Raw genomic sequence first — 115,343 nt, forward strand, 5'->3', positions numbered from 1 at the left:
CGCGCAATTCCTTGCGCAGGATCTTGCCCACATTCGTCTTCGGCAGATCGTCGCGGAACTCGATGTGGCGCGGCCGCTTGTAGCCGGTGAGATTCTCGGCGCAGTGGTGCTTCAGCTCCTCTTCCGTCAGCGTCGGATCCTTGCGCACCACGAAGAGCTTGACGGCCTCGCCGGAATGCTCGTCCGGAACGCCCACGGCCGCTGCCTCCAGCACGCCCGGATGCATGGCCGCCACCTCCTCGATCTCGTTCGGATAGACGTTGAACCCGGAGACGAGGATCATGTCCTTCTTGCGGTCCACGATCTTGGTATAGCCGTGCTCGTCCATCACCCCGATGTCGCCCGTGCGGAAGAAGCCGTCGGGGCTGATCACCTGCGCGGTCTCCGCCGGCCGCTGCCAGTAGCCGAGCATGACCTGCGGACCGCGGATGCAGATCTCGCCGACCTCGCCGATCGGCAGCGTCTGGCCCATGTCGTCGCGGATCTCGATGTCGGTGGAGGGAAGCGGAAGCCCGACGGTGCCGGTAAACTCCGCGCGGTCGAGCCGGTTGGCGGTCGCGACCGGGGAGGTTTCGGAGAGGCCGTAGCCCTCGGTGATGGCGCAGCCGGTCATCTTCTGCCAGCGCTCTGCCACGGGACGCTGCACCGCCATGCCGCCGCCGAGCACGAGCAGCAGCTGCGAGAAGTCGATGGCGTTGAAGTCCGGATTGTTCATCAACGCATTGAACAGCGTGTTGAGGCCCGGGAAGATGTGGATTTGGTGTTTCTTCCATTCCTTGACGAAGGCCGGAATGTCGCGCGGGTTGGCAATGAGCAGGTTGCACCCGCCCATCGACAGGCCCATCAGCGAATTCACCGTCAGTGCAAAGATGTGGTAGAGCGGCAGTGCGCAGAGGAAGTTCAGCTGCTGGGGGCGCTTGCGGCGCTCGAATACCGCCTCGAGCCAGAGAATCAGCTGTTCCTTGTTGGACAGCAGGTTGGCGTGGGTAAGCGTCGCACCCTTCGATACCCCGGTGGTCCCGCCGGTATACTGGAGGAAGGCGATGTCGTTGCCGGAGATCGCCACCGGTTTCATCGCGCGCGCATTGGCCTCCGCCATGACCTGCTTGAAGGCGATGGCCTTCGGAAGGTTATAGGCCGGAACGAGCTTCTTGACGTGCCGCACCACGAGGTTCACGAGGAGACCCTTGGCGCCCAGCATGTCGCCCATGCTGGCCACGACGACGTGCTTCAGCTCCGTTTCCGCCAGAACCTGCTCCACGGTATGGGCAAAGTTTTCGAGAACGAAGATCGCCTTCGCACCGGCATCCTGAAGCTGGTGTTGCAGCTCGCGCGGCGTATAGAGAGGGTTGACGTTCACCACCACCATGCCGGCCCGGAGGATGCCATAGACGGTCACCGGATTCTGCAGGATGTTCGGCATCATCACCGCCACACGGTCGCCCTTTTCGAGGCCCATCTGCTGCAGCCATGCGGCGATGCTGCGGGTTGCGCTGTCGAGCTCGCGATAGGTCAGCACCTTGCCCATGCTCTCGAAGGCCGGCCTGTCGGCATAGGCGGCGCAGCTGCGGCTCAAGAGTTCCGCAAGCGAGCTCTCCTTGAGGTCTCCCAGCCTCGAGGGCACCCGCACCGGGTACGAACCCAGCCAGATCTTCTCTTCGGCCCTGCCGCTCAGCATATGCGTCGGTGTCGTCATCCTGTCCGTCTCCTCCCCATGGCCATAGAAGGCCCGCTTTGTCACCGGCAGTCCCGAGGCTCCCATTCCTCGTCCCGCTGCCAGATTATGCCATTCCAACCCGTTATCAAGGCCGACTGAACGTACCTTGACGTAAACGTAAAATAAACCGGCGGCGATTGGCAAGCCCCCGCACGTTCTCGTCCCCTGCGCGATGGGGCAAGCAAAAAAACGGGCTGCGGACGGGGCAGAAATAACAATTCGTCGTAATTGTTTTATAATCAAATTAAAGCGCGCTGCGCGCCATGTTTCCGGCGCTTGATACAGCAGTTGTGCGCAAGACGAATGCCCGCTTCGTGCGGCTGCAAGCCTTCATGCTGTTTTCCGTCGTGGCGCTGGCCACGCTCTTTGCGCTGCTTTTTGCCGATCAGCAGCGTGCGCTTTACCAGGAAGAGAACAGCCGCAACATGGTGACCGAGCAGCTGAGCGTCATGCGCTCGGCAATCGAGGGACGCATCAACGGCAATGTTCTTCTTCTGAAGGGGCTGGTCGCGGCGCTGCAGACCGAACCGAAGATGACACCGGAGCGCTTCGACGCGCTCGCCCGGGGAACGCTGGCCACGGAAGGCAACATCGCCTTTGTCAGCGCAGCGCCCGAAATGGTCGTCACCATGGTCTATCCGCTCTCGCAGTCCTCCCGCATCGGCTTCGATTTCCGCAAGCGCAACCGGGAGCACGGTGCCGCCTTCCTCGCGGCGCAATCGCGCAAGGTCAACATCTCCGGCCCGGTCGATCTCGACAACGGCGGAAAGGGGCTGGTCGTCAACTACCCCGTGCTGGTGGAGCGCAAGGGAGCGAAGCCCGATCTCTGGGGTATTCTCTCGGCCACCATCGATCTCGGTCAGCTCTTCCAGGAAAGCGGGCTGATGGACGAGGACCTGCCGATCTTCTTCGCCATTTCGCGGGGCGATGCCCATGGCATGTTCGGCAAGCCCTTCTTCGGCCGGGATGACGTCTTTTCCTTCGATCCGGTCAGAATGACCGTCAATATCGGCCAGGATTACTGGCTGCTTGCCGCCGCGCCCAAGGAGGGCTGGGGTGTGGGGCCGGCACAGCTTCTGCCCTTCCGCATCTTTCTCTTGCTGGCTGCGGCCGCCATCCTCCTGCCGATGCTGTGGGTCATCCGGCTGATGGCGGAGCGATACCGGACGATGGAACATCTCGAGCGCAACGGGGAGCGCCTGACCGCCCTCTCCAGCCGCCTCGAACTTGCCCTTGCCACCTCGCAGGTGGGCATCTGGGAGCACGACGTCCATTCCGGCCGCCAGGTCTGGGACGATCGGGTGCGCGGTCATCTCGGGATGACGGAAATCCGCGATTACTACGAATTCGCCGACTGGAAGCGTGTGGTTCATCCCGACGACGTGGCAGCGGCGGAGAAGGCCTTCGCGGATGCGCTGGCCGCACGATCCGCCTATGTGGGTCAGTATCGCATCCAGATCCCCGGTTCCAGCGAGGTCAAGCACATCCGGGCCTTCGGGCGCCTGGTGGATTCGACACCCGGGCGCGAGCGTTTCCTCGGCGTCGAATGGGACATTACCGCCGACGTTCGGCGCGAGGAGGCATTGCTGGCTGCCCGCGAGATGGCCGAGGAAAAGAACCGGGCCCTGGAGCAGGCGCACCGGCAGATGGAATTCAACGCCCTTCATGACGCGCTGACCGGACTTCCCAACCGCCGCTATCTGGACCAGTTCCTCGCCGATCTCGGACCGGCCGACGGTGCGCCGCTGTCCATCCTTCATCTCGATCTCGACCGGTTCAAGGATATCAACGATACGCTGGGCCATGCGGCGGGTGACAGCATCCTTCGCCATGCGGCATCGGTGATTGCCGCCTGTGCAGGGGCCGACGATTTCGTCGCGCGGTTCGGCGGCGACGAGTTCGTCATCGTGCGCCGCGAAAGCCGGGACACTGCCGATCTGGAGCGTCTGGCGGGCCGCATCATCGCCGCGCTCACGGAGCCGGTGTTCTTCGAGGGGCAGGAATGCCGCGCCGGCGCCAGCATCGGCATCGCCACCTGGACCCGGGAGGACGAAAGCCCCGGCGAGCTGCTCGTCAATGCCGACATCGCCCTCTACGAAGCCAAGAAGCGGGGCAGGGGCCGCGTCGAGTTCTTCACGGACGGCCTGCGTGCCCAGGTGGTCGAAACCAAGCAGACGGCGGACGACATCCTGCGGGCGCTGGAGCAGGGCGAGTTCGTCGCCTTCTTCCAGCCGCAGTTCGATGCCCGCACGCGTGATATCGACGGGGTGGAGGCGCTGGTGCGCTGGGAGCATCCCGAGCGCGGGCTGCTGGCTCCCGACGCCTTCCTCCGGATTGCCGAAAGCCTCAATGTCATGCACCGGATCGACGAGATCGTCCTCGACCAGGCGCTGTTCCACCTGCGCCAGTGGCAGGCGGCAGGCCTTGCCATTCCAAGGGTCTCGGTGAACATTTCCGCACAGCGCCTGCTCGAAGGCGGTCTTCTCGAGAAGATCGAGGACCTGCGTTTCGATCCCGGAAGCCTCTGCTTCGAGTTGCTGGAATCGATCTCCTTCGAGGATGACGACGATGCGGTTCTCAACACCATCGAACGGCTTAAGGCGCTGGGCGTCGATATCGAGATCGACGATTTCGGCACCGGCCATGCCTCGATCGTCAACCTTCTCAAGCTGACGCCCCGCAAGCTGAAGATCGACCGGCAGCTGATCACGCCCATTCTCGACTCCCAGCGCGAGCGCCAGCTCGTGTCCTCGATCATCGATATCGGCCGGACCTGCGGCATCGGCATCGTTGCCGAGGGGGTGGAAACCATGGACCATGCCGCGCTTCTCAGCGACATGGGCTGCCAGACCCTGCAAGGCTATGCCTTTGCCCGACCCATGCGGGCTGCCGATTTTCTCGCCTTTGCCCTTGCACACGAAAGCCGTCCGGAAAACGGGCGCAAGCGAGCCTGAGGGCAGGCGCCTGCGAAGGCAGCGCGCCGCGCCGTATCCACCGGACCGGAACTCCCAAGCCAGCCGAAGTGTTTCCTGACGGAGCCTCTCCCGAGGCGCGGTCTGTGGAGCCATGACATGAAGCAATTCCTGCGCAACAACGGTCTGACCATCGTTCTCCTGCTCGCCTCGGCGCTGACCATACTGGGCATGCTGCTTTCGGGCTGGCAGGTCGAGAACGAGGACCTGCGCCGGCATGGACAGGCAAGCCTGCCGCTACTGTCCTACATGGGGTCGGGCGCGTTTCTCTCGGCCTTGTTCGAGAACTGGGAGAGCGAATTCCTGCAGATGTCGGCCTATGTTGTCCTGACGGCCTATCTCTACCAGAAGGGGTCGGCCGAATCGAAAGACCCCGACGAAGACGAGAAGGAGCAGGAGGAAGCGCCCATGGGGCGCGGCAAGAAAAGGCCGGCGGTCGGCGCCGGGCGCTGGCTCTACGAGCATTCGCTCGGCCTCGTGCTCGCCGCGCTCTTCGTCGTCAGCTTCGTCCTGCACCTCGTCGGCAGTGCGCGGGCCGAAAGCAACGAGGCAGCGATGCACGGAGATGCCGGTGCCACCCTGCTCGACCATATCGCCAGCGCCCAGTTCTGGTTCGAGTCCTTTCAGAACTGGCAGTCGGAATTCCTGTCGACGGCGGTGATCGTCGTGCTCTCGATCTTCCTGCGCTACCGTGGCTCACCGGAATCGAAGCCGGTCGATGCGCCCGACAGCCAGACCGGCAGTTGAGGCGAAAGGGAGTTTTCAGGAGGAAGGTCCGGGAAATGGTGCCGCTTACGTGACTCGAACACGTGACCCCATCATTACGAATGATGTGCTCTACCGACTGAGCTAAAGCGGCCCTTTGCGAAGCATCGCATGGCGATGTCTGAGCGGGCTGATACAGGGAAGCGGATGGAAATTCAAGCCATCAATTGCGGTTTCGGTAAATTCGCTTCCGGACGCGGAAGAGGGCTTCCGCGTCCGGAAGGAGTCAGAGCGCGAGGCGCTGGCGGGCCTCGGCATATTCGCGGGCGAGCCGGTCGACCACGGCGGAGACCGGTTCGACTGCCTTGATGTTGGCGATGCCCTGGCCGCAGCCCCAGATGTCCTTCCAGGCCTTGGCGCCCGTCTGCTCCTTGCCGAAATCCATCTTCGAGGGATCGGCGACCGGCAGGTTGTCCGGATCCATCCCGGCCGCCTTGATGGAGGGCTTCAGATAGTTGCCGTGAATGCCGGTGAAGTAATTGCTGTAGACGATGTCCGCCGCCGTGCTGTCGACGATGCACTGCTTGTAGGCGTCGGCCGCGCGGGCCTCCTCGGTGGCGATGAACAGCGAGCCCATGTAGGCGAGATCGGCCCCCATGGCCTGGGCTGCGAGGATGCCGCCGCCGGTGGAAATGGCACCTGCGAGCGCCAGCGGCCCGTCGAACCACTGGCGGATTTCCTGAACCAGCGCGAAGGGCGACAGCGTGCCCGCATGGCCGCCGGCACCGGTGGCAACCGCGATCAGCCCGTCCGCGCCCTTGCGGATCGCCGATTGGGCGTGGCGATTGTTGATCACGTCATGCAGGACGATGCCGCCGTAGGAATGCACGGCATCGTTCACCTCCGGCACCGCGCCCAGCGAGGAGATGACGATCGGCACCTTGTATTTCACGCAAAGCCGCAGATCGTGCTCGAGGCGCCGGTTCGACGTGTGGACGATCTGGTTGACCGCAAAGGGCGCTGCGGGGCGGTCCGGATGGGCGGCATCGTGCCGGGCCAGCTCCTCGGTGATCTCCGCCAGCCACTCGTCCAGCTGGCTCTCGGGTCGTGCGTTCAGTGCCGGAAAGGCCCCGACGATGCCGGCCTTGCATTCCGCGAGGACGAGGGCAGGGTGGGAAATGATGAACAGCGGCGAGGCGATCGCGGGCAGCCTCAGCTTGTCTTTCAGGATGGGCGGCAGCGCCATGGCGGCAGGTTCCGTCTTACGTTTACGATAACGTCAATATTGCTAGCACGGCCTTTTCTGATCGAAAAGGTGAAAGTTCGGGTCGCAGTCATCATTCCGCAAGCGCAGCCTGCAGGCAAGGCGACGGGGGTTTTTGCCGCAGCCGCATGGCCCTTGCCGGGTGAAACACTTGCGGTTCGATGGTGTTCTCTCTATCGATTCTCATCATGCTTTGCGCGGCGCGGTCGCGTCGCCCTGCAGCAGCGGAAGGAAGACCTATTTGAGCGGTTTGGAAACGGCCATCAGGAATGCGCTCGAGCGCGCGGAGCGGTCCAACCCGGAAGTCCGGGCAAGGATCTACCAGTCTGCACGCCAGGCGCTTGAAACCGGTTTGCGCAAGCAGGATGTCACGGATCCCGCCACCGTCGCCGCCCAGCGGCATCGGCTGGAAGCGGCCATCAAGGCCATCGAGACGGAAGAGCGCCAGCGCCTCGGCATTGCCGTTGCCGATCCCCAGGTGGAGATCGCCTACGGGGATTTTGAGGACGACATGGCGAGCCTCGACGATGCCCGCCCCGCAGAAGACCGCTCCACCGACGACAGCGACTTCGGTGCGCTGCGTGCCGAAAGGCTCGGCGAGCCGGCGGCCGATCCCGCGCCGCGGGCAGCCGACGATCCGTCCGTTCTCTCGGGCATGCCGTCCGGCCGGCCTTCGGGCCGGGCAAGCGGCCGGCCGTCGGCAGCGGCGCGTCCGAAGAAGAAGAGCCGGGGCTTTTTCGCCCGTCTGTTCATATGGGTGATGCTGCTCGCCTTCATCCTGATGGGGGCGTGGTGGGCCTATGTGTCGGGTCTCTTTCTCACCGCGGCGGAGCGCGACACGTCGGTGGCCAACCCGCCGGCTGCCGTCAGCGAGGAAGACCTGCCGGAACCCGGTGGCAATACCGGTCCTGCGCTGGACAGCAACAACTTCTCGAAGGACTGGATCGAGATCTTCAAGCCGGGCGACGTGGATCGCGTCTCTGCCGGAAGCCTTGCCAATGCGAAGCTGGTGTCCACGGGCGATGGACCCGTGATCCGCATCACCTCCACCTCGAGCGGGGCCGACGGGGCGGTGCGCATCCTCTTGCCCGCGGAAAGCCTCAGCCAGGCCGAGGGCGCCGAGGCGACGATCGCCATCAGCCTGCGCTCGTCCAACGACAAGCCGGTGCAGGTGACGGTCGATTGCGATCTGGCCGGACAGGGAAGCTGCGAGCGCCATCGCTTCACGGTCACCTCCCAGCGCTCGGACGCCCTGATCCAGGTCGTGCGCGAAGAAGGTTCGGAGGCGGGCGGCACGCCGGCACTGGTCCTCAACAGTGACGTGACCGGCGAAGGCGGCGGGGTGGACCTGCTCGCCGTTCGCCTGCTGCCGGTTCCCTGAACCGTCCCGCCGGAAATGCTTTGCGAGGCCCGCCGCGTGCGGGCCTTACTTCCTGTCGATGACCTTCTTCGGATCGGTCATGAGGATGTCCCGGTCGATGCTGCCGATCGCCTTCTCGTCCTTGCCCTCGTAGTCGAGCGACTGCAGCAGGTGCCGGATGATGTTGGTGCGGGCGCGGCGCTTGTCGTTGGCCAGCACCACCGTCCAGGGAGCCTTGTCGGTATGGGTCTCCGCAAGCATGCGGTTGCGCTTGGCGGTGTAATCGTCCCACTTGTTCAGCGCCGCTATGTCCATCGGCGAGAGCTTCCACACATGCAGCGGATCGTGCCGCCGGTCGTGGAAGCGCTTCAGCTGCATCTCGCGCCCGATATCCAGCCAGAACTTGAAGAAGTGGATCTTCTCGTCCGCCACCATCTTTTCGAAGCGCGGCACGTGATCGAGGAACTGCTCGTACTGCTCCGGCGTGCAGAACCCCATCACCGGTTCCACCCCGGCGCGGTTGTACCAGGACCGGTCGAAGAGCACGAATTCACCCGCCGCCGGGAAGTGGGTGATGTAGCGCTGGAAATACCATTGTCCGCGCTCGGTCTCGGTCGGCTTCGAAAGCGCCACGGTGCGGGCCGAACGGGGGTTCATGTATTCCCGGGTGGCGGAGATCGCGCCGCCCTTGCCTGCCGCGTCCCGGCCCTCGAAGAGTGCCATGACCCTCTGACCGGTCTTCTGGAGCCAGAACTGCACCTTGACCAGCTCGATCTGCAGCGCCTTCAGCTCCTTCTCGTAATCGTCGGTCTTCATCTTCTTGTCATAGGGAAAGCCTCCGGATTCGAGCGCCTTGTCCTTCACCCAGTCCGGCAGCTCGGGATCGTCCACGTCGAAGACGCGGGTATCCTTGCCGATCTTCAGCTCTACCGCCCTGCTTTCCGTGCCATCCGTCATGAAGACCCTCCTGTTCGATCCTGGAAAGGTGGTTCAAACAACAAAGGATGACAAGCATCTTCTGTCGCGATGGCGCCGGCGACCGGTGATCGATTTCAACAGCCGATTGCGCTGGAGGGGGCATTTGAGACATGACTGTCATGAAGCGCCGATATCTCAGGTGCTTCGCAGAGGGGAGGCAGTGCTTTGGCAGGTGAGGACGGACTGGATATCGCGGGCCGGCTGAAGGCGAACGGACTGATGCTTGCGGCGCTTTTGCTGGCCGCCGCCGCGGCCCTTGCAGCCGATCTCCCGGCGGTTCCGGTGGTCGGGGTGTGGCTTCTGCTCTCTCTGGTCGCCCTGATGCGCTCGCCGGCACCCCTTGCGCCCCCCCTGCCTGCCGTTCGCCCGGATCCCGTTGCAGTCCCGGCCGGTCGGGATGCATCGCAGATGATCGAGGCACTGGACTTTCCCGTTCTGCTGATCAGCCAGGAGGAGGAAATCCTCCTGCAGAACCAGGCGGCGCTCGAGGTCTTCGGCAGCCTGCCGGATCGGGCGCATATCTCGGCACGGCTTCGGGCGCCCGGCCTTCTCGACATGGTCCGCGAGGGGCTGAAGACCGGTCATCCCCAGCAGAAGGATTATGTGGAGCGCGTGCCGTCCGCGCGCGCCTACCGGGTCCGGGTGTCCCCGGTGGGCGACGGTCAGTTCCTGATCGTCTTCAACGACGTGTCCGGTCTGCACCGCATCGACCAGATGCGCACCGATTTCGTCGCCAATGCCAGCCATGAATTGCGAACGCCGCTCGCATCGCTGCGTGGCTTCATCGAAACCCTTCAGGGGCCGGCCCGCGCCGATCCTAAGGCCCAGGAGCGCTTTCTCGGCATCATGCTGGATCAGGTGAACCGCATGAGCCGGCTGGTCGACGATCTCCTCTCGCTCTCCCGCCTCGAGTTGAAATCCCATATCGCCCCCGGCGAGCGGGTCGATCTCGTTCCCGTCCTGTCGCATGTGCGCGATTCCCTCATGCCGCTCGGCGAGAGCCTCGGCGTCACGATCAGCCTGTCCGTGCCCGATGGCCCCGTCATCGTCCCGGGGGATCGCGACGAGCTGGTGCAGGTCTTCGAGAACCTCGTGGAGAACGCCTGCAAATACGGTCAGGAGGGCAAGAGCGTGGCGGTGGAGCTTTCAAGCCTCGCCGGGGGCGGCGCGGAGGTCAGCGTGACCGACCACGGACCCGGGATAGAGGCGGAGCACGTGCCCCGTCTCACCGAGCGCTTCTACCGGGTCAATGTGGAGGCGAGCCGTTCCAAGAAGGGCACCGGCCTCGGACTTGCCATCGTCAAGCACATCCTAACCCGGCACCGCGCGCGCCTTCTGATCCAGTCCGAGCCCGGCAAGGGCAGCCGCTTTACCGTGCGTTTCTGACACATTGGCCGGTCACAAATTTCGATCGCTCCGGATTTCCCTTTTGAAACAACGGGATGGGCTGTCACAATAGTTTCATCGAAGTGACATAAAAGGTGAGCCGTCAAAGGCTACATCAGCCCTGCCTTCACATGAGTGAGGGGTCCAGGGGGCCAGGCAAGGCCCGCCACAAACACGGTTCCGTTTCGGGAGAATTCCTATGAAAGCTCTTCACCTCACTGCTGCAGCGCTGATTGCCTCGGCAGCCTTTGCGGGCGCTGCCCATGCGCGCGACCAGATCAAGATCGTCGGTTCCTCCACCGTATTCCCCTACATGCAGGCCGCAGCCGAAGAGTTCGCCAACAAGTCCGGCAAGCCGGCTCCGGTCGTGGAGTCCACCGGCACCGGTGGCGGCTTCAAGGTGTTCTGCGGCGGCATCGGCCCGGACTTCCCGGATATCTCCAACGCCTCGCGCGCCATCAAGGACAGCGAAGTGAAGCTCTGCGCCGATAACGGCGTGGTCGACATCACCGAAGCCAAGATCGGTTATGACGGTCTCACCATCGCCATGGACCAGCAGGCCGGCGACCTGAACCTCACCAAGGAGCAGCTCTACAAGGCGCTCGCCGCCGAGCTTCCGGATGGCAAGGGCGGCTTCGTTGCCAACCCGAACAAGAACTGGTCCGACATCGACCCGTCGCTGCCGAACATCGCCATTACCGTTTTCGGCCCGCCGCCGACCTCCGGTACCCGTGACGCCTTCGTCGAGCTCGTCATGGATGCAGGCTGCCTCAAGCAGGCCGGCATGGAAGAGCTGAAGAAGTCGGACGAGAAGAAGTTCAAGGAAGTCTGCTCGCGCATGCGTCAGGACGGGCCGTTCGTCGAAGCCGGTGAAAACGACAACCTGATCGTGCAGCGCCTGGAAGCCGACAAGAACGCCGTCGGCATCTTCGGCTACTCCTTCCTCTATGAAAACAGCGACAAGCTGAAGGCTGCGAAGATCGAGGGCGTCGATCCGACCGAAGAAACCATTGCCGACGGCTCCTACCCGGTTGCCCGCCCGCTGTTCTTCTACGTCAAGAACGCCCATCGCGACGTTATCCCAGGCCTGAAGGACTTCCTCAAGGAAGCCACCTCGGAAGAAGCCATGGGTGACGAGGGCTACATGGTCGAGCGCGGTCTGACCCCGCTTGCCCAGGATCTCCGCGACGCGACCCGCAAGGCCGTCGAGGAAGCCACCAAGCTGGCTGCCAAGTAAGCTCTGAAAACAGGAGCCGTCCGCACGCGCGTGCGGGCGGCTCTCGTCTGTCTCTACCCGGGGGTCCATGATGGCGGGTTACATTTTGTTGTTTCTGGTGGCCGCGGCCGCGCTGATGGGTTTCCTCAGCGCCGCAAAGGCCCGCCGCACGGCGGAGGCGTCGAGCGGAAAAACCCATTCTCGGGCCATCTATCACGGCCTCAATGCGGCAATCTGGACCGGCATTCCCGCCTTCGTCCTGCTGCTGCTCTGGCTCTTCCTCCAGGATACGGTCATCGATCATCTGGTGCTCGCGCGCTATCCGGGCGTGGAAGCGATGGATGCCTCCGCCCGTTCGATCGCGATTTCGGAAATCCGCCAGGTCGTCGCCGGCAACATCTTCAAGGAACCGACGCCGGAGGTGCTGGCGGCGGTCGAGCACTTCAAGTCGCTGCAGTCCATCTCCGCCTGGATCATCGCCACCGTCGCCTTTGCCGCGGCTGCGGTCGGCGCCTATCTCGCCTGGCGCTTCGTCAGCAAGCGGGCCCGCGCCCGCCACAGCGTGGAGCGCGCCGTTTCCATCTTCATGCTGCTTTCCTCGCTGGCGGCCATCGTCACCACGCTCGGCATCATCGCTTCGCTGCTCTTCGAGGCCATGCGCTTCTTCGCCATGGTTCCGGTGCAGGAATTCCTGTTCGGCCTGCGCTGGGAGCCCCAGATTGCCATCCGCGCCGATCAGGTGGCGGGGCAGGGTGCCTTCGGTGTCATCCCCGTCATCTTCGGCACCGTGGTGATCTCGGTCATCGCCATGATCGTTGCGGTTCCGACCGGCATCTATTCCGCCATCTACCTCACCGAATATTCGCCGCCCACCTTCCGCGCCGTGGTAAAGCCGCTGCTCGAGATCCTCGCGGGCATTCCGACCGTCGTCTACGGCTTCTTCGCCGTGCTGACCGTCGCTCCGGCGGTGCGCGATCTCGGCGCAGCGCTCGGCCTGCCTTCCGAGCCGAACAGCGCACTGGCCGCCGGCCTGGTGATGGGCGTCATGATCATCCCCTTCATCTCCTCGCTCGCAGACGACGCCTTCGCGGCGGTGCCCCGTGCGCTGCGCGACGGTTCGCTCGCCCTCGGCGCCACCAAGGGCGAGACGATCCGCAAGGTGCTGCTGCCTGCGGCCCTGCCGGGCATCATCGGCGGCGTGCTGCTGGCGCTCTCCCGCGCCATCGGTGAAACCATGATCGTCGTCATGGCCGCCGGCCTCATCGCCACCATGACGCTCAATCCCTTCTCGTCGGTCACGACCGTTACCGTGCAGATCGTCACGCTGCTCATCGGTGACGCCGAGTTCGACAATCCGAAGACGCTCGCCGCCTTCGCGCTCGGCCTCGTCCTCTTCATCATCACGCTCGGCCTCAACCTCATCGCGCTGAGCACCGTTCGCAAGTTCCGGGAGAAATACTGATGAGCGCCGCCATTTCCCAGGTGCAGACCGTGGACTGGCATTCGCCGGCCATCGAAGCCCGGCGCAAGAGCCGCTATGCGGCGGAGGCGCGGCTGAAGGCCTATGGCCTCATCGCCATCGTCTTCGCACTCGGCTTCCTCGCCATCCTCATCGGTTCGCTGATCTACAGCGGCCACAAGGCCTTCGTGCAGACCGTCGCTTCGGTCGAGATCGACCTGTCTGCCGCCGGAGTGGACAAGGCGAAGATCGCCGACGCTAACTGGAAGGGGATCGTCAAGCAGGCGCTGCTTGATCTCGGGGATGCGAAATCCCTGCCGAAGCGCGAGCAGAAGAAGTATCTCGATATCTTCACCGACTCCGCCGCCTATCTGGTGCGCGACGCGGTGATCGCGGATCCCTCCCGGCTCGAGGGCAAGTCGACCTTCGTCATTCCGCTTTCCGATCCCTTCGACCAGCTCGCCAAGGGCGAGGTCTCCCGCCAGACCCCGGAAGCGCAGCGCCGCGTCAGCGACAAGGATATCGCCGCCTTCGACGCGCTCGTCGCCAAGGGCGTGATCGCGAAGCCCTTCAACTGGGGCCTGCTCTTCAATGCCGACAGCCGGTTCCCCGAGCTCGCCGGCCTGGCTGGCGCAATTTCGGGCTCCTTCTGGTCCATCGTCGTCTGCTTCGCGATCAGTTTCCCCGTCGGCATCGCCGCCGCCATCTATCTCGAGGAATTCGCACCGAAGAACCGCTGGACGGATCTCATCGAGATCAACATCAACAATCTGGCGGCCGTTCCTTCCGTGGTCTTCGGTCTGCTTGGCCTCGCCGTTTTCCTCGGCTGGTTCGGCCTGCCGCGCTCGGCCCCGCTCGTCGGCGGCCTGGTGCTCGCGCTGATGACGCTGCCGACGCTGATCATCGTGACCCGCGTGTCGCTGAAGGCGGTGCCCGGTTCGATCCGCGAAGCCGCGCTCGGCATCGGTGCGTCCAAACACGAGGCGATTTTCCACCACATCCTGCCGCTGGCCATGCCCACGGTGATGACCGGCACCATCATCAGCCTGGCGCGTGCGCTCGGCGAGACGGCGCCGCTCCTTCTCATCGGCATGAATGCCTTCATGACCAGCGCCGCCCACGGCATCTTCGACGCCTCCACCGCGCTTCCCACCCAGATCTACATCTGGTCGGACAGCCCGGAACGTGGCTTCGTCGCCCGCACCTCCGCCGCGATCCTCGTGCTTCTCGCCTTCCTCGTGCTGATGAACGGCATCGCGATCTTCCTCAGACAGCGCTTCGAACGCCGCTGGTAAGGAGCAAGAAACATGAACATGATGGCTGAAACCACGACCGAACCGAAACAGGGCCAGACCATGAGCGATCCCGCGATCAAGATGATGGGCAAGAACGTCACGGTGCATTACGGCACCAAGCAGGCGCTCTTCGACGTCAACCTGCCGATCCGCCAGAACACGGTGACGGCGCTGATCGGCCCTTCGGGCTGCGGCAAGTCCACCTTCCTGCGCTGCCTGAACCGCATGAACGACACGATCGACAACTGCCGCGTCGGCGGAGAGATCACCCTGGACGGACAGGACATCTACGATCCGTCCATCGACGTGGTCGAGCTGCGCGCCCGCGTCGGCATGGTGTTCCAGAAGCCGAACCCCTTCCCCAAGTCGATCTACGAGAACGTCGCCTACGGGCCGCGCATCCATGGCCTTGCCCGCAACAAGGCGGAACTCGACCAGATCGTCGAGACCAGCCTCATGAAGGCCGGCCTATGGAACGAGGTGAAGGACCGGCTCAACGAGGCCGGAACCGGCCTTTCGGGCGGTCAGCAGCAGCGCCTGTGCATCGCCCGCGCGGTGGCCGTCTCGCCTGAGGTCATCCTGATGGACGAACCCTGCTCGGCACTCGATCCCATCGCGACCGCCAAGGTCGAGGAGCTCATCCACGAGCTGCGCCTCAACTTCACCATCGTGATCGTGACCCATTCCATGCAGCAGGCCGCGCGCGTTTCGCAGCGCACCGCCATGTTCCACCTCGGCAACCTCGTCGAGGAGAACGACACCGACAAGATCTTCACAAATCCGGATGAGAGCCGGACGCAGGACTACATCATGGGCCGCTTCGGCTGAGCCCGGTCTGCCTGCATCCGTCTTCCCCGATCAAGGACACATTTCCATGGCTTCCTCCCACATCTATTCGGCATTCGACGAAGAACTGAAATTCCTGGCCCGCCGCATCTCCGAGATGGGGGGGCTTGCGGAACAGATGGTCAGCGAGTCCGTGCAGGCGCTGGTGACCTCCAACACCGCCCTGGCGCAGAAGGTGATTTCCGACGACGCCACGCTGGATGCCGCCGAGCGCGAAGTCGGCGACAAGGCCGTCATCATCATCGCAAGGCGCCAGCCGGTTGCAGCGGACCTGCGCGAGATTATGGGCTCGATCCGCATCGCGGCCGATCTGGAGCGCGTGGGCGATCTCGGCAAGAACACCGCCAAGCGGGTGATTGCCGTGCAGGCTCAGGGCGTGCCGCGCAAGCTCGCACGCGGTCTGGAGCACCTTTCCGAACTCGCGCTGATGCAACTCAAGGAAGTGCTCGACGTCTACACGACCCGCTCTGCCGAAAAGGCGAAGTCGATCCGCGAGCGCGACGAGGAGATCGATGCCATGTACACCTCGATCTTCCGCGAGCTTCTGACCTACATGATGGAAGATCCGCGCAACATCACGCCCTGCACGCACCTGCTCTTCTGCGCCAAGAACATCGAGCGCATCGGCGACCATGCGACCAACATTGCCGAGACGATCTACTACATGGCGACCGGAGCCCAGCCGGAGGGCGACCGCCCGAAGGACGATACCGCCAATACGGTCACGGCCAGCGTGACCGAGTGATCGCGCACAAGCGGCAGAAGGATAATCCCAAATGACGCCCAGAGTAGCAGTTGTCGAGGACGAGGAAGCCATTTCCGAGCTCCTCCGGTACAATCTCGAGGCAGAGGGCTTCGAGGTCGATGCGATCATGCGCGGCGACGAGGCGGAAACGCGGCTCAAGGAGCGCGTGCCGGATCTCCTGATCCTGGACTGGATGCTGCCCGGCGTGTCCGGCATCGAGCTGTGCCGGCGCCTGCGCCAGCGCTCCGAGACCGAGCGCCTGCCGATCATCATGCTGACGGCCCGCGGCGAGGAAAGCGAGCGCGTGCGCGGCCTTTCGACCGGTGCCGACGACTATGTGGTCAAGCCTTTCTCCACCCCGGAGCTGATGGCGCGCGTGAAGGCCATGCTGCGCCGCGCAAAGCCCGAGGTTCTGGCAAGCGTGCTCCGCTGCGGGGAGCTGGAACTCGACCGCGAAACCCACCGCGTGCACCGCAAGGGCCGCGAGGTGCGCCTCGGCCCGACCGAGTTCAAGCTGCTGGAATTCCTGATGTCCTCGCCCGCACGCGTCTTCTCGCGCTCGCAGCTTCTCGATGGCGTCTGGGGCCACGACATCTATGTCGACGAGCGCACCGTGGACGTGCATATCGGCCGCCTTCGCAAGGCCGTCAACCTGCCGGGCATGTCGGATGTCATCCGCACGGTGCGTGGAGCGGGTTATTCGATCGAGGGCTGATTGCCCTCTCGTCTTCTGTTGCCGAAAGCCTTGCGGCGCTGCCAAAAGAAAAACCCCGGTTCATCGAACCGGGGTTTTTGCTGTCCCTTGGAGCCGGGCCTGCCTCAGCGGGCGGCGCGGCGGCGGTCGGAAACCGGCTGGTAGGCCAGCTTCTGGTGATAGTTGCAGTAGGGGGAGCTGTCCGGGCTGTCATTGCCGCAGAAGTGGAAATCGTCCTTCAGCGGGTCGCCCACCGGCCACTTGCAGGTGCGCTCCGTGAGCTGGGTGAGTTCGAGGCGGCGGGAGATCGGAACGACCACATTGCTGGCCGGCACGAATTCCATTTCCTCCACGGTGTCGATCTCGACCTCCTCGCGCACGACGGTCGCGCCCTGGGCGCGGGTCACGGTGCGGGTGGTGGCGCGGGCCGCATAGTTCGGGGCACGGGGTGCGGAGGTTGTGCGCTTCGGTGCGCGGGAGGCAGTGGCAGGCGCGGTGCCGCCGGCCTTTGCACGGCCCGGCAGACTGAGGCGGTGAACCTTGCCGATGACGGCATTGCGGCTGACGCCGCCCAGCTGCGCTGCAATCTGGCTTGCGCTCAGACCTTCGGACCACAGCTTCTTCAGTTTCTCAACGCGCTCGTCTGTCCAGTTCATGCACATTCTCCGCTGTCGCGCCTGTGATAGATAGAATCCGTCACCCTGCGCCGGACGAAAATCCGACGCCAAACGCCTCACCATTGTCGTGACTAGTTCCGCCGCATGCAGTCTAGTAATTGAGATTTAACCTAGTGTGAGCCTGACTCCGTGACAAGAGTCGCCGGAATCATCGTGATTCGATTTTCGACTTTTCCCCAACTTGCTTCCCCTTGCGCTTCGCTTGCCGCGGCCCGCTGCGGTGAAGCCGGGCGCACCATGTCGCGCCCAAGAAATCCGCCGGTTTTGTTGACATTGCATTGCGAAATGGGGATAGTGCGCCGCCGCCGAAAGGCGGCATTTTTGATTTTTCCGGGTTGCATTCGGCAATCCTTTCGAAGCCGCATATCGCAAGCAGAGGTGCGTCATGGTCGCAGCCACGCCGCTTTACAACACCTACAACAGGACCCCGCTCCGGTTCACCCATGGCGAGGGCGCCTGGCTGACCACCGAGAACGGCGAGCGATATCTGGATTTTGCGGCAGGCGTCGCGGTCAATTCTCTGGGCCACGCGCATCCGCACCTGGTGGCAGCGCTCACGGAACAGGCCAGCAAGGTCTGGCAGCTCTCCAATCTCTACGAGATACCCGGCCAGGAGGCGCTCGGACGACGGCTGATGGAGGCAACCTTCGCGGAGAAGGTGTTCTTCACCAATTCCGGTGCCGAAGCCCTGGAATGCGCGATCAAGACGGCGCGCCGCTATCACTTCTCCAAGGGTCATCCCGAGAAGTTCCACATCATCACCTTCGAAGGCGCGTTTCACGGGCGCACGATCGCGACCATCGCGGCCGGCGGCAACGAGAAATACATCGAAGGCTTCGGCCCCAAGGCGCCCGGCTTCGATCCCGTACCCTTCGGCGACATCGAGGCGGTGAAGGCGGCGATCACGCCGGAAACCGCAGCAATCCTCGTGGAGCCCGTGCAGGGCGAGGGCGGCATCCGTCCGGCCGAACCGGAATTCCTGCGGGCGCTGCGCCAGCTCTGCGACGAGCACGGCCTGCTGCTGATCCTCGACGAGGTGCAGTGCGGTGTCGGGCGTACCGGCAAGCTCTTTGCCCATGAGTGGGCGGGCATTACCCCCGACATCATGGCCGTGGCCAAGGGTATCGGCGGCGGTTTCCCGCTCGGCGCCTGCCTTGCGACGGAGGAGGCCGCGTCTGGCATGGTTGCCGGTACCCACGGCTCCACCTATGGCGGCAATCCGCTGGCGATGGCCGTCGGTCAGGCGGTGCTCGACGTGGTGCTCGCCGACGGCTTCCTCGACCATGTCCGCGACATGGCGCTTCTCTTCCGCCAGGGCCTCGCCTCGCTCGCAGACCGCTTCCCGGACGTGATCGCGGAAATCCGCGGACAGGGCCTGATGCTCGGCATCAAGGCCAAGGGCCCCTCTGCCGATCTGCTCACGGCCATGCGCGCCGAACATCTTCTCGGCGTCCCCGCCGGTGAAAACGTGATCCGCCTGTTGCCGCCCCTCACGGTAACCGCGGAAGACGTGCGCGAAGGCATTGCCCGCATCGAGCGCGCCGCCCTTGCCGTGCGCGAAAAAGACGCCCTCAAGACCGCCTGATAGACGACAGGACACTCTCCATGGCATCGCCCAAGCATTTCATCGATCTTTCCACCGTAGCCGCTCCCGAACTGCGCAACATCCTCGAGGATGCCAAGACGCGAAAGGCGGCGACCAAGGCCGGAACGGCAGACAAGCCGCTTGCCGGAAAGATGCTGGCGATGATCTTCGAGAAGCCCTCCACCCGCACCCGCGTGTCCTTCGACGTCGGCATGCGCCAGCTTGGCGGAGAAACGCTGTTCCTCTCCGGCACCGAAATGCAGCTCGGCCGCGCCGAGACGATCGCCGATACGGCCAAGGTGCTCTCGCGCTACGTGGACGCGATCATGATCCGCACCACCGATCACCGCCGGCTTCTGGAGCTTGCCGAAGCCGCGACCGTGCCTGTCATCAACGGCCTCACGGACGATACGCATCCCTGCCAGATCATGGCCGACATCCTCACCTTCGAGGAGCATCGGGGCCCGGTAAAGGGCAAGACCATCGCCTGGACGGGCGACGGCAACAACATCCTGCATTCGCTGGTGGAAGGTGCGGCCCAGTTCGGCTACCGCATGAACATGGCCGTGCCGCTGGGCTCCGAGCCGCAGGACAAGTTCCTCAACTGGGCCCGCAACAATGGCGGCGACATCATGCTCTGCCATGATGCGGAGCGCGCCGTGGAGGGTGCCGATTGCGTCGTCACCGATACCTGGGTTTCCATGAACCAGGAGCACAAGGCGCGCGGCCACAACATCTTCCAGCCCTTCCAGGTCAACGAGGCGCTGATGAAAAGGGCAAAGCCGGACGCGCTCTTCATGCACTGCCTGCCGGCCCATCGCGGCGAGGAAGTGACCGACGAGGTCATCGACGGCCCGCAGTCGGTGGTCTTCGACGAGGCCGAGAACCGGCTGCATGCGCAGAAATCCGTCCTCGCCTGGTGTTTCGGTCTGGTGTAACCGGAAAGATCACCCATATAGGGCGCTTTCAGGCCGTTTCAGGAGTATCCCATGGCAGACAACGCAGCCAAGCTCGGCGAATTCGGTTTCGCCGGTGACGATCACGTCGTCCCCTTCCAGGTGGAAGGCATGGATGTGCGCGGCCGCGCCGTCCAGCTGGGCCCCATCCTCGACGCCATCATGGGCCGGCACAACTATCCGCCGGCGGTCGCCCGGCTTCTGGCGGAAGTTTCGGTGCTGACGGTGCTCATCGGCACCTCCCTGAAGTTCGAGGGCAAGTTCACGGTGCAGACCAAGGGCGATGGTCCGGTCGACCTCCTGGTGGTCGATTTCACCACGCCGTCCAGCGTGCGCGCCTATGCGCGCTTCGACGAGGAACGGCTGGAACAGGCGATTGCGGCAGGCCAGGCAGCGCCTCAGGACCTGCTCGGCCGCGGCGTGCTCGCCTTCACCATCGATCAGGGTCGTTTCACGCAGCCCTACCAGGGCATCGTCGCCCTCGATGGCACCTCGCTGGAGGATATCGCCGGCGTCTACTTCCGCCAGTCGGAACAGATCCCGACGCGGGTCCGCCTGAGTGCCGCGGAATTCTACGACCGCGGCCCCGATGGCAGGCCGAGGCACCACTGGCGGGCCGGCGGCATCATTGCCCAGTTCCTTCCGGAAGCGCCGGAGCGCATGCGCCAGGCAGACCTGCCCGGTGGCGATGGCGATCCGCAGACCCATCAGGTGACCGAAGACGACAGCTGGACCGAAGCCCGCACGCTGCTCGAGACGGTGGACGCTGCGGAGCTCACCGACCCCCAGGTCGGCGCTGAACGGCTGCTCTACCGGCTCTTCCACGAGCGGGGCGTTCGCGTCTATGCGCCGCAGGTGGTCGAGGACCGCTGCAGCTGCTCGCGCGAGAAGATCAAGTCGGTGCTGGAAGGCTTTACCCGCGAAGAGATCGAGCATTCGACGGAAGACGGCGCGATCTCGGTGACCTGCGAGTTCTGCTCCACCACCTATCGCTACGAGGCTTCGGAAGTGTTGCCGGCCTGAGGCCGGGAAGGGCTGGCGCCGCGCGCGGCGGCGCCTCAGTTCAGAACGCGCACCAGTCCCGGCACGTCGAGCGAGAAGGCCGGGATGTCGACGTCGAAGATGACGCCGCGGTCCGTTTCCATCTGGTAGCGGCCGAACATCACGCCCGACGGCGTGTCGAGCGGGCAGCCCGAGGAATATTCATAGGTGTCGCCCGGCCCGAGATGCGGCTGCTCGCCGATGACGCCCGGCCCCGTGACCTCGTCCACCTGTCCGTTCTGGTCGGTGATGTGCCAGTAGCGGCTGATCAGCCGCACCGGCTCCTCGGAAAAGTTGGAAATGACGATCCGGTAGCCCCAGACATAGCGGTCGTCGTCCGGATCGGATTGCTCCTCCAGATAATAGGGTTCTATGACGACTTCGATACCCCTCGTCAGGGCCCTGTACATGGGTTCAACCTTCGATATGACCGTCACTGGCACTCTACATCAACTGGGCCGCGCCGGAATATGGATGATGGGCGATTCCGGATCAACGCCGGAACCTTAGAGAGAAAAAGTTAAACATAAACGAAAAACACCGTCTTCGGGACGGAGGTGCGGGGCGGCGCAAGCCGCCCCGGCATGGGGTGACGGGATCACTTGCCGATCCGCGAGAGGGCGGCGGCAAAATCCTCGATGAGGTCGTCGGAATCCTCGATGCCGGCGGAATAGCGCACCGTGCCGGCGGAAATGCCGAGCTCCGCGCGGGCCTCGTCGGTGAGGTTCTTGTGGGTGGTCGTCGCCGGATGGGTGATCAGGCTCTTGGCATCGCCGAGATTGTTGGAGATGCGCACGACCTCCAGCGCGTTCTGGAAGGCAAATGCCGCTTCCTTGCCGCCCTTCAGCTCGAAGCAGACCAGCGTCGAACCGCCCTTCATCTGCTTGGCGACGATATCGGCCTGCGGGTGGTCCTTGCGGCCGGGGTAGATCACGCGGGCCACCTGCGGCTGCTCGGCCAAAAAATCCGCCACGCGGGCGGCATTCTCCGTCTGCTGCCTGACGCGCAACGGCAGGGTTTCGATGCCCTTCAGCAGCGTCCAGGCGTTGAACGGCGACATCGCCGGTCCGGTATGGCGGAAATAGTCGTGCAGGTTTTCGTCGATCCACTTCTTGTCCGAGAGCACGATGCCGCCGAGGCACCGGCCCTGGCCGTCGATGTGCTTGGTGGCGGAGTAGACGACCACATGGGCGCCGAGTTCCAGCGGCTTCTGGAAGAGCGGGGTGGCAAACACGTTGTCCACCACCACCTTCGCCCCGATCTGGTTGGCGAGCCTGGCGACGCCGGCGATGTCGATCACCTCCAACGTCGGGTTGGTGGGGCTTTCGAGGAAGAACACCTTGGTGTTCGGGCGGATTGCCTTCTCCCAGTTTGCGAGATCGCGGCCGTCGATCAGCGTGCATTCGATGCCGTATTTCGGCGCCAGCGTCTCGACCACCCAGCGGCAGGATCCGAAGAGGGCGCGGGCGGCCACGATGTGATCGCCGGCCTTCAGCTGGCAGAGGATGGCGGCGGAAACCGCAGCCATGCCCGATGCGGTGGCGCGCGCGTCCTCGGCGCCCTCCAGCATGCACATGCGCTTTTCGAACATGTCGTTGGTGGGGCTGCCGTATCGGGCATAGATGAAGCCGTCCGTCTCGCCCTTGAAGCGCGCCTCGGCGGCTTCCGAGGTTTCGTAGACGAAGCCTTGCGTCAGGAAGATCGCCTCGGAGGTCTCGCCGTGGTGGGAGCGGGTGGTGCCGCCATGGACGAGCTGTGTTGCGGGTCGCCAGGTCTTGCTCATGCCAATCTGCTTTCCATAACAAAAAAACCGGTCGCCCAATGGGGACCGGTCTCGTCGAAACCCGGTCCTTTAGCCACTTGTTTTACGTGGCTGCAAGCCGACCGGCCAAATCACCACGGGATAACGGTGCCTTATCGCTGATTAAGGCTTGCGTCAATTGGCGTGGGCGGAAAGAAATGTCGCGAGGACAAGTCGCCCGGCAGGCCGTTGCGACCTTGAGTGTATTGGAGCAGGAAATGGCACGGACCACGGGTATTCTTGCGGATGGCGCCATCCGCGCCCTGTTCGCCGAAGGCAGGCTGAAGAGCGAGGCGCCGCTCGATGCCGACCAGATCCAGCCCGCCAGCCTGGACCTGAGGCTCGGCTCGCGGGCCATGCGGGTCAGGGCGAGTTTCATGCCGGGACCGGGAGCGCTGGTGTCGGAAAAGCTCGAGCGCCTGACCCTGCACGAGATCAGCCTCGAAGAGGGCGCCGTGCTGGAAACAGGCTGCGTCTACATCGTGCCCCTGATGGAAAGCCTCGACCTGCCGGCCGGCATGTCGGCTTCGGCGAACCCCAAGAGCTCGACCGGGCGGCTCGATATCTTCACCCGCGTCATCACCGACCGGGCGCAGGAATTCGACAAGATCCCGGCAGGCTACAGCGGGCCGCTCTATCTGGAAATCTCGCCGCGCACCTTCCCCATCGTGGTGCGGCGCGGCTCGCGCCTGTCGCAGATCCGGTTCCGCATCGGCCACTCCATCCTGGGCGAGAGCGAGCTGCTCGCGCTGCATGGCGCCGAAACGCTGGTGGCCAGCGAGGCGCCCAACGTTTCGGGCGGGGCCATCGCGCTCTCGATCGATCTCAAGGGCACCGGTCCCGACGGGCTCGTCGGCTATCGCGGCAAGCACCACACCGGCCTGATCGACGTGGACCGCAAGGCGGCTCACGAGGTGCTGGATTTCTGGGAGCCGCTCTATGCCCGCGGCAGCGGCGAGCTGATCCTCGACCCCGATGAGTTCTACATCCTCGTCTCGCGGGAGGCGGTGCATGTGCCGCCCCTCTTTGCGGCGGAGATGACGCCCTTCGATCCGCTCGTCGGGGAATTTCGCGTCCATTACGCGGGCTTCTTCGACCCGGGCTTCGGCCATGCCGGCGCGGGCGGTGCGGGCAGCCGCGCCGTTCTCGAGGTTCGCAGCCACGAGGTGCCCTTCATCCTCGAGCACGGCCAGATCGTCGGCCGGCTGGTTTACGAGCACATGCTCACCCGGCCCGAGGGGCTCTATGGGCAGCAGGGCTCCAACTACCAGGCGCAGGGGCTGAAGCTCTCCAAGCATTTCCGTCCGCCGCAGCAGCGCGGCTGATGCGCGGCGCTGCTTGACAAGCAGCCCCGAAACCGGACAAAAGGGTTGGCGTGCGGGTGTAGCTCAATGGTAGAGCAGCAGCTTCCCAAGCTGAATACGAGGGTTCGATTCCCTTCACCCGCTCCACTTTTCTCCCCATTCCGTCGTCAATCCCGTCTTCCGCCGCGATGGCTGGTGCGGTGTCTTGTTCCATCCATGCGGGTTGCGGATGAGGTCGCCGATTGCCTTCCACGCAGCGAGCGTGAGGAGCAGCCACAGGACGGGGATCAGCAGCGCGCGGTAAGGGGCCAGTCTTTCGCCGGTCGTCTGGCGGCGCAGGCGGGCTGCGGCAAGCGTGTAGGCCAGCCCGCCGGCCATGGCCATGCCGTCGATCAGGTAGAACATCGCCTCGGCCGAAGCGATCCCGGGCAGGCTGCCGCTTGCAAAGCGCCAGGAGAGGATGCCGAGGCTGACGAAAAAGAACGGGTAGAGCAGGGCTGACAGAACCATTCCGGCACAGGTCAGCAGCGAAACGGCCATGCTCGCCGGGCCGATTTCGCCCAACAGCCGGCGCGGGTTGCGCATGGCCACGAGGAACGTCTGAAGCCATCCCTTCAGCCACCGGCTGCGCTGGTGCAGCCACACTGGCACCGTTTCGGGTGCGTCCTCCCAGGTGGGCCGCTCGATGAGGCCCGTTCGATAGCCCCGCCGGGCGAGCCTGAGCCCGAGATCGGCATCCTCGGTCACGTTGTAGGGGTCCCAGGCACCGACTGCCAGCAAGGCATTCCTGCGGAAATGATTGGAGGTGCCGCCCAGCGGCAGCGGCCGGCCGCGCGCGGCAAGCATCGGCAGGAAGCAGTGGAACTGGGCGAAGTATTCGATGCTGAACAGATCCGAGAGCCAGCTCGCATGGCTGTTGTCCACCACCAGAGGCGCCTGCAGGCATGCCAGCCATTCGTCACCGGCCGCAAACCGCGCATGCGCCTCGCGCAGCTGGAGCGGATGCGGCCTGTCCTCCGCATCATAGATGGTCACGTAGTCGCCCCGGCTCCCGGCCAGCGCATAGGTGAGCGCCTTCGGTTTCGTACGGGGACCGGTGGCCGGCACCCGCACCACCTCCACATGGGGTGGCAGCGTCCTGACGGCGAGTGCGCCGAGGGTCGAGCGGTCGTCTTCCTCGCAGACGAGCTTGATGTCGAGGCGGGAGGCCGGCCAGTCGAGGGCCAGAAGGGCGTCCAGCAGCTGGTCCACCACCTCCGCCTCGCGATAGAGGGCAACCAGAACCGTGTAGACCGGCAATGGCCCGGCAGGTTCCGGCGGAGGCGCCGGCTCCGGCCGCTTCCGGCGCCAGAGCAGGGCCCGGAGCCGCAGGCCGATTGCCAGCACATAGATGATGCCCAGGGCGGCATGCAGCGTGTGCAGCAGCATCATCGGAAAGAAGAGCGCGGTGATGAAGAGAGCCGCCACCGCAAGCCCCAGCAGAAAGGCCTGCCAGGGCATGAGCGTCATTCGCGCGCTGAACTGGGGCGCCAGGTCGAACAGCCCGGCTACCGCCCGCCTTGCATGACGCCTGACGCCGACCTGCCACACGCACCGGCGAATGGCCGAGGGCGTGGTGATGACGATGCGCTCGCGCAGGCGCGGCGAACGGCCCATGGCCCCGATCAGCGATGGCAGGCTTTCGAGGAGCGGCGCGCTCGCCACGGTGGAGCTGCGCGCGCTGCGCTTCAGGCGCAGGGCCGTCGGGCGGACGAAAAGCCCGTGGAGCGCCGGATGCGGCTCCACCAGCGCCGGATCGATCTCCTCCATGAAGGGCAGGTCGAGACGCAGCGCGATGGCGCGGTAGAGCGCCACTTCCTCCACCATTCCCTCGCCGATCAGCTCCGCTTCGAGGCTCGTGCCCCTTTCGCGGGCAAAGCGATAGGCGGCGATGATCGCGTCGACGCTGAGGGATAGCGAGGCAAGCAGTTCGATCCGCGGATCGGACTCTTCTCCGTGTCGTTCGGGCATGTCGTCCGGGGCAGAAAAGCCCCCGTCATCCTCTTGCTTTTTCATCCGGAAAGTGCGGTTCTCTCGGTGGCGCACCGGCGGTGCGCTCGGCATGGAGACATCATATTTAAACATGCTAAAAAAGATAGGGTTAAATTTCCGTTCTGCGCTCCTGGCGCTGCTGGTCCTTGCCGCCGCAGGCCCCGTGCAGGGCCGGGCACAGGAGGCGAGGACGGGCGGTACCGCCTTTCCGCTGCTTTTCGATGCGCGCGAGCGGCTGGCAAAGCCGGATCTCTCCGGCGTCGCGCGGTTGCGATTCCTGACCTCGCTGGACTTTCCGCCCTTCAACTTCGCGGATTCGACCGGCAGGCCGGCCGGATTCCATGTGGATCTGGCGCGCGAGATCTGTGCCGAACTGGATATCACCGCCCGCTGCCAGATTCAGGCCATGCCCTTTGAGGAGTTGCGCCCGGCGCTCGATCGCGGCGAGGGCGACGCCATCATCGCCGGGGTGGCGATCACCGACGAATTGCGGGCCAATTATCTTTTTTCCCGCCCGTTCATGACCCTGCCGGCCCGCTTTCTGAGGAACCGCGCCGCAGAGCTGAAGGGCGAGGGCGCGGCGGCGCTGAAGGGCCGGCCTCTGGGCGTCGTCGGCAAGAGTGTTCACGAGGCCATGGCCCGGGCTTATTTCCCGGACGCAAGGCCGGTGCTCTTCCCGGACCAGGAAGCCATGCTGAAGGCGCTCAAGGAGCGGAAGGTGGATGCAGTTTTCGCCGATGGTGTCCAGCTCGCCTTCTGGGCAGCCGGACCGGAAGCCGACAAATGCTGCAGCCTCTTCGACGGGCCTTACTATTCGACCCGCTATCTGGGGGAGGGGCTGACGATCATGATGCGGCCCGAGGACAGCGTTCTGACCCAGGCCATGGACCACGCGCTTCTGACGCTTTCGCGCGAGGGGCGGCTCAAGGAGCTTTACCTGCGCTATTTCCCCTACGGCCTTTACTGAGGCCGGGACGCTGGGCTCAGCCCTTGCGGTAGCGCGCGATGGCGCTGCGTTCGATGGCGGCGCAGGTGAGCTTGTCGAGCCCGAAGGTATCGCGCAGCCGTGACAGGAGGCGCAGTTCCTCGGGGCGCACCTTCAGGTCGGCGGAGGCAACCTCGACGGCCAGCGCATAGGCCGTGTCGTAAAGCCGCTCGGGCAGCGCATCCCGGATGACCAGCAGCACGCCGTCCAGACCGAGCGGGCCCGACACCAGCAGGGTGCATTCCTGCGAGACGTCGAGAAGCCGTGTGGCCTCGAACCTGGAAAAGACCGGAAGCGACTTCACCAGCTTGCCGATGTGCCCCAGTTCCGGATCGCTCATCTGGTTGTCCACGGCGGACGCGATGACCATGGTGAAGATGAGCGCCTCTTCGACGCTGACGGATGCTGACATCGGTTCCTGCCCTGTAATGCTCGTGACACGAGACTTAGGAAACGCAGCGCACCATTGCAAGCCCGGAGTGCAGCGTCGCGGGCGGTCAAGCCCTTACTGGCTTGCCCAGATGATCCGCGCCACCCACTCCACGTCTCCGGAGTCCAGCGTTCTGTTGGGGTGGTCCTGGTTCAGCGACATCAGTTCCAGCGCCCGCGGTGTCTGGCGCAGCAGCACCTTCGCCATCACCTCGCCATCCCGGGTCTTGACCACGACACGGTCGCCCCGGCGGATCTGCGCGCCCGGCTCGACGATCAGCACGTCGCCTTCCCGATAGACGGGCATCATGCTGTCGCCCTGGACCTCGAGGGCATAGACGCCCGCGCGGCGCTCCGCATTGGTGGGAAAATCCACCACGTCCCAGCCTTCGCCGGCCGGAAAGCCGCCGTCATCGAAATAGCCGCCGGAGCCGGCCTGTGCGAAGCCAAGAAGCGGGATGCTGTCGATCTGCGGGGGGAAAGCGCCTTCCGGCACCGTCTTTGCCGGCGGCTTGCCCTGCACGAAGGCGAGAAACTCGTCCAGCGTCGCCCCGGTTGCCTCGAGCACCTTGGAAACGGATTCCGTGGAGGGCCAGCGCTGCCGGCCATCCGCGCCCACGCGCTTCGACTTGTTGAAGGCGGTCGGATCGAGGCCCGCCCTGCGTGCAAGGCCCGAGGGGGTCAGATGGTTCTTCTCGGCAATGCGGTCTATCGCATTCCAGATTCGGTCATGTGAAAACATGGGCAGCATTCCATCGCATCGGCGATAACCGCCTCGGTCAATGCCCGGACAATAGACGAAGCGGCGGGAACCGTAAAGGGTTTATAAGGAAAATAATCCTTGTAAGGCGAAACGGATTTACGCAACCATTGTCGTGTTGATCTTGCCGAGCTGGATGACGGCCTGCGTGCGGCTGTCGACGTTCAGCTTGAGAAGGATCGCCGACACATGGGCCTTGATCGTTGCTTCCGAAACGCCGAGCTCGTAGGCGATCTGCTTGTTGAGCAGGCCTTCGGCAAGCATGCCGAGCACGCGGCTCTGCTGCGGGGTCAGCGTGCGCAGGCGGTTGATGAGATCGGCGGATTCCGGATCGCTCTCCACGGCACCCTGGTATCCCGGCGGGGTGGCGATGTCGCCGTCGAGCACCGCCTTGATCGCCAGCCTTATGTCCTCGATGCCGGAGGATTTGGAGATGAAGCCGGATGCGCCAAGCTGCAGCGCCCGGTGCACGGTCGCGCTGTCGTCGCTGGCCGACACGATGACCACAGGCAGGTTCGGAAACTCGGCCCGAAGCGCCATCAGGCCCGAAAAGCCGCTCACGCCCGGCATGGCGAGATCGAGCAGCATCAGATCCGCACTCGGATTGTTTTCTGCGGCATGGTGTGCGGCGGCGAAATCCCCGGCTTCGGTGATGTCGTGTTCGCCCTCCATCCCGGCGATGGCCTGGCGAAGCGCTCCGCGGAACAATGGATGATCGTCCGCGATGATGATCGAAAGTGCTGACATGCCGTGCTCCCTCCCAAGAGCCGCTCCGGTCGTCCCGCTACCGGGGCTGCCTGCCTGCTTGGCATTTCAGATGTTTATAACACCTCGGTAGCCAAGAGAAAGGGCCATTTCCCGCCTCTCGGGGAATTGCAGCCATGCATTTCGCGATAGCTTTGCCGAAACCGTGGACAAATTCGCCCGCTTCCGGCAAATGCGGGGGCATCAGGCAAGCGGGAGAGCATTCCATGGCAGGCGGCGTCATTTACAAGATTGTACCGGAGAGCCTCTGGGCCGAGGCGCGGGCGGAGGGCCTCTTCCGCGGCGCTGCGATCGATCTCACCGATGGCTATATCCACTTCTCCACCGCCGCCCAGGCGCGGGAAACGGCGGATCGCCATTTCGCGGGCCAGAAGGGCCTGCTTCTTGTCGCCGTCGAGGGTGCTGCGCTCGGCGATGCGCTGAAATACGAGCCCTCCCGTGGCGGCGATCTCTTCCCGCATCTCTACGCCCATCTTCCCATGGGCGCGGTGCTCTGGGAAAAGCCCCTGCCGCTCGGCCCCGACGGCCGCCACCAGTTTCCGGAGATGGCATGATGTCCGCATTGTTCGACCGCCTTGGCCGCAAGGGCCTCTTTCTCTTTGATCCCGAGACGGCCCACGGGCTTTCGATTGCCGGGCTCAAGACCGGCCTCGTGCCCGCCTGCGCCGCGCCCGCCGATCAGCGGCTCGCGCAGACGGTGGCCGGCATCCGCTTCCCGAACCCGATCGGCATGGCAGCCGGCTATGACAAGAATGCCGAAGTGCCGGACCAGCTCCTGAAGCTCGGCTTCGGTTTTGCCGAAGTGGGCACGCTCACCCCGCTTGCGCAGCCCGGCAATCCGAAGCCGCGCATGTTCCGGCTGGAGCGGGAGCGCGCCGTCATCAACCGGCTCGGCTTCAACAACGAGGGGCATCGGGCCGCGCTTGCCCGGCTGAAGGCCCGCACCGGCAGCGGCATCGTCGGCGTCAATATCGGCGCCAACAAGGACAGTGCCGACCGGATCGACGACTATGTGAAGGGCATCCGCGCTTTCTATGGCGTCGCGACCTATTTCACCGCCAACATCTCGTCGCCCAACACGCCCGGCCTGCGCGACCTGCAGGCGCGCGAAAGCCTTGCCGCCCTCCTCGGTGCCGTGCTTGCCGTCCGCGCCGAGGAGGCCGCGACATCCGGCCGCCGCGTGCCGGTCTTCCTGAAGATCGCGCCCGATCTGACGCCCGAAGGCATGGACGACATCGCGGCCGAGGTGTTCGCCCACGATCTCGACGGGCTGATCGTCTCCAACACGACGCTCGCGCGCGACGGTCTCTCCGACCCGCAGAAGGGCGAGGCGGGCGGCCTTTCCGGCGCACCGCTCTTCGAGAAATCCACCGCCGTCCTGGCCGCGATGCGCAAGCGGGTGGGCGCCGGCCTGCCGATCATCGGCGTCGGCGGGGTTTCCTCGGCGGAAACAGCGGCGGAGAAGATCCGTGCCGGGGCCGATCTCGTGCAGCTCTATTCCTGCATGGTCTATGAAGGGCCGGGGCTGCCGGGACGGATCGTCAGCGGCCTTTCTGGCATCCTCGACCGGGAGAAGGCAGCCTCGATCCGCGATCTGCGCGACACGAAGCTCGATTACTGGGCCGCAAAGGCCTGAGCCGCCTTGCCCGGCAGCAGACGGTAGAGGAAGAGCCCGCGCGCGAGCAGGAAGAGATTGAAGGCGATCCAGAGCCCGTGATTGCCGAGGAGCGGCACCAGCAGCGCAAGGGCCGCGAGGAAGGCGAGGAAGGAAAGCAGCATCTGGTTGCGCATGTCGCGCGACCAGGTGGCGCCGATGAAGACCCCGTCCATCAGGAAGGCAAGCGCCCCGGTGAGGCCGGAAAGCGCGGCATAGATCATCACCTCCCGCGCAGCATCCTGCACCTCGGGCACGGTCGTGAGAAAGGCGATGATCGGTGTGCCGAAGCCGGTGAAGAAGAGCGCCGCCGCTCCGGCCAGCGCCATCGACCACAGCGTCGTCAGCTTTACCGCCCGGTCGAAGGCCGGCCGATAGCCGGCACCGATCGCGCGTCCCGTCAGCTGCTCGGCGGCATTGGCGAGCCCGTCGAGATAGAAGGCGGAGATCATCACGAAATTCATCAGCACGGCATTGGCGGCCAGCGTGACCGGCCCGAAGGACGCGCCGATCCGCGTCATCAGCATGTAGGCCGCGAGCAGCACGAAGGTGCGGATGAGAAGATCCCGGTTCAGCGCGAACATTTCCTTGAGCCGCGCCGCGTCGAGCAGCACGGAAAGCGGGGGCATCCTGAGCCCGCCCAGCCCCTTGACCGATAGCGCCAGCCCCGCGAGCATGCCGATGGTTTCGCCGGCAACCGTCCCCCAGGCGACGCCTGCGACCCCCATCTTCAGCGAGAGCCCGAGCCAGATGGCCAGCACGATGTTGATGAGGTTGATGACGATCTGGATGACAAGACCTGCCGTGGCCTGCCCGCGCCCGAGGAGGAAGCCGAGGATCGCGAAATTGGCGAGCGCCATGGGTCCGGCAAGGATCCGGATCGAGAAATAGGTGGAGGTGACCTCCGCCGCCTCTCCCGTCGCCCCCATCAGGAACAGGCCGGCTTTCAGCACGGCGGGCGAGATCAGAAGCATCGCCGCGCCACAGACGAGCGAGAGCAGCAGCGCTCGCCAGAAGACGTGCCGCTGCCCTTCGAGATCGCCCCGCCCATAGGCCTGGGCGACAAGGCCGGTCGTCGAGGAGCGCAGGAAATTGAAGATCGAATAGAGGAAGTCGAAGAGCACCGCGCCGATGGTGAGGCCGGCAAGGGCGGCGGCACTGCCCATGCGACCCACCACGGCGGTATCGGTGAAGCCGAGGAGCGGCGTCGTCACGAAGGCGAGCGTCATCGGCACGGCGATGGAAAGCACCAGCCGGTGCGTGACGGTAAAGGGTCCGCCGGCGGTGTTGTCGCTCATCGGTTCACTGCCTTCGTTGCTGTTCAGCGCGGGTTGGAAAGCACCATGGCCCAGTAGGGCCGGTTGCCGTTGGAGGCGTCATAGGCCACCGCGACACCCATGCCGGAATAATCGCCCAGCATGTTGTGCAGATGCTTCGGCGACTTCACCCAGGCGTCGATGGCTTCCTCCAGGCTTCCCTGGCCGGCCGCGACGTTTTCCGCTGCGGGGAGGGCGACACCGCCGCCCTTCATCCGCGCCTTGAAATCGTCTCCGGGTCCGAGCAGGTGCGCCATCTTCCGGTAGGACACCATGCGCCTGGCCTGCGCCACGGCTGCACCGGCGGCAGCCGGATCGGCGGCGACCGGGGCCAGCCCCTTCCGGGCGCGGAGCGCGTTGACCGAAGCGACGGCCGCGGCGGAATAATCCCGCGCATTGCTGGGCTTTGAAGGCGGCGGTGGCGTTGCGCAGCCGGCAAGGAGGGCGGCAATGGAAAGGGCGGCGCCGGCGAGAATGCTGCGGCGATCGAGAATGTTCGAAGTCATGGCGTCAGCGCTTGTAGCTCAGGATGCGGATGAGGATGAAGACCGGGATGACGACCGAGCCACCCAGCACCAGATAGGTGCCGAAGCGCCCGAGCGCCTGAAAGCCCGTTTCCCAGAGATCGATGAGGAAGAAGCGGATATTGTCGACGATATCCAGCGGCATGATGTCGAAGATCTTCATGAAGAAGCCGACGATCAGCGACACCACCAGCAGCTTGATGATGGTGCGGGCGGGGGTGTCTCCAAGAAACCGGTTGACTGAGTCCGGCATGGTCGTTCTCCTGTTTGGCTCTGGATAGGCCGCGGATTTTGCGCCCGCAAGCCTTTTTGCGCGGCAGGCAGGCGGTGGCTTCTTGCCTTTTTGCCGCGCCGGGGCGAGAAGGCGTCGCTTCGGAATTCAAGGCGGAGTTATTCTCGATGGCACCCAACCAGCTTTCCTCCGGCGATGTGCTTGCCGACAGGCGCGCCGATTATGCCCGCATGATGGCCGAAGGTGGCGATTTTACGGGCGCCGCCGAACTGATCGAGCAGGCGCTGGAGCTCGCCCCCGGCTGGGCGGCAGGCTGGTTCCGCCTCGGCGAGTATCGGGAAAAGGCCGGGCTTCCCGATCAGGCGGCCGACGCCTATGCCCGCACCGCCTCGCTCGATCCCGAAGGCGTGTTCGGCGCGCCGCTGAAGCTCGCCCTGCTCGGCCGGGCAGGGGTGCCCGACCATCCGCCGAGCCGCTATGTGGAGCAGCTCTTCGACGATTATGCCGCCCGCTTCGACAAGGCGCTCGTCGAACGCCTCGGCTACAGCGTGCCGCAGAAGCTGAAGGCGCTTGTCGACACGCAGGGCCGCCATTTCGCAACGGCGATCGATCTCGGCTGCGGCACGGGGCTTTTCGGGGTGGAAATCCGGTCCGGCGTCAACTGGCTCGAGGGCTACGATCTCTCCCGCAACATGCTGCGCGAAGCGGAGGCCAAGGCGGTCTACGATCATCTCGGCCAGGCGGATCTCTCCCTCGACGCCGAGGCCTCCGGCCTGTTTTCGGATGATCGCGGTCTCTTCCGCGCCGATCTCGTCAGTGCCGCCGACGTGCTCATGTATCTCGGCGATCTCGGCCAGCCCTTCCGTCTCGCCCGCGACCTGCTGGCTCCGGCCGGCCTCTTCGCCTTCTCCGTCGAGGACGCCGGCGATGGTGACGGCTTCCGTCTCGTCCAGTCCATGCGCTACGCCCATACCGAAGCCTATGTCCGCACCACGCTCGCCGCCCACGGCTTCAGCCTCACCCATCTGGAGCGCACCGTCATCCGCATGGATGCCGGCGCTCCGGTGCATGGCATCCTGTTCCTGGCAGCGGCCTGAAGCGCCGAGTTTGAGGCCCCGCACCCCCCTCTGCCCCTGCCGGGGCATCTCCCCCTCAAGGGGGGAGATCGACTTCGTGGTTTTTGATTTCCCCAAATAACAAGCGTCTCATTTGCAGATACGTTTGCGAGGGACTGCCCACATGAACCCATCCCGATCTCCCCCCTTGAGGGGGAGATGCCCGGCAGGGCAGAGGGGGGTGCCGTGCCTCAAACTCGACGGCTTGCAGGGAAAGGCCGGCGCCTGCATCTGCCCCGGTCTCTTCGCACCTCCGTTCCCCCTTTCCCTTTTCCTTCCCCATCACTACCTTGGCCGATGTGACCGAACACGATGCCGCCCTTGCCCTGTTGCCCCCCGTCTTTCTCCGCTGGTTCGCGGAAAAGGGCTGGCAGCCGCGTGCGCATCAGCTGGAGCTGCTGCGGCGTGCGCGCGACGGGGAAAGCACGCTGCTGATCGCGCCGACGGGTGCGGGCAAGACACTTGCCGGCTTCCTGCCGGCGCTCACCGAGCTTGCGGCCCGCGGCAGGCCGAAGCCGGGGACCGGTTTTCATGGGGTGCACACGCTCTACATCTCGCCGCTGAAGGCGCTGGCCGTCGATATCGAGCGCAACCTGTCGCGGCCCGTTACGGACATGGGCCTTCCCGTTAACATCGAGAACCGCACCGGCGATACGCCGACGGGCAAGCGCCAGCGCCAGAAGCTCAATCCGCCGGACATATTGCTCACCACGCCGGAGCAGCTGGCGCTGCTGATTGCGTCGAAGGATGCGGAGCGGTTCTTCAGGGATCTCCGCTTCGTGGTGCTGGACGAGCTTCATTCGCTGGTGACATCGAAGCGCGGGCACCTGCTTTCGCTGGGGCTGGCACGACTGCACAGGCTCGCGCCGGGGCTGCGCACCATCGGGCTGTCGGCAACGGTCGCCGAGCCGGAGGAGCTGTGCGGCTGGCTGGTGCCACAGGCCGAGGGCGAGGCGCGCCGCGCCGGCATGGTCACGGTGGCGGGTGGGGCAAAGCCTGATATCACCATCCTCGGCACGGAAGAGCGCGTTCCCTGGTCCGGCCATTCGGCCCGCTATGCGATGCGCGACGTCTACGAGACGCTGAAGGATTTCAAGACGACGCTGCTTTTCGTCAACACCCGTTCGCAGGCGGAAATGCTCTTTCAGGAGCTCTGGACGATCAACGACGACAACCTGCCGATCGCGCTCCATCACGGCTCGCTCGATGTCAGCCAGCGCCGTCGGGTGGAGGCGGCGATGGCGGAAAACCGGCTGCGCGCGGTCGTTGCCACCTCGACGCTCGACCTCGGCATCGACTGGGGCGACGTGGACCTCGTCATCCATGTGGGCGCGCCGAAGGGGGCGAGCCGGCTTGCCCAGCGCATCGGCCGCTCGAACCACCGCATGGACGAGCCGAGCCGGGCGATCCTCGTGCCCGCCAACCGCTTCGAGGTGATGGAGTGCCAGGCGGCCCTCGATGCCAATTATATCGGCGCGCAGGATACGCCGCCGATCGGGGAGGGGGCGCTCGACGTGCTTGCCCAGCATGTGCTCGGCATTGCCTGCGCCGGCCCCTTCGATGCCGTTGCGCTGCACGAGGAGGTGCGCTCGGCCTATCCCTACCGGATGCTCGCCTGGGAAACCTTCGAGAAGATCGTCGATTTCGTCGCGACCGGCGGCTATGCGCTCAGAAGCTACGAGCGCTATGCCCGCATCCGGAAGACGAAGGACGGGCTCTGGCGCATCTCCAATCCGCAGGTGGCGCAGCAATACCGGCTGAATGTCGGCACCATCATCGAAAGCCCGATGCTCAACATCCGGCTCGTCAAGCGCAATGCGAGAGGCACCATCGGGCGGGGCGGGGCCTCGCTCGGCAAGGTGGAGGAGAGCTTCCTGGAATCCCTTACCCAGGGCGACACCTTCCTCTTTGCCGGCAAGGTGCTCCGCTTCGAGGGCATCCGCGAGAACGAGTGCCTTGCAAGCCAGGCCTTCCATCTCGATCCGAAGATCCCCGCCTATGCGGGGGGCAAGTTTCCGCTCTCCACCTATCTCGCCGATCAGGTGCGGGCCATGCTGGCCGATCCAGACCGCTGGCAGAGCCTGCCCGACCAGGTGCGCGACTGGCTGTCGCTGCAGAAGGAGAAATCCGTCCTGCCCGGGCGCGGCGAGCTTCTGGTCGAAACCTTCCCGCGCGGCAACCGGCATTTCATGGTGCTCTACCCCTTCGAGGGCAGGCTTGCGCACCAGACGCTCGGCATGCTGCTGACCCGCCGGCTGGAGCGCTCAGGGGCAAAGCCGCTCGGCTTCGTCGCCACCGATTACGCACTCGCGGTCTGGGGACTGGAGGACATGGGGCGGATGATCCGCTCCGGCCGGCTGCCGCTCGGCGAGCTGTTCGAGGAGGACATGCTCGGCGACGATCTGGAGGCATGGCTTGCCGAAAGCTTCATGCTGAAGCGCACCTTCCGTAACTGTGCCGTCATCGCCGGGCTCATCGAAAGGCGCCACCCCGGAAAGGAAAAGAGCGGGCGGCAGGTCACGGTCTCCGCCGATCTCATCTATGACGTGCTGCGCAGCCACGAGCCGGATCACATCCTGCTGGAGGCCACCCGGCGGGATGCGGCAACGGGGCTTTTGGATATCGGCCGTCTTGGCGATATGCTGAAACGAATCAAGGGGCATATCACCCATCAGGCCTTGGAGCACATCTCGCCGCTTGCCGTGCCGGTCATGCTGGAGATCGGGCGCGAACCGGTGGCGGGCGAGGCGCAGGATTCCCTGCTGGCAGAAGCCGCCGAGGACCTGATTGCGGAAGCCATGATGTGACCCGCCAACCCGCTGCCGAGGACGACGAGATCACCGTGCTGACCCGCATTGCCATGGCGAATGCCCCCGCTTCCGGCGGGCAGGAAACCTATGCCGAAATCTCGGTCGCGGGCGTCGCGGCCCTCTGCGATCCCCTGGGTGCCCTCTATCTGCCGGGTCCGCGCGTGCTCGTCGTCTCCGACCTGCATCTGGAAAAGGGAGCCGCCTATGCACGCCGCGGGCAGATGCTCCCGCCCTACGACACGCTGGCGACCCTGAAGCTGCTCGAGTTGGTGATAGCGCGGCACGATCCCCGCCTCGTGGTCAGCCTGGGGGACAGCTTTCACGACCGGCGCGGTTCGGCGGAAATGGCCGAGCCCTTCCGGGCGATGATCGGCACGCTTGCCCGCGGGCGCGAATGGATCTGGATTTCGGGCAATCACGATCCGGATGGCGCGGTCAACCTGCCGGGCCAGTCGGCGGACGTGCTGCATGTGGACGGGCTCGTTTTCCGGCACGAGCCGGTCGCGGGAAGCGCCGTCGGCGAAATCGCCGGCCACCTGCATCCGGCGGCAACGGTCCGCAGGCGGGAGAAATCCGTCCGCCGGCCCTGCTTTGCGACCGACGGCACGCGCATGGTCATGCCGGCCTTCGGGGTGCTCACCGGCGGGATGGATCTTTCGCACCGCATCTTCCAGCCCTATTTCGATCGCGCGTCGCTGATTGCCCACCTGCTCGGCAAGGATCGCGTCTATTCCGTCCGCTACAGCAACCTGCGCGGCTGAGGGACCTCAGTCGCGGCGGAAGAGCACGCTTGCGCCCCAGCCGGTCAGAAGCGCCAGGAATACGGAGGCCATGCCATACAGCAGCGGCTGCTGGTGCGCCGCATCGGTGATGGCCTGCTCGAGGCCGGTCTTCACCACCCGGAGCGGCAACGTCTTTTCCATGATGAACTTGCCGCTCTTGAAAAGGGCGGCCCGGACGGTATGGGTCCCGCTCGGAATGTTGGCGGGCAGCTTGAGATTGGCCTGGAAGAGCGTCGAGCTGATGAAGCGCACGCCGCCCGGATCCGGCTGGTAGAGGCCGCTTTCCATCTTCAGCCGGCGATAGGCATCGCGGAAATCCTCCAGCAGCCTGCCGCCCCGCAGGAAGTCGGTCGGCGTCAGATCGATGTGCTGGATGCCGATGCCGGGCGCATCGAGCGGGGGCACGCCCGGTTCTCCCTCGATCTTGCGGGTCGAGGAGAGCGTGTAGGACATCGGCGCTTCCTTGAAGGTCACCGAATGCCGGTTGATCCAGATGCCGAAGACCCGCTCCTTGCGGCGCACGGTGGCGAAGTCCTTCGGGCCTTCCAGCGTCACGACGATATCGTATTGGCCGATGGAGTTCAGAAGCTCGTCCGCATTCACCACGGCGCCGAAGATCGCGAGATCCGCACCGGCAAAATCCGGCGTGATGGCGATCTGGCTGGTGTTCATGCCGATTTCCAGCCGTTCGACCACGCTGCCCTGGGCCGGCGGGCTCAGCGCCTGGGCGAAGGCCGGTGCGGGCGAGGCGGCGACAAGGCCGAGAAGGGTGAGCGTTGCGAGAAGAGCGCGCTTCATCCGTGCACCCCGCCGATGGCCAGCGAATAGACGTCCGCCGGGGTGATGACCAGTTGCAGGGCGAGGCGGATGCCGACCGCCAGCACGAGCAGTGCAAGCAGCGCGCGCAGCTGTTCGCCGCGCAGCTTCTGCCCGACGCGCACGCCGTATTGCGCGCCCACGACGCCCGCCACCATCAGGATGAAGGCCAGGACGATATCGACCGAATAGTTCGTCGCCGCCTGGACGACGGTGGTGTAGGCGGTGGTGAAGATGATCTGGAAGAGCGAGGTCCCCACCACCACGTTGGTCGGCACCCGCAGCAGATAGATCATGGCCGGAACCATGATGAAGCCGCCGCCGACGCCCATGACGGAGGTCAGCACGCCGATGCCGAAGCCGATCCCGATCACGGGAATGACGCTCAGATAGATCTTCGACTTCTTGAACCGCATCTTGAAGGGCAGGCGGTGGATCCAGGGATGCTGGCCCGGCGCCTTCACCGGCACGACGCCCTTGCGTGTCTTGCGGATCGCATTGATGCTCTCGATCAGCATCAGCCCGCCGACAAAGCCGAGGAAGATGACGTAGAGCAGCGAGATGACCAGATCGAGCTGGCCGAGCCGGCGCAGGAAGGAAAAGATCCATATGCCGACGGTCGCGCCGGCAAGGCCGCCTGCCAGCAGCATGAGCCCCAGCTTGATGTCGAGCGTCCCGCGCCTGAAATGGGAGATCGCGCCGGAAACCGAGGAGGCGACCACCTGGTTTGCCCCCGTGGCCACCGCCACCACGGGCGGCACGTTGTAGAAGATCAGCAGCGGGGTGATGAGGAAGCCGCCGCCCACCCCGAACATGCCCGACAGGAAGCCCACGGCCGCACCCATCCCCAGGATCACGAAGATGTTCACCGAAAGCTCGGCAATGGGCAGGTAAATCGTCACGGGCCGGTCCCTTGAACGCGTTCGGCCCTGCCGGCCACCGCCGGCAAAGCGCCTGATAGGATGAATGGCGCACGCTCCGAGAAGCTCCGCGCCGAAGGATGAAAAACAGGACAAGGACCCGATCCGGCAAGCGGGGCGGGTCTTGACCGAAGGAATCCTCAAATCGCGCCGGAATTAAGGACCCGTGACTGCAGAAGGGCCGCTTTCCACAGCCGGCGGCTCCTGTGGAGCGCCAGCCGGAAAGTCGGTGAAACAATGCTCTTCAGCAAGGCATTTGCTCACCGTTTCTGCCGGGCCGCCGGGCCCCTGTCAACCGGTCCTGCGGCTTCCGGCTGCGCAATTGCGCCGCCCGCCTCATTTGTTCCGCGCCAGCAGCTCCTTGACCAGCCGGTCGGTGATCTTGCCGTCCTCGGGCATGCCGACGGATTTCTGGAACGCCTTGATGGCGGAGATGGTGCGGGCGCCCAGCTCGCCGTCCGGCTTGCCTGCGTCGAAGCCGTTGTTGTTCAGAATGGCCTGGATGTTGCGTATGGCCTTCTTCATGTCGACGCTGGCGGTTTTCAGGCCCTTGCCGGCCCATTCGTCCGGAATGTCGGTCTGGTTCACCTTGGGGTCGACGGGCTTGGCCTTCCACAGCTCGACCTTGGCCTTGGCATTGGTCAGCTGGTCCGGTCGCATGGCATTTGCCACGTCGTCGCGCTTCTGGGCCGCATCCTTGTCGCCACCCTTGGCCGCGATGGCGAACCACTTGTAGGATTCCTCGAGGTCCTGCGCGATGCCGTTGCCGCGGGCATAGAGGATTGCAAGGTTGAACTGGCTGTCGGAGACGCCGTAATCGGCAGCCTGCTTGAACCAGTCGACCGCCTTCGCGATGTCGGGCTTGCCGTCGGCGCCGGTGGCATAGAGCACGGCCAGATTGTGCATGGCGCTGGCATTGCCGGCCTTGGCGGCGCGCTCGTAGTAGCGCACGGCCTTCGACAGGTCCCGCTCGACGCCGTTGCCCTTCTCGTAGAGATTGGCGATCCGGTATTCCGCCGGGGCAAAGCCCTTGTCGGCGGCCAGCTGGTACCAGCGCGCTGCCTCGGCGAGATCGGCCTTGACGCCGCGGCCTTCGGTAAAGCGTGCACCGATCTCGAAGAGCGCCAGCGGATCGCCGGCGCTGGCGGCATCGGCAAGCGCCTTCGGCTCGAGATTGGCAGGAAGCGCAATCGCAGGGGCGGCGGGTGCTGCCATGGCGGCTGCCTGCGGGGCGGGCGCCGTGGAGAGGGGCTGGGCGGCCTGCGCACCTGCTACGGGCGCCGTATTGGTCAGGCGGGCCGGATCGGCAGCAGCGGCCGGGACGGCCGCGGCAGCAACGGGCGTTGCGGCGGGCGCGGCCTGGCTCACCGGCTTCGGGGCCTTTGGCGACTCAGCCGGCTTCGGCGCTGCCGGCTTGGCTGCAGCCTCCGCGGCGGGCTTCGGCGCGGGCTTTGCAGGCTTTGCGGCCTCGGTCTTCGGGGCTTCAGCCTTGGCGGCGGGCTTCGGCGTTGCGGGCGGCGCAATCGGGGCTGCCTGCTCGACATCCGCCGTCTCCACCACTTCGGGCGCATCCGATCCGTTCAGGAAGGTGCTGACGAGCGGCATGGTCATGATGACAAGCAGCACGGCGCCGACGGCCATCAGGATCGGGCGGCGATGGCGCGAGAATACGGAGCCGGAGGGGGAAACCGGCGGCTTCAACCTGGCGGAGGCGGTTTCCTTCACGGGCTTGGCGCTGGCCTTTGCTTCCTGCGCGGCGGCCTGCGCCGCACGGCGCGCGGCAGCGATCAGGTCGGCGCGGTCGGCCTCGGTCGGAATGCTGCCGGGGCGGCTCTGGCCGGCCCGGACGCGCTCCAGGATCTTCTTGATGTCGGGGGCGCCCGAGCCCGGCTCCAAAAGCTCGGTCTCGACGCTGGCAAGCGCCTCGTCTTCGGGCACGATCGGCGGCGCCGGATCCACCACGGCACGCTCCGTCGGGCCGGCGGCCTTGCGTGGTGCGGCCGGTGCCGGGCCCTTGCGCAGGAGCTTGGACTTCAGTCCGGCCAGAAAGCCCTTCGTCACCTTGGGTTCGACCGGCTCGGCCGGGCGGGGGGCGACAAATTCGCGGGCGGTTTCTTCCACCGCTTCCGCAACCTCGGGCTCGACGGTGCGGATCACGGGGCCCGAAAAGGCGGATACGGGGTCGCTGTCGGCAAAGGGATCGAAGGCCTCGTCCTCGTCACCGGCAAAGGCTGCCGCGGGCTGGCGCGCTTCCTGATAGGGGGCCGGCTGGGCATCGGCCATGGCCAACGGTCCGCGGCGGCCGAAAGCCCGCTCTTCGGCGGCCGGCTGCTGTTCGCGGGTTTCGTAGAGCCGATGGTCGAGATCGTCGAGCCGGGTCGCGATCTGCACCAGCGTGTCGTGCAGGGCCTCGAAGGTGCGGTGAGTGCGCTCCTCGGAGGAATGAGCCAGCTCCTCGAGATGCCGCAGATCGCCCGCGAGAGCGGAAAGCGCGGACAGGTCCACCTGGTTCGGGGCGCTGCCGGCATTGCGGCCATAGGCCTCCATGACCGCTTCCGCCGCCTGGCGTGCGGCTTCGATGATGTATTCGTCGCTGGTCGCCATGTACTCCTCGATGGAGGCCATGCGGCTTTCGAATTCGGCGGGCAGGGCAGCGGCGGCGACCGGCGCGGGACGGTTGATGAGCGCGGCCAGATTGGCGATCTGGCTTTCGAGGCTTTCCAGCGCCCGGTTGTCCTGCGGCGGCGTGGAAGCCGTCTCGTCCAGCCGTCGGGCAATGTCGGCAAGCCGGCTTTCCAGCCGGCCGATTGCGGCATCGTCCTGCTGCGGAGCCGTCACCGGCGCATATTCCAGTTCGTCGATCCGGCGGGCGAGATATTCCAGCCGCTCGGTCAGCCGGTCGTTGACCGAACCGTTGTCGAGGGCGTCGATCTTGCGCGAGATGTCCGAGAGGAAGCCCGTGAGCTCGGGCGCGGGCGGTGCCTTCTGGTTGCGCTCGAGAAGGCGCGACAGCTGGTCGAGGCGCTCTTCCAGGCGGCTTGCCGCCTCGGCGCCGGCATCGGCAGCGGCCAGTTCCTCGACGCGGGCAGCAAGCCCTTCGATCCGGCGTGCGAGATCGTCCGCCGGGTTCGGGCGGTGACGGTTCTCCTCGCCCATCATCTCGATCTGTTCGGCAAGGCCGGCAAGGCGGCGTTCCAGACGCCCGAAATGCTCCGGCTCCTGAGCGGCGGCATTGCGCGCACCGGCCGCGATCGCGCGGCTGATTTCGTCGAGGCGCAGGTCGAGGCCCGCAAACTGCTCGGCGATCAGGTGATCGTTCGGCTTCATCTGCCGGCCGATCTGCTCCAGCGCCTCGGCGACGGCCAGAAGCCGGTCTTCCAGCGCGCGGATTGCGGGGCTCGGGTTCAGCGCCCCCAGCTGGCCCTTGATGTCGTCCAGGCGGTAGGCGAGCGAAACGATTTCCTCGCGCATCGGCTGGGGATCGAACTCCTCCAGCCGGCGCTCCATGCCCCTCCAGCGCTTTTCCATGACCTGGACGGATTCTTCCCGGGCAAGCCCGTCCATCAGCGCGCGCAGATCCTCGAATTCGGCCCTCAGGGCGTCGCTGCCGCCGCGGGCGCGCGTCTGGTGGCCAAGCAGGTCGATGCTTTCGCCAAGGCGGGCAAGTTCGGCCCGCAGGTCGTCGGTGCTGCCGCGGCGGTCGGTCGCCACGGTCTTGATGTCGTGCATTTCGGTGCGCAGCGCATTCACTTCGCGGGCAACGCCCTCGCTGATGTCGCGCTTCAGCTCCTCGCGGAGGGAGACGAGCGCCTGGGCGATCTCCCTGAGATCGGTCTCGCCGGCGCTCGCGGGCGAGCGCGTCTCGCGGGCCCGGTAGGGCTCGGGCGCGCGGCGCTCCGGCTCGCGGCGGAATTCGTCGCGCTGCTGCGGCTGGGGAATGGGCGGTCGGGCAGCACCGGAAAGCGCGCGGTTGCGGCTTTCCTCCAGCATGCGCTGGCGCTCGCGGATCTCGGCGAGCGGATCGGGACGCACCTCGCGGGGATCGCGCTCGGGCTGGCGAGGGCGCTGTCCGCCCACCAGGCCTTCGATGCGTGCTTCCAGCCCTTCGATCGTGCGGCTCAGCGCATCCAGCGAGGAGCGTTCGCCAAGGCGTTGGGAAGTCGACCGGGATCCATTCATCTTCAATGCTCGCTTCGACGGTTGCGCCCGTGCATTCGGGCCAGGACGGGAAATGAAGGACGTCCCTTGCTGCATCCACCCGGCAGGCAGCCATCGCAGCCTGGCCGGTCTAGCGCGGCATTCTTTCGCGGACCTGACGAAAACTTCGCGTATTCCTCGAAAAAATGCGTGTTGACAAAGCTCTGTCCACCGCATTCCCTTTCGTCACCATTCCCTAATTATGGTAAACAACCCGTTAACCACGGTGGAAAAAATTTAACCTTTTCCATGAACTTCGCCTGCGTGCCGCGGTCTTGTCCCGCTTGGGCGAAGCGCGCTGTTAAGAGTTGCGTCCCTAATCTGTAGCCGAACGAGGACGAGGGCCTCCCCTCGAAGACGGATTTGCGGTGATTTTCTGTGAAGGCGTCGCAAAAAAATCACCCGGTGTGACAAGTATGACGTTTACGCGCACGTCAAATAATTGTAGAGTAATGAACAATTCCGGAGGAGGATCCGGACAAGAGGCGAAGGGACAGGAACGATGCCGATCTACAAGGCCCCGGTAAACGAAACGCTTTTCATCCTGAACGAGGTGCTGGGCCTCGAACGCTACAACAATCTGCCGGGTTTCGAGGACGCGACCCCGGACATGCTGGACGCAATCACCGGAGAGGCCGCGAAGCTTGCGGAAGAGGTTCTCTTCCCTCTCAATCTTTCCGGCGACCAGGAAGGCTGCCATCGCGCCGATGACGGCACGGTCACCGTGCCGAAGGGCTTCAAGCAGGCCTACGACCTCTACCGCGAAGGCGGCTGGCTCGGCCTTGCCGTGCCGCAGGAGCATGGCGGCCAGGGGCTGCCCTACACGCTGCATACCGCTGTCGGCGAATACATGTCTTCTGCCAACATGGCGCTGATGATGTATCCGGGCCTCACCCAGGGCGCCATTGCGGCGATCCTCGTGCATGGCTCGGAAGAGCAGAAGGCCACCTATCTGCCGAAGATGGTCGAGGGAACCTGGACCGGCACCATGAACCTCACCGAGCCCCATTGCGGCACCGATCTCGGCCTGCTCCGCACCAAGGCGGTTCCGAACGGCGACGGCACCTACAGGATTACCGGCCAGAAGATCTTCATCTCCGCCGGCGATCACGACATGTCGGAGAACATCATCCATCTGGTGCTCGCCCGCATCGAGGGCGCGCCTGAGGGCACCAAGGGCATCTCGCTCTTCATCGTGCCGAAATTCGTGCTGAATGCGGACGGGACGCCGGGCACGAAGAACGGCGTGTCCTGCGGCGCCATCGAGCACAAGATGGGCATTCACGGCAACGCCACCTGCGTGATGAATTATGACGAGGCGACCGGCTATCTCATCGGCCAGGAGAACAAGGGCCTCAACGCCATGTTCGTCATGATGAACGAGGCCCGCCTCGGCGTCGGCCTGCAGGGTCTCTCGATTGCCGAAATCGCCTACCAGAACGCGGTGAACTACGCCAAGGATCGCATCCAGGGCCGCTCGCTCTCCGGCGTCAAGGCACCGGACAAGAAGGCCGATCCGATCATCGTACATCCGGACATCCGCCGCACGCTGATGACGATCCGCGCCTTCAACGAGGCCGGCCGTGCCTTCACGCTCTGGACTGCGCTGAAATCCGACATCGCCCACCGCTCGCCCGATGCGGCAGACCGCCAGACGGCGGAAGACCTGCTCGGCCTCGCGACCCCGATCCTCAAGGGCGTGATGACCGACAAGGGCTTCGAGCATGCGGTCATGGCCCAGCAGGTCTATGGTGGCCACGGCTATATCGAGGAATGGGGCATGAGCCAGTATGTGCGCGATGCCCGCATTGCCATGATCTATGAGGGTGCAAACGGCATCCAGGCGCTCGACCTCGTCGGCCGGAAGCTCGCCGCCAATGGTGGCCGCGCCGTCATGGCCCTCTTCAAGGAAGTGGGCGATTTCTGCGAGGCGAACCGCAACGACGAGACGCTCTCCCTCTACACCAAGGGCATCAAGAAGGGCTTGAACGACCTGCAGGCCTCCACCATGTGGTTCATGCAGAACGCCATGGCCAAGCCCGACAATGCCGGTGCCGGTTCGACCGACTACATGCATCTCTTCGGCCTCGTGGTGCTCGGCTACATGTGGGGCCTGATGGCCAAGGCCGCCAACGAAGGTCTGGCTTCCGGCGACGGCTCGAAAGCCGCATTCTATCAGGCAAAGCTCGCCACGGCCCGCTTCTACATGGAGCGGATCATGCCGGAAACGGCGCTTCGCAAGGCCCGCATCGAAACCGGTGCCGACAGCATGATGGCGCTCGCCGCCGAAGCGTTCTAACATCGCAAGGCCCGGTTTCCGGAGGGACGCCGGGCTCCGCTCATTCCGCATGCGGCTCGGGAGGCCGCTGCCACCCCTCCACCGGGAGCGGGTGGCTCTTGAAGGAGATCCAAGGACATGACCGAAGCCTATATTTTCGACCACGTGCGCACCCCCCGCGGGCGCGGCAAGAAGGACGGCGCGCTGCATGAGGTGCCGACCCCCCGCCTCGGCGCGAAGGTGCTGGAGGCCCTGCGCGACCGCAACGGGCTCGACACGTCGAAGGTCGACGACATCATCTTCGGTTGCGTCGATCCCGTCATGGAAGCGGGCGCCGTCATTGCCAAGTCCTCCGCTTTCGAGGCGGGCTATGCCAACCGTGCGCCGGGCATGCAGATCAGCCGCTTCTGCGCTTCCGGCCTCGATGCGGTGAACCTTGCTGCCTCGAAGATCGCGCAAGGAGCCGATGACATCGTCATCGCCGGCGGCGTCGAAAGCATGTCCCGCGTCGGCATGGGCATGGCGGGCGGCTCCTGGTACATGGATCCGTCGGTCAACTTCCCGGCCTACTTCATGCCACAGGGCGTGTCCGCCGATCTCATCGCCACCAAGTATGGTTTCTCCCGCGACGACGTGGACGCCTATGCGGTGGAAAGCCAGCGCCGCGCGGCCGAAGCCTGGGCCGAGGGCCGCTTTGCCAAATCGGTGATCCCGGTGAAGGACCAGAACGGCATCGTCATCCTCGACCGGGACGAGCACATGCGCCCCGGCACGGACATGCAGTCGCTCGCAAGCCTCAATGCCTCCTTCCAGATGCCCGGCGAGATGGGCGGCTTCGAGGCCGTTGCCATCCAGGCCCATCCCGATGTCGAGCGCATCAACTACGTCCATCATGCCGGCAATTCGTCGGGCATCGTCGATGGCGCGGCCGGCGTCCTTCTCGGCTCGAAGGAAGGCGGCGAGGCGATGGGCCTCAAGCCCCGCGCCCGCATCCGCAACTTCGCCAATATCGGCTCCGATCCGGCCCTCATGCTGACCGGCCCGGTCGACGTCACCGAGAAGCTGCTCAAGCGCTCCGGCATGTCGCTTGCCGATATCGACCTCTTCGAGCTCAACGAGGCCTTTGCCGCCGTCGTGCTCCGCTACATGCAGGCCTTCGAGATCCCGCATGACAAGATCAACGTCAATGGCGGCGCGATCGCCATGGGCCATCCGCTCGGCGCCACCGGCGCGATGATCCTCGGCACCGTGCTCGACGAGCTGGAGCGCCGCGATCTCTCGACCGCGCTTGTCACGCTCTGCATCGGCGCCGGCATGGGCACCGCAACGATCATCGAACGCGTCTGATTTCGGGAGAATAACTCCATGGCTTACAAGAATTTCACCGTTGAAACCGACGCCGACGGCATTGCCCTCGTCACCTGGAACATGCCGGACAAGTCGATGAACGTCTTCACCGAGGAGGTGATGGTCGAGCTGAACGCGATCACCGACGAAGTGACCGCCGATGCCGCCGTCAAGGGCGTGGTCTTCACGTCGGGCAAGTCCTCCTTCTCCGGCGGCGCCGATCTCTCCATGATCAAGGGGATGTTCTCCTTCTACCAGGCGGAAAAGGCGAAGGACGCCTCGACCGCTGCGCAGAAGCTCTTCGATCTGGTCGGCAAGATGTCCGGCCTCTTCCGCAAGATCGAAACCGCGGGCAAGCCCTGGGTTTCGGCCATCAACGGCACCTGCATGGGCGGCGCCTTCGAGCTGTCGCTCGCCTGCCACGGCCGCGTCGCCTCCAATGCCAAGTCGGTCAAGATCGCCCTTCCCGAAGTGAAGGTCGGCATCTTCCCGGGCGCCGGCGGCACCCAGCGCGTTCCGCGTCTCACCAATGCGCAGGACGCGCTGCAGATGATGACGACCGGCTCTTCGCTGACCGCCTCCCGCGCCAAGGCTATGGGCCTCGTCCATCAGGCGGTCGAGCCGGATCAGCTGATCCCGGCCGCCAAGCAGATGATCAAGGACGGACTGAAGCCCGTCCAGCCCTGGGACGAGAAGGGCTTCAAGGCACCCGGCGGCGGCATCTGGACGCCGGCGGCCGCCCAGCTCTGGCCGGCAGCCACCGCCATCCTCCGCCGCGAGACCGGGGGCAACTATCCGGGCGCCCTGGCGATCCTGAAATGCGTCTATGAGGGCCTCCAGGTGCCCTTCGATACCGCGCTTCGCATCGAGCAGCGCTATTTCACGCAGATCCTCCAGACGACCGAAGCCTTCTCGATGATCCGCTCGCTGTTCATCTCCATGCAGGAACTGGGCAAGGGCGCGCGCCGCCCGGCAGGCGTTCCGAAGAGCGAGTTTACCCGCGTCGCCGTCGTCGGCGCCGGCTTCATGGGCGCCTCCATCGGCTATGTCACCGCCGCTGCCGGCATTCCGGTGACGCTCATCGACCGCGACCAGGCCGCCGCCGACAAGGGCAAGACCGTTTCCGAAGGCCTCGTCCAGGGCTCGGTCCAGAAGGGCCGCATGACCAAGGAAGAGGGCGAGAAGCTGCTTTCCCTCATCACCCCCACCGCCGATTATTCGGCGGTCAAGGATGCGGATCTGGTGATCGAGGCCGTCTTCGAGGACCGTCAGGTCAAGAAGGAGGTAATCGAGAAGGTCGAGGCGCACATGAAGGAAGGCGCGATCTTCGCCTCCAACACCTCGACGCTGCCGATCACCGGCCTTGCCAAGAATTCCAAGCGCCCGGCGGATTTCATCGGCGTGCACTTCTTCTCCCCCGTCGAGAAGATGATGCTGACCGAAGTGATCCTCGGCAAGGAAACCGGCGACAAGGCGCTCGCCGTCGCGCTGGATTACGTCGCCGCGATCAAGAAGACGCCGATCGTCGTCAACGACACCCGCGGCTTCTACGTCAACCGCTGCGTCTTCCGCTACATTCACGAGGCCTACGACATGCTGTTCGAAGGCGTGCCGGCGGCCATGATCGAGAATGTCGCCAAGCAGTCCGGCATGCCGGTCGGCCCGCTCTCGCTCAACGACGAGGTGGCGATCGACCTGTCGCAGAAGATCCTCAAGGCCTCCATCGCCGATCTCGGCGAGGGTGCCGTCGATCCGAAGCACATGGCGCTCGTCAACAAGATGGTCGATGAACTCGACCGCAAGGGCCGCAAGAACGGCCGCGGCTTCTACGAATATCCGGCCAAGCCCGCCAAGAAGTTCCTGTGGCCGGGCCTGAAGGAGCTCTTCCCGCAGCAGAAGGCGGAAGACGTCGATCCCGCGATCATTCGCGAGCGCCTGCTCACGACCATCGCGCTCGAAGCGGCCCGCACCATGGAAGAGGGCATTGTCACCGATCCGCGCGAGGCCGATGTGGGCTCCATCCTCGGCTTCGGTTTCGCGCCCTACACGGGCGGTGCCATCTCCTACATCGACGGCATGGGTGCCAAGGCGTTCGTCGCCCAGTGCGAGAAGCTCGCCAAGTCCTACGGCGACCACTTCCAGCCGACGCCGCTGCTCAAGGATCTGGCGGAGAAGGGCGAAACCTTCTACCAGCGCTTCAACCCGTACCCGGCCGAAGCCAAGGCCGCCTGACCGGTCCGCTCCACGATCGACCCCTGTCCGCTCCCGCGGGCAGGGGTTTTTCTTGCCGGCCGCTTTCCCAGTGCGGGCGCCTGCGGACCTGCGGTGCCTCGGGCGGCGTTTAGAGTGCCGTATCGCACCCGCCCCTCTGCCCGTACGGCGTCGAGATTGCGGTGCCGCACCCCCCTCTGCCCTGCCGGGCATCTCCCCCTCAAGGGGGGAGATCGACATTGCGGTTCTTGGTTTCCTCAAACAATGAACGTCTCATCCGCTGAAACGGTGGCTGGGGACTGCCCTCATAAACCCCATCCCGATCTCCCCCCTTGAGGGGGAGATGCCCGGCAGGGCAGAGGGGGGTGCGGCACGTCAAACTCGACGCCGTGCAGGCCAGAGGGGGGTGCACATCCGCAAACTCGACAGTTCGCAGGGCAGGGGAGGGTGCAGCGCGGCAAACGCGGCGCTCGCTCAGCTCGCGTGGCGCAGTTGCGGACGGCTTGCGTCGCTGTCTCGGAAGCGCTGGATGATGGCGTCGAGGGCTTCGGCTTCGCGGGCGAGGCCGAAGGTGGCAGCGTTGGCTTCCTCGACCATGGCGGCGTTGTGTTGCGTCGCCTGGTCGATCTGCCCGATGGCGTCGTTGATTTCCCGGAGGCCTGCGGCCTGTTCGCGGCTGGCATCGGCGATCGCACCGACCAGCGTGTCGATCTGCGTGACCTGATCGGCAATGCTCTGCAGAGCCGAGCCGGCGCGGGAAACGAGTTCCACGCCCTGCTGCACCCTCTGATCCGAGCGGCCGATAAGGTCCTTGATTTCGCGCGCGGCGTTGGCCGAGCGCTGGGCAAGTTCGCGCACCTCGGTTGCGACGACGGCAAAGCCCTTGCCGGCTTCCCCGGCGCGGGCGGCTTCTACCCCGGCGTTGAGCGCCAAAAGGTTGGTCTGGAAGGCGATGGAATCGATGACGCCGATGATTGCCGAGATGGAATGGGAGGATTTCTCGATCTCGTCCATGGCGGTGATGGCGGCGGTGACGACACTGCCGGACTGTTCGGCACTCGCCCGCGCATCGGAAACGAGCTTGCCCGCCTGCTGGGCCCGTTCGTTGGAGACGGTGACGGTGGTGGTGATCTGCTCGAGCGCCGTTGCCGTTTGCTCCACCGAAGCCGCCTGGCGTTCGGTCCGCTTCGACAGGTTTTCGGAGGCGCTTCGGATCTCAGCGGTGCTGGTGCGGATACCCATGGCCCGCTCCTTCAGCTCCTGGATGGTGGCGCGCATCCGGGAGAGCGTCCTGTTGTAATCCTGGCGCAGCCGTTCCAGTGCCGGTGCGAAGGGCTCGTCGATGGACCGGGTGAGATCGCTCTCGGCCAGCGCATCGAGCCCCTTGCCGATGGCGGTCACGGCCAGTTCGATCTGGGCATCGTTCTCCGCCTTGATACGGTCCGCCTCGGCGCGGGCCTCTTCAGCCCGGGTGGTGGCGTGGAGCGCTTCACTTTGTGCCCCGATTTCGCGTGCTGCCGCATAGGCATCGCTGGAGGCTTTCTCCGCCTCCATGAAAGCGCGCGCGATGGCCGAGGTGATGACGATCAGCACCGTGGACTGGGCAACGAGGATCACCGCATGCAGAAGCACGCGGGCCATACCGGGATCGCCGGGAAAGACGGCGGCGGGCAAGGCGAAGTTCAGCACGAGGTGATGCACGGCAACGGTGGTGGCATTGGCAAGGATCGCGCGCCAGTCCACCCAGCCCGCGGTGATCGCCAGCGTCGCGAAGAAATACATGTGCATGTCGATCTGATAGGGCGTATCGGCGAAGCTGCTCACCAGCAGAGCCACCTGAACTGCAAGCGCCACCGAATTGACGATGCGGGTGGTCGCACCCGTCCGGTCGCCCCACCAGACGCCGGTGCCGATCAGTGCGGCCACGGCCGCGAGACCCGACAGGAGGAGCGAGACCGCGTGCTGGGCAAGATAGCCGCCGGCCATGATGACGACGACATTTGCCCAGAGGAGGCGCGTCGCCCCGTAAGAGACTTTAAGCCTGAACTGTTCAAGTTGATCCATGACCCTTCACCCTCATGCATCCATAGCCGATGACATCCCGGCAACCGCGAAGGTACCGTCGTTCGTCAAGACAAGGGGAAAGCATCCGGACGACCCGTCAGCCAGGACAGCCATGCAATCCAGAGGATGGAATTCGCGTTGTCCGGAGGCTTTGCCACACTACCAGCGCGAGTGTGGGTTTTGAGTTTCAAGAATTCATAAAATAAGAAAATAAGAAATAAATCATGAAAAGTGAGATCTTGCCGGTGGGCTCTTTGCCTCTGTCCCGCACGGCGTCGAGTTTGCGGGGCCGCACCCCCCTCTGCCCCTGCCGGGGCATCTCCCCCTCAAGGGGGGAGATCGACCGTGGGTTTAGGGTTTCCCCAAATAACAAGCGTCTCATCCGCAGAAGCGTTGGCGAGGGACTTCCCCAAGAATCCCCATCCCGATCTCCCCCCCTTGAGGGGGAGATGCCCGGCAGGGCAGAGGGGGGTGCGGTGCGTCAAACTCGACGGTTTGCAGGCCAGAGGGGGTGGTACGCATCGGCAAACTCAACGCCGTGCAGGGCAGAGGGGGTGCGCGTCCGCAAACGCTACGGCGTTCAGGGACAGAGGGTGCCGCGCGTCGCCCGTGGCCCGCTCAGCTGGCGTAGCGCAGTTGCGGACGGCTTGCGTCGGTGTCGCGGAAGCGCTGGATGAGGGCATCGAGGCCCTCGGCTTCGCGGGCGAGGCCGAAGGTGGCAGCGTTGGCTTCCTCGACCATGGCGGCGTTGTGTTGCGTCGCGTGGTCGATCTGGCTGATGGCGCTGTTGATTTCCCGGAGGCCCGAGGTCTGCTCGCGGCTGGCATCGGCGATGGCGCGGACCAGCGTGTCGATCTGCTTGACCTGATCGGCAATGCTCTGCAGTGCCGAGCCGGCGCGGGAAACGAGTTCCACGCCCTGCTGAACCTTTTCGTCGGAACGGCCGATGAGTTCCTTGATCTCGCGGGCGGCGTTGGCCGAACGCTGGGCAAGTTCGCGCACCTCGGTTGCGACGACGGCAAAGCCCTTGCCGGCTTCCCCGGCGCGTGCGGCCTCGACGCCGGCGTTGAGCGCTAAAAGGTTGGTCTGGAAGGCGATGGAATCGATGACGCCGATGATTGCCGAGATGGAATGAGAGGATTTCTCGATCTCGTCCATGGCGGTGATGGCGGCGGTGACGACACTGCCGGACTGTTCGGCACTCGCCCGCGCATCGGAAACGAGCTTGCCCGCCTGCTGGGCCCGTTCGTTGGAGACGGTGACGGTGGTGGTGATCTCCTCCAGCGCGGCGGCAGTCTCTTCAACCGAGGCGGCCTGCTGTTCGGTCCGTTTCGACAGGTTGTCGGAGGCGCTGCGGATTTCGGTCGACCCGTTGCGGATGCCCTTGGCCCGCTCCTTCAGCTCCTGGATGGTGGCGCGCATCTGGGAGAGAGTCCTGTTGTAATCCAGGCGCAGCCGTTCCAGTGCCGGAGCGAAGGGCTCGTCGATGGACCGGGTGAGATCGCCCTCGGCCAGCGCCGCAAGACCGTCGCCGATAACGCGCACGGCAAAATCGATCTCGGCATCGTTTTCCGCCTTGATGCGGTCTGCCTCGGCGCGGGCCTCGTCCGCACGGGCGGTGGTGGCACGCAGCTCGTCGCTCTTGGCGGAGACTTCCCGGGCTGCCTCATAGGCATCGCTGGAGGCCTTTGCTGCCTCCTCGAAGGCTCTGGCAATGGCGGAGACGATGAAGATCAGCACCGCCGACTGCATGATGAGGATGACGGCATGCACCATGACGCGCACGATCCCCGGATCGCCGGGGAAGACGGCGGCGGGCAGGGCGAAGTTCAGCACCAGATGGTGCACCGCCACCGTGCCGGCATTGGCAAGGATCGCGCGCCAGTCCACCCAGCCCGCGGTGATCGCCAGGGTCGCGAAGAAGTACATGTGCATGTCGATCTGGTAGTGACCGCCGGCAAAGGCATTCACCAGCAGCGCAACCTGTACGGCAAGGGCCACGGAATTGACGACACGGGTGGAAAGTCCCGTCTTGTCGCTCCACCACGCCCCCGTGCCGATCAGCGCGGCTACGGCCGCGAGCACCGCCATCATGACAGGCACGCTGTCATGGGCGAAATAACCGCCCCCGGCGATGACCGCCACATTGATCCACAGGAGCCAGGTGGCTCCGTAGGAGGCCCGCAAACGCAGTTGCTCCAGCTTATCCACGATCGTTTTCCCTCATGCATCCATAGCCGATGAAATCATTGGCAACCGCCAGGGCACCGGCTTTCCAAAGGGCAAGGGTAAACCGTTCGGACGATCCTTCCGCCACGACGATCCAGGGCAGCCGGGTGCCGGCCACCAGCCGGCCATCCGCTGCCTCAACGATCGACATCATGTGGCGCTCCGACATGCCGGGGTGACCGATGACGAGCATCCTGTCACCCTGCGGCAAGAGGAAGCCCGCCGCCATCAGCAGCAGCAGCATTCCCGTCCAGAGGATCGGTTTCCGAAATTCCAAAAAGGTGTCCCCCATGCCATCGGGTACAACCCTAGAGCCCTAAGCCTCCACGGAGGGCTAATTTTTGCCTGTCATAAATAACGATTTAGAAATTGGGTAAGGGCCGTGCAGAATTGACGATCGTCAGCATATTGCCGTCTCCTGCTCCCTCCGGAGACGCAGGACGGCCCGGATGACACCGGTTTCCTTACTCGGCAGCCGCCTTCAGGCTCATCACCTGGGTCAGATAGGCGCGGAGTGCTGCGGGTTTCACCGGCTTGTTCTGCAGGCCGATGCCGTGCTTTTCGGCCTCGGCGCGCACCTCGGGCGTGCGGTCGGCGGTGACCAGCAGCCCGGGGATCTGGCTGCGGTAGATGGACCGGAGCTCGAGGATCGCCTCGATCCCGTCGCCATCGTCCAGATGATAGTCGGCGATGACGAGATCCGGCACGGGACCTTCCGCGGAAAGGGCGAGAATGTCGGCCATCGAGCTTGCGGTGGTAACCGTGCATCCCCATCCGGAGATCAGCAGCTTCATGCCTTCGATGATGCGGGGCTCGTTGTCGATGCAGAGCACCCGGACGCCCGAGAGCGGCTGGTAGGCGGCGGGTGCCGGGCCGGGGGCGGCGACCGCCTGCTCGGCGGGCAGGGCCGCGACCTTCGGCAGGCTGACGCGGAAGGTCGTGCCGCGGCCGGGGGTCGACGAGAGATCCACCGGCGTGTTCAGCACCCGCGCGATGCGATCGACGATGGAAAGCCCGAGCCCGAGCCCCGATGCGGTCTTCGCGCCCTCGTCGAGGCGGGCGAATTCCTTGAAGATGGTGCGGAATTTCGATGAGGGAATGCCGATGCCGCTGTCCAGCACCTCGATCACCACCCGGTCGCCGCGGCTGCGGGCGCCGACCAGCACCTTGCCTGTCACGGTGTACTTGATTGCGTTCGAAACGAGATTCTGCACCAGGCGTCGCAGCAGGTTCGGGTCGGAGCGCACCACGAGCTTCGACGGCATGACCCTGAGCTTCAGGTTCTTCTCCCGGGCTATGGGGGCGAAATCCGTCTCGATGCGCGACAGCAGGTCCGCAAGCGGCACCGTGGTGAAGCGCGGCTTCATGGCGCCCGTATCCAGCCGCGAGATGTCGAGCACGGCGCCGAGGATGGTTTCCACCGATTCCAGCGCGGAATCGATGTTGCGGACCAGCGCGCCGTTCTCGCTCTCGGCCATCCGCTCCACTAGCGCGGAGGAGTAGAGCCTGGCGGCATTCAGCGGCTGGAGAATGTCGTGGCCGGCCGCGGCAAAGAAGCGGGTCTTGCCGAGATTGGCCTCGTCGGCGGAGGCGCGCGCCTCGCCCAGTTCGCGGTTCACGCGGGTGAGCTCGGCGGTGCGCTCGGCAACGCGCTGTTCCAGCGTCTCGTTCGCCTGCTTCAGCGCCTGGTCGGCCGCCACCTGGGCGGTGATGTCGGTGAAGGTGGCGACGATGCCCTTGTCGGGCAGCACGTTGGAGCGCACCTCGATGATCGACTTGCCGCCGGACAGCTCCAGCCGGAAGGGCCTGTCGCCGGTGGTGAAGTTGCGGATGATCTCGCCCTGTTGCCAGGCGGGAATGTCGCCGCGCTCGGAGATCATCGCAACGATGGCGGCCAGCGGGAAACCGACCTGACCGGCGGTTTCGTCGAGATCCAGCAGGCTGCGGAAGCGGCGGTTCCAGATGGTCAGCTGGTTCTGGCTGTCGAAAACGGCGATCCCCTGGTCCATCTGCGAAAGCGCGGTCTGCAGCATGTCCTGGTTGTATTGCAGCGCCTCCGAAGCTTGGTCGAGCAGCCAGGCCGTATCGGCGGAGGCGTCCTCGACCTTCTGCAGGATGAGCGAGAGCACGAGGCGGGCGGAGGATGAGCCGATGGCGCTGCCGAGCAGCTGCTCCGAATAGTGGATCAGCGCCATGTCCGCCGGCTGGTTGTCCTCGAGGGTTCGCCCTGCCTGCCGCTCGAAGGTCTGCATGGACCGGCGCATGCGCTCCTCGCCCAGATACCGGGCGATGGCGGTCTTCAAGTCTCCCACCGAAACCCGCGTCTTCCAGCTGCGGGTGGCAAACTGCGAGCGCGAATGCCGCTTGACGAAGATGCCGGACTGGATGCGCTCCACCGGCTTCGGATTGCGGCTCAGCGAACCGAGGATGAAGGCAGCGCTGTTGGCGAGCAGGCTCAGCACCGTCGCGTTCACCAGCAGGTCCGGGTTGTCCGAAAACATCGTGACGCCGGGGAACAGGAAGGAGAGGATGGCCGCCGAGGCGGAGGAGTAATCCGGTCCGCCGAGGCTCGGCAGGAACAGCAGATAGGCCCAGATGACGAAGCCCGTCACCATTCCGGCCAGTGCCCCGCGCGCATTCGCCCGGCGCCAGACCATGCCGCCGAGCAGCGCCGGGGCGATCTGGCTGATGCAGGTGAAGGCCAAAAGCCCGATGGAGACGAGGCTCGAGCTGGTATCGGTCGACCGGTAATAGGCATAGCCGAGAAGCATCACCGCGAAGATGGCGATGCGGCGGATGCGCAGGATGACCTTGGCGAAGTCGCGCCGCTCGCTCGCGCGCGCAAAGAGGCTGCGCTGCAGGAAGGCGGGCATGATGATGTCGTTCGAGATCATGATCGACATGGCCACGCTTTCCATCACGACCATGGCGGTCGCGGCCGAAAAGCCGCCGATGAAGGTGAGCAGCGAAATGGCGCTGTAGCCGGAAGAGAGCGGCAGTGTCAGCACGTAGACATCCGCATCGCCCGCCCCGCCGAAGGTCATCAGTCCGGCGGCGGCCACCGGAATGACGAAGATGTTGATGGCGATCAGATAGGCCGGGAACAGGTAGCGCGCCGTCTTCAGCTCGTCGGGGTGCCGGTTCTCCACCACCGTCACGTGGAACTGGCGCGGCAGGAACAGGATGGCGAAGGCCGATGTGAGGATCAGCACCAGCCAGCGCGAGATCGGCGTTTCGTGGCTCATGGCCTCGATGACGAGCGAATTGGCGGAGGCCTTTTCCCACAGATGCGCCGGTCCGTCGAAAAGCAGGTACACGACCGTAAAGCCGACGGTCAGGAAGGCGACGAGCTTCACCATCGATTCCATGGCGATCGCCAGGATCAGCCCGTCCTGATGCTCCGTCGCATCCGTGTGTCGGGTGCCGAAGATGACCGCAAAGCAGGCGAGCAGCAGCGTGACGATCAGCGGCATGTCGATGAAATAGAGATTGCCGGCCCCGATGCCGTAGGCGGAAGGGTCGACCATCACGCCGACGGTGCTGGACACCGCCTTCAGCTGCAGTGCGATGTAGGGGATCGCGCTCATCAGCGAGATCAGCGCGACGATGCCCGCGACCGAGGAGTTCTTGCCGTAGCGGGCGCCCATGAAATCGGGAATGGAGGTGATCTTCTCCGATTTGGCGATCTCGGTGATGCGCCGCACCAGCGGCATCCCCAGGGTGAACATCACGATGGCGCCGATATAGATGCCGAAGAACTCGAAGCCGCGCACGGCTGCAAGACCGACGCTGCCGAAATAGGTCCAGGAGGTGCAGTAGACCGCGAGGCTCAGCGCATAGACCACGGGACGGCCGCGGGGCGGTGCTCCCCGGCGTCTTCGCAGCCGGTCGCCGTAGCTCGCCACTGCAAAAAGAAGCAGCAGATAGCCGATCGACGAGACAAAGATGATCCAGCCTGGCAGCATGAAGACCCCGCGCCGGCGACAGGGTTCGCCGGATGGTCAAGTCTAGGTCAAAACGCCCGATGTGAAAATGGAGCCTGCCTGCAACCAAAGTCCAAGGACGTGCCTGGCGCCGAGCCGCTGCACGGAATGGGTGAATTTCCGGGAGGCGGATGACATTCAGGGTTAACACGAAGCGGGCAATAGTGCTAAATGTTGTATATAATAATTAACTAGCGTCTCATCAGAAGGAGCAGGGGCATGATCGAGGAATTCAAGGCGTTCATCGCGCGGGGCAATGTGGTGGATCTCGCGGTGGGTGTGATGATCGGCGGTGCATTCGGCGGCATCGTTACGTCGCTCGTCAACGACATCATCACGCCGATTGTCAGTCTCGTGGCCGGCAGCGTGGATTTTTCCAACTATTTCCTCCCCCTCTCCAGCAAGGTAACGGCAACGACGCTTGCCGCAGCGCGCGAGCAGGGCGCGGTGATTGCCTATGGCAGCTTCCTCACCATCGTCATCAACTTCCTGATCCTTGCCTGGATCATCTTCCTGATGGTCAAGGGCATCTCCAAGCTGCGCCGCGAAGAGCCCGCGGCCCCGCCCGAACCGGCAGCAGCGCCGGCCGACATCCAGCTGCTGACCGAGATCCGCGACCTGCTGAAATCGCGCGGCTGACGTCTCCCGATCTCGGCTGAAAGCCGCGCCACGTCAGAGCGGGCCGGGGCGCGGCCATCAAGAAAACCGATCCAAACCTCAATCGAAGTCATGGGATTTCCCGATCTCCCTTCGCTACAGTTGCCGGAAACGCGAAGCGGGAGAAAGACAGGAATGACCGTGCTTGAAACCTTGAGCCCCCGTGCAGTCCAGGCGCCGGAAAGCGGCATCGTCGAGGTGGTGAACTATGCGCGCGGCCGCGAGGGCCTGATCCCGCTCTGGGTCGGGGAGGGCGACAGCACGACGCCCGACTTCATCAATCGCGCCGCCGTCGCCTCGCTCGACAACGGCGAGACCTTCTACACGTGGCAGCGCGGTATCCCCAGCCTGCGCCAGGCGCTGGCCGATTACTACACCCGTCATTTCGGCGTCTCGCTGCCGGCAGAGCATTTCTACGCCGTCGGCTCCGGCATGCAGGCCATCCAGCTTGGCCTCCAGGCCCTCACCTCGCCGGGCGACGAGGTGGTCTATCTCACTCCCGCCTGGCCGAATTTCGCTGCGGCCGCAGAAATCGCCGGCGCCCGCACGGTGCCAGTGGAACTGGCCTATGGCGGCGGCCGCTGGCAGCTCGATTTCGAGCGGCTCGAGCGGGCCATCAATCCGAGGACGAAGCTTCTGTTCATCAACACGCCGTCCAATCCGACCGGGTGGACGGCGACGCGCGAGGATCTCGCGGCCCTTCTCGCCCTTGCCCGCCGGCACGGGATCTGGATCATGGCGGACGAGATCTATGCCCGCTACTTCTACGGTGCCGCCACGCGCGCACCTTCCTTCCTCGACGTGATGGAGGAGGGCGACCGGGTGCTCTTCGTCAATTCCTTCTCCAAGAACTGGTCGATGACCGGCTGGCGCATCGGCTGGATCGTCGCACCGCCGGAGATCGGCCAGGTGATCGAGAACCTCGTGCAATATTCCACCTCCGGTGTCGCCCAGTTCATCCAGCAGGGCGCGGTGGCGGCGCTCAACGACGGCGATGACTTCGTCAATCGCAACATAGACAAGGCGCGCCGCTCGCGCGATCTGCTGTGCGAGGCACTGACGGCCACGAACCGGGTGGAGACGCTGAAGCCCGATGGCGCGCTCTACACCTTCCTGCGCATCGACGGGATCGCCGATACCCGTCTCGCTGCCATCGACATCGTCGACAAGACCGGTGTCGGCCTGGCGCCGGGCACCGCTTTCGGGCCGGGTGGCGGACCCTTCATGCGCGCCTGCTTCCTGCGCGATCCCGCCCTCGTCGCCACCGCCGCCGAGCGCCTCCAGGACTATATCCGCCGGCTGTGATGGCCATTGCATAAAATTCGAACGATTGCCGAAAGGCGGCTCTTACCACGATCCCAGAAGAGCCGCCGCCCAGGCCCGGAAAACTGTCCCTGATAACCATTTCGATAGGCAATTGACGGCTTGATCTTCCCAAAACAAGAACAGGGAAGACAGGGACATGGCAGTTCTGGTGACAGGCGGTGCAGGCTATATCGGTAGCCACATGGTTTGGGCCTTGCTGGATTCGGGCGAGGATGTCGTCGTGCTCGACCGGCTCTCGACCGGATTCCGCTGGGCCGTCGCACCCGAGGCCCGCTTCTATCTCGGCGATGTCGGCGATACCGAGATCCTCTCCCAGATCTTCAGCGAGAACGACATCGACGCGGTCATCCACTTCGCCGGTTCGGTCGTCGTGCCGGAATCCATCCGCCAGCCGCTTTCCTATTACGAAAACAACACCGGAAAGACGCGGACGCTGATCGCGGCCACGCTCGGTGCCGGCATCCGCAACTTCATCTTCTCCTCGACCGCCGCCGTCTATGGTGCGAACGGCATCGACCGGCCGATCGTGGAAAGCGATCCGCTTTCCCCGCAGACGCCCTACGGCCTTTCGAAGCTGATGTCGGAAATGATGCTGCAGGACGCCTCGACCGCCCATGACCTGCGTTACGTCGCGCTGCGCTACTTCAACGTCGCGGGCGCCGACCCGGAGCTGCGCACCGGACAGTCTACCCTGAACGCCACCCATCTCATCAAGGCTGCCGTCGAGACCGCGCTCGGCAAGCGGCGCAAGATGGACGTCTACGGCACGGACTATCCCACCCATGACGGCACCGGCGTGCGGGACTTCATCCATGTGGCCGACCTCGCCCAGGCCCATCTTTCCGCGCTGCGCTACCTGCGCAAGGGGGGGCAGCCGCTGGTGGCCAACTGCGGCTATGGAACCGGTTATTCCGTGCTGGACGTGCTGAGCGCGGTGATGGAGGAAAGCGGCCGCCGCTTCGAGGTCAACTACCTGCCGCGCCGCGAGGGCGACATGGCAAGCGTGATCGCCGACTCCACGCTGCTCCGGCGCAAGCTGAACTGGATGCCGCGCCACGACGGCATCAACGAGATCGTCCGCACCTCGCTCGAATGGGAGCTTCTGCTCTCGCGCCGCAACTCGCTGAGTGTCTCCGGTCTGCAGCAGCGGCTCGCCTCGCTGACCTTCTGACCGCAACCGTCGGGCATCCCTTCTGATCGCGGGCGGCATCTCCGGATGCCGCCCGCTCCAGTTTGAGGTCAGTTTCGTTCATTAGGTATCGATGTATGCAGGCAAAGACCCGGATACATCGCATGAGACTTTCCGTCCCTTCGGCCCTTGGCTCCGTCCTCCCGCGCATCGCCCTCTGGGGCGAGGGGAGGCGCTGATGAAATGCGTCATTCTCGCCGGCGGGCTCGGCTCGCGCATCGCCGAGGAAACCCATCTGCGTCCCAAGCCGATGATCGAGATCGGCGGGCGGCCGATCCTCTGGCACATCATGAAGATCTACCACAGCCACGGCATCCGTGACTTCATCGTGTGCTGCGGCTTTCGCGGCTACGTGATCAAGGAATACTTCGCCAATTACGGCCTCTACATGTCGGACATGACCTTCGACCTGGCGGAGAACCGGCTGCAGTTCCACAAGAAGAGCGCCGAGAACTGGCGGGTGACGCTGGTGGATACGGGCGAGAATTCGATGACCGGCGGCCGTCTGCGGCGCGTGGCCGATTACCTCAGGGACGAGGAGGCCTTCTGCTTCACCTACGGCGACGGTGTCTCCAGCGTCAATATCTCCGATACGATCCGCTACCACCACAGCCATGGCAAGCTTGCTACCGTCACGGCGGTGCGTCCGCCGGCCCGCTTTGGCGCGCTGTCGCTCGAGGACGACACCGTGCGCGGCTTCGTCGAGAAGCCGGAGGGCGAGGGCGGCTTCATCAATGGCGGCTTCTTCGTTCTTTCCCCGAAGGTGATCGACAGGATCGGCGACGACGCGACCGTGTGGGAACAGGAGCCGCTGGCCAGCCTTGCCAGCGACGGCGAGCTGAAGGCCTTCTTCCACGAGGGCTTCTGGCAGCCGATGGATACGCTGCGCGACAAGACCCATCTGGAAACGCTGTGGGGCAGCGGCCACGCGCCCTGGAAGAGCTGGTAGGATGGACAAGGCATTCTTCCGGAACGCCAGGCACGCGGCCATTCCCGGCCGGATGGTGCTGTCAGCTCCAGATCGGAACCGTGCAGCGCTGCGCCTGCGGCAGCCGCCGTTGCGAAGGGGGGCGGCATGAGCGCCCGCTTCACCCCCGTTGCCCTGCCGCTCGAGGGACCCGTGCTCCTGGAAAGGCGCCGCTTCTCGGACGATCGCGGCTATCTCACGCGCCTCTTCGACCCGCTCGATCTCGCAGCCTTCGGATGGGATGGCCCGGTGATGCAGGTGAACGAGACCGGCACGCTCAAGGCCGGGATCGTGCGCGGCATGCACTTCCAGCATCCGCCCCACGCGGAGATCAAGCTCGTCACCTGCACCGCAGGCCGTATCCTCGATGTCGCCGTGGATGTCAGGCGTGGCTCGCCCACCTTCCTGCGCCACGTTGCCGTGGAGCTTTCGGCGGACAATGCCCGCTCGCTTCTGATCCCGCGCGGGTTTGCCCATGGCTTCCAGGCGCTGACCGACGACGTGCGCCTTGTCTACGTCCATTCGGCCAGCCATCAGCCCGACGCCGAAGCCGGGCTTCACCCAGAGGACCCGGCACTCGGCATCGCCTGGCCGCTTGCCGTCCACGGGCTTTCGCCGCGCGATCTCGCCCACCCGCCCATCACGTCCGATTTTGCCGGAGTAGCCGCATGAAATGCCGCCATTGCCAGGGAGAGCATCTCGTTCCCTTCCTCGATCTCGGATCGTCGCCGCCGTCGAATTCCTACGTCAGCCAGGCCGACCGCGACAAGCCGGAACTGTGGTATCCGCTGGTCATCCGCGCCTGCATGGACTGCCTTCTGGTCCAGACGGAGGACTTCGCCGAGCGCGAGGTCTTCTTCTCCGAAAACTACGCTTATTTCAGCTCGTTCTCCAGCTCGTGGCTGAACCATGCGCGCACCTACGTGGCCGACATGACGGCGCGCTTCGGCCTTGGCGAAGCCTCCCGCGTGGTCGAGGTCGCCGCAAATGACGGCTATCTCCTGCAGTATGTGAAGGAGCGGGGCATTGCCTGCCTCGGCGTCGAGCCGACGGCCTCGACGGCCGCCGCCGCGCGGCAGAAGGGCATCGAGATCCGCGAGGATTTCTTCGGTGTCGCGCTGGCAAGGGCGCTGGTCGAGGAGGGCTGGTCGGCCGATCTCACCGCCGCCAACAACGTGCTTGCCCATGTGCCCGACATCAACGATTTCGTCGCCGGCTTCGCCACCGTCCTGAAGCCGTCAGGGGTGGCGACCTTCGAGTTCCCGCACCTGCTCAACATGGTGGCGGAGGCCCAGTTCGACACCGCGTATCACGAGCACTATTCCTATCTGTCGCTGCTTGCGGTCACGCGGATCTTTGCCGCCAACGGGCTCCATGTCTTCGATGTGGAAACCACGCCCTGGCATGGCGGCAGCCTCAGGGTCTTCGCCCAGCGCGCGGACACGAAGACCCATGCCGAAAGCCCCCGCGTCGCTGCCATGCTGGAACGGGAAATCGCTGCCGGCATGCGCGAACCCCGTTACTACACCGCCTTCCAGAAGGAGGCCCAGCGGGTGCGCAACGATTTCCTTTCCTTCCTGATCGGGTGCCAGCGGGAAGGCCTGAAGGTCGCCGCCTACGGTGCCGCGGCCAAGGGCAACACGCTGATGAACTTCGCCGGCGTCAAGCCGGATCTCCTGTCGCTGGTCGTCGACCGCAACCCCGCCAAGCAGGGGATGCTGATGCCCGGCAGCCGCATTCCGATCACCGACGAACAATCCCTGAAAGATCTCAAACCGGAAAGGGTGGTCATCCTGCCATGGAATCTTCAAAGCGAGATCAAGGCTCAACTTTCATATATCAGCGACTGGGGTGGGAAATTCGTGACGGCGGTGCCGAGACTGACGGTGCACCCCTGATCCTGCCCATCGGCCATCCTGACCGGGCGGAACCGCCACTCGTTCTTGCGGCGATGGCGCTGCGCGCCGCGCTTGCCGAAGACGAGCAGCAGGCCCCGCTCAAGGCTCAGGCGATAAAGTAGCGATTATTCCCGGCCCGTGGGCCCGTGCGGAGAAAAATATGTCGATTAATCCCATTCTCTCGATTTGCGTTCCTTCCAGAAACCGCCAGGTCTATTTCCAGCAGACCATCGACGGCCTGCGCCTTTCGCCACGCACCGACGTCCAGTTCGTCTTCGCGGACAATTCCGACGACCCGTCCGTCATGAACGAATACATGCGCGATCTCGTCGGCGATCCGCGCATCGTCTACCTGCCGTCGCCGGAAAAGACGCTTTCCATGGTCGACAACTGGGAACGCACGATGGAGGTGGCGACCGGAGAGTATGTGGTCTTCATCGGCGACGACGACTTCGTCGATCCGGAACTGGCAGAATTCATCCGCCGTGTGCTCGAGTACAATCCCGGCGTGGAAGCCTTTGGCTGGCGCGCGATCGGCTACACCTGGCCCTATCCGGGCCGCGGCAGTTTCTCCGTCCCGGTTCCCTACGACAGCTCCATCGTCAAGATCGAGCAGGCGGAACTGTTCAAGCGCATGTTCGGCTGGCACGACAGCCGGCACGTTCCCACCTCCGGTTTCTCCATCTACCACCATGCCATCTCCCGCCGGCTGCTGGAGCGGATCAAGCTCCTTTACGGCGGCAAGTATTTCGAACATCCCGTCGTGGATTACGACAATGCGTTCAAGGTCATCTGCCTCGGCTCGAAATTCGTGGCGACCTCGCGCCCCTTCGGCATCATGGGCAGCTGCCCGGCCTCGAACTCCTTCAGCGTCGGCAAGCTGGAGGACCTGCGTCGGAAGATGGCGACCTTCGCCGAAGAGGCCGGCCAGGATTTCGAGAACGACCCGCTTTTCCGCGAGTTCCCGTTCGTACCTGCGCAAGGCACCACCGCGACCATCGGCGTGGCGCAGCACTGGTTCAAGTCGAAATACAACATCTCCTTCGAGAACTGGGGTGAAAACTTCGCCAAGGCCTGTGCGATGGACTGCCAGTTCTACTTCGACCGGGATGCCTTCGATGCAGCGACTGCCGGTTACAGGAAGAGCTTCGAGCTGTGGGAGAACGGCCGTTACCTGAAGCACTTCAACCCCGTCTTCGACGAAGCGCGGTCACAGGGCAAGAACATCGTTCCCGCAGGCTTTACCGACACGGGCGTGATCATCGATCAGGAGCTCCCGGTCAAGAATTCGGCGGAAATGTACGCGGTGGTCAACGCCATGTGCCCCCCCATCGACATGCTCGATATCGGTCCCGGCGGCTTGAAGCACGCCTGGGAGACAGAGGACAAGATCGCCAAGATGCTGCGGGCTTGAACGGCTCCGGCGCTGCGGATGGTCATGGAAAGCCGGGGCATGCCCCGGCTTTTTTCGTTGCCGGGGATCGCCGGAACCCACACGTAAAAAAGGGCCGCCCGGCAGGGCAGCCCTTTCGACCGGCGCGCAGCCCGCCTGTTTCAGACGCGCTTGAGGAAGCCGTCTGGAGCGGCGGTGAAGGCGAGCTTTGTCTCGATTGTCTTGTCGTACTGGAAGGCGAGCGGCTGGCCGTCGGCTGCGGTTCGCCCGTCCTCCTTCAGACGGCGCATGTATTCCCAGACGGCCGTCTTCGGATTGTCGCCCTTGCCCCAGGGGCGGTTGTTCCAGAACTCGTTGGGCAGGTCCTCGACCATGGTGTCGAAGACGACGCAGTAGCTGCCCTTCGAGGTCAGCGGCGCATAGAGCTCCAGCTCTTCGAGCACATGGGCGTGGGTGTGGTTGGAATCGAGGAAGACCATCACCGTCTTGTGGTTCCTGGCGATTTCCTTCACCTGCGCGATGGTTTCGGGTGCGATGGAGGAGCCCTGGATCATGGAGATCTTGCCGCCGAGCGGATGGGCCTCGATGGCCTTGCGGTTGTGCTCGCGGATGTCGATGTCGATGCCGAGCACCCGGCGCGGGGCCTTGCGCACGTCGAGCGGCTCGCCCGACTGCATGGCGTCGCAATAGTCGAGGAGCGCCAGCATGGAGGCGGACAGGATCAGCGAGCCGCCATGGGCGATGCCGGTCTCGATGACGAGATCGGGGCGCACGGCCCAGATGAGCTCCTGGGTGGCGTAGAGATCCTGCGGCATCTGGATGACCGGCCGGCCGAGCCAGGAGAAATTGTAGGAATAGAAGTACTTCGTGGCTTCCTGCAGCCAGGTGTTGGACAACGCCTGGAAGCCGGCATCCTTGCCGATGTCCTCGATGTTGCGGGCCACCTGCTGGCGAAATTCTGTGACGGGATCCATGCCTGCTCCTTGCCTTGGGTCGCTGTGCTCCGGCTCCGGCCGGGGCCCCTCGAAGGGCATGCCTTCAAGCCCGGCCCTGCGCTAGGATGGCCACAGCGATTCGTCCGAAACCCATTTCTGGTCCTTTCCTCCATTCTGCGGAAACCACCTTTCCCGGAGCTGGCCGCGCCTTTCCGGCGCCGCGTCACCGGCGGGAACGGCGCCGCTGGCAGCGGTCATCGAGGCGCCTCAGAGCCCCAGCTGCCGGACGACCTCGTCCGCAATGGCGAGGCTGGAGGTGAGGCCGGGGCTTTCGATGCCCAGCAGATGCACGATCCCGTCGGTGCGATGAAGCTGCGGCCCGGCGATGAGGAAATCAGCGTCCGGTTCCCCCGGGGCCGAAAGCTTCGGCCGAACTCCGGCAAACAGCGGATGCAGTTCCCTTTCCGCCACCGCTGGCCAGTAGGCACTGATCGCGCGGGCGAAACGCTCTGCCCGGGAGGCGTCCATGCTGTAGGACGGGGCGTCGATCCACTCCACGTCCGGGCCGAAGCGTGTGGTGCCGTCGAGGCCGAGGGTCGAGTGAATGCCGAGCCCGCCGGGCTCCGGGACGGGATAGACCAGCCGACGGAACGGTGCCGGCCCGGTGATGCCGAAATAGAGACCGCGCGCAAAGCGGATGCGGGGAGCACGCCAGGACGAGTCGCATGGGGCCGCCCTTGCCACCGCCTCGGCGCCGTGCCCTGCGGCGTTGATGAAATAGCGGCATGCAATCGTGTAGTCCTCGCCATCGGCGCCTTGCGTCGTGACGGCGAGGTCATTCCCGGATCGCGCAATGCTGCAGACGCGGGTGTTGGTGACGATCATGCCGCCATTGGCCTCGATGTCGGAGACGAGTGACAGAAGGAAGGCGCCGGAATCGAAGATGCCCGTCCGGGGTGACAGGAGACCGTATTCGGCGCGGACCTCGTTTTCCAGGTCTTCTATATCCCGTCTCGCGAGGCGGACGAGATCCGTGACGCCGTTGGCCTGCGCCCGGGCGCCAATGGCCTCGAGTTGGGCCCGCTGCGCCTCTGCCGCGACAACGAGCTTGCCGGTCAGGGCATGGGCAATGCCGTTGCCAGCAAGATAATCCAGCAGCATCTCGCGCCCCGAGATGCAGAGGCGGGCTTTCAGCGAGCCGGTCGGGTAGTAGAGGCCCGCATGGATCACCTCGGAATTGCGGGCGCTGGTTTCCTGTCCCGGACGCGCATTCTTCTCCAGGACAACGACCCCGACCCCGCGCAGGGCAAGCGCGCGGGCAATGGCGACGCCCACGACCCCGCCGCCTGCGACAACACAATCGATGAAATCCATGGCTCGGTCCGTTCGTGAAGCCAGCGGCCCGGATGTCGGGTCAGGCGCGCCAGCGCAGCTCGCGATCCAGCTTGCCGCTGTCGATGTGCTTCTGCAGCGTCTTCAGGCGCACATATTGCGAGTTCCGGAAGTCCGGTTCGTTGAATTTCATGCGTTCGAACGTTGCCAGCAGGCGCTCGATGGATTCGTCAAGCGACACCTGCGGCAGATGATCGGGCGCAAGCGATTTGAACAGCGAGAAATCCACCCGGTAGGAGCGGTTGTCGCTGGGGGCATTGGTGTTGATGCTGATCTCGGTTCCGGAGACCTTGCGTGCGACCGCTTCGGCCATGTCCCGGACCTGGTAGTTGTTCTGGTCCGATCCCGCATTGACGGCAAGGAAACGGCCGCCGTTTCCGGCCTCGCGGGAAATGCCCCAGAGGATGGCACGGGCCATGTCTTCCACGTCGATCATCGGGCGCCAGGGCGTCCCGTCGCTCAGAACCGTGATCTTGCCCGAGGTGAGGGCTCCGGCGACGAAATCGTTCAGGACGAGATCGAGCCGGATGCGGTCGGACGCTCCGCAGGCGGTGGCAAAGCGCAGGCAGGTGACGACCATCTCGCCGAGATCGAGCTGCTTGAGGCTGTTTTCCGTGCCGATCTTCGAGCGGGCATAGGCCGTCAGCGGGTTGGTCGGGTCCGTTTCCCGGCGCGCATCGCCTTCGGCAAAGCCATACATGCTGCAGCTGGAGGCGAAGACGAAGTTCTTCACGCCGGCCGCAGCGGCAAGGGTCGCAATCCGGACGCTGGAATCGCGGTTGATCTCTTCCGTCACCTTTTCGAACTGGTTGCCCATCGGATCGTTCGAAACCGCCGCGAGGTGAACGACGGCATCCACGCCTTCCAGGAGCTCGGCGGGAAAGTCCCGCACATCGCCGAAGACCTGCCGTTCGAGCAGGGATTCGGGCAGGTTTTCCGGGCCTGTGAGCGAGTGTCCGAAGAAGCCGGCGTCAAACCCGATGATCTGCGCCTCGGGGATGGTTTTCTTCAGAAGGCGAACCAGGACCGGTCCGACATAGCCCATGTTTCCGGTTATCAGCACGCGCATGGATCGACACTCTTTCTGGAATTGGTGCGGTTGTTCGGGAAGCCTTGCGCGCCTGTTTCAGACGCGCTTGAGGAAGCCGTCTGGAGCGGCGGTGAAGGCGAGCTTTGTCTCGATGGTCTTGTCGTACTGGAAGGCGAGCGGCTGGCCGTCGGCTGCGGTTCGCCCGTCCTCCTTCAGACGGCGCATGTATTCCCAGACGGCCGTCTTCGGATTGTCGCCCTTGCCCCAGGGGCGGTTGTTCCAGAATTCGTTGGGCAGGTCCTCGACCATGGTGTCGAAGACGACGCAGTAGCTGCCCTTCGAGGTCAGAGGCGCATAGAGTTCCAGCTCTTCGAGCACATGGGCGTGGGTGTGGTTGGAATCGAGGAAGACCATCACCGTCTTGTGGTTCCTGGCGATTTCCTTCACCTGCGCGATGGTTTCGGGTGCGATGGAGGAGCCCTGGATCATGGAGATCTTGCCGCCGAGCGGATGGGCCTCGATGGCCTTGCGGTTGTGCTCGCGGATGTCGATGTCGATGCCGAGCACCCGGCGCGGGGCCTTGCGCACGTCGAGCGGCTCGCCCGACTGCATGGCGTCGCAATAGTCGAGGAGAGCCAGCATGGAGGCGGAGAGGATCAGAGAGCCGCCATGGGCGATGCCGGTCTCGATGACGAGATCGGGGCGCACGGCCCAGATGAGCTCCTGGGTGGCGTAGAGATCCTGCGGCATCTGGATGACCGGTCGGCCGAGCCAGGAGAAATTGTAGGAATAGAAGTACTTCGTGGCTTCCTGCAGCCAGGTGTTGGACAACGCCTGGAAGCCGGCATCCTTGCCGATGTCCTCGATGTTGCGGGCCACCTGCTGGCGAAATTCTGTGACGGGATCCATGCCTGCTCCTTGCCTTGGGTCGCTGTGCTCCGGCCCCGGCCGGGGCCCCTCGAAGGGCATGCCTTCAAGCCCGGCCCTGCGCTAGGATGGCCACAGCGATTCGTCCGAAACCCATTTCTGGTCCTTTCCTCCATTCTGCGGAAACCACCTTTCCCGGAGCTTGTCATGAAACATATCCTCATCACCGGTGCCGGCGGCTTCGTCGGCCGGCAGGTTCTCAAGGCCCTCAAGGGAAAAGGCCATCGGGTCACGGCCGTGCTGAGGCCCGGCCAGCAGCTTCCCGCCGGCTATGAAGCTGATGCGGCCGTCGTCACGCCGGACCTGTTTTCGGAAGACGAAGCGTGGTGGCGGGAGCGGCTCGGCGGCATCGATTGCGTGATCCATTCGGCCTGGTATGTCGAACCGGGAAAATACCTCGACAATCCGCGCAATCTGGATTGCGTTGCCGGGTCGATCGCCCTGGCCAAGGCTGCGGTTGCAGCCGGTGCCGGCCATTTCATCGGCATCGGCACCTGCATGGAGTATCGCCTTCCGGGCGACCGGCTGGCGGTGGACTCGCCGCTCGAACCCGCCACGCTCTATGCGGCTGCCAAGCTCGCGCTTTACCATATGCTCGGGCATTTCCTGCCGGGAACCGCCACGACCTTCAGCTGGTGCCGGCTTTTCTATCTCTATGGCGAAGGCGAGTATGCCGCCCGTCTGGTGCCCTATGTCCGGGCACAGCTTGAAAAGGGAGAGACCGTGAAGCTCTCTGCGGGAACACAGCTGCGCGATTATCTCGACGTTGCGGAAGCAGGTCGGCAGATTGCCACCGTTGTCGAGACAGGGCAGACCGGTGCGATCAACATCTGTTCCGGCAAGGCGGTGACCATCCGCGCCCTCGTCGAGAGCATTGCCGACGAATATGGCCGGCGCGATCTTCTGGAATTCGGCACGGCCGCCATCCATCCCTCCGATCCCGCAGCCGTCGTCGGCATCCCCAATCTGATCCGGCCCGGTGGGTGACGGGGCAAGCTCCCCGGCCTCGCACGACGGACTGCGCCGCTTCCGCAAGCGCGACGGCAAGCTTCGCGCAACGAAAAGAACGAACAATGCATATTTAAATTCATGTCTTTGACAGGAGCCATTTGCATGACGAACTGCCCAGCCTGCGATGGGACCGAGCATAATGTGATCCTGACCCGCAGCAATGTTCCCGTTCTTCAGAATGTCATCGTTAAGACCGAGGAAGAAGCGCGCGCCTTTCCCGTTGCACGCCTGCGCATCTGCCAGTGCCGGAACTGCGATTTCGTCTGGAACGCCGATTTCGATGCCGACGTCATCCGGTATGACAGCAGCTATAACAATTCGGTGCAGGCATCCGGTGTCTACCGGGCGCATCAGTCGGCCATGGCGGAGAAGATCCTGGCGCGTCCCGGCACCTTCAACTGCGTGGACATCGGCTGCGGCGAGGGCGAGTTTCTGGAGGAGCTCGCCCGCTCGGGCCGGGTGGGCAAGGCAATCGGCTTCGATCCCGCCTTCAAGGGGCACCCGGGGATGCATCCGGCGGTCAGCGTCAGGACCCATTATTTTACCGAAGAGACGGCCCGCGCCCTGCCGGACGACATCCATGTGGTCTGCTCGCGCCATACCATCGAGCACATTCCCGAGCCGGCTCCCTTCATCGAGGCCATCGCCGGCTATGTGCGCGCCCGCAACCTGCCGCTCTACCTTGAAACGCCGGATGTCGACTGGATCCTGAGGAACAAGGCGTTCGAGGACTTCTTCTACGAGCACTGCTCGCTTTTCTCGCCGCGCTCCATGACGCTGCTGCTGAAACGCTATGGCCTGGATTGCCGGGTGGAGGCGGTCTATGGCGGCCAGTACATGTGGGTCGAAGCCTGGCCGGCGGAGGAGGTAAAGGACGTTCTGCCGCCGGCCCCTGCGGACATTCCGGCGCATGACGGCATAAGCGAGGTGCTTGCCTACTGGGAAAACCGGCTTTCGGACCTCAGGCGGGATGGGCCGGTGGCGATCTGGGGCGGGGCCTCCAAGGGCGTGACCTTCTCGCTCCTCGTGCCGGGCGTCGACATGGCGATCGATCTCAATCCCGCGAAACAGGGATGTTACATGCCTGTCAGCGCCACCCCGATCCTGCCGCCAGAGGAGGCGCTGGCTCGCGGGGTGCGATCCATCGTGGTCATGAACCCGAATTATCACGCGGAGATCGAGGCGCGGCTGAACCAGCTCGGCTGGTCGGGAACCCTTCTGGGGCTTCAGGATCGGGCGGCCTGACGGCAGAGGCAGCCAAGGCATCGGAAAAAGGGCCAGCCGTTGCAACGGCTGGCCCTTTTTCCGTGTGTCTCGCCGCGAAGGAAAATGGCGGGTTGCCCCGCCATCGCCCGTCAGTGCTGAGTCATCGACATGGATGTCGCGATGGGAAGCGGGGTCAGCATGAACCGCGCGAATTCGTAGAAATCCTGGGCCGTCGTGGCGTTTCCGAGGAAACGATCCACCAAAAGGACGCGCCCGTGCAGGCCGCGGCGGCGGTCCGCCTTGGGCTCGGGCATGTAGGGCGGGTGGAAGCTCGCCGCCAGCCGCTGGTCGCCCATCTCCCGCATTGCGGCATGATAGGCCTGGCACTTGGACTCGAATTCCTGTTCCCGGTGTTCCAGCATGCAGTCGATCATGCAGGCGCGGACGAAATCGTCTCCGTATCCATCCCATGCGCTGCCGATATCGTGCAGAACACGGCACTGGATTTCGGCGATAGCCGCGGTGATGCCGAGGGCGGGCGTGAAGGGGAAATTGGTGATCACGCGCGGCATGGAAACCGGCTTGTAGGTTTCCTGGCTGATCGCCGAGAGCGGGCGTGAGGCGAAGGCAAAGCGGTTTGCGTGAAGCACAACGCGAGCCGACCATTCATACTGGGGCACCGGCGTCAGCCAGCTCAGCTCGCCCGAATGCACCAGCACCGCCTCCAGCAGCGAACGGCTGATGGCGCAATGATAGAGGCCGAAGGGCATTTTCGGCACGTTGAGGCTGTCCTTCCAGTGGAAGAAGGCCTCGAGCATTTCCGTCTTCCCGAATTCGGTGACATGGTGCTGGATCGGAACGGCAACAGCCGTGGGAATATTGCGGTCGGCGTTGGGGTCGATCGTGAAGGTGTTCCAGCCGCAGGCATCCGCATCCGGCATGGTTTCCTCCACGTGCCGCAACAGGTAGTCGATGCCCGGCTCGAGCATGTCGTCCGGCCGAACCACAGTCACCCAGCGGGCGGTCATGGCGGCGACGGTGCCCATCCACAGATTGGAGAGGGAGATGTTTTCGGGGGCTGGCGGCAGGATGCGCAGCCGTGCGTCGCGGCCTGCCAGCGCCAGCAGCGGGTGGTCGTCCCCGTAGGCTTCGCCATAGGGTGCAACGATCACCTCGATGTCGGCCGCAGCGTCGGACAGAAGGCGCTCGCAGAGGTAAAGCGGTGGCTTCATGCCGGGCTCGACGGGGATGCAGATCGATAATGTGGTCATCGGCAGACGGATCTCCTCGCATGGGATACTGCCGGGTAAAGGTAACGCTCGATCAGCAATGTCGACGTGCGCGTACCGGTCCGGCCTGAGCCAATGCTAGGAAGCCCGCCTTGCGCGAGGCTGTGCTAAAATAATCAGGCTCCCCAGGTCTCGCCGGCCACCCGCAGCCAGTTTTCCCGGCAAAGCTTCGCGAGCTCCGCCTCGCCGTATCCGGCCTTGCGCAGCGCCTCCACAAGCGCCTGGCTTCCCGAAGCGTCGCCGATCGCGGCAGGGATAGTGGCCCCGTCGTAATCCGAGCCGATGCCCACGCAGTCGATGCCCATGCGCTCCACCATGAAATCGATATGGCGGACCAGGTCTTCCATCGGCGTCTCTGCATCCTCCCGTCCGTCGGCGCGCAGCATGGTGACGGCGAAATTCAGGCCGGCAATGCCGCGGCTGTCGCGGATCGCATCCATCTGCCGTTCGGTGAGGTTGCGGGCCACGGGGGTGAGGGCATGGGCATTCGAATGGCTGGCGACCAGCGGGTGCCGGCTGGTGCGCGCCACGTCCCAGAAGCCCTTCTCGTTGAGATGCGCGAGATCGATGACGATGCCGAGTTCGTTGCACGCCTTCACCAGGCGGAACCCCGCCTCGGTCAGGCCGGCGCCGGTATCGGGGTCGCGGGGATAGGCAAAGGGCACGCCGTGGCCGAAGATGGTCTCCCGGCTCCAGACCGGCCCCAGGGAGCGAAGGCCCGCGGCATAGAAGGTCTCCAGCTCGTCGAGATCCGAATTGATGGCCTCGCAGCCCTCCATATGGAGCACGGCCGCGAACCGTCCGGCCTCCATGGCCTTGCGAATGTCGGCAACGCTGCGGCAGAGCGCCCAGGCGCCGGCGCGGTCAAGCCGCTGGGCTATCGCGGCAATTTCCATGGCGCTGGCAAGCGACGGCAGGTGGGAGAGCGGAGCCGGCAGGGGGATCTCGTAATGTCCGCGCTCGTCGGGCTCGCGGTGGCCGAGATCGGGCGAGGAGAGATAGATGGCGCAGAAACCGCCGGCGAGTCCGCCTGTCTGCGCCCGCGGGCCGTCGATATGGCCCTCCGTCGTTCCCTCCACGAATTCCGCCACCGGATCGCGCCCGGCCTTGGCATGGGAATGAAGCCGGTAGAGCACGTCATTGTGGCCGTCGAAGATGAGCTGCATGGAGGGATCCTGGAATCGGGAGGAACGGAACGGCCCTCCTTCTAGCGCAAGTGGGGCGGCTGCGGGAAGCGCGGGCCATGCCCGGATTTGCGGGTGAGGCGGGGGACCTTCCGCGGCGCGGCGCGAATATAGGTATTTTCCGATCCTCTACCGGTGCCCCGGCCTGCCCTATTCTATGAGTCTGTCCGCCCGCCTTTCCGAAAGGAGGTGGCGGGTCTTCTTGTCGAGAGGGTTGAAGCCGGTTTCCTCCCGCCGGTCCGATGCCTTCGCAGTTGAAGGGATAGAACATGCGAAAGTCATTTGTTTCCATCGGAGCCGCGGCGCTCGCCCTCATTACCTTCGGCACGTCGCTGCCGCAGGCCGAAGCTGCCCCGCTGCGCCCCGTCATCGCGGTGGATGCTTCGACGGATGTCACCCCCGTGCGCAATCGCCACGGCGACGAATACAACTGGCGGAATGGCCGCCCCTATTACAATGGTCACCGTGGCTACCGCCACTGGCGCCACGGATATCGCCACCATCGTGGCTACTGGTTCCCCGGCGCGGCATTTGCCACCGGCGTGATCATCGGCGGGGCCATCGCCAGCCAGCCGCGTGTGCGGGTCCGTCCGGGCCTGACGCGCGAGCACATCGAATACTGCATGCAGCGCTACCGCAGCTACCGGGCCTGGGACGATACCTATCAGCCCAATTACGGTCCGCGCCGCCGCTGCATCTACTGAGGAATACCCGCCCGGGCCGCAAGGTCCGGGCGGTGACGAGCTGGCGCCGCCGGCTCCGGTCTGCCCCCCGACTGCAGCCGGCAATGGCGCCTGGAACGCAAGATACCGCCGTTCACCCGTCCCCTGCGGTCGGCGGTACCGCGTTCACCCGCATGGTCCGTTGCGATGACGCTTGCATGTTTTATCCGCAACGCGAGTTTGGCAAACCTTCCGCTCCCTGGGCGGCTACGGGCTTTGCCCGAGACCATGCCAAAGAGCCGCAGCCCGCCGGAGTCCCGACCGGCCGGCTGCGGCTTTTTTGTTGGGCGCCGGTGGTGCGCTTCGCCCGCCTCCGGTAAACTGCCGGCACAGCCATCCGGCATCAGGGAGCAGCAATCCATGGAACAACGGCAGACCCCGCGCTTCGACGGCATGACCGTGCTCGTCACCGGCGGAAATTCCGGCATCGGGCGCGGCATCGTCCATTTCTTCGTCGAGGCGGGCGCCGAAGTGCTCTTCACCGGGCGCAATGTCGAAAAGGGGCGGAAGGTGGAGGAGGAAAGCCTTTCGCTCGGTTATCCCGCGCGTTTCCTGGCCTGCGACCACGCGGACGAGGCCGCGGTTTCCGCCCTGTTCGAAACGATCCGCCAGCATGGCCGGCTGGACATCCTGGTCAACAATGCAGGGGTCGGCTCGCGCCGCTCCGGCGTCGTGCCCGAAGATGGTCCAGGCGTGCGCTGGGACAAGCTGGTCGGCCCGAACCTCGAGGCTGCCTACCTGACCTCCGCCCATGCGCTGCCGCTGCTCGCCGAAAGCGCATCGCCCGCCATCGTGAACATTTCCTCGACCGCCACGCTGCATGGCAACTGGGGGCTCTACTGCGTCGCAAAGGCGGGCGTGGAGGCCCTCACGCGGGCTCTCGCCGTCGAGGGCGCGGCCCATGGCATCCGGGCAAATGCCGTCAGCCCCGGCTGGATCGAAACCGAGCAGGATGGCGAGAACCCGGCCAGCGGCAGCGCCGACGGCTGGGAAGTGCCGCCGAACCTCTTCGACCGCATGGGCCAGCCGCGGGAGATCGCCGCCGCCGTGGCCTTCCTCGCCAGTGACGCTGCCTCCTTCGTCACAGGCCAGACCCTGGTTGTGGATGGTGGCCTGTCGATCATCGACTACACGTCCCGCACGCTACTTCAGGAACGGGGAGAGGGGCTGTTCTCCGGCGTTCTCTCATCCAAGGTTGCAACAAAAAAGAACCCCGGTTGAAGCCGGGGTCAAGTCTGGGCCGAAAGGGAAACTGTGTCGGCTGCGGCCGCGAAGGCGGCAAACTCCACCGAAAAACTGGAGAAAATGCGGGAGATGGGCGGCTGTCATGGCGGCCCCGGCAGTCGAGACAAGGCGACTGTAGCCGTCGAACTTTTATGAATTATTAAAGTCAGAGATACGAATTGTCGGATTGTATGTGATTTATGCGTCGGGATCCCCCGTGAGCTGTTGCCGCATGATGCGGTAGTAGCCATCCAGCTCCGGCATGGCGGCGGGAAGCCTTTCGAAGGCGGGGTCCAGCGGGGAGAGCGTCCGCGCGTAGCGCCTTGCGAGAAACGCCTCGTGCTCTGCCAGCACATCGGCACCTGCGGCCTTTACCAGGGTGAAGACGGGCGAGGGGAGCGTGCGCCCCTTGACCGTGATGCGGTCGAGCTCGACGGTCGTGAAACGCCCGGCGACCCGCCGTGCGGTCTCCTCGCCGAGAAGAAGAGCCACGCCGTAATTCTTCGAAACGCCTTCCAGGCGCGAGGCGAGATTGACGGAATCGCCGAGGCAGGAATAGTCGAAGCGCCGGGTGGAGCCCATGTTGCCGACGACACAGTCTCCGGTATTGATGCCGATACCCATGCGCAGAACGTGATGCGGCCGCCCGCGAAGCTTGCTTTCCTCCTCCAGATGGTCGTTCAGCTCGGCCAGCGCCTTCTGCATGGCGATCGCCGCCTCGACCGCGTGGATTGCATGGTCGGGGTCATCGAGCGGTGCGTTCCAGAAGGCCATGATGCAGTCGCCGATATATTTGTCGATGGTGCCGCCGTGATCCATCACCACGTCGGAGAGGGGTGTGAGAAGACGGTTGATGAGGGCCGTGAGGGCCTGCGGGTCATCCTTCATCGTTTCGGCGATCGTGGTGAAGCCGCGCACGTCGGAGAAGAGGATCGAGAGCGTCCGGGTCTCGCCGCCGAGCTGCAGCTGCGAGGGATCGTCGGAGAGGCGCCGCACCAGTTCGGGGGAGATGTACTGGGAGAAGGCCCGCGTGATCTGCCGCTTGTTGCGCCGCTCCTCGGCATAGTCGAAGGCGGTCTGCCCGAAGGCGAGGCCGATGAAGCCGAGCGTGGGGCCGAGCGGCGAAACATAGGTGCTGGTCAGGCGGATGCCCGCATAGCTGACGGCGGAGAAGAACAGCAGCGAGAGCAGGCAGAAGCCGAAGGTGTGCCAGCCCGTCGTGCGCCAGACGGCGAGCGAGGCCACCAGCACCGCGGCGAGAATGCAGGCGCCGTTCAGCAGCGGATCGGCGGGGTCGATGGCCGAGCCGAGGCGGAGGTTGTCGAAGATCGTCGCCTGGATTTCCACGCCGGGCACCAGCCGTCCCGTATGGACGGTAAAGGGCGTCGCGAAGGCATCCGCACCGCCCTTGTCGATCTCGGGCGCATTCTGCAGGCTGAGCCCGACCAGCACGACCCGATCCTTGAAGAAGCCCGGTGGCAGGAAGTTCGCCGGGTCGAGCGCCTGATAGTAGGACACCGTCGGATAGCTGCGCGCCGGGCCGTAGGACTGGATCAGCGCATCCGCGGGCAGGGCTTTCGGCGTCAGGCCCGCGGCGACGGCGAGCATGGCGGCAAACCCGTCCCCGTAGCGCGGGATGTTGCGGAAGATGCCGTCGCCGCCGAGCTCGATGGAGGCGATGCCCGTGCGGGCCCCGGCCTCTGTCAGCTGCGGCATGGGCGTGGTGCGGATCAGCTGATCCGCCTGAGGGGTCTTGATCAGCGTCTCGTCGCCCGCCAGCACCACGTCGGGCCCGACGGCGGCGGCGATGGCCGCGTCGTTCTCGGGCGTGGAGGGTTCGGCCATGATGATGTCGAGGCCGATGGCGCGGGCGCCGGCTGCCCGCAGCGCCTCGATCAGCCGCCCGTGCAGCTGCCGGGGCCAGGGCCACTGTGCATTGATTTCGGCCAGAGAAGGTTCGTCGATGGCGACGATGACGGGCCCGCCCGCCGGCGGTTCGGGGCTGTCGATGGTGGAAATGTAATCGAAGGCGCGCAGGTCGCCGAGCTTCCAGGCCGGCAATCGCGTGAGCAGCGACAGGATGGCAAGAGCGGCCAGCGCCAGCACCACGACGCGCACGGGCCGGCTGCTGAACGGCCAGCCGGGCCGGTAGCCCGCCGATCCGAAAACCGCCCGCCTCACCTCAGACCTGCCGCTCGGCTCGTTCATCGAACCCTTTCGCCACCGCTGTTGGCCGATGCCGCCTCAGAAGCGGACCTTCAGCATGCACTTGAAGCTCGGTCCCCATCCCGGAACACCCGGGGCCAGCTCGAAATCCTGGTCCAGTAGGTTGTAGGCGGAGGCCTCGAGCGCGATCTGCTTGTCCAGCGGCTCCCAGGTCAGGGAGGCATCGAGCGTCCAGTAGTCGTCGAGCCGGTCGCCGCTGTCGTTGCCGCTGCGTTCGCCGATGTAGTTGGCGGCCAGCGTCGCCTTCACATGGGCTTCGTTCACCCAGGTGAGCGCAACCTGTCCTGCCGTATCGGGGACATAGGACAGATCGCCCCCGAAGCTTGCGCTGCGCGGATCGCGGTTGTCCGAGCGGGCGAGCGCAAGTGTCGTCGAGAGGCCGAAGCCGCCGCCGAGAACGGTATTGGTGGTAAAGGCCGCACGATCGATGGTGCCCCGCTCCAGCTCCATCCCGTCGACGCTGGGAAGCGCCGTCAGCGGATAGCCGATCGTCACCTGGTTGAGGTCCTGGTGCTGGTATTCCAGCGAGGTGAAGAAGCGGTCGGTCCACTCCGCATCCCATTGCAGCGCGGCGGTATCCACATAGCCGCCGTTCAGATCGAACCTGTTGGGCAGCAGCCCGAGGACGCCGATGGGCGAAAGGGTCGGCGTCGACAGGTCGAAGCCGTTTCGCATGTATGCGGCGCGCAGCCAGTGATTTTCCACCGGCGACCAGGCGACGCCGAAGCGCGGCTCGAAGCGGCGCGTCGTTTCGCGGTCGTTGTCGATCACGCTGCCAAACAGCGCATATTCGAGCTTGAGGTCGGGTGCCACGTCCTGCAGCACATCCACATAGGCGCGGCCGAGGCGGGAGCGTTCGCTGGACGAAAGCAGCGGCACGCCATTGGCCGTGAAGCTTGCCGTGCTGTCGGCCCAGCCCGCTTCCAGACCGTAGCGGAAGGTGAAATCCTCGACGCCGACCGCATGGTTGACGGCGGCGATATAGGTCTTCTGGTTGCCGGTCTCCTCGTAGAGGTCGTCGCTGCCGAAGGGGAACGGCAGGTCATAGATGTAGCGGCGATCCACATTCGCCTCGATGCCGCTGTAGAGCAGCGCCGCATTCATCACGTTGTGGTAGCTGAAGGTGTGGCTCCAGCCCACCCCGGCATTGGTCATCGTGTTGTCGTCGTTGCGCTGGCGTGTCTGCGGCAGCGGAATGCCGAGATCGGTGCCGATGCCCAGGGCATCCGCATCGAGCCCCGCACGGCTATGGGTACCATAGATGACGATGCGGTCGTTGCCGGTTGGGCTCATCGTCAGGTAGCCGCTCGCATCGAGCAGCTTCGTGTCCGCGTCGAAGCCGCCGAAATCCCGATAGGATCCGGAGATCGGCAGGTCCGTGAAGGTGAAGTTCCCGAGGAAGCTCGTCGGCAGCGGCGTATTGGAATAGCCCTGCACCTCCACCTCGCCGATCCGCTTGCTCTCTCCACCGGAATGGGCAATCCCGCCGCCGAGCGATATGTCGAGGAAGGGCGAGCGCAGGAGCGTTGCGGTCCGGGAGCGTCCGGCCAGCATGTGCGGGTCGAGGAGAAGCCCCTGCAGTTGCGAGGAGAAGCCTTCGGCACTGTCGGTATTCGTCACGCTCGACTGGCCGTAAAGGTAGGAGTTCACATAGGGATTGACCTGCCCGCGCACCGCCTGGTCGATGTAGCCGGCACCGGCGAAGGGATCGAAGGTCACGTCGCCGTAGTAGCGGCCCCATGCATCCAGTCCCTGAAGCCGGAAGGCGTTGTTGAGGGTCGAGCCGGCATCCTGGTTGGCGCCGAGCCGGGCAAAATCGCCCCCTTGAGCGCGCGAGCGGCGCATGAAGTCCTGCGCATTGCGAATGGCGCCTTCGGCATCGTAGTCGTCGATGGCAAGCGTTGTCCGCAGGGAAGGCGCAACGGGATCGTTCCGGTCCAGCCGGTCCGCATTGTCGATCGCCTGGTTGGACGGGTCGCGGTCGCCCTTGATGTAATGGCCCATGCCCAGCAGGATCTGCGCCTGTGCATAGCTCGGATTGGCGGTCGCCCCGGCCAGCAGGTCCTCGAGCGCCTTGTCGGTCTCGCCGGTCTGCAGGTAATAGCGTCCGCGTGCCACGAGGGCGATATCGAAGGCGGGATCGACCGAAAGCGCCCGGTCGATCAGCGCCTTGGCTTCCTTGACGCGCGACTGGTCGAGATAGAGGATCGCAAGGTTCGCATAGCCGACAGGATCTTCCGGATCGAGCGCGATGGCCTTCAGCAGGGCTTCTTCCGCCTCGCGGCTGGCGCCGAGATCCTCGTAGGCAAGGCCAAGGCTGTTCCAGGAGGAGGAATCGCCCGGAGCGGAGGCAATGGCCGCCTTGAAATCGCTGATCGCGCCGCGGGTATCGCCGAGATAGTCTCCGCGCAGGGTGCCGCGTGCCTGCAGCGCGGTCGGATCCTCGGGATCGATCGAAAGCGCCCGGTCGGCGGCCTCCTGCATCTTCTCCTTCTCGCCGTTGAGGCCGTGGAGAAGGGCGCGGACCGCGGGCAGCGTCGGGTCGTCGGGATGCCGGGCTTCCGAGCGTTCGATGACGGCAATGGCCGCCGGTATGTCCTTGAGAAAGCCCTGCGTCAGCGCCTGCATGATGTCGGCATAGGGGCCGGATGCGGTGCGCGGCGGCTGCTCGATCCGGTCCGGATCGGCCAGCGAACGGGCGAAATAGCCGCCATAGGCGGCAATGGCGCGCCGCTGCGGATCAAGGCCGCGCTCCGCCTTGCGGAAGAGCGCGGCGGATTCGTCATAGCGGCGGTTGGACCCGGCAATGAGAGCGTCGATGAGGGAGACGCGGGCCTTCTGGGCGGCGCTGAGCGGGCGGTTGCGGATTGCCTCCAGCGCCTCGGCCGCACGCTTCTGGCCATCCAGAGCCATGCGGGTTTCGGCAAGCGTCAGCCAGTCCTCGGTGCTGCGGGCCTCCGGCGCCATCGCCTCGATCCGCCGGAACTCCTCGCGCATGCGGCGGGCGGGAAGCGGCGTCGCCGGCATGAAGGTGAAACCCGAGCGCAGCGTCAGGTAAAACAGCATCTGCTGCCGGTCCTTGGGCGTCACGATCACCAGCTTGCGCGGTGCCTGTCCGATGCTCGCCACCGCGGCCTCGCCCTCGCGGACCTCCACGGAGCCATAGGCATTCTTGAATTCGATCTTGCCTTCCAGAACGATGAGAGAAGTCTGGTCGCCCTTGACCGTCAGCGTCCAGTCCGTGCCGCGGATGGCGGCTGCGGCCGCCGGCGTCTCGACGGTCAGGCCCTGTCCGCCGCGCTGGGCACGGGCCCACATGGTGCCGGACTGGAGATTGAGAACCGTATCCTCGGTCGTCCCCATCTGCTTCACCTGGAGGGCGGAGTTTCGCCCGAGGCGTACTTGCGTATGGTCGGCAAACAGGATGGCGAGCTGGCCCAGCGCATTGGTGCGCAGGACGTCGCCGCCGAGCAGGTCCTGCTTCAACTCCACATTGCGCCAGTCGGTGAGATCGACGAAGCGAACCTCTTCACCCGACTTGCGGTCGATGACGGCACCGGCAGCCGGGGCCGCGCGCTTCACCGGCTCCGCGACCGCCGCCGAGGCAAGCGTGCCGAGGCCGATGGCCAGCGCAGTTCCGCATGACGGTAGGAAATTAAAATTGTCCCTCATAACAAAGGGTGTGTCCAACGCCTCTTTAAATGTCAAGCGTTCTAATCTGGGCATTTTTATTTGCCCCGAGATGTATTATCAGCGGAGTTCGTTTGCATGGGGGTATCGATGGAAGATCAGGCAGTGACCGCTGAAGCACGGGTAGAAAGCGGCGCAAAGCCGCCGGTCAAGGCCGAGTATATGGATCATGTCCGCAAGGTGAACGACGTCTTTTACGACCAGATCGTCATTTCCGACCAGAAGGCCGCCTACATCTTTACGTTCATGCTGGCCTTCCTGGTCACGTCGAGCGAGGGGCGCGAGGTCTTTACCTGGGCGCGTTACGCCAACGGCACGTTGCACGGCGTTTTCTTCTCGGCACTGCTTGCGCTGTCCTCGCTGGTATCGATGCTGGCGGCCATCATGGTTGTGCTGCCGCAGCATGTGAAGAAATCCACATCCCTGTTCTGGGGCACCTGGAACCAGCATCGTGTCATGCTGGAAGAGGCAGCCCATCGCTGCGACCAGGACTATCTCTTCCGCCAGTATCTCGACAATGCCGACGTGCTCTCGCTGATCGCGCGCCGGAAGTACCGCTTCGTCACCTATGCCTTCCGGGCGCTGATGGTGACCGTGATTGCCTATGTTCTGCTGCTGGTGTCCAACTGACGCTACCCGGATTTTGACGGTCTTGCCGAAGGGGCGGCGCGCTTTATATCTCCCGGATGTCTTGCCACGCCTCTCTTGCCTCCCCGAGCCGCCGCTTTTTCCTCCGCGATGCCACGGCTGAAGATCACCGCCGCCTTGACGAGGCTGTCGGTCCGCTTGCGGACCGTCCCTCCTATGATGCGTATGTGCAGGCCCTTTACGGTTTCCGTGCGCCTGTCGAGGCCTGGATAGGGGAAAGGCCAGCCCCTTCGGCCTGGAACGACTGGCGGCCCACGGCCATCCGCCACCTGCTGGAAAACGACCTTTCGGCCCTGGGTCTTGCACGGCCTCCGGCGCTGGATTTCGCCGGCCCGGAAGCCGGACCGGCAGGGGAAGGTCTTCTCGGCATTCTCTACACGCTCGAGGGGGCAAGCCTCGGCAGCCAGCTTATCGGCCGCCGGGCTGCCGGCCTCGGACTTGGCGTGGCAAACGGTGCCGCGCATCTGGCCGGCACCGCCACCGCCGTCGGCAACTGGAAGGGCTATTTCGCCCTTCTCGACAGCGCCCCGGCGCTTGACATGGAACGCGTTGCAGACGCGGCGCGAACGGCCTTCCGCTTCGCCCGGGCTGCCTTCGAAGGAAAGCATGCATGACGGCCGGTGGCGTCGATCTCACCAATTGCGATCGGGAACCCATACATATTCCCGGCACCATCCAGCCCCACGGCTGCCTTGTGGCCCTTTCCGGCGATTTCAGCGCCGTGGTGCGCCATTCGGCGAACTTTGCCGCCATGACCGGCCTGCCCGAACCCGTGGCCGGCCAGCCGCTTCATGAGGTCGTCGGTCCGGAAATCATGCATTCGCTGCGCAACGCGCTCGGCATCTCTGCCGATCCCGCGCGGCCCGGCCTGCTCTTTGCCCAGGCCCTGCCCAGCGGCCGGCTGGTGGACATCACCGTCCACCGCTATCTCGATGCCGTGATCGTGGAGTTCGAGCCGACCGTCGCGGGGGATCAGCCGATCCGGCTGGTGCGCGACCTGACCGATCGCATCAACCGGCTGGAGACGGTGGATCAACTGGTCAACACGGCCACCCGGCTTGTCGCGGGGCTCCTGGGCTATGACCGGGTGATGATCTACCGCTTCGAGCAGGATGGTGCGGGAAAGGTTCTGAGCGAGGCAAAGCGGCCGGATCTCGAGAGCTTCCTCGGCCAGTATTTCCCGGCCTCCGACATCCCCAGGCAGGCCCGGGCGCTTTATGTGCGCAACACCATCCGCACCATCTCGGATGTCCGCTACGAGCGGGTCGCGCTGCTGCCGGATGCTGCGGAACGGGCCGCCCCGCTGGACATGTCCTATGCGCATCTGCGCAGCGTCTCGCCCATTCACTGCGAGTATCTGCAGAACATGGGCGTCTCTGCCTCGATGTCCATTTCCATCATTCTGGACGGCGAGTTGTGGGGGCTGATCGCCTGCCACCATTATCAGCCGAAGCGGCTGACCATGGCCGAGCGGGTTGCGGCCGAGATGTTCGGCTCCTTCTTCTCGCTGAAGCTCCAGACGCTGAAGCAGAAGCGTACGCTGGAGACGGCCAACAACGCGCGGCGCTCGCTGGACCAGTTCCTGCGTCTGGCCGCCCATCACCAGGACCTGCGCCAGCTTCTGAAGGATACCCTGCCCGAATTCGCCCGGCTGATGCCCTGCGATGGCATCGGCCTGTGGATGGAGGGCAGCTGGTCCGCCGTCGGAGATGTGCCGGCGGAGGAGGTGGCTATCCAGCTTTCCCGCCATCAGATGGTCGAGGAGCGCGGCCGCGTGTGGTCCAGTCACGCGCTCAGCCGCGATCTGCCCGGCCTCCAGCCGCTCCTCGGAAAGACGGCAGGCGCGCTGATCGTGCCGGTCTCGCAGGTCTCCAGCGATCACCTCATGTTTTTCCGCAACGAGCTCGTCCATACGCTGAACTGGGCGGGCAATCCGGACAAGTCCTATTCCACCGGGCCGCACGGTGATCGCCTCACGCCGCGAAAGAGCTTCGCCATCTGGAAGGAAACCGTGCGCGAGCAGGCCCAGCCCTGGACGGAATCCGATCTCGAGACCGCAGATGCCGCCCGTGCCGCCATTGTCGAGGTGGTGCTGCGCCACAACGAGCTGATGTCGGAGGAGCGCGACAAGGCCGAGGTTCGCCAGCGGATGCTCAACGAGGAGCTCAACCATCGCGTCAAGAACGTCCTTGCGATCATCAAGTCGCTGGTTGCCCATTCCAACCGGGAGGAACGCCCGCTCGCCGATTACGTGGATACGCTGAAAGGCCGGCTCAGGGCTCTTTCCTTCGCCCATGACCAGGTGGTTCGCAGCGACGGCGGCGGCGTGCTCAACGATCTGATGGAGGCGGAAGTCTCCCCCTATCGCGGTCCGGGCAACACGATCCGCATCAGCGGTCCGCGGCTTCTTCTCGACAGCCGCGCCTTCTCCGTGCTCGCGCTGGTGCTGCACGAACTGGCCACCAACGCCGCCAAGTATGGCGCCCTGTCCCAGGCTTCCGGCCGGCTCGACATCGGCTGGTCGATGAACGAGGCCGGCGATTGCGAGATCGAGTGGCAGGAGTGGACCGAAAGTCCCCTCAGCCCGCCTGCGCGCAAGGGTTTCGGTACGGCGCTCATCGAGCGGAGCGTGACCTACGATCTTGGCGGGCAGTCGAGCCTGCGCTTCGGTCGGGACGGTCTTCGCGCCCGGCTGGTCGTGCCGGCCCGTCACGTGCTGACCGCCCCGGATGCCGCGCGGCTTGCCCCCGAGACGCGCTCGCTCGACCCCATGCCGGAAGAGGGAAGCCTTGCCGGGATCGCCCGCGTGCTCGTCGTCGAGGACCAGATGCTGATCGCCATGGACCTGGAAGCCATGCTGCTGCAGGAGGGTGTGGCAGACGTGGTGGTGGCAAATTCGGTGCGCCAGGCCATGGCGCAACTGCGCAGCCGCCGGCCGGATTTTGCCGTGCTCGACATCAATCTCGGGCCGGAGACCTCCATTCCGGTCGCCGAAGAGCTGCACCGCCGCAGCGTGCCCTTCGTCTTTGCAAGCGGTTATGGCGACACGCCCCTGATACCGCTCAGCCTGGGCCCGGTGACTGTGGTGCCGAAACCCTATGAGGCAGCGGGGCTGAGCGCCGCCATCCTTGCGACGCTCGGCCGCACGCCCATCTGACACTTGTGGATTTGACGAATCCCAAGCCGGAACATAATGTGAACAGCATGAAGAAATCGCTGCGTGAAAGGCTGGCCATCCTTTCGGATGCGGCCAAGTATGATGCATCCTGTGCCTCGAGCGGCACCTCGAAACGCCATTCCGGCCAGTCGGGCGGGCTCGGCTCGACGGAGGGGTCGGGGATCTGTCACGCCTATGCGCCGGATGGCCGCTGCATCTCGCTGCTCAAGATCCTGATGACCAATTTCTGCATCTATGACTGCGCCTATTGCATCAACCGCTCATCGAGCAATGTGGAGCGTGCCCGCTTCAGCGTCGAGGAGATCGTCTGGCTGACGACCGAGTTCTACCGCCGCAACTATATCGAGGGGCTGTTCCTCTCCTCCGGCATCATCCGCAACTCCGACTATACGATGGAGGAGATGGTGCGGGTCGCCCGCACGCTGCGCGAGGAGCACCGGTTCCGCGGCTATATCCACCTGAAAACCATTCCCGAAGCCTCGCCCGAACTCATCGAGCAGGCGGGGCTCTATGCGGACCGCCTGTCGATCAACATCGAGCTTCCGACCGATACCGGCCTGACCCAGCTGGCGCCGGAGAAGCAGCCCGACCGCATCCGCCGATCCATGGGAGAGCTGCGCCTCAAGATGCAGGAAATGGCCGAACCGACGCTGGTGAAGAAGCGCGTGCGCACCTTCGTGCCCGCCGGCCAGAGCACGCAGATGATCGTCGGTGCCGATGGCGCCAGCGATGCCACCATCCTCTCCTCCAGCGCCCGGCTCTATTCCAGCTACGAGCTGAAGCGCGTCTACTACTCGGCCTTCAGCCCGATCCCGGAAGCCTCGCGCGTGCTGCCGCTGGTCAAGCCGCCGCTGGTGCGCGAGCACCGGCTCTATCAGGCCGACTGGCTCTACCGTTTCTACGGCTTCGACATCGGCGAGATCACCTCCGGGCTGAAGGACGGGATGCTGGACCTCGATCTCGACCCCAAGCTCGCCTGGGCGCTGGCAAACCGCGACCGCTTTCCCGTCGACGTCAACCGCGCCGACAAGGCAATGCTCCTGAGGGTCCCGGGCTTCGGCACCAAGACGGTGAAGGCGATCGTCCAGTCCCGCAAGGCCGGCGGCATCCGGCTGGAGCACCTTGTCCGCCTCGGCGTGTCGCTGCGCAAGGTGAAGCCCTTCGTCACCACCCTCGACTGGAGCCCGGTCCGGCTTCTCGACCGCAGCGACCTGCGCGCCATGTTTGCGCCGCAGCCCGAACAGCTTTCGCTTTTCTGACATGCGCACGGTGACGCTCGAGGGGCGGGGCGATTTCGAGGAGTGGCGGCTCGCCGCCCGGGCGCTGCTCGCGGCCGGGGTGGAACCGGGAGCGGTCGACTGGCGCATCCGCGACGGGGAGGGAGGCCTCTTTGCCGAAACCTCCCCCGAACTGCCTGCGGATCCGCAAGGGCCGCTGACCGTGCCGCGCGCCTTCGTCGATCTGGCGGGCAGTGTCATCTGTCATTCCGATCCGCGCCGCTTCGGTCTGCTCTACCGTCTGCTCTGGCGCCTGCAGGAAAACCGGACCCTCATCTCCAACGCCGGCGATGCGGATGTCGCCGTCACAAGGCTCATGGAGAAGTCCGTGCGCCGCGACAGCCACAAGATGAAAGCCTTCCTGCGCTTCAAGGAAGCCGAGCCTGCCACCGACGGCCGGCGACGCTTCGTGGCGTGGTTCGAGCCCGATCACTTCATCGTCGCGCGCACCGCACCCTTCTTCCAGCGGCGCTTCACCGACATGGACTGGCTGATCCTGACGCCGAAGGGGACCGCCGCCTGGGACGGGAAGGCCCTCACGGTCACCGACACGGCAGCGAAGCGCCCCGATCTCGACGACCAGACGGACGACCTCTGGCGCACCTATTTCCGCAACATCTTCAATCCGGCACGGCTGAAGGTGAAGGCAATGCAATCGGAAATGCCGAAGAAATACTGGAAGAACCTGCCGGAGGCGGAGCTCATTCCCGAGCTGATCGCCAGTGCCGAGGCCCGCATGCAGGGCATGATCCGCGCCGAGCTGAAGCCTGCTCCCGTGCGGCACGAGCGCCGCAGGCTCTCGCCGGCCGAGGAGCGGGCGATGGCGGAGGGCGTTTTCGGCGCCCTTTCCCGCGAGGCCTCCGGCTGCACCCGCTGCCCGCTCCATGCCCATGCGACGCAGACGGTGTTCGGCGAGGGGCCCGCCGATGCCCGGCTGCTGATTCTCGGCGAGCAGCCGGGGGATACGGAAGACCTTGCGGGCCGCCCCTTCGTCGGACCTGCCGGCAAGGTGCTGGATGCAGCGCTGGAAAAGGCGGGTCTAGACCGCCGGCAGGCCTATCTCACCAATGCGGTCAAGCACTTCAAGTATGAGCCCCGCGGCAAGCGCCGCATTCACCAGCGCCCGAATTCCGGCGAGATCGCCCATTGCCGCTGGTGGCTGGAGCGGGAGGTGGAGGCGATCCGCCCGAAGGTTATCCTCGCCATGGGTGCAACCGCCGTCGAAGCGCTGACCGGACGGGCGGATGTCTTTTCCGCGCTGAAGGGCCGGCAGGTTCCGTTGGGCGATGAGGCGGTTCTCGTCGTCACCGTCCACCCGTCCTATCTGCTGCGCCTGCCCGATCCGGAGGCGCGGGCGCGCGAACAAGCGGGCTTCGAGGCCATGGTGGCGCTTGCGGGCCGGCTTTCGGCTGGCGAGCGCGATGCGCTTTCTCCCACTGGAGGTGCTGGACAAAGCGCCGAGCCATGGCAGGATCGCTGACAAACGAACGCTCTTCACAGGACCCGAGAACCATGGCCCAGACTTCCCTCTTCATCCCCGATCTTGCCGGCAAGTGCGTGCTGATCACGGGCGCCTCCACAGGCATCGGCGCAGCGCTTGCCCGCGCCTTTGCCACGCAGGGCGCAACCGTCGGGCTGCACTTCAATGCCAGCATGGGAGCCGCAAACGCGCTTCTCACCGAGATCACCGAAGCAGGCGGCAAGGCGCTGCTCTGCCATGCCGACGTCACCGACAGCGAGGAGGTTCGCCGCATGGTCTCGGTCTTTGCCGAAGACGCCGGTGGCCTCCACGGCCTGATCAACAATGCCGGCGCCATGGTGGGCCGCCGCCGCTACGAGGAGATGGACGACGCCTTCTATGACAGCGTCATGGATCTCAATGCCCGCTCGGTGGTGATCGCCTCGCAGGCCGCGATCCCGCATCTGAAGAAGGAGGGCGGCTTCATCATCAACACCACCTCCGTTGCCGCCCGCAACGGAGCCAGCCTCGGCGCCGGCATCTACGGCTCCGCCAAGGCCTTCGTGTCCAACGTCACGCGCGGCATGGCCAAGGAGCTGATCCCCTTCGGCATCCGCGTCAATGCCGTTTCCCCCGGCGTCATCGACACCCCGTTCCAGGAACGCTACTCCAACGAGGCCCAGATCGCCACGGCCGTCGCCATGATCCCCATGGGCCGCCTCGGCACGGCGGAAGAATGCGTCGGCACCTACCTCTTCCTGGCCTCGGCGCACCTTTCCGGTTACATCATCGGCCAGACCATCGAGGTGAACGGCGGGCAGCTGATGCCGTAAGCGGGGTGCGACGATGCGCGACCGTGCCTCGCACGGCGTGGCGTTTGCCGCACGGCACCCCCCTCTGCACGGCGCGGAGTTTGAGGCACCGCACCCACCTCTGCCCCTGCCGGGGCGTTGCGTTTGCCGTGCTGCACCCCCCTCTGTCCCTGCCGGGACATCTCCCCCTCAAGGGGGGAGATCGACCGTGGGTTTTTTGGTTTCCTCAAACAACCAGCGTCTCATTTTGCAGAAACGGTGGCTGGGGACTGCCCCAAGAATCCCCATCCCGATCTCCCCCCTTGAGGGGGAGATGCCCGGCAGGGCAGAGGGGGGTGCCGTGCGGCAAACGCAACGCCGCGCAGGGCAGAGGGGGGGTGCGGTACCACAAACTCCACGCCGTGCAGGGCAGAGGGGGGTGCTGTGCCTCAAACCCCACGCCTTGCTGGATAGAGAGGGGGGCGGCGCGCCAGGCTTACCGCCACCGCTGTCCGCTTACTGAACCACCCGCTGGGGCCGCATGTCGGCGGCATCGATGCCGGCGATGGATACGGGTTTCTTCATGGCGTCGCGGCGGAAGGGTTCGCCGAGTTCCTGGTTGAGGATGACCTCGATGAAGGTGGTCTTCTTCTCCTTCATCTGCCGGTCGATGGCCTTGGAGAGCTCCGAGGTGAGGGCCGCCATGGAGGTGACCTGGATGCCCTCGATGCCGCAGGCCCGGGCAATTCCGGCGTAGGAGACGTCGAGATCGAGTTCCGTGCCGACGAAATTGTCGTCATACCAGAGCGTGGAATTGCGCTTTTCGGCACCCCACTGATAGTTGCGGAAGATCACCATGGTGATCGCCGGCCAGTCGTCGCGGCCGCAGGCGGTCATCTCGTTCATGGAGATGCCGAAGGCGCCGTCGCCGGCAAAGCCGACAACCGGGGTATCCGGGCAGCCGATCTTGGCGCCGAGGATGGCCGGGAAGCCGTAGCCGCAGGGGCCGAACAGGCCGGGCGCCAGATATTTCCGGCCCTTCTCGAAGGTAGGGTAGGCGTTGCCGATGGCGCAGTTGTTGCCGATGTCGGAGGAAATGATCGCCTCCTTCGGCAGCGCCGCCTGCACCGCACGCCAGGCCATGCGCGGCGACATGCGGTCCGGATGGGCGCCGCGGGCGCGCTCGTTCCAGGTGGTGCCCGGATCGTCGTCCTCGTGATCCATGGATGCGAGCTGCTGCAGCCAGGCAGAGCGGGTCTGGTGGATGAGGGCCGCGCGTGCCTCGCGGTCATGGCTGCCGGCCTTCTCGCCGAGCCGGGCGAGGATCTGCTCCGCGACCGCCTTTGCATCGCCCTGGATACCGACGCTCACCCGCTTGGTGAGGCCGATGCGGTCGGCATTGATGTCCACCTGAATGATCTTCGCCTGCTTCGGCCAGTAGTCGAGCCCGTAGGCGGGAAGCGTCGAGAAGGGGTTGAGGCGGGTGCCGAGCGCCAGCACCACGTCGGCCTTCGATACCAGCTCCATGGCCGCGCGCGAGCCGTTGTAGCCGAGCGGGCCGACGGACAGCGGATGGCTGCCGGGGAAGGCGTCATTGTGCTGGTAATTGCAGCAGACGGGCGCGCCGAGCCGTTCGGCAAGCAGGCGCGAGGCGTCGATCCCGCCCGAAAGCACCACGCCCGCGCCGTTGAGGATCACGGGGAACTTTGCTTCCGTCAGCAGCGCGGCGGCCTCGTCCAGGGCCTGCTGGCCGCCCGAGGGGCGCTCGAAGCGGATCAGCTGCGGCAGTTCGATGTCGATCACCTGGGTCCACATGTCGCGCGGCACGTTGATCTGTGCCGGCGCCGATCCGCGCCAGGCCTTTTCGATCACCCGGTTCAGCACTTCGGCGATGCGGGAGGGATCGCGCACTTCTTCCTGATAGCAGACCATGTCCGCGAAGAGGTTCATCTGCGGGATTTCCTGGAAACCGCCCTGACCGATGGTGCGGTTCGCCGCCTGCGGCGTGACGAGCAGCATGGGCGTGTGGTTCCAGTAGGCGGTCTTGATCGGCGTGACGAAATTGGTGATGCCCGGGCCGTTCTGGGCGATGCACATGGCCATCTTGCCCGATGCGCGGGAATAGCCGTCGGCCATCATGCCGGCATTGCACTCGTGCGCGGTGTCCCAGAACTTGATGCCGGCCCGCGGGAAGAGATCGGAAATGGGCATGAAGGCCGAACCGATGATGCCGAAGGCATTGTCGATCCCGTGCATCTGCAGCACCTTTACGAACGCTTCCTCAGTGGTCATTTTCATGGATGCACTCCCTCCGGCATGATGATGTTTGAGCAAGAGCTAAGCCGCAGCCGGCCGTGGCGCGTAGTGCCAGATGCGGCCAATCATCGGGCCGCGCAGGCCATCTCATGAGTCCAGCCTGAGTTCGCGCACCAGGCCGCCCAGAATTTCCACCCCGCGCTCGATACGGTCGGTCGGGATGGAGGAAAAACCCATCCGAAAATGATTGTCGTGCCCCTCGGGCTCGGCAAAGAAGATGTCTCCGGGCTCGATCAGAACGCCCTTCTGCAGGGCGGTCGCGGCCAGGCGCTGCCCGTCCAGTGTCTTCGGCCCCGTCAGCCAGCAGGAGGTGCCGCCGAAGCGGCTTTCCGGCGTCCAGCCGGGAAAATGCTCGGAAAGCGCCCGCGACAGGATCGCCTGCCGCTCCCGGTAGGTGCGGTGAAGCCGGCCGATCAGCCGGTCGTGATAGCCGAGCGCGAGAAAGAGGGCCGCGACCCTCTGGTTGTTGCCGGGCGGATGCCTGAGGATCAGCCGTCTCAGCGCCCGGGCTTCGGCGATGATTTCGGGTGCGGCCACCAGATAGCCCAGTCTCAGGCCCGGCATCAGCGATTTCGACAGGCTGCCCACGTAGATCACGGGATCGTTGCCATCCAGCGCCTTCAGCGCCGGGGTCGGTTCGGAAAGGTAGTTCGCCTCGAATTCGTAATCGTCCTCGATGATCAGGCGGTTGTTGCGCCGTGCCCAGTCGAGAAGCGTGCGCCGGCGCTCGATGCCCATGGTCACGCCGGTCGGGAACTGGTGGCTCGGCGTGGTGAAGACGATGCCGCAGCGCTCGAGCGCCGAATCCAGCACCAGCCCGCCGCCATCCACGGAAAGCGGCAGCACGGAGCCCGCATGCAGCGAGAAGATGTTGCGGGCATCGGGATAGCCGGGATCTTCGATGCCGACGACGCTGTCCGGGCCGCAGAACAGCTTGGCGAGCAGGTAAAGCGCGTTCTGCGCCCCCATGGTCACGAGAATCTCGTCGCGCCCGGCCTGGATGCCGCGCCGCGGCAGAAGCCGCTGCCGGATCTGGTCGATCAGCATCGGATCGTCTTCGGTGTAGCGATCGTCCGTCCAGGCATCGAGCCACTTGCGGTTCATGGATTGCCGGGTGCATTCGCGCCACTCGGCGATAGGAAAGAGCGCGGGATCGGCCTGCCCGTAGATGAAGGGATAGGGATAGTCGTGCCAGTTCAGCGGCTTGTCGATGTTGCGCTGGCGGCTCGGCCTGACTGCGAAAAGGCGGGAAAAGTCCGGCCGGTCTGTGCTCGGTCCCCTGCGGGGCGGAGGGGCGGGGCGGGCGAGCATCGCAGCATCCCCCGCCACATAGAAACCCGAACGGTCGCGGGCCTCCAGATAGCCGTCATCCACCATGGAGAGATAGGCAAGCGTCACCGTGTTGCGCGAGACCATCAGCCGACGGGCGAGATCGCGGGTCGAAGGGGTCGGCGAACCGGGCGGCAACTGGCCGGAAAGAATGGCATTCACCAGCGTCGCGCGGATCTGGCTCTGCAGCGTTGCCTGCTGCGTGCGGTCGATGTCGAAGATCAGTTCGCGCAAGGGGATTTTCTCCGGGGCTGGCTGGCACCACTAAATCAATCATCTGGTCCTATGTCCAGCAAGGGCGAAGCCACACTATCCCCAGAAGCGAAGCCGTCGGCGGGAGGGGACGACCGGACGGTCCGTTGGGGCCGGGGCTTGCCAGCGGCAGCGTCACCCGCCAAAGCTTCTGCCTCGAAACCCGCCCGACCGCCAGACACCGAGACCACTGGAAAGCGCCATGCCGACTGACAATCCCGCCACCCACGCCCCGACCGGGGGCGCCGTCTATCTCGCCGTCAACAGTGGCTCGTCCTCGGTGAAGGTCGCGCTCTTCGACGATGACCTGAGGCGCTTTGCGGAGGCGGAGGCCTCGCGGATCAACACCGCCGAACCGGTGCAGCTGCGCTTCTCCGGTTTTCCGGCGCGCGACGAGGAAAGCCTACCCGCAGGCTCCACCCATGCGGATGCCATCGATCATCTGGCCGAAGCGGTTTCGACGCTCGCGGGCGCGCGGCTTGCCGGCATTGGTCACCGGGTGGTGCATGGCGGGGAGAGCCTGTCCGAACCGAGGCGGATCGACGACCGGCTGATGGCAGAGATGGAAGCCCTTTCGGTTCTGGCGCCGCTGCACCAGCCGCACAATCTTTCCGGCATCCGCCTCATGGGGGCACGCTTTGCGAACCTGCCGCAGGTCGCCTGCTTCGATACGGGCTTCCACCGCACCATTCCGGAAAAGCGCCAGCGCTACGGCCTGCCGCCCGCCTATGCGCAGCGGGGGCTGAGGGCCTTCGGTTTTCACGGCCTTTCCTGCACCCATGTGGTCGACCGCTTCGAAGCAGTCACCGGCAACCCGCTGCCGCGCCGGCTCGCCATTGCCCATCTTGGCAATGGCGCCAGCGTGACGGGCGTGGTGGATGGCCGCTCCGTCTACAACTCCATGGGCTTCACGCCGATCGACGGCCTGATCATGGGCCAGCGCTCCGGCCATCTCGATCCCGGCGCCGTGCTGTGGCTGGTTGACGACATGAAGGGCGACACGGCCGCCGTCTCGGCTCTCCTCAACCGGAAGTCCGGCCTGCTCGGCCTTTCCGGCGAAAGCTCCGACATGCGCACGCTGCTTGCGAGCACCCGGCCGGATGCGGCGCTCGCCCTCGACATGTTCGTGGATCGCGTGGCGCGCGAGGTGGCGGTGGCGACTGCTGCCGCGGGCGGCATCGATGCCCTTGTCTTCACGGGCGGGATCGGCAGTGGCGCCGCCCTCATCCGCGAGCGGGTGATGGCGGAGCTTCTCTGGCTCGGCCTCCGGCCGGACGGGGCGGCAAACCGCAGCAATTCCGCCGCCCGCCTGACCGAAGCCGGTTCGCCGGTTTCCGCCTGGCGCATCGTGGCCGACGAGGAGCGGGTGCTCTGCCGTGCGGTGAAGGCGCTCGGCGCGCAAGCGGCCTGAAGAAAAGCCGCCCGCAGGCGGCTTTCCGGAATCTACTCGTCGTCGGAGGGCGGTGGCCCGAGGGCATCGAGTCGCGCCTGCTTGCGCCGGCGGGCGATTTCGTAGGCGATCGCCCCGGTCAGGGTGACCGCAATCAGGATCACGGCAAGCGCATTGATGGTGGGCGTGATGCCGCTTCGAACCTTCGAGAAGACATAGACCGTCATCGTGTCGTAGGGACCGCGCGTAAAGAGCGTGACGTTGAAGTTCTCGATGGACTGGAAGAAGGCAATGGCCGCACCCGCCCCCAGCGCCGGATAGAGATGCGGCAGGAGGATGCGCCGCAGCACGGTCGGATGGTTCGCGCCGAGATCGAGCGCTGCCTCCTCCAGCGACCGGTCGAAGCTCTGCAGGCGGGCGAGCACCAGCAGCATGACGAAGGCCGAGATGTAGGAGACCTGGCCGAGCACCGAGAGATGCAGGCCCGACGGCACCGAGAACCGGTTCCAGAAAAGCAGCGTCGAGATGCCGATGACGGCACCGGGGGTCAGGATCGGTGCGACCATCAGGCTGTAGAGGGTCGAGCGGGCCCAGCCACCGAGGCTGTTGATCAGGATTGCGGCCGCCGTACCGATGGGCACGGAAAGCGCCACCACCGCAAGCGCAACCAGAATGGTGTTCTTGAACGAATTCAGCAGGCGCGGGTCGTTCCAGAGCTCGACGAACCACTGTCCGGTAAAGCCCACCCAGGGAAAGACGGAAGGGAAGCGGCTGTCGTTGAAGGCCGCGCCGCCCATGACGAGCAGCGGCAGCAGCATGTAGCCGAGGAAGATGACGAGATAGGCGCGGAAGAGCCAGTCGGACTTGCGGTTCATGGCACCCCTCCCTTACCGTGCGATGTCGGACAGCTTCACGCGGAAGGTCCGCATGACGGCCGTCACGAACAGGGTGCAGAGGATGAGCAGCAGGAAGGCATAGGCCGACCCGGTGTTCCAGTCGTTCGACTCGAACATCCACTGCTGGATGATCTCGGTGAACCAGCGCGAGCTGGTGGAGGCGAGCAGCGTCGGCACCAGGATCGAGCCCGCCGAGAGCATGAAGACCATCACCGAGCCCGAGGCGATGCCGGGCTTCGAATGGGGCAGGATGACCCGCCAGTGGGTGCGCCACCAGGGCGAGCCCAGATCCTCCGCCGCCTCGATCTGATTCGTGTCCAGCGACTGGATCGCGTTGAAGATCGGGAACAGCATGAAGAGCACATAGGTGTAGACAAGGCCGATCAGCACGCTGCGGAAGCCGGTCATCCAGCGGATCGGCTTCTCGATCACCGAGGCATCGATGAGCAGGATGTTCAGCGGCCCCTTCAACGACAGGATGATGAACCACGCGAAGGAGCGCATGATCTCGCTCACCCACAGCGGGATGGTGAGGATCAGGAAGAGCGTCGGCAGGCTCCGCGGATGGGCGACCTTGGAGAGATAGTAGGCCAGCGGATAGGCGATGACGAAGCAGATGAAGGTGACGATGCTCGAATAGACCACCGTCCAGATGAAGACGCTGATGTGGATCGGGCTGTCGAAGAAGGTCAGGTAGTTCTTCAGCGTATAGACATCCTTCGGCCCGCCGATATCGACCACGGGCAGGTAGGGACGGAAGGAGTTCTCGAAGAGATAGAGGTTCGGCAGGATCACCAGCACCAGCAGCCAGAAGGCCGTCAGCAGGCAGAAGGTGGAGGTGAGCGTGAAACCGTAACGGCGGATCATGTCGCTCATGCGGGTTCGCCCTTCCGTGCGGGGGTGCCGTCGGCGAGGATCACCGCCTGGTCCGCATCGAATTCGGCGAACAGGCGGGCGCCCCGTTCGGGTATCTGGCTGCGCCCGTCGTTGCGGGCCTCCGAGACCAGCGCCTTGCCCGTGGCGTCGCGGGTGTGGATCGAGATGAAATTGCCCTCGAAGGCGACATCCGTCACCTCCACCGGAATGCGGTTCGCGGCGGTGGGCTCAGCCGTCAGGCGCAGGTGCTCGGGACGCAGGTAGAGCTTGGACTCCTTGCCGGCTCCCGGGCCAAGCCTTGCGGCGAAGGTGCCGAGTGCCGTTTCGAACGAGGCGCTGCCGCCGCTCTCGCCGGTTATGGTGCCGGTCAGCACGTTGTTCTCGCCGACGAAGGACGCGACGAAGCCGTTGGCGGGCCTGTCGTAGATTTCGCGCGGGCTTGCCACCTGCTGCAGCTTGCCGTGCGACATGACTGCGACCTTGTCGGACATGGCCAGTGCCTCGCCCTGGTCGTGGGTGATGTAGATGAAGGTAACGTTGGTGCGTTTCTGGATGGCGCGAAGCTCGGCGCGCATGTGCTGGCGCAGCTTCAGGTCGAGCGCCGACAGCGGCTCGTCGAGCAGCATCACGGCAGGTTCCACCGCAAGCGCCCGGGCGATCGCCACGCGCTGCTTCTGGCCGCCGGAAAGCTGGCTCACCGCCTTGTCGGCGGCATCGGGCAGGTCGACGAGGCGCAGGAGCTCCTCCGCACGCTCGCGCCGCTTCTTCTTGTCGACGCCGCGGACCTCGAGCCCGAAGGCGATGTTTTCCCAGATCGGCATCAGCGGGAAGAGCGCGAGATTCTGGAAGATCAGCGCCGTCGGGCGCTGGTTCGGGCGGGAATTCCGCATGTCTTCGCCGCCGATGCGGATCACGCCCTGCGACGGCGAAATGAAGCCGGACACCATGCGCAGGATCGTCGTCTTGCCGCAGCCCGAAGGGCCGAGGAAGGAAAAGAACTCGCCCGCATTGATGGTGACAGACACATTGTCGACGGCCCGGAAGCTTCCGAAATCCGCGCAGACATTCTCCAGTTCTACACTTGCGCTCATTGGACCTATTGATTCCCCTGGTGGCCTTTGGCCGTTCTCGTTCTTGCTGGTCTCAGCCCGCCGCGGCGCATGAGGATGCGTCCGCCGCTTTCGCGCCGCCGGTCGGGTGATGGGTCATGCTTCGATGGAACCGCCGGGCTGAGGCCCGGCGGAAGTATCGCTCCGATGCTGGATCAGGCGCCCTTGAACTTGTCGGCATATTCGCCGCGCAGCGCCAGGAACCAGGCGGCCTGGTCCGGCCACCACCACAGCTTCTGCAGCGCATCGCCGGGGAAGCTGTCGTTGTAGAACTTGGCCACGTCGGCGCTCATCTTCTCGACGCCGCCCTTGCCGACCGGGTTGGCCGAGAAGGCGGTTGCCCAGAGCGAGGAGCCTTCCGCGGTGGAAACCCACTTGGCGAATTCATGCGCCTGTTCGACGTTCTTCGCGTTGGACATGAGCACGAGGCCCTGGTTCCACGCAAAGGCGCCTTCCTTGGGTGCGATATAGCCGTAGCCGTCGTTGCGCAGGTTGTAGCCGGTCGAATCCCAGCACAGGCCGATGGTCGCGCCATTGGTGCGGAAGCCGGCCTGCGCCTCGTTCTCGCCGCTCCAGAACTGCACGATGTTGGCCTTGCGCTTGATGGCCTCGGCAAGGGCGATGTCCCACAGCTCGCGCATGGTGGCCTCGTCCTTGTAGCTGTCCAGCCACGGCTTCGGCAGCTTGCCTTCCGCGTCGAGCCAGCGGCCCATGGCGGCCAGCGCCGAATGCGGACGCACGACCACCTTGCCCTCGTTGGCCTCGCTGAAGAGGTCGCCGAGGCTTGCCTTGCCGTATTCGGTCGGATTTTCCGTCTTGTTGTAGACGAGGCCTTCCGTGCCCCAGACGGAGGGAACGAACATCAGCTTGCCGTCGATGCGCGCGCGTTCGCCGGCGGAGCCATCGGCGAGACCGGGCAGGTAGTTGCCGACGGCGAGCTTGCCCTCGTCCCAGCCCTGCAGCAGGCCGTTCGAGGCCCAGGCGGCCACGCGGTCCAGCGTCGGTTCGATCACGTCGGTCGTCGCCGTCTGGAGCGAAAGCTTGGCCTGCGCGAACATGGTGTCCTGGTCGGGCTGCTCGGTGAAGTTCACCTTGATGCCGGTCGCGGCGGTGAAGGCCGGGAAGACCTTTTCCGCCATGCCGGGATAGCCGGACCATCCGGTGAAGTTCAGTTCACCGGAAGATGCCAGCGCGCGGCTGGAGATGATCGTCGGAGCGGCGAGCAGGCCGGCACCGGCAATCGAAGTCTTGAGGAAAGACCTCCTGTTGAAGGAGGCATGAATGATTTTCATTGTATTCGCTCCCATTTTTCCTATTGCAACTGTTCCGCTCTTGGACCGGTTATTCCGGTTCTCATTTGCTTTTATATCAGCATTGCCCGATCATAAGACATTCGAAAGGCACGATTGTCCATGGGGCACGCCGACCGGACAACAAAATTTCTCCTTCCCCCGCCGATGCGGTCAAGATGTGCGCGCACCGGTTCTTTCCGCCCGGCAGGCGGCCAGTATGCACAGCAGCTCGAACATCACGGTCACCCCGAGGAAAGCGGTGCCCCCGCTCTGGTCGAAGGGCGGAGAGACTTCCACCATGTCCGCACCCACCACGTTCACGCCATGCAAGAGGCGGACCACCTGGAGCGCCTGATAGCTGTTCGGGCCGCCGATTTCCGGCGTGCCGGTTCCGGGCGCGAAGGCAGGGTCGATGAAATCGATGTCGTAGCTCACATAGGTTTCGCCCGTCCCCGCGATCGCGCGCGCCTCCTCCATCACGTCCTCCACGCCGCGGCGGTGGAAGTCCTCGATGGGGATCACCGTGATGCCGACCGAGCGCGCAAAGTCCCGGTCCTCGAAGTCATAGGCAGGGCCCCGGATGCCGATCATCACCACCCGCTTCGGATCCAGCAGGCCTTCTTCCACGGCCCTGCGGAAGGGCGTGCCATGGGTATAGCGAAACCCGCCGAAATAGCTGTGGAACAGGTCGGTGTGGCTGTCGAAATGGATCATGCCGAGCGGCCTGTGACGGGCCAGCGCCCTGAGGATCGGCAGGGAGCAGAGGTGGTCGCCGCCCGCCGTCAGCGGCGTGATGTTCCTGTCGCGCACCCGGTCGAAAAAGTGCGTCATGCGCTCCATGCTGTCCATCAGGTCCGCCGGGTTCGGGGGCACGTCGCCGAGATCGGCGCAGCGCATGAGGTCGAAGGGGCGGATGCCGGTGACGCTGTTCTGGTGGCGGATCATGGTGGAGTGGTCGCGCAACTGGCGCGGAGCATGGCGCGGACCCGGCCGGTTGGTCGTGCCGCCATCCCAGGGAGCGCCGATGATGCCGATGTCGACCTGATCGATTCTCGGATCGTCCAGACTGACATGGGGCAGCCGCATGAAGGTGGGAATACCGGCAAAACGCGGAAGATCGACGCCCGAAATCGGGCGGAACTCGTCATGAGCCATCACTCTTTCCCCTTGTTCGATCCGGCTTCCGAAAGGCGGACGGACCTTTTCTTGATGGGAGGCTAGCGAGGGGGCTTGCCCGAGGCAACGCGATCCGCCGGTCTGGACCGTGCTTTCGGCAAAACTGGCATTATACTTTGGTATTAAATGCCCGCATCTTGCGCATACCGCCTGCACCCCTGCCCAAGGCAAGGGCAAAAGGGGCTGCGGCTTCCGGCAGAACACCCTAGATAAATGTCAGCGACCTCGACAAAAATCAAAAAAGCGGTGCAGGAACCGGTCAGCATTAAGTTTTAGTTTATAAAAAATTGTTTTCATCTGCATAGATATGAAGTCTGACAACAGTTTGAAGCAATGGCCGCGGATGCTCGCGGGGACGCTTCGGAGGCATTTTCCCGTGACATTCCTGAAGATTTCCGCCCGGCTTTACGGCCTCATCGGCTTCTCCCTGCTCGCCATGGGAGCAGCGCTCGTCTTTGCTTTCTACGAAAGCCATGCCCAGATCCTCGCGGAGCGCGAGGCGGTTCTCAAGGCCGTGGATGACAGCGCGCTTTCCGTCCTCTCCTTCTATGAAGAACAGGAGCGCAGCGGCGCGATAAGCCGCGACACCGCACAGAAGGAGGCTCTGGCCCAGCTCTCCCGCCTGCGTTATGGCGAGAACGGTTATGTCTGGGTCAACGACATGAACCGGGTGATGCTGATGCATCCCTTCAAGCCGGAGCTGAACGGCAAGGATCTTTCCGACATGAAGGACCCGGACGGGCTGGCAATCTTCGTCGAGTTTGTGAAGGTCGCCCGCCAGGGCGGCGGCTATCTGGAATATGCCTGGCCGAAGCCGGGCGTCGAAACCCCCGTCGCCAAGCTGTCCTACGTCACGGCCTTCCAGCCCTGGGGCTGGGTGATCGGCAACGGCGTCTACATCGACGATCTGGAAGCCCGCTTCTGGAGCGGCAACCGGCAGGTGCTGGCCATCGCCGGTGCTGCGGCACTGCTCCTCACGCTGGGCGCGGTCTCGATCATCCGCAGCGTCACCGGCCCGCTTCGCCGCCTGGGCTCCGTCATGCACGAGATCGCGGAAGAAAACTTCTCTGCGGATGTGACCGAGGTCAGCCGCCGCGACGAGATCGGCGACATGGCCCGCCAGCTCGTGTTGCTGCGGGATTCCGTTAACGACCGGGTCCAGAAGCGGTTGCGGCAGGCCGAGGCACAGCGCCTCGAGATCGAGCGCCAGCAGCGTGCCGTGGACGAGGAGCGTCTGCAGCGCGCCGAAAGCCTGCAGGTGGTCATCGACCAGCTGGGCGCGGGCCTCGATCGCCTTTCGGTCTGCGACATCCGCGAAACGATCGATTCGCCGTTCGAGGGCGAGTTCGAGCGGCTGCGCGCCAATTTCAATGTCTCGATGGCCATGTTCCAGAAGGTGCTGGAGGAGGTGCTGCAGAAGACCCGCACCTTCGACGGCAATTGCCGCGACCTCTCCCAGCAGGCGGATCAGCTGGCCGCCCGCACCGAGCAGCAGGCTGCGTCGCTGGAGGAAACGGCCGCCGCCGTCGAAGAGATCAACGCCAATCTCCGCTCCGCCGCCGAGCGTACGGAAACCACCCGCCAGCACACCGCCGTCATGCGTCGGGAGGTGAAGGAGTCCGCCGATGTGGTGCGCCGTGCCGTCACAGCGATGGAGCGCATCGAGCAGGCCTCGGCCAAGATTTCGTCCATCACCGGAGTGATCGACGAGATCGCCTTCCAGACCAATCTGCTGGCCCTGAATGCCGGCATCGAGGCGGCGCGTGCGGGCGAGGCCGGCCGGGGTTTTGCCGTGGTGGCGCAGGAGGTGCGTGAACTTGCCCAGCGCTCCGCCATGGCGGCCCGCGAGATCAGCGACCTCATCCAGCAGTCGAATGTCGAGGTGCATGATGGCGTGGGCCTCGTGCGCGAGACGGGTTCGGCCCTCGAGAAGTTCGAGATGAAGGTCGTCCAGATCGCGAGCGACGTGGAGGCGATCGCCGTGGCCAGCGCCGAACAGTCGACCGGACTGATGGAGGTCAGCCAGTCCATCAACCAGATGGACCAGATCACCCAGAAGAATGCCGCGATGGTGGAGGAAACCACTGCCGCCACGCATGATCTTGCCGCGCAGGCGAAGCTGCTGGCGGAGCTCGTCAACACCTTCAAGCTGAACCGACGCAACCGCCAGCGTGACCCCAACGCACCCGTCTATACGGACGAGATGCGCGAGCAGATCAGGCGCGGACAATTGCGGGTCGCTGCCTGACAATACAGTGAAAAAGGCCGGGCGACCGGCCTTTTTCATGGCCGTTGCCAGCTCTTGCGCCGCCTCCTGCGGAGTGCGAAGCAGGGATAGCGCCTGAAGCGGAGGGAGAACCGATGGCAGAGAAGGGCAGTATAAGGAGCCGGCCATTGGGCGCGACGGCAACCGTCGGCCGGACGGGGTATCCCGCGATCCGCTCCAGAACCGGCGGCACCCTCCAGATTGCGACCGGCGCGTCGGAGCCGGGCTTCAACCCCATCGATCTTCTCTATGCCTCGCTATCCGCCTGCATGGCGATGAGCGCGCGGATCGCGGCAAACCGGCTCGGCGTGATGGCCAACATCCGCTCCATCGCGGTGGAGGTCGCGGGCGACAAGCATGAGCCGGAGCCAAGCCGCGTGGAGAAGCTCTCCCTGACGCTTCATGTGGAGGGCGATGTGGACGAGGAAATGAAAGCCCGCATTCTCTTAATCGCCGAGGAGATCTGCACCGTCAGCAATACGCTGAAGACGCCGCCCCGCATCGAGGCGGCGCTGGCGGCTCCCGGCGACACCGATTGAGCCTCAGAGCGGTGCCTTGGGATGGGGCGTCTCGTCATAGGCACCCCAGGTCGCCTGGTCGAAATTGACGATGGATCCGGTCATCAGCCCCGATTCTGCGGAGGCGAGGAAGGCGATGGCGCGGGCAACCTCGCGCGGATCGACGAGCCGGCCGAAAGGCTGGGCGGCGGCGGCCTTCTCCAGCCAGTCGGCGGGCTTTCCGTCTTCCTCCCGCTGGATGCGGTCTTCCCCGTCCGAGGCCATCCAGCCGATGTTCAGGCTGTTCACGCGGATACGGTTGCGCAGGAGCGCAAAGGCAGTGTTGCGCGTGAGGGTATCCAGCGCGCCCTTGGTTGCGGAATAGGCCGACAGGAAAGGCTGGCCGCCCATGGAGGACATCGAGGAGATGTTGACGATCGCGCCTTCCGTCTTCTCCCGCCGCATCAGCTTGACGGTTTCCTGCATCAGGAAGAACGGCCCGCGCACATTGACGGCAAAGAGCATGTCGAAAAGCTCGGGAGAAGTGTCGATGATGGTGCCGCGGTTGGTGAGGGCCGCGACATTGACCAGAATGTCGACGCGCCCGAACGCCTTGTCGGCTTCGGCCACGACAGCGCGGCAATCCTCGACCTTGCCGAGGTCGGCGGTCACGAAACGGGTCTTAACCCCGCGTGCCGCGAGTTTTGCCGCTTCCGCCTCGCCCTTGGCGGTGGAACGTCCGCAGATCACCAGCCCGGCAATGCCGCGTTCGGCGAAGAGATCGGCAGTCGCCGCCCCGAGCCCCTGCGTTCCACCGGTGACGATGGCAATCTTTCCCTCGAGCTGCTTCTGCATGCCGTTCATCCTCTCCCTTGGTCTTTAGCGGGAGAATGGCCGAGCCACGGGGAAAGACAAGGCATGCGGACTTGCATTCCCAACAAAAAAAAGGGCCGGACTTGCGCCCGGCCCCCGGAGTGGTTCGCGACGAAGCCTCAGGCTGCGCGAACGTTTTCCACCTGCGGCGCGGCATAGTAGCGGCCGAAGCGGTTTTTCAGGAACATGTCGAGGTCGATCTCTTCCTGGTGAACGAAGCCCTCGGCCTTCAGCGTGCCGTCGGCAAGCATGTCGAGAACGGCGCAGATGCTGCCGGCCGTGGTGATCTGGATGGCGCTGTGCATCATGCCGGCGATTTCCTCGCCGTAGACCTTGCGGGCATAGGTCTCCTGCACCAGGCGGCCGTCCTTCCAGCCGGTCACGGTGACGAAGATGATGACCACGTCCTGAACGGTGGCGGGCAGGGCGTTTTCCAGGATGTCCTTCAGCACTTCGCGCCGGTTGCGCAGGCCGAGGTCGTTGAGAAGCGCCTTCATGATCGCGGCGTGGCCGGGATAGCGGATGGTGCGGTAGTTGAGGGTGCGAACCTTGCCCTTCAGCGTTTCGCAGAGCGTGCCGAGACCGCCGGAGGTGTTGAAGGCCTCGTATGTCACGCCGTCGATGGAGAACTCTTCGCGCTCTTCCATGGCCGGAACCTCGGTGATGACGCCGTTCACCACCGCTTCGCAGGGCTCGATATACTCGTTGATGACGCCGTCGGTGCTCCAGGTCAGGTTATAGTTCAGTGCATTCGACGGATAGACCGGCAGCGCGCCGACACGCATGCGGACCGTGTCGAGCTTGTCGAACTTCTTGCAGAGATCGTTCGCCACGATCGAGATGAAGCCCGGCGCAAGGCCGCACTGGGGAATGAAGGCGGTCTTTGCGCTGGCGGCAATGCGCTTCACTTCGCGGGTGGAGGCAACGTCTTCGGTGAGATCGAGGTAGTGCACGCCGGCAGCGGCAGCGGCTTCGGCGATGGTCACGGTCAGGTGGAACGGCACGGCGCTCAGAACCGCAAACGAGCCCTTCAGCACTTCGGCGAGCTTGCTCGGCGCGCGGATGTCCAGCTCCAGCGTGGAAACGGCCGGGTGCTTCTCGATGGCGGAAAGGTTGGCAGCCGAGGCGTCGGTCACGACCACCTGGTAGTCCCCGCTGTGGGAAAGAAGGCGGGCAATGGTTGCGCCGATCTTGCCGGCGCCGACGACGACGATCTTTTTCATGGGTGTCTCCACTGAATCTCTCATATGTCAAGTGTCGGACGAAGCGAAGTTGAAATGAAGCGTCAAATCCATCAGAATGGAGGCTAATATTCGTCAAATCGGAGCGTCAGTATGAGCAGAGTGACGATAACCGACAAGGACCGGGAACTAATCGCCCTCCTGTCGGAGAATGCCCGCGAGCACACCGCCTCGATTGCCCGCAAGCTGGGCCTGTCGCGGACCACGGTTCAGGCCAAGATCGACCGGCTCGAGCAGGGCGGGGTGATCAAGGGATACGGGCTCCGGCTCTCCGACGATTACGAGAAGGGGCTGGTGAAGGCGCATATCCTCGTGACCATCGCCCCGAAGACACTGCCCAGAATCACCGCCGAGCTCTCCGACCTCAAGGAGGTGCGCGCCCTGCATTCGGTGAGCGGCAATTTCGACCTGATCGTCGTGGTGGCGGCGGATTCGATTTCCGAGCTCGACCGGGTGATCGACTTCATCGGCGAGATCAAGGGCGTGGAGCGCACGCTGTCCTCGGTCATCTTGTCGACCCGTATCGAGCGCTGAATGGCAGGAAGGCCGGGTTGTCGGCCCGGCCTTCCCGTGTGCGGTTGGTATCAGGCGAGCGCCCCGCCTTCGCCGGCCGTCCCTTCTGCCTCATCTTCCGGCTTGCGCTTGGAGCGCCGCCAGTCGCCGAGGAAGAGCAGGATGGGGGCGGCGATGAAGACCGAGGAGATGGCCGCGACGAGGATGCCGAACACCATCGGGATGGCGAAGCTCGCGACGGCGCTGCCGCCCCAGATCGCCATGGGCAACATGGCAAGGAAGGCGGTCGCGGAAGTATAGATGCTGCGCGCCAGCGTCTCGTTGATCGAGATGTCGATGATGTCGCGCAGGGGCTTCGACTTGTAGAGCCGCATGTTCTCCCGCATGCGGTCGTAGACCACCACCTTGTCGTTCACCGAGTAGCCGACGAGCGTCAGCAGGGCGGCGATGGCGGTGAGGTTGAAGTCCAGCCCCGTGAGCGCGAAGAAGCCGAGGGACTTGGTCACGTCGAGGATCAGCGTCGCGATGGCGCCGACCGCGAAGGGCCATTCGAAGCGCGCCCAGATATAGACGAGCATCGCCAGCGAGGCGAGGATGACCGACAGGATGCCGGCGGTTGCGAGCTCACCGCTGACCTTCGGGCCGACCACTTCGGTCGAGGCGATGGTTGCGCCCTTCTCGGTTTCGAGGATTGCGGTTTTCAGCGTGTTGAGTGCCGCCGTCTGGGCTTCCTCGCCGCCCGGCTGCCGCTCGGCGCGAACCAGCACCTGGCTGTTGTCGCCGACGCCCTGAAGCGTGATTTCCCCGAGCTTCAGGCCCTCCAGCCGCGCGCGCAGCCCCGCGAGATCGGCGGGCTTCTGCGTCTTCACCTCGATCTGGATGCCGCCCTTGAAGTCCACGCCATAGTTGAGGCCGGGCTTGAAGAACAGGATGACGGAGGCGATGGACAGAAACGCCGACAGGGCGAGACCGATGAAACGCGCGTTCATGAACCGGATCTTCGTTCCGTCGGGAATGAGCCGCACGGGGAAGAGCGGCTTGATCTCGATGGTCTTCAGCTTGCGGCGACGGGCAATGGCGACCATCAGCACCCGCACGATCGACACCGCCGTGAACATCGAGATCAGGATGCCGATGCCCATGGTGACGGCAAAGCCACGGACCGGACCGCTGCCGAAATAGAAGAGCAGCGTGGTGGCGATCAGCGCGGTCATGTTGCTGTCGACGATGGTGGCATAGGCGCGGCTGAAGCCGGCATCGATGGCGGCAAAGGCCGTCTTGCCCTTGGCGGTTTCCTCGCGGATGCGCTCGTTGATCAGGACGTTGGCGTCGACGGCGAGACCGATGCCGAGGACGATGCCGGCGATGCCGGGGAGGGTCAGCGTCGCGCCCACCAGCGTCAGTCCCGCAAAGGTGAGGATGACGTTGAGCCCGAGCGCCAGATTGGCAAGGATGCCCCACGGCCCGTAGAGCAGCAAGATGAAGCCGACGACGAGTGCAAAGCCGATGAGGCCCGTCTCGATGCCGCGGGCAATCGCATCCGCGCCGAGATCGGCCCCGACCGTCCGTTCCTCGATCACGGTGAGCTTGGCCGGCAGCGCACCGGCCCGCAGCATGGCCGAGAGGGTGGTTGCGCTTTCCGCAGTGAAGCTGCCGGAGATCTGGCCGGAACCGCCGGTGATCGGTTCCCGGATGACCGGTGCGCTCAGCACCTTTCCGTCGAGCACGATGGCGAAGGGGCGCCCGACATTCTGGCGGGTGATGTCGGCAAAGCGGGTTGCGCCCGCATTGTCGAAGCGGAAGGAAACGACGGGTTCGTTGGTTTGCGGCTCGAAGGCCACCCGGGCGTCGGCGAGCCTGTCTCCCGACAGCTCGACGCGGTCCAGCACGGGGTAGGTTCGGCCTTCCTCATCCTTCATCATGGTCACGCCGGCACGGGCCACACCGTCGTCCGACAGCATGTGGAAGGTGAGCTTGGCGGTCGATCCGAGCAGCTGCCGAAGCCGCGACGGGTCCTGAGCGCCGGGAAGCTGGACAAGGATGCGGTTGGCGCCGATGCGCTGGATGGTCGGTTCGGCGACGCCCACCTGGTCGACGCGCTGGCGGATCACCTCGAGGCTTTGCTCCACCGCATGGTCGAGCGCCTGCGCCTTGCCCGCCTCGGAAATCGAAAGGCGGATCATGCCATCGGCCCTTTCCACGTCGAGATCCGGCTGGCCGGCGGAAAGGCCTGACGCCACCGGCGAGGCAAGCGTTCGCAGCGCCTCGCGCGCCGCATTGCCATCGTCTCCGGGCTGAAGCCGGACTTCCACGGTCTGGCCCGACTGGACGATGGAGGCGGTGCCGATGTCCTTGTCGCGCAGGAGGCGCCGGGCATCGCGCAGGATGCCCTGCAGCCTTTCCTTCATCAGGTCGGTTTCGTCCACCTCGAGAACGAGATGGGCGCCTCCCCGCAGGTCGAGCCCGAGGGAAACCTGGTTGTGCGGAAGGAAGGAGGGCCACCCGGCCAGCACGCGTGCCGGAAGGACGTTGGGTAGGGCAGTGAGTATGCCAAGGAGGATGATGACCACATAGGTGGTCACCAGCCAGCGGGAGGTGCGCATGTCTAGAATCCTGTCTTGTGGCCGCGCGGGAAGGCGCCGGCCAGTGCCGTTTCGTGGGGGTCAGGAAAAGGCAGACAGGAACGGTGGCGCCCGGGCCCGATTGGCCCGCGAAAGGCTGAAGCCGCAGTGCGAGATCCGGGGAAGGGCGATCGGGCCAATGCGCCCGGGCACCCCGAGAAGAGCCGCCTGCACCAGGATGGCCAGCGGTCCGTCGCTGCCTGCAGACCATTTCGGCAGTTCCGGGCGCTGCGACTGCGCCTTGCGCAGCGGTTCCTGGGCATTCGGAAGAAGATCGGCAGGACGCCGCGACTGGCCGGAGAGGCCACCGCCTTCGGTGCTGTCCTCGAGGACGGCGATGCGAAATTCCGCTGCCGCCCGCGGCATCAGCCCCGCAAGCAGAAGCGCGACCATGCACAGAAGCGCGGCGGCAAGGCGCGCCACGTCCTTTCTGCCGGCAATTGCCGGAACCTGCATGGTCGGTCGATCGATCACGGATCCTCCTTGTCCCGGACTAGATAGCGCGCCGGGACGCCCATGGCTAGCGCATGAAGCCTGTCACCTTCATGGCCTTCTCCAGCATGCGGCCGAGCGACCCTGATGGCAGTGCCGGGTCTGTCTCTTCCGTGGAGGCGGATCTGTAAGGGCGCTCGCCCGCCCGCTCGTAGGCGGGAAGGTCGCGCTCCTCGATAAGGCCCCAGAACAGGGCCATCCGGGCCACCGCCGAGAGATCGCAATCCAGGAAGAACTGCCCGGCGACCCCCAGGGGCGCGCTTGCGCCCGCGGCAAGCGGCAAACCGTGTCCCAGGGCATCGAGGGTCACGGATTCCAGCAGGGGGCCGTTCTTGCCTGCTCCCTTGAAGAGGGTTCGGCGCGCGCCCCTGATGCGGGATGTCTCGCCGCCGGCGGAAAGACCCATCGCCCCGCGCCACTGCGACAGCACCATCTCGGCATTGACGGCCCGAACGGTCCGGTCGGCCCCGCCCTGCCAGACGGTGATGCGCGGCCAGCGGTGGCGGTTTGCCGGAGCTGCCGGCATCGCGTCGGCAAGCACCTGCGGTCTTGGCAGGTTGCGGCCCCGCATCAGCTGGAGCGCATCGCCCATCGTGCGGGTCACCCCATAGGGCAGGCCGGCGACGATGCCGCCGCCACAGAACAGGTCCGGATGGGTTGCCAGCATGGCATGGGCCATCGCCGCGCCGGCGGAAAGACCCATGATGAAGACGCGCTGTCCGTCGAGGCCCTGGCATTCCACCACATGCAGGATCATCTGCCGGATGGAGTCCACCTCGCCGCCGGCGGCGGCAAAATCTTCCGGCTGGAACCAGTTGAAGCAGCGTCCGCCATTGTTCCGCCTCTGCTGCTCCGGGTAGAGCACCGCAAATCCGTGCCGGTCGGCGAGGCGGTTCCATCCGGTTCCCCGGGCAAAGTCCTCCGCCGTCTGGCCGCAGCCATGCAGCGCCACGACGAGCGGGGCGCCGGAGGGAAGATCGGATGGAAGATAAAGCCAGGCCTTCAGCTGGCCTGGATTGGTACCGAACCGCGGTATTTCCCGAAGGCTGCCTTCGGTCTCGGTGGTTTCGCTCTTTGCTCTGGGCAAGGTCATGCTCCTGAGGGCCTGTTGGTCCTCCCGGCATCATAGGTAGGGCGCAGGGCCCCACCGCACAAACAAAATATTCGTGTCAGGCCGCTTCCGGCAGCGCTTCCTCCCGCACCGCAAGCGGCGTCAGCCCCGTCTTGCGCTTCAGCATCCGGCTCAGGTGCGAGGAATCGCAAAAGCCGCATTCGGCGGCAATCGAGGCGATGGATCGCTCCGTGCTGCGCAGCAGATAGAGCGCATGGTCGAGCCTTACGTCGAGATAGGCATTGAGCGGACTGACGCCGAGTTCCGCCTGAAACCGGCGCTCCATAGTTTTCTTGTTCGTCTTCAGCAGGCGCGCAAGCTCCGTCACCGGAAGCGGCACATCCAGGTTTTCCGACATCAGCTGAAGCGCACGGCGCACGATGGGGTCCTTGGCCTTGAATTCCATGGCGCCCACCGGCTGGGGCGTGTGTCCCATGGCGGCCTCGTCGATCATCATGATGTGCAGGCTCTTGGTGGCCGGTGCGCGCCCCAGGTGGCGCTCCACCAGAAAGGCCGCGAGATGGGCGGAGCTTGCACCGCCCGAGCAGGTCAGCCGATCCCTGTCGACCACGAAGATGCGGTCCGAAACCGGCCGCAGCCCTTCGAACTGGGCGAGGAAATCGTCGTGATGATACCAGCTGACGCAGCACTGGTAGCCGTCCATCAGGCCGGCCCGGTGGAGCGCAAGCGATCCGGTGCAGAGCCCGACGAGCGGCACGCCGAGGCGTGCGGCGTTCTTGAGATAGGCATCGACCGTCTCGCTGCGCCGCGCCAGCGCGCCGAGAAGCCCGCCCACCACCACGATGTAATCGAAGCGCGCCGGATCGTCGAAGGGCGCCGTGGGATGGATGAGAATGCCGCAGCTCGATCGCACCGGCGCACGGGCATCCCCGAGGACCTCCCACCGGCACTTGATCTGCCGGCTCCGGTCACCCTCGTCGGCGGCAAGGCGCAGCACGTCGATGAAGTTGGCAAAGGCGCAGAGGGTGAAATTCGGCAGCAGGACGAAGCCGACGCTGAGGCGGGCGGTTCCACGCTCCTGTCGCGGCTGGGCACGCAAAGGTCGGGCAATGGTCATGTCTGTCTCGTTTCTTCTGAGAACCTGTCCCTTTCATTCTTTTCGAAAGCGCGGACTTTATCAATACTCAAAAACATGAACCCGCAGTTGAACAAGGGGATGAGCATGACCGCACCGTTTTCCTCGCCGCGCTCGTTTGTCTTCTACATCGTGCCGGATTTCACCATGCTGGCCTTCACTTCCGCAATCGAGGCGCTCAGGCTTGCCAATGCCGTGCTGGGGCAGGAGGTCTACAGCTGGCGCATTGCCTCTGCCGACGGACTGCCGGTGCGGGCAAGCTGCGGGCTGACGATCACGCCGGACAATTCCGTCACCGTCGAGCGCGCCCTGCTGCTCACCGAGCGCCGCCCCTCGATGATCGTGGTCTGCTCGGGCTGGAACGTCGAGAAGCATGTCAGCAAGAGCACCGCGGCCTGGCTGCGGGAAAGCCGCAAGCGCGGCATCGAGCTCGCCGGCGTCTGCACCGGCGCCTACATCCTTGCGGATGCCCATCTTCTCGAAGGCAAGCGCTGCACCATCCACTGGGAGAACCTGCCGGTCTTTGCGGAGAATTTCGGCGGCATCAACTGCCATACCGGCCTCATGGAAAGCGATGGCGGCATCCATTCCTGCGCCGGCGGGGCTGCCTGCTTCGACATGATGATGCACCTGATCGGACGCGATTTCGGGCCTAAAGTGGTATCGGCGGTGATGGATCAGGCCATGGTCGACCGCGTGCGGGCACCGACCGAACGCCAGCGCATGCCGCTGACGGTCAAGCTCAATTCGCTGAACCCCAAGATCCTTAAGGCCATCGAGCTGATGGAGGAGCATCTCTCCGACCGCCTGCCGATGGAGGAGATCGCCGCTGCGGTCTGTCTGTCGCGCCGCCAGGTGGAGCGGCTGTTCCAGACCGAACTCGAGACGTCCCCGTCGCGCTACTATCTCCAGCTGCGGCTGGAAAGGGCGCGGCTGCTGGTCACCCAGTCCGCCATGCAGATCGTCGAGATCGCGGTTGCCTGCGGTTTCGTCTCCGCCTCGCATTTCTCCAAGTGCTACCGCCAGTTCCACGGCATCTCGCCGCAGGAAACGCGCGAACAGCGTCAGCCGAGCGTGCAGATGCCCGCTCTGCGCAAGAGCCACCCCGCCGGCGAGCGCCTTCACATGATGCCGGAAGACGAGTTGCGCCGGGTCGCCTAAGCCCTAGAGGCGGTCGAGAAACGCGAGCACGCGCTGCCAAAGCCGTTCCGCATGGTCGGCGCGGTATCCCGGCAGCGAGGCATCCGTGAAGAGGTGGCCGCCACCCGGATAGACATGCATCTCGGGCTTCAGCCCCATGCCCTGCAGAAAGTGGCGCCAGCCCTCGACCTCGTCTGCGGGCTCGAAGGGATCGGGATCGGCCAGATGCACCGCAACCGGCAGGTCCGTCCGGATGCCCGCGGGAATTCCGGCAATGCCGTGGAGGAGCAGCAGGCCCGACGCGTTCCTTCGCTCCGAAAGCAAGGATGCCGCAACCGCGCCGCCGAAGGAAAAGCCGGCAAGCACAGCCTCCGCCGCCACATCCGCGGTCGCTTCGCGAGCCCGTACCATGACCGTTTCGCGGCCGATGCGGTCCTTGAGCGCGAAGCCTTCCTCGAAGGTCGCGGCCGTCTCGCCTTCGAACAGATCCGGCACGGTCACCCTGTGGCCCGCCGCGGCAAGCCTGCCGGCAGCCTCGCGTTCCAGATCGCGCAGGCCGAGGACGGAGTGGAAGAGAACGATGTCAGCCATTCTGTCCTCAGGCGTTGACCGACCTGTAGACCCAGAGCTGGGCCGGCGGCACGTTGCGCACCACGAAGTCGTAATGGGAAACGGTGAAACGGTCGCGCATCGGCGGGATCGGAGACAGCGCGCCATAGGTGATCTGGATGACCGGGCGGCCCGGGCCGATCATGCCGAGCAGCTCTTCCAGGAGCGCCACGCGCCGTTCCGGAGGGAAGCTGAGCATCGGCACTGCCGAAATCACGCAGTCGAAGGTTTCGCCGTAGCGCTCGCCAAGGGTGGTCCTGAGATCGAAGGCATCGCCCAGCCGGAAGTCGACGCCCGGGAAACGCTGCACCAGCGTTTCATGAAAGGCGGGTGAGTATTCCACGGAGACGAGCTTGTGCGGATCGATGCCGGTTTCGAGGATCGCCTTCGTGATGACCCCGGTGCCGGCACCGAGTTCCAGCACCGGCCGGCCCGAAGCCGTGTCGATCACGCTGGCCATTCTCCGGGCTGCGACGCCTGACGTCGGAAGGATGGCGCCGACGCCCTTCATGTCCCTTTGCCAGCCCTTGAAGAAGCGGACCTCCTCGTCGAACTTGCGGCTGATGAACTGCTTCAGACGAAAGACCATGAACTTCCCTCCCGGGTTATGGATGACAGGCTTCGATGTGTAGCGGAGTTCAATCTCGTATTTGCGACAATTTCAAGCCGTAGAACGTCATGTAGTGTCGGATACTGCCTCTGCCCGCGGAGAAAAATCCATAACCTGCGGCCATCGTTCCAGGGCGGCCATGCCTTCGGCGGTCAGGCCATAGACACCTTTGCCCTGCCGTTCGAACCATCCGTAGACATTGTCCAGCAGAATGCGGCCTGCATTGGGGGCAAAGCTCTTCATCTCCCGCGGCCGCGAGAAGCCGTGGCGGAGTGCTGCCGCACACAGGAGCGCACGCTGCCGATAGGCGGTCATGATCGGAGCGCGTGTGGAGCCGCCCTTCACAGGATCGCCGAAGCGGTTCCGGTGTTCCCGGACCAGACGGGTGCGGCGCTTGGCATTCTGCCGCGGCATGGGTGCGGCGGAGCTGACGATGATGCTGACATCGCCCGTATCCGAAACGCCCAGCATGCCCACCCCAAGCCGCCGGCAGAGATTGCGGAAGCGCTGATCGGCTTCCCGGCCCCGTCCCTTTGCGGAAACGCGCGCGGCAATCCACACCTCGTCGGCCATGGCAGCGCGATCCACCGCCTGCAGGACGAGCTCGAGGTTGAAGCTCATCTTCAGCTCGCACACCACCAGCACCGGCGGTTCTCCCTCGATGAGGCCCACGAGATCGCATCCGCCGATCTCGCCTTTGACCTCATAGCCCGCCTGCTCCAGAAAGCGCTTCACGGGTTCCGAAAGGGTTGTTTCCATGAGAGATTGGCTCCGGTTCGCGGGATCACCGGTTTAACCTCCCGCCGGGAGTATCGGAAGACCCTTCCGATCGGGGCCACCTTTGCGGAAAAGCGCTTTGCCGCACTTGACCGGGATCAAGGCGGAGGCGACCTTTTGCGGAAATTGTCCGGTCATGCCGATAACCGGCCCCGCCTGCCGCCAGCTGGAGTAGACCATGTTGCAGATACCCGCCCTTCTTGCTCCCGTTCCGGGGTTCAGCGGCAACGCGGAAGGAGCATCGGAATGAAGCATCCCCTGCGCAACGGCTTCCTGCTGCTCCTGGCGGCTGCCCTGGTTTATGGCGGTTATCTTGTTGCGATGCCAAGGCTGTTCGGAACACCGGTCAGGCCGGTGCTGGTCAGCCGTGGGGACATCGTCGAGACCATCGTGGCCAGCGGACGCGCCGAAACGCCGTCCGGCGTCGACGTGGCGAGCCAGGTGATCGGCACGGTTGCGCGGGTGCATGTGCGCGAGGGCGATCGGGTGAGGGCGGGCGACGTGCTGGTTTCGCTCGACGACCGGCAGGCCCGGGCGGGTGTGGAGCAGGCGCAAGCCGCTCTCAGCCAGGCGGAAATCAGGCGCCGTCAGCTTGTCGACCTCACGCTGCCTGTCGCCAGGCAGACGCTGATCCAGGCCGAAGCGACCCGTATCAATGCCCGCGCGCAGCTGGATCGCGCGCTGAAGCTTGCGGATCGCTCCGTCGCGAGCGGCGCTTCGGTCGAGGCGCTGCAGCGAGCCTTCGACGTGGCCGATGCCCAGTGGCGCGCGGCCGAACTGGCGGTGAAGAGCGCCTCTCCCGGCGGTGGCGAAAGCGCGCTGGCAGAGGCCGCCTTTGCCGAATCCAGCGCCAAGCTTCGGGTTGCCGAAGCGCAACTGGCGCTGACGCGCGTGGTCTCGCCCATCGACGGTCTTGTTACCCATCGCGATGTGGAAGAGGGCACCATCGCCCAGCCCGGAAAGGCGCTCATCCATATCGCGCCCAATCTGGCCAAGGAGCTGGTGGTGCAGGTAGACGAACGCAACCTCGCCCGCATCCGCCCCGGCCAGAAGGCCGTCGCCTCTGCCGATGCCGATCCGGCTGCCACGTTCGATGCAGTTCTCGCCTCGATCGATTCGACCATCGACGCGGACCGCGGTTCGGTGGAGGTGAAGTTCTCGCTGCCGAAGGAGCCCGCCTTCCTCAAGGAAAACATGACCGTTTCCGTCGATGTGGAGATCGCGCGGCGCCAGCAGACGCTTCTTCTGCCGGTCTCTGCCGTGCGCGATGCGGCCAGTACCAGGCCGCATGTCCTCGTCGTCGAAGAGGGACGGGCAGCGGAGCGCCCGGTCACCCTCGGTGCCCGCGATGCAGAGATGGTGGAGGTGCTCTCCGGCCTGAAGGAGGGTGAGGCGGTCATTCCGGCGGCGGCCGGGGCGATTGCGATCGGCCAGAAGGTCCGTCTCGAGGGCGGAAAGGACGCGCCATGAAGCCTTTCCTGCCCTTCGAGGTGATCGCGGCGGTGCGCTTCCTGCTCGACGGCCGGCGGCAGACGCTGCTGACGGTGATCGGCGCCGCAGTCGGCGTCTCGGTCATCCTCTTCATGACGTCCCTGCTGCATGGCGTGCAGTCGAACATCTTCAACCGCGTTCTGTCGACCCAGGCGCATATCGTCATCTCTCCGCCGGAGGAGGTCTCGCGGCCTCTGCGCGCGGAGGATGGACCCCGCGAAATGGCGACGGTGCAGAAGCCTGCCCAGCGGCTGCGCTCCATCGACCAGTGGCAGGCGATTTCCGCCCGCCTTCTGTCGCGC

The 115,343-nt window shown here is 64.9% G+C and carries 91 protein-coding genes, 2 tRNA genes and 1 riboswitch (2 of these 94 only partly in view); of the genes, 48 read left to right on the forward strand and 45 right to left on the reverse strand.

Annotation, left to right across the window (positions count from 1 at the left end; all coding sequences use genetic code 11):
- Nucleotides 1-1,696 carry the 5' portion of a long-chain-fatty-acid--CoA ligase gene (locus tag GGR23_RS05360; RefSeq protein ID WP_183365119.1) on the reverse strand. It extends 11 nt beyond the left edge of the window, so only the first 1,696 of its 1,707 coding nucleotides appear in the window; its start codon is at nt 1,694-1,696; the stop codon falls past the left edge of the window.
- Nucleotides 1,697-2,007: 311 nt separating this feature from the next.
- Here GGR23_RS05360 and GGR23_RS05365 point away from each other — a divergent pair, with 311 nt between their 5' ends.
- Both GGR23_RS05365 and GGR23_RS05370 read left to right on the forward strand, forming a co-directional pair.
- Entirely contained in the window at nt 2,008-4,671 is a 2,664-nt protein-coding gene (locus GGR23_RS05365; protein WP_183365120.1) for an EAL domain-containing protein, read from the forward strand.
- A gap of 117 nt (nt 4,672-4,788) precedes the next feature.
- Nucleotides 4,789-5,436: a DUF6766 family protein gene (locus GGR23_RS05370; RefSeq protein WP_183365121.1), complete on the forward strand. Its 648-nt coding sequence runs from the start codon at nt 4,789-4,791 to the stop codon at nt 5,434-5,436.
- A gap of 36 nt (nt 5,437-5,472) precedes the next feature.
- Here GGR23_RS05370 and GGR23_RS05375 read toward each other — a convergent pair.
- Nucleotides 5,473-5,548, reverse strand: a tRNA-Thr gene (locus GGR23_RS05375).
- Nucleotides 5,549-5,680: 132 nt separating this feature from the next.
- Nucleotides 5,681-6,640: an NAD(P)H-dependent flavin oxidoreductase gene (locus tag GGR23_RS05380; RefSeq protein WP_183365122.1), complete on the reverse strand. Its 960-nt coding sequence runs from the start codon at nt 6,638-6,640 to the stop codon at nt 5,681-5,683.
- Between the two features lie 259 nt (nt 6,641-6,899).
- Here GGR23_RS05380 and GGR23_RS05385 point away from each other — a divergent pair, with 259 nt between their 5' ends.
- The gene (locus tag GGR23_RS05385) at nt 6,900-8,039 is read left to right on the forward strand and encodes a hypothetical protein (RefSeq protein WP_183365123.1); all 1,140 of its coding nucleotides are present in this window, start codon (nt 6,900-6,902) and stop codon (nt 8,037-8,039) included.
- Between the two features lie 45 nt (nt 8,040-8,084).
- Here the strand turns inward: GGR23_RS05385 and ppk2 are convergent, their stop codons facing one another.
- Entirely contained in the window at nt 8,085-8,975 is an 891-nt protein-coding gene (gene ppk2 / locus GGR23_RS05390) for a polyphosphate kinase 2 (RefSeq protein WP_183365124.1), read from the reverse strand.
- Nucleotides 8,976-9,215: 240 nt separating this feature from the next.
- On the opposite strand from ppk2, the gene phoR reads away from it, so the two are divergent.
- The 7 genes from phoR (at nt 9,216) to phoB (ending at nt 16,658) form a co-directional block, all read left to right on the forward strand.
- Entirely contained in the window at nt 9,216-10,382 is a 1,167-nt protein-coding gene (gene phoR, locus GGR23_RS05395) for a phosphate regulon sensor histidine kinase PhoR (protein WP_183365757.1), read from the forward strand.
- Nucleotides 10,383-10,581: 199 nt separating this feature from the next.
- Nucleotides 10,582-11,619: a PstS family phosphate ABC transporter substrate-binding protein gene (locus GGR23_RS05400; protein ID WP_183365125.1), complete on the forward strand. Its 1,038-nt coding sequence runs from the start codon at nt 10,582-10,584 to the stop codon at nt 11,617-11,619.
- A gap of 70 nt (nt 11,620-11,689) precedes the next feature.
- A complete protein-coding gene (gene pstC, locus GGR23_RS05405; protein ID WP_183365126.1) occupies nt 11,690-13,060 on the forward strand; it encodes a phosphate ABC transporter permease subunit PstC in 1,371 nt (456 codons plus the stop codon).
- The gene (pstA, locus tag GGR23_RS05410; protein ID WP_183365127.1) at nt 13,060-14,352 is read left to right on the forward strand and encodes a phosphate ABC transporter permease PstA; all 1,293 of its coding nucleotides are present in this window, start codon (nt 13,060-13,062) and stop codon (nt 14,350-14,352) included. Before pstC ends, pstA begins: the two co-directional genes overlap by 1 nt.
- Before the next feature lie 12 nt (nt 14,353-14,364).
- A complete protein-coding gene (pstB, locus tag GGR23_RS05415; protein WP_183365128.1) occupies nt 14,365-15,180 on the forward strand; it encodes a phosphate ABC transporter ATP-binding protein PstB in 816 nt (271 codons plus the stop codon).
- Between the two features lie 46 nt (nt 15,181-15,226).
- Entirely contained in the window at nt 15,227-15,943 is a 717-nt protein-coding gene (gene phoU / locus GGR23_RS05420; protein WP_183365129.1) for a phosphate signaling complex protein PhoU, read from the forward strand.
- Nucleotides 15,944-15,974: 31 nt separating this feature from the next.
- A complete protein-coding gene (gene phoB / locus GGR23_RS05425) occupies nt 15,975-16,658 on the forward strand; it encodes a phosphate regulon transcriptional regulator PhoB (RefSeq protein WP_183365130.1) in 684 nt (227 codons plus the stop codon).
- Between the two features lie 104 nt (nt 16,659-16,762).
- Here the strand turns inward: phoB and GGR23_RS05430 are convergent, their stop codons facing one another.
- The gene (locus GGR23_RS05430; RefSeq protein ID WP_183365131.1) at nt 16,763-17,293 is read right to left on the reverse strand and encodes a GcrA family cell cycle regulator; all 531 of its coding nucleotides are present in this window, start codon (nt 17,291-17,293) and stop codon (nt 16,763-16,765) included.
- 406 nt (nt 17,294-17,699) lie between these two features.
- Between GGR23_RS05430 and GGR23_RS05435 the strand changes: the two genes are divergently transcribed.
- The 3 genes from GGR23_RS05435 to GGR23_RS05445 are packed head-to-tail and all read left to right on the forward strand — an operon-like array spanning nt 17,700 to nt 20,878.
- A complete protein-coding gene (locus GGR23_RS05435) occupies nt 17,700-18,899 on the forward strand; it encodes an aspartate aminotransferase family protein (RefSeq protein ID WP_183365132.1) in 1,200 nt (399 codons plus the stop codon).
- 20 nt (nt 18,900-18,919) lie between these two features.
- Nucleotides 18,920-19,837 (forward strand): ornithine carbamoyltransferase, encoded by a 918-nt coding sequence (gene argF / locus GGR23_RS05440; RefSeq protein WP_183365133.1) that lies wholly within the window; start codon nt 18,920-18,922, stop codon nt 19,835-19,837.
- Between the two features lie 51 nt (nt 19,838-19,888).
- Nucleotides 19,889-20,878, forward strand: a complete 990-nt coding sequence (locus GGR23_RS05445; protein ID WP_183365134.1) for an Hsp33 family molecular chaperone — start codon at nt 19,889-19,891, stop codon at nt 20,876-20,878.
- Nucleotides 20,879-20,913: 35 nt separating this feature from the next.
- On the opposite strand, the gene apaG is transcribed toward GGR23_RS05445, so the two are convergent.
- The gene (gene apaG / locus GGR23_RS05450) at nt 20,914-21,306 is read right to left on the reverse strand and encodes a Co2+/Mg2+ efflux protein ApaG (protein WP_183365135.1); all 393 of its coding nucleotides are present in this window, start codon (nt 21,304-21,306) and stop codon (nt 20,914-20,916) included.
- A 188-nt stretch (nt 21,307-21,494) separates the two neighbouring features.
- A complete protein-coding gene (locus tag GGR23_RS05455) occupies nt 21,495-22,679 on the reverse strand; it encodes an O-succinylhomoserine sulfhydrylase (protein WP_183365136.1) in 1,185 nt (394 codons plus the stop codon).
- Nucleotides 22,680-22,728: 49 nt separating this feature from the next.
- A riboswitch (SAM riboswitch) is annotated at nt 22,729-22,806 on the reverse strand.
- Between the two features lie 109 nt (nt 22,807-22,915).
- Here GGR23_RS05455 and GGR23_RS05460 point away from each other — a divergent pair.
- Nucleotides 22,916-24,022: a 2'-deoxycytidine 5'-triphosphate deaminase gene (locus GGR23_RS05460; RefSeq protein WP_183365137.1), complete on the forward strand. Its 1,107-nt coding sequence runs from the start codon at nt 22,916-22,918 to the stop codon at nt 24,020-24,022.
- A gap of 52 nt (nt 24,023-24,074) precedes the next feature.
- A tRNA-Gly gene (locus GGR23_RS05465) sits at nt 24,075-24,148 on the forward strand.
- Here GGR23_RS05465 and GGR23_RS05470 read toward each other — a convergent pair.
- Nucleotides 24,137-26,011, reverse strand: a complete 1,875-nt coding sequence (locus GGR23_RS05470) for a glycosyltransferase family 2 protein (protein ID WP_183365138.1) — start codon at nt 26,009-26,011, stop codon at nt 24,137-24,139. The two genes, GGR23_RS05465 and GGR23_RS05470, sit on opposite strands and share 12 nt — an antisense overlap.
- 112 nt (nt 26,012-26,123) lie before the next feature.
- Here GGR23_RS05470 and GGR23_RS05475 point away from each other — a divergent pair, with 112 nt between their 5' ends.
- Complete coding sequence (locus tag GGR23_RS05475; RefSeq protein WP_183365139.1) at nt 26,124-26,999, forward strand: transporter substrate-binding domain-containing protein; 876 nt, start codon at nt 26,124-26,126, stop codon at nt 26,997-26,999.
- A gap of 16 nt (nt 27,000-27,015) precedes the next feature.
- Here GGR23_RS05475 and GGR23_RS05480 read toward each other — a convergent pair whose 3' ends face one another.
- The 3 genes from GGR23_RS05480 to GGR23_RS05490 all read right to left on the reverse strand — a co-directional run bounded on the left by GGR23_RS05480 (nt 27,016) and on the right by GGR23_RS05490 (nt 28,953).
- On the reverse strand, nt 27,016-27,429 hold the full coding sequence (locus GGR23_RS05480) for a tellurite resistance TerB family protein (protein WP_183365140.1): 414 nt from the start codon (nt 27,427-27,429) through the stop codon (nt 27,016-27,018).
- Nucleotides 27,430-27,522: 93 nt separating this feature from the next.
- On the reverse strand, nt 27,523-28,188 hold the full coding sequence (locus GGR23_RS05485) for a S24 family peptidase (RefSeq protein WP_183365141.1): 666 nt from the start codon (nt 28,186-28,188) through the stop codon (nt 27,523-27,525).
- 117 nt (nt 28,189-28,305) lie between these two features.
- Nucleotides 28,306-28,953 carry a response regulator gene (locus tag GGR23_RS05490; RefSeq protein WP_183365142.1) on the reverse strand — a complete coding sequence of 216 codons (648 nt, stop codon included), beginning with the start codon at nt 28,951-28,953 and terminating at the stop codon, nt 28,306-28,308.
- A 224-nt stretch (nt 28,954-29,177) separates the two neighbouring features.
- Here GGR23_RS05490 and GGR23_RS05495 point away from each other — a divergent pair, with 224 nt between their 5' ends.
- Together GGR23_RS05495 and GGR23_RS05500 are read left to right on the forward strand one after the other, a co-directional pair.
- Nucleotides 29,178-29,525 (forward strand): DUF952 domain-containing protein, encoded by a 348-nt coding sequence (locus GGR23_RS05495; protein WP_183365143.1) that lies wholly within the window; start codon nt 29,178-29,180, stop codon nt 29,523-29,525.
- Entirely contained in the window at nt 29,525-30,607 is a 1,083-nt protein-coding gene (locus GGR23_RS05500) for a quinone-dependent dihydroorotate dehydrogenase (protein ID WP_183365758.1), read from the forward strand. The genes GGR23_RS05495 and GGR23_RS05500 overlap by 1 nt, the downstream gene beginning before the upstream one ends.
- On the opposite strand, the gene GGR23_RS05505 is transcribed toward GGR23_RS05500, so the two are convergent.
- Genes GGR23_RS05505 through GGR23_RS05515 form a run of 3 tightly spaced genes read right to left on the reverse strand, consistent with a single transcriptional unit; the run spans nt 30,586 to nt 32,718 of the window.
- Entirely contained in the window at nt 30,586-31,923 is a 1,338-nt protein-coding gene (locus tag GGR23_RS05505) for an MATE family efflux transporter (protein WP_183365144.1), read from the reverse strand. The two genes, GGR23_RS05500 and GGR23_RS05505, sit on opposite strands and share 22 nt — an antisense overlap.
- Before the next feature lie 23 nt (nt 31,924-31,946).
- The gene (locus GGR23_RS05510; protein WP_183365145.1) at nt 31,947-32,447 is read right to left on the reverse strand and encodes a CAP domain-containing protein; all 501 of its coding nucleotides are present in this window, start codon (nt 32,445-32,447) and stop codon (nt 31,947-31,949) included.
- A 4-nt stretch (nt 32,448-32,451) separates the two neighbouring features.
- Nucleotides 32,452-32,718, reverse strand: a complete 267-nt coding sequence (locus tag GGR23_RS05515; protein WP_183365146.1) for a DUF6460 domain-containing protein — start codon at nt 32,716-32,718, stop codon at nt 32,452-32,454.
- A gap of 146 nt (nt 32,719-32,864) precedes the next feature.
- On the opposite strand from GGR23_RS05515, the gene GGR23_RS05520 reads away from it, so the two are divergent.
- From GGR23_RS05520 to pdeM, 3 genes are all read left to right on the forward strand, one after another.
- Nucleotides 32,865-33,794 (forward strand): class I SAM-dependent DNA methyltransferase, encoded by a 930-nt coding sequence (locus tag GGR23_RS05520; protein ID WP_183365147.1) that lies wholly within the window; start codon nt 32,865-32,867, stop codon nt 33,792-33,794.
- A gap of 317 nt (nt 33,795-34,111) precedes the next feature.
- The gene (locus GGR23_RS05525) at nt 34,112-36,619 is read left to right on the forward strand and encodes a ligase-associated DNA damage response DEXH box helicase (RefSeq protein WP_183365759.1); all 2,508 of its coding nucleotides are present in this window, start codon (nt 34,112-34,114) and stop codon (nt 36,617-36,619) included.
- Nucleotides 36,620-36,672: 53 nt separating this feature from the next.
- Nucleotides 36,673-37,383: a ligase-associated DNA damage response endonuclease PdeM gene (gene pdeM / locus GGR23_RS05530; RefSeq protein ID WP_183365760.1), complete on the forward strand. Its 711-nt coding sequence runs from the start codon at nt 36,673-36,675 to the stop codon at nt 37,381-37,383.
- A gap of 6 nt (nt 37,384-37,389) precedes the next feature.
- Here pdeM and GGR23_RS05535 read toward each other — a convergent pair whose 3' ends face one another.
- From GGR23_RS05535 to GGR23_RS05545, 3 genes are all read right to left on the reverse strand, one after another.
- Nucleotides 37,390-38,202: a TIGR02186 family protein gene (locus tag GGR23_RS05535; RefSeq protein WP_183365148.1), complete on the reverse strand. Its 813-nt coding sequence runs from the start codon at nt 38,200-38,202 to the stop codon at nt 37,390-37,392.
- The gene (locus tag GGR23_RS05540; RefSeq protein ID WP_183365149.1) at nt 38,199-39,122 is read right to left on the reverse strand and encodes a TSUP family transporter; all 924 of its coding nucleotides are present in this window, start codon (nt 39,120-39,122) and stop codon (nt 38,199-38,201) included. The genes GGR23_RS05535 and GGR23_RS05540 overlap by 4 nt, the downstream gene beginning before the upstream one ends.
- A gap of 354 nt (nt 39,123-39,476) precedes the next feature.
- Entirely contained in the window at nt 39,477-43,319 is a 3,843-nt protein-coding gene (locus tag GGR23_RS05545) for a peptidoglycan-binding protein (protein WP_183365150.1), read from the reverse strand.
- A 520-nt stretch (nt 43,320-43,839) separates the two neighbouring features.
- Here GGR23_RS05545 and GGR23_RS05550 point away from each other — a divergent pair.
- The 3 genes from GGR23_RS05550 (at nt 43,840) to GGR23_RS05560 (ending at nt 49,194) form a co-directional block, all read left to right on the forward strand.
- A complete protein-coding gene (locus tag GGR23_RS05550) occupies nt 43,840-45,636 on the forward strand; it encodes an acyl-CoA dehydrogenase C-terminal domain-containing protein (protein ID WP_183365151.1) in 1,797 nt (598 codons plus the stop codon).
- 117 nt (nt 45,637-45,753) lie between these two features.
- The gene (locus GGR23_RS05555) at nt 45,754-46,962 is read left to right on the forward strand and encodes an acetyl-CoA C-acetyltransferase (RefSeq protein ID WP_183365152.1); all 1,209 of its coding nucleotides are present in this window, start codon (nt 45,754-45,756) and stop codon (nt 46,960-46,962) included.
- Between the two features lie 18 nt (nt 46,963-46,980).
- Complete coding sequence (locus GGR23_RS05560) at nt 46,981-49,194, forward strand: FAD-dependent oxidoreductase (protein WP_183365153.1); 2,214 nt, start codon at nt 46,981-46,983, stop codon at nt 49,192-49,194.
- A 453-nt stretch (nt 49,195-49,647) separates the two neighbouring features.
- On the opposite strand, the gene GGR23_RS05565 is transcribed toward GGR23_RS05560, so the two are convergent.
- The 4 genes from GGR23_RS05565 to GGR23_RS05580 all read right to left on the reverse strand — a co-directional run bounded on the left by GGR23_RS05565 (nt 49,648) and on the right by GGR23_RS05580 (nt 57,431).
- Nucleotides 49,648-51,237: a methyl-accepting chemotaxis protein gene (locus GGR23_RS05565; RefSeq protein WP_183365154.1), complete on the reverse strand. Its 1,590-nt coding sequence runs from the start codon at nt 51,235-51,237 to the stop codon at nt 49,648-49,650.
- A 618-nt stretch (nt 51,238-51,855) separates the two neighbouring features.
- On the reverse strand, nt 51,856-53,448 hold the full coding sequence (locus GGR23_RS05570; RefSeq protein WP_343066608.1) for a methyl-accepting chemotaxis protein: 1,593 nt from the start codon (nt 53,446-53,448) through the stop codon (nt 51,856-51,858).
- Complete coding sequence (locus GGR23_RS05575) at nt 53,441-53,743, reverse strand: hypothetical protein (protein ID WP_183365155.1); 303 nt, start codon at nt 53,741-53,743, stop codon at nt 53,441-53,443. The genes GGR23_RS05570 and GGR23_RS05575 overlap by 8 nt, the downstream gene beginning before the upstream one ends.
- A gap of 187 nt (nt 53,744-53,930) precedes the next feature.
- The gene (locus tag GGR23_RS05580; protein WP_183365156.1) at nt 53,931-57,431 is read right to left on the reverse strand and encodes a hybrid sensor histidine kinase/response regulator; all 3,501 of its coding nucleotides are present in this window, start codon (nt 57,429-57,431) and stop codon (nt 53,931-53,933) included.
- Nucleotides 57,432-57,668: 237 nt separating this feature from the next.
- Between GGR23_RS05580 and mscL the strand changes: the two genes are divergently transcribed.
- The 7 genes from mscL (at nt 57,669) to GGR23_RS05615 (ending at nt 64,900) form a co-directional block, all read left to right on the forward strand.
- Nucleotides 57,669-58,088 carry a large conductance mechanosensitive channel protein MscL gene (mscL, locus tag GGR23_RS05585; protein WP_183365157.1) on the forward strand — a complete coding sequence of 140 codons (420 nt, stop codon included), beginning with the start codon at nt 57,669-57,671 and terminating at the stop codon, nt 58,086-58,088.
- Nucleotides 58,089-58,241: 153 nt separating this feature from the next.
- Entirely contained in the window at nt 58,242-59,411 is a 1,170-nt protein-coding gene (locus GGR23_RS05590; RefSeq protein WP_183365158.1) for a pyridoxal phosphate-dependent aminotransferase, read from the forward strand.
- A gap of 157 nt (nt 59,412-59,568) precedes the next feature.
- Nucleotides 59,569-60,603: a UDP-glucose 4-epimerase GalE gene (gene galE / locus GGR23_RS05595; protein ID WP_183365159.1), complete on the forward strand. Its 1,035-nt coding sequence runs from the start codon at nt 59,569-59,571 to the stop codon at nt 60,601-60,603.
- Nucleotides 60,604-60,799: 196 nt separating this feature from the next.
- Nucleotides 60,800-61,570, forward strand: a complete 771-nt coding sequence (gene rfbF / locus GGR23_RS05600; protein WP_183365160.1) for a glucose-1-phosphate cytidylyltransferase — start codon at nt 60,800-60,802, stop codon at nt 61,568-61,570.
- Between the two features lie 126 nt (nt 61,571-61,696).
- Nucleotides 61,697-62,260: a dTDP-4-dehydrorhamnose 3,5-epimerase family protein gene (locus tag GGR23_RS05605; RefSeq protein WP_183365161.1), complete on the forward strand. Its 564-nt coding sequence runs from the start codon at nt 61,697-61,699 to the stop codon at nt 62,258-62,260.
- A complete protein-coding gene (locus GGR23_RS05610; RefSeq protein ID WP_183365162.1) occupies nt 62,257-63,486 on the forward strand; it encodes a class I SAM-dependent methyltransferase in 1,230 nt (409 codons plus the stop codon). The genes GGR23_RS05605 and GGR23_RS05610 overlap by 4 nt, the downstream gene beginning before the upstream one ends.
- Nucleotides 63,487-63,646: 160 nt before the next feature.
- Nucleotides 63,647-64,900 carry a glycosyltransferase family 2 protein gene (locus tag GGR23_RS05615; RefSeq protein ID WP_183365163.1) on the forward strand — a complete coding sequence of 418 codons (1,254 nt, stop codon included), beginning with the start codon at nt 63,647-63,649 and terminating at the stop codon, nt 64,898-64,900.
- 140 nt (nt 64,901-65,040) lie between these two features.
- Here GGR23_RS05615 and GGR23_RS05620 read toward each other — a convergent pair whose 3' ends face one another.
- The 4 genes from GGR23_RS05620 to GGR23_RS05635 form a co-directional block, all read right to left on the reverse strand.
- Nucleotides 65,041-65,853, reverse strand: a complete 813-nt coding sequence (locus tag GGR23_RS05620; protein ID WP_183365164.1) for a cephalosporin hydroxylase family protein — start codon at nt 65,851-65,853, stop codon at nt 65,041-65,043.
- A 228-nt stretch (nt 65,854-66,081) separates the two neighbouring features.
- Entirely contained in the window at nt 66,082-67,188 is a 1,107-nt protein-coding gene (locus GGR23_RS05625) for an NAD(P)/FAD-dependent oxidoreductase (RefSeq protein ID WP_183365165.1), read from the reverse strand.
- 40 nt (nt 67,189-67,228) lie between these two features.
- Nucleotides 67,229-68,275, reverse strand: a complete 1,047-nt coding sequence (locus tag GGR23_RS05630; RefSeq protein ID WP_183365166.1) for an NAD-dependent epimerase/dehydratase family protein — start codon at nt 68,273-68,275, stop codon at nt 67,229-67,231.
- Nucleotides 68,276-68,332: 57 nt separating this feature from the next.
- A complete protein-coding gene (locus GGR23_RS05635; RefSeq protein ID WP_183365164.1) occupies nt 68,333-69,145 on the reverse strand; it encodes a cephalosporin hydroxylase family protein in 813 nt (270 codons plus the stop codon).
- A gap of 165 nt (nt 69,146-69,310) precedes the next feature.
- Here GGR23_RS05635 and GGR23_RS05640 point away from each other — a divergent pair, with 165 nt between their 5' ends.
- Both GGR23_RS05640 and GGR23_RS05645 read left to right on the forward strand, forming a co-directional pair.
- Nucleotides 69,311-70,150: an NAD-dependent epimerase/dehydratase family protein gene (locus GGR23_RS05640; protein WP_183365167.1), complete on the forward strand. Its 840-nt coding sequence runs from the start codon at nt 69,311-69,313 to the stop codon at nt 70,148-70,150.
- Between the two features lie 126 nt (nt 70,151-70,276).
- A complete protein-coding gene (locus GGR23_RS05645; protein ID WP_183365168.1) occupies nt 70,277-71,419 on the forward strand; it encodes a class I SAM-dependent methyltransferase in 1,143 nt (380 codons plus the stop codon).
- A 110-nt stretch (nt 71,420-71,529) separates the two neighbouring features.
- Here GGR23_RS05645 and GGR23_RS05650 read toward each other — a convergent pair whose 3' ends face one another.
- The gene (locus GGR23_RS05650; RefSeq protein ID WP_183365169.1) at nt 71,530-72,651 is read right to left on the reverse strand and encodes a hypothetical protein; all 1,122 of its coding nucleotides are present in this window, start codon (nt 72,649-72,651) and stop codon (nt 71,530-71,532) included.
- 134 nt (nt 72,652-72,785) lie between these two features.
- The gene (locus GGR23_RS05655) at nt 72,786-73,835 is read right to left on the reverse strand and encodes a dipeptidase (RefSeq protein WP_183365170.1); all 1,050 of its coding nucleotides are present in this window, start codon (nt 73,833-73,835) and stop codon (nt 72,786-72,788) included.
- Between the two features lie 287 nt (nt 73,836-74,122).
- On the opposite strand from GGR23_RS05655, the gene GGR23_RS05660 reads away from it, so the two are divergent.
- Both GGR23_RS05660 and GGR23_RS05665 read left to right on the forward strand, forming a co-directional pair.
- Complete coding sequence (locus tag GGR23_RS05660) at nt 74,123-74,557, forward strand: BA14K family protein (RefSeq protein ID WP_183365171.1); 435 nt, start codon at nt 74,123-74,125, stop codon at nt 74,555-74,557.
- Nucleotides 74,558-74,935: 378 nt separating this feature from the next.
- Complete coding sequence (locus tag GGR23_RS05665) at nt 74,936-75,796, forward strand: SDR family NAD(P)-dependent oxidoreductase (protein ID WP_183365172.1); 861 nt, start codon at nt 74,936-74,938, stop codon at nt 75,794-75,796.
- A 201-nt stretch (nt 75,797-75,997) separates the two neighbouring features.
- On the opposite strand, the gene GGR23_RS05670 is transcribed toward GGR23_RS05665, so the two are convergent.
- Together GGR23_RS05670 and GGR23_RS05675 are read right to left on the reverse strand one after the other, a co-directional pair.
- On the reverse strand, nt 75,998-78,007 hold the full coding sequence (locus GGR23_RS05670) for a CHASE2 domain-containing protein (RefSeq protein ID WP_183365173.1): 2,010 nt from the start codon (nt 78,005-78,007) through the stop codon (nt 75,998-76,000).
- Nucleotides 78,008-78,043: 36 nt separating this feature from the next.
- Nucleotides 78,044-81,697, reverse strand: a complete 3,654-nt coding sequence (locus GGR23_RS05675) for a tetratricopeptide repeat protein (protein ID WP_183365174.1) — start codon at nt 81,695-81,697, stop codon at nt 78,044-78,046.
- Between the two features lie 108 nt (nt 81,698-81,805).
- On the opposite strand from GGR23_RS05675, the gene GGR23_RS05680 reads away from it, so the two are divergent.
- The 6 genes from GGR23_RS05680 to GGR23_RS05705 all read left to right on the forward strand — a co-directional run bounded on the left by GGR23_RS05680 (nt 81,806) and on the right by GGR23_RS05705 (nt 89,110).
- Nucleotides 81,806-82,345, forward strand: a complete 540-nt coding sequence (locus GGR23_RS05680; protein WP_382342083.1) for a Pycsar system effector family protein — start codon at nt 81,806-81,808, stop codon at nt 82,343-82,345.
- Between the two features lie 185 nt (nt 82,346-82,530).
- On the forward strand, nt 82,531-82,977 hold the full coding sequence (locus GGR23_RS05685; protein WP_183365175.1) for a biliverdin-producing heme oxygenase: 447 nt from the start codon (nt 82,531-82,533) through the stop codon (nt 82,975-82,977).
- Nucleotides 82,974-85,520, forward strand: coding sequence for an HWE histidine kinase domain-containing protein (locus GGR23_RS05690; protein ID WP_183365176.1), 2,547 nt, complete (start codon nt 82,974-82,976; stop codon nt 85,518-85,520). The genes GGR23_RS05685 and GGR23_RS05690 overlap by 4 nt, the downstream gene beginning before the upstream one ends.
- Before the next feature lie 47 nt (nt 85,521-85,567).
- The gene (locus GGR23_RS05695; RefSeq protein WP_183365177.1) at nt 85,568-86,800 is read left to right on the forward strand and encodes a putative DNA modification/repair radical SAM protein; all 1,233 of its coding nucleotides are present in this window, start codon (nt 85,568-85,570) and stop codon (nt 86,798-86,800) included.
- A gap of 1 nt (nt 86,801) precedes the next feature.
- Nucleotides 86,802-88,298 (forward strand): UdgX family uracil-DNA binding protein, encoded by a 1,497-nt coding sequence (locus tag GGR23_RS05700; RefSeq protein ID WP_183365178.1) that lies wholly within the window; start codon nt 86,802-86,804, stop codon nt 88,296-88,298.
- A gap of 32 nt (nt 88,299-88,330) precedes the next feature.
- Nucleotides 88,331-89,110 carry an SDR family NAD(P)-dependent oxidoreductase gene (locus tag GGR23_RS05705; protein WP_183365179.1) on the forward strand — a complete coding sequence of 260 codons (780 nt, stop codon included), beginning with the start codon at nt 88,331-88,333 and terminating at the stop codon, nt 89,108-89,110.
- Nucleotides 89,111-89,584: 474 nt separating this feature from the next.
- Here GGR23_RS05705 and xsc read toward each other — a convergent pair whose 3' ends face one another.
- Together xsc and pdxR are read right to left on the reverse strand one after the other, a co-directional pair.
- Nucleotides 89,585-91,366, reverse strand: coding sequence for a sulfoacetaldehyde acetyltransferase (xsc, locus tag GGR23_RS05710; protein WP_183365180.1), 1,782 nt, complete (start codon nt 91,364-91,366; stop codon nt 89,585-89,587).
- Between the two features lie 105 nt (nt 91,367-91,471).
- Entirely contained in the window at nt 91,472-92,947 is a 1,476-nt protein-coding gene (pdxR, locus tag GGR23_RS05715) for a MocR-like pyridoxine biosynthesis transcription factor PdxR (RefSeq protein ID WP_210296877.1), read from the reverse strand.
- A gap of 220 nt (nt 92,948-93,167) precedes the next feature.
- On the opposite strand from pdxR, the gene GGR23_RS05720 reads away from it, so the two are divergent.
- Nucleotides 93,168-94,376 (forward strand): acetate/propionate family kinase, encoded by a 1,209-nt coding sequence (locus tag GGR23_RS05720; RefSeq protein ID WP_183365181.1) that lies wholly within the window; start codon nt 93,168-93,170, stop codon nt 94,374-94,376.
- 32 nt (nt 94,377-94,408) lie between these two features.
- Here the strand turns inward: GGR23_RS05720 and GGR23_RS05725 are convergent, their stop codons facing one another.
- The 5 genes from GGR23_RS05725 to GGR23_RS05745 all read right to left on the reverse strand — a co-directional run bounded on the left by GGR23_RS05725 (nt 94,409) and on the right by GGR23_RS05745 (nt 99,683).
- Nucleotides 94,409-95,230 (reverse strand): ABC transporter permease, encoded by an 822-nt coding sequence (locus GGR23_RS05725; protein ID WP_183365182.1) that lies wholly within the window; start codon nt 95,228-95,230, stop codon nt 94,409-94,411.
- A gap of 12 nt (nt 95,231-95,242) precedes the next feature.
- A complete protein-coding gene (locus tag GGR23_RS05730) occupies nt 95,243-96,127 on the reverse strand; it encodes an ABC transporter permease (RefSeq protein WP_183365183.1) in 885 nt (294 codons plus the stop codon).
- Nucleotides 96,124-97,218 (reverse strand): ABC transporter ATP-binding protein, encoded by a 1,095-nt coding sequence (locus tag GGR23_RS05735; RefSeq protein WP_183365184.1) that lies wholly within the window; start codon nt 97,216-97,218, stop codon nt 96,124-96,126. Before GGR23_RS05735 ends, GGR23_RS05730 begins: the two co-directional genes overlap by 4 nt.
- 173 nt (nt 97,219-97,391) lie before the next feature.
- Entirely contained in the window at nt 97,392-98,528 is a 1,137-nt protein-coding gene (locus GGR23_RS05740) for an extracellular solute-binding protein (RefSeq protein ID WP_183365185.1), read from the reverse strand.
- A gap of 171 nt (nt 98,529-98,699) precedes the next feature.
- Nucleotides 98,700-99,683, reverse strand: coding sequence for an agmatinase (locus tag GGR23_RS05745; RefSeq protein ID WP_183365186.1), 984 nt, complete (start codon nt 99,681-99,683; stop codon nt 98,700-98,702).
- A gap of 397 nt (nt 99,684-100,080) precedes the next feature.
- Between GGR23_RS05745 and GGR23_RS05750 the strand changes: the two genes are divergently transcribed.
- Both GGR23_RS05750 and GGR23_RS05755 read left to right on the forward strand, forming a co-directional pair.
- Nucleotides 100,081-101,952 (forward strand): methyl-accepting chemotaxis protein, encoded by a 1,872-nt coding sequence (locus GGR23_RS05750; protein WP_183365187.1) that lies wholly within the window; start codon nt 100,081-100,083, stop codon nt 101,950-101,952.
- A 113-nt stretch (nt 101,953-102,065) separates the two neighbouring features.
- Nucleotides 102,066-102,509 carry an OsmC family protein gene (locus tag GGR23_RS05755; RefSeq protein WP_183365188.1) on the forward strand — a complete coding sequence of 148 codons (444 nt, stop codon included), beginning with the start codon at nt 102,066-102,068 and terminating at the stop codon, nt 102,507-102,509.
- A 3-nt stretch (nt 102,510-102,512) separates the two neighbouring features.
- Here the strand turns inward: GGR23_RS05755 and GGR23_RS05760 are convergent, their stop codons facing one another.
- On the reverse strand, nt 102,513-103,322 hold the full coding sequence (locus GGR23_RS05760) for an SDR family oxidoreductase (protein WP_183365189.1): 810 nt from the start codon (nt 103,320-103,322) through the stop codon (nt 102,513-102,515).
- Between the two features lie 137 nt (nt 103,323-103,459).
- A complete protein-coding gene (locus GGR23_RS05765) occupies nt 103,460-104,563 on the reverse strand; it encodes a saccharopine dehydrogenase family protein (protein WP_183365190.1) in 1,104 nt (367 codons plus the stop codon).
- A gap of 120 nt (nt 104,564-104,683) precedes the next feature.
- Here GGR23_RS05765 and GGR23_RS05770 point away from each other — a divergent pair, with 120 nt between their 5' ends.
- Nucleotides 104,684-105,115 carry an Lrp/AsnC ligand binding domain-containing protein gene (locus tag GGR23_RS05770; RefSeq protein WP_183365764.1) on the forward strand — a complete coding sequence of 144 codons (432 nt, stop codon included), beginning with the start codon at nt 104,684-104,686 and terminating at the stop codon, nt 105,113-105,115.
- Nucleotides 105,116-105,165: 50 nt separating this feature from the next.
- Here GGR23_RS05770 and secD read toward each other — a convergent pair whose 3' ends face one another.
- From secD to GGR23_RS05790, 4 genes are all read right to left on the reverse strand, one after another.
- Nucleotides 105,166-107,697, reverse strand: coding sequence for a protein translocase subunit SecD (gene secD / locus GGR23_RS05775; RefSeq protein ID WP_183365191.1), 2,532 nt, complete (start codon nt 107,695-107,697; stop codon nt 105,166-105,168).
- Nucleotides 107,698-107,757: 60 nt separating this feature from the next.
- Nucleotides 107,758-108,189: a hypothetical protein gene (locus GGR23_RS05780; protein WP_183365192.1), complete on the reverse strand. Its 432-nt coding sequence runs from the start codon at nt 108,187-108,189 to the stop codon at nt 107,758-107,760.
- 46 nt (nt 108,190-108,235) lie between these two features.
- Nucleotides 108,236-109,294, reverse strand: coding sequence for an extracellular catalytic domain type 1 short-chain-length polyhydroxyalkanoate depolymerase (locus GGR23_RS05785; protein WP_210296880.1), 1,059 nt, complete (start codon nt 109,292-109,294; stop codon nt 108,236-108,238).
- Between the two features lie 82 nt (nt 109,295-109,376).
- Nucleotides 109,377-110,396 carry a GlxA family transcriptional regulator gene (locus GGR23_RS05790; RefSeq protein ID WP_183365194.1) on the reverse strand — a complete coding sequence of 340 codons (1,020 nt, stop codon included), beginning with the start codon at nt 110,394-110,396 and terminating at the stop codon, nt 109,377-109,379.
- A 105-nt stretch (nt 110,397-110,501) separates the two neighbouring features.
- On the opposite strand from GGR23_RS05790, the gene GGR23_RS05795 reads away from it, so the two are divergent.
- Nucleotides 110,502-111,575 (forward strand): GlxA family transcriptional regulator, encoded by a 1,074-nt coding sequence (locus tag GGR23_RS05795; RefSeq protein WP_183365195.1) that lies wholly within the window; start codon nt 110,502-110,504, stop codon nt 111,573-111,575.
- Nucleotides 111,576-111,578: 3 nt separating this feature from the next.
- Here the strand turns inward: GGR23_RS05795 and GGR23_RS05800 are convergent, their stop codons facing one another.
- The 3 genes from GGR23_RS05800 to GGR23_RS05810 form a co-directional block, all read right to left on the reverse strand.
- On the reverse strand, nt 111,579-112,145 hold the full coding sequence (locus tag GGR23_RS05800) for a dienelactone hydrolase family protein (RefSeq protein WP_183365196.1): 567 nt from the start codon (nt 112,143-112,145) through the stop codon (nt 111,579-111,581).
- Nucleotides 112,146-112,152: 7 nt separating this feature from the next.
- The gene (gene pmtA / locus GGR23_RS05805; protein WP_183365197.1) at nt 112,153-112,752 is read right to left on the reverse strand and encodes a phospholipid N-methyltransferase PmtA; all 600 of its coding nucleotides are present in this window, start codon (nt 112,750-112,752) and stop codon (nt 112,153-112,155) included.
- An 87-nt stretch (nt 112,753-112,839) separates the two neighbouring features.
- Complete coding sequence (locus tag GGR23_RS05810) at nt 112,840-113,532, reverse strand: DUF2161 domain-containing phosphodiesterase (RefSeq protein ID WP_183365198.1); 693 nt, start codon at nt 113,530-113,532, stop codon at nt 112,840-112,842.
- Nucleotides 113,533-113,796: 264 nt separating this feature from the next.
- On the opposite strand from GGR23_RS05810, the gene GGR23_RS05815 reads away from it, so the two are divergent.
- Nucleotides 113,797-115,020 (forward strand): efflux RND transporter periplasmic adaptor subunit, encoded by a 1,224-nt coding sequence (locus GGR23_RS05815; RefSeq protein WP_183365199.1) that lies wholly within the window; start codon nt 113,797-113,799, stop codon nt 115,018-115,020.
- Nucleotides 115,017-115,343, forward strand: partial view of an ABC transporter permease gene (locus GGR23_RS05820; protein ID WP_183365200.1) — the start only. Its footprint extends 912 nt past the window's final position; only the first 327 of its 1,239 coding nucleotides appear in the window; its start codon is at nt 115,017-115,019; the stop codon falls past the right edge of the window. The genes GGR23_RS05815 and GGR23_RS05820 overlap by 4 nt, the downstream gene beginning before the upstream one ends.

It is taken from the genome of Gellertiella hungarica (genome assembly GCF_014197145.1).
Taxonomy (GTDB): Bacteria; Pseudomonadota; Alphaproteobacteria; order Rhizobiales; family Rhizobiaceae; genus Gellertiella; species Gellertiella hungarica.

Coding starts and splice junctions, on each gene's coding strand:
- GGR23_RS05370 (WP_183365121.1), top strand. CDS start 4,789: ATGAAGCAATTCCTGCGCAACAACGGTCTGACCATCGTTCTCCTGCTC.
- GGR23_RS05380 (WP_183365122.1), bottom strand. CDS start 6,640: ATGGCGCTGCCGCCCATCCTGAAAGACAAGCTGAGGCTGCCCGCGATC.
- ppk2 (WP_183365124.1), bottom strand. CDS start 8,975: ATGACGGATGGCACGGAAAGCAGGGCGGTAGAGCTGAAGATCGGCAAG.
- phoR (WP_183365757.1), top strand. CDS start 9,216: ATGCTTGCGGCGCTTTTGCTGGCCGCCGCCGCGGCCCTTGCAGCCGAT.
- GGR23_RS05400 (WP_183365125.1), top strand. CDS start 10,582: ATGAAAGCTCTTCACCTCACTGCTGCAGCGCTGATTGCCTCGGCAGCC.
- pstC (WP_183365126.1), top strand. CDS start 11,690: ATGGCGGGTTACATTTTGTTGTTTCTGGTGGCCGCGGCCGCGCTGATG.
- pstA (WP_183365127.1), top strand. CDS start 13,060: ATGAGCGCCGCCATTTCCCAGGTGCAGACCGTGGACTGGCATTCGCCG.
- pstB (WP_183365128.1), top strand. CDS start 14,365: ATGAACATGATGGCTGAAACCACGACCGAACCGAAACAGGGCCAGACC.
- phoU (WP_183365129.1), top strand. CDS start 15,227: ATGGCTTCCTCCCACATCTATTCGGCATTCGACGAAGAACTGAAATTC.
- phoB (WP_183365130.1), top strand. CDS start 15,975: ATGACGCCCAGAGTAGCAGTTGTCGAGGACGAGGAAGCCATTTCCGAG.
- GGR23_RS05430 (WP_183365131.1), bottom strand. CDS start 17,293: ATGAACTGGACAGACGAGCGCGTTGAGAAACTGAAGAAGCTGTGGTCC.
- GGR23_RS05435 (WP_183365132.1), top strand. CDS start 17,700: ATGGTCGCAGCCACGCCGCTTTACAACACCTACAACAGGACCCCGCTC.
- argF (WP_183365133.1), top strand. CDS start 18,920: ATGGCATCGCCCAAGCATTTCATCGATCTTTCCACCGTAGCCGCTCCC.
- GGR23_RS05445 (WP_183365134.1), top strand. CDS start 19,889: ATGGCAGACAACGCAGCCAAGCTCGGCGAATTCGGTTTCGCCGGTGAC.
- apaG (WP_183365135.1), bottom strand. CDS start 21,306: ATGTACAGGGCCCTGACGAGGGGTATCGAAGTCGTCATAGAACCCTAT.
- GGR23_RS05455 (WP_183365136.1), bottom strand. CDS start 22,679: ATGAGCAAGACCTGGCGACCCGCAACACAGCTCGTCCATGGCGGCACC.
- GGR23_RS05460 (WP_183365137.1), top strand. CDS start 22,916: ATGGCACGGACCACGGGTATTCTTGCGGATGGCGCCATCCGCGCCCTG.
- GGR23_RS05470 (WP_183365138.1), bottom strand. CDS start 26,011: ATGCCCGAACGACACGGAGAAGAGTCCGATCCGCGGATCGAACTGCTT.
- GGR23_RS05475 (WP_183365139.1), top strand. CDS start 26,124: ATGCTAAAAAAGATAGGGTTAAATTTCCGTTCTGCGCTCCTGGCGCTG.
- GGR23_RS05480 (WP_183365140.1), bottom strand. CDS start 27,429: ATGTCAGCATCCGTCAGCGTCGAAGAGGCGCTCATCTTCACCATGGTC.
- GGR23_RS05485 (WP_183365141.1), bottom strand. CDS start 28,188: ATGTTTTCACATGACCGAATCTGGAATGCGATAGACCGCATTGCCGAG.
- GGR23_RS05490 (WP_183365142.1), bottom strand. CDS start 28,953: ATGTCAGCACTTTCGATCATCATCGCGGACGATCATCCATTGTTCCGC.
- GGR23_RS05495 (WP_183365143.1), top strand. CDS start 29,178: ATGGCAGGCGGCGTCATTTACAAGATTGTACCGGAGAGCCTCTGGGCC.
- GGR23_RS05500 (WP_183365758.1), top strand. CDS start 29,525: ATGTCCGCATTGTTCGACCGCCTTGGCCGCAAGGGCCTCTTTCTCTTT.
- GGR23_RS05505 (WP_183365144.1), bottom strand. CDS start 31,923: ATGAGCGACAACACCGCCGGCGGACCCTTTACCGTCACGCACCGGCTG.
- GGR23_RS05510 (WP_183365145.1), bottom strand. CDS start 32,447: ATGACTTCGAACATTCTCGATCGCCGCAGCATTCTCGCCGGCGCCGCC.
- GGR23_RS05515 (WP_183365146.1), bottom strand. CDS start 32,718: ATGCCGGACTCAGTCAACCGGTTTCTTGGAGACACCCCCGCCCGCACC.
- GGR23_RS05520 (WP_183365147.1), top strand. CDS start 32,865: ATGGCACCCAACCAGCTTTCCTCCGGCGATGTGCTTGCCGACAGGCGC.
- pdeM (WP_183365760.1), top strand. CDS start 36,673: ATGGCGAATGCCCCCGCTTCCGGCGGGCAGGAAACCTATGCCGAAATC.
- GGR23_RS05535 (WP_183365148.1), bottom strand. CDS start 38,202: ATGAAGCGCGCTCTTCTCGCAACGCTCACCCTTCTCGGCCTTGTCGCC.
- GGR23_RS05545 (WP_183365150.1), bottom strand. CDS start 43,319: ATGAATGGATCCCGGTCGACTTCCCAACGCCTTGGCGAACGCTCCTCG.
- GGR23_RS05550 (WP_183365151.1), top strand. CDS start 43,840: ATGCCGATCTACAAGGCCCCGGTAAACGAAACGCTTTTCATCCTGAAC.
- GGR23_RS05555 (WP_183365152.1), top strand. CDS start 45,754: ATGACCGAAGCCTATATTTTCGACCACGTGCGCACCCCCCGCGGGCGC.
- GGR23_RS05560 (WP_183365153.1), top strand. CDS start 46,981: ATGGCTTACAAGAATTTCACCGTTGAAACCGACGCCGACGGCATTGCC.
- GGR23_RS05565 (WP_183365154.1), bottom strand. CDS start 51,237: ATGGATCAACTTGAACAGTTCAGGCTTAAAGTCTCTTACGGGGCGACG.
- GGR23_RS05580 (WP_183365156.1), bottom strand. CDS start 57,431: ATGCTGCCAGGCTGGATCATCTTTGTCTCGTCGATCGGCTATCTGCTG.
- mscL (WP_183365157.1), top strand. CDS start 57,669: ATGATCGAGGAATTCAAGGCGTTCATCGCGCGGGGCAATGTGGTGGAT.
- GGR23_RS05590 (WP_183365158.1), top strand. CDS start 58,242: ATGACCGTGCTTGAAACCTTGAGCCCCCGTGCAGTCCAGGCGCCGGAA.
- galE (WP_183365159.1), top strand. CDS start 59,569: ATGGCAGTTCTGGTGACAGGCGGTGCAGGCTATATCGGTAGCCACATG.
- rfbF (WP_183365160.1), top strand. CDS start 60,800: ATGAAATGCGTCATTCTCGCCGGCGGGCTCGGCTCGCGCATCGCCGAG.
- GGR23_RS05605 (WP_183365161.1), top strand. CDS start 61,697: ATGAGCGCCCGCTTCACCCCCGTTGCCCTGCCGCTCGAGGGACCCGTG.
- GGR23_RS05610 (WP_183365162.1), top strand. CDS start 62,257: ATGAAATGCCGCCATTGCCAGGGAGAGCATCTCGTTCCCTTCCTCGAT.
- GGR23_RS05615 (WP_183365163.1), top strand. CDS start 63,647: ATGTCGATTAATCCCATTCTCTCGATTTGCGTTCCTTCCAGAAACCGC.
- GGR23_RS05620 (WP_183365164.1), bottom strand. CDS start 65,853: ATGGATCCCGTCACAGAATTTCGCCAGCAGGTGGCCCGCAACATCGAG.
- GGR23_RS05625 (WP_183365165.1), bottom strand. CDS start 67,188: ATGGATTTCATCGATTGTGTTGTCGCAGGCGGCGGGGTCGTGGGCGTC.
- GGR23_RS05630 (WP_183365166.1), bottom strand. CDS start 68,275: ATGCGCGTGCTGATAACCGGAAACATGGGCTATGTCGGACCGGTCCTG.
- GGR23_RS05635 (WP_183365164.1), bottom strand. CDS start 69,145: ATGGATCCCGTCACAGAATTTCGCCAGCAGGTGGCCCGCAACATCGAG.
- GGR23_RS05640 (WP_183365167.1), top strand. CDS start 69,311: ATGAAACATATCCTCATCACCGGTGCCGGCGGCTTCGTCGGCCGGCAG.
- GGR23_RS05645 (WP_183365168.1), top strand. CDS start 70,277: ATGACGAACTGCCCAGCCTGCGATGGGACCGAGCATAATGTGATCCTG.
- GGR23_RS05650 (WP_183365169.1), bottom strand. CDS start 72,651: ATGACCACATTATCGATCTGCATCCCCGTCGAGCCCGGCATGAAGCCA.
- GGR23_RS05655 (WP_183365170.1), bottom strand. CDS start 73,835: ATGCAGCTCATCTTCGACGGCCACAATGACGTGCTCTACCGGCTTCAT.
- GGR23_RS05660 (WP_183365171.1), top strand. CDS start 74,123: ATGCGAAAGTCATTTGTTTCCATCGGAGCCGCGGCGCTCGCCCTCATT.
- GGR23_RS05665 (WP_183365172.1), top strand. CDS start 74,936: ATGGAACAACGGCAGACCCCGCGCTTCGACGGCATGACCGTGCTCGTC.
- GGR23_RS05670 (WP_183365173.1), bottom strand. CDS start 78,007: ATGAACGAGCCGAGCGGCAGGTCTGAGGTGAGGCGGGCGGTTTTCGGA.
- GGR23_RS05675 (WP_183365174.1), bottom strand. CDS start 81,697: ATGAGGGACAATTTTAATTTCCTACCGTCATGCGGAACTGCGCTGGCC.
- GGR23_RS05680 (WP_382342083.1), top strand. CDS start 81,806: ATGGAAGATCAGGCAGTGACCGCTGAAGCACGGGTAGAAAGCGGCGCA.
- GGR23_RS05690 (WP_183365176.1), top strand. CDS start 82,974: ATGACGGCCGGTGGCGTCGATCTCACCAATTGCGATCGGGAACCCATA.
- GGR23_RS05695 (WP_183365177.1), top strand. CDS start 85,568: ATGAAGAAATCGCTGCGTGAAAGGCTGGCCATCCTTTCGGATGCGGCC.
- GGR23_RS05700 (WP_183365178.1), top strand. CDS start 86,802: ATGCGCACGGTGACGCTCGAGGGGCGGGGCGATTTCGAGGAGTGGCGG.
- GGR23_RS05705 (WP_183365179.1), top strand. CDS start 88,331: ATGGCCCAGACTTCCCTCTTCATCCCCGATCTTGCCGGCAAGTGCGTG.
- xsc (WP_183365180.1), bottom strand. CDS start 91,366: ATGAAAATGACCACTGAGGAAGCGTTCGTAAAGGTGCTGCAGATGCAC.
- GGR23_RS05720 (WP_183365181.1), top strand. CDS start 93,168: ATGCCGACTGACAATCCCGCCACCCACGCCCCGACCGGGGGCGCCGTC.
- GGR23_RS05725 (WP_183365182.1), bottom strand. CDS start 95,230: ATGAACCGCAAGTCCGACTGGCTCTTCCGCGCCTATCTCGTCATCTTC.
- GGR23_RS05730 (WP_183365183.1), bottom strand. CDS start 96,127: ATGAGCGACATGATCCGCCGTTACGGTTTCACGCTCACCTCCACCTTC.
- GGR23_RS05735 (WP_183365184.1), bottom strand. CDS start 97,218: ATGAGCGCAAGTGTAGAACTGGAGAATGTCTGCGCGGATTTCGGAAGC.
- GGR23_RS05740 (WP_183365185.1), bottom strand. CDS start 98,528: ATGAAAATCATTCATGCCTCCTTCAACAGGAGGTCTTTCCTCAAGACT.
- GGR23_RS05745 (WP_183365186.1), bottom strand. CDS start 99,683: ATGGCTCATGACGAGTTCCGCCCGATTTCGGGCGTCGATCTTCCGCGT.
- GGR23_RS05755 (WP_183365188.1), top strand. CDS start 102,066: ATGGCAGAGAAGGGCAGTATAAGGAGCCGGCCATTGGGCGCGACGGCA.
- GGR23_RS05760 (WP_183365189.1), bottom strand. CDS start 103,322: ATGCAGAAGCAGCTCGAGGGAAAGATTGCCATCGTCACCGGTGGAACG.
- GGR23_RS05765 (WP_183365190.1), bottom strand. CDS start 104,563: ATGAAAAAGATCGTCGTCGTCGGCGCCGGCAAGATCGGCGCAACCATT.
- secD (WP_183365191.1), bottom strand. CDS start 107,697: ATGCGCACCTCCCGCTGGCTGGTGACCACCTATGTGGTCATCATCCTC.
- GGR23_RS05790 (WP_183365194.1), bottom strand. CDS start 110,396: ATGACCATTGCCCGACCTTTGCGTGCCCAGCCGCGACAGGAGCGTGGA.
- GGR23_RS05795 (WP_183365195.1), top strand. CDS start 110,502: ATGACCGCACCGTTTTCCTCGCCGCGCTCGTTTGTCTTCTACATCGTG.
- GGR23_RS05800 (WP_183365196.1), bottom strand. CDS start 112,145: ATGGCTGACATCGTTCTCTTCCACTCCGTCCTCGGCCTGCGCGATCTG.
- pmtA (WP_183365197.1), bottom strand. CDS start 112,752: ATGGTCTTTCGTCTGAAGCAGTTCATCAGCCGCAAGTTCGACGAGGAG.
- GGR23_RS05810 (WP_183365198.1), bottom strand. CDS start 113,532: ATGGAAACAACCCTTTCGGAACCCGTGAAGCGCTTTCTGGAGCAGGCG.
- GGR23_RS05815 (WP_183365199.1), top strand. CDS start 113,797: ATGAAGCATCCCCTGCGCAACGGCTTCCTGCTGCTCCTGGCGGCTGCC.